Source organism: Sphingopyxis sp. (assembly GCF_036675685.1).
GTDB lineage: Bacteria > Pseudomonadota > Alphaproteobacteria > Sphingomonadales > Sphingomonadaceae > Sphingopyxis.
Map to the genome: position 1 here is coordinate 1 of NZ_JAKFEM010000010.1, position 92,265 is coordinate 92,265.

Sequence of the window (92,265 nt, forward strand, 5' to 3'; positions counted from 1 at the left end):
ACGGGCAATGACCTGAAAACAGGATTTGTCACCTGGTGGACCGGCAGCGACTGGTCGCTCCATATCGAGGACGCCGCCGACGTCGGCGAGCATGGCGAGGCGATCCTCGCCGCCGAGGAAGGCGCCCGCCGCGTCAACGCCCCCTATATCATCAGCGGCGAGGCAACCCCCGAAGGCCCCCGCCCCGCGCATATCAAGGACCGCATCCGCGCACTCGGCCCGACGGTGCGCCCCGACCTGACTTTGAAACCCGCCGATCCCGCGGCCGGCGACTGGGTGATCTGACATGTACAAATATGACGAATATGACCATGCGATGGTCGATGCACGCGTCGCCGAGTTTAGTGATCAGGTGCGCCGCCGCCTCGCGGGCGAGATCACCGAGGACCAATTCAAGCCGCTGCGGCTGATGAACGGCCTCTATCTCCAGCTCCACGCCTATATGCTGCGCGTCGCGGTGCCTTACGGGACGCTCGACAGCCGACAGATGCGCATGCTCGCGCACATCGCGCGCAAGTACGACCGCGATTACGGCCATTTCACCACGCGCCAGAATATCCAGTATAACTGGATCAAGCTGGAGGATGCGCCCGCGATCCTCGCCGACCTTGCTTCGGTCGAAATGCACGCGATCCAGACGAGCGGCAATTGCATTCGCAACATCAGCTCGGACCAGTGGGCCGGCGCCGCCGCCGACGAAATCACCGATCCGCGCCCATGGGCCGAGCTGCTCCGCCAATGGTCGAGCTTTCACCCCGAATTCAGCTATTTGCCGCGCAAGTTCAAAATTGCCGTGATCGCAGCCGACGAGGATCGCGCCGCGATGCGCCTCCACGACATCGGCATCCAGATCGTCGAGAAGGACGGTCAGCACGGCGCCGCTTTCTACGTCGGCGGCGGCATGGGCCGCACCCCGATGATCGCGCCGCTGATCAAGGACTTTGTGCCGCTCGACGATTTGCTGAGCTACACCGAGGCGTGCCTGCGCGTCTACAATCGCTACGGCCGCCGCGACAATATCTACAAGGCGCGGATCAAGATCCTGATCCACGAGCTGGGCGCCGACGAATATCGCCGCCAAGTCGACGAAGAATTCGTCCATGTGAAATCGCTGGGTATCGACCCGCCCAAGGCCGAGTTCGACCGCATCGCCGCGCAGTTCGCGCTGCCGCCGCTCGACGCTTCGGCGCCCGATGCGATCGACCGCAGCGATCCCGACTTCGCGGTCTGGGTCGACCAGAATGTCGCCGCGCACAAGGTGCCGGGCCATGCGATCGTCAACATCAGCCTGAAGCCCGTCGGCGGCATCCCCGGCGACGCGTCATCGGCGCAGATCGACCTGATGGCCGACCTCGCGGAGAAATACAGCCACGACGAGCTGCGCGTCACCCACGCGCAGAACATCGTGCTGCCGCACGTCCGCAAGGCCGACCTCCATACGATCTGGCAGGCGCTCGACGAAGCGGGGCTCGGGGCGGCGAACCTCGACCTCATCAGCGACATCATCGCCTGCCCCGGGCTCGATTATTGCAGCCTCGCCAACGCGCGCTCGATCCCGGTCGCGCAGAAGATCGCGCAGCGCTTTGCCGATCCGGCGCGGCAGCGCGATCTGGGCGAACTCAAGCTCAAGATTTCGGGCTGCATCAACGCCTGCGGCCACCACCATGCCGGCCATATCGGCATCCTCGGCGTCGACCGCAAAGGCACTGAAAACTACCAGCTTTTGCTCGGCGGATCGGGGGCAGAGGACGTCAGCCTCGGCACGATCACCGGCCCCGGTTTCGACGAGGACGGCATCGTCGACGCGATCGAGCGCGTGACCGACAAATATCTCGCCGAACGAACCGAAGGCGAGCGCTTCGTCGACACCTTCCGCCGCGTCGGCATGGCCCCCTTCAAGGAGGCGATCTATGGTTGAGCATCTGCACAGCGACGGCGAGGAACCCTGCGTCACGCTCGACGCTTTCCTCTCGCAATCGAACGCGACCGCGGTCCGGCTCGAGTCCGATGAGGATGCGCGCGCGCTGATCCCGCACCTTGACCGGCTCGCGCTGATCGAGGTCGCCTTCCCGAAATTCCGCGATGGCCGCGGCTATTCGTCGGCGCGCATCCTGCGCGAAGCGGGCTATGCGGGCGAATTGCGCGCGCAGGGCGACGTTCTGGTCGACCAGATCGCCTATTTGAAACGCTGCGGCTTCGACAGTTTCGCGCCCGAAAAGGCCCTAAATCCCGCCGATGTCGAAGCCGCTCTCGCGCGCTGGCCCGAACATTATCAGGGCGCCGCCGACGGCGCGGTGCCAATCTGGAAGCTGAGGCATGGCTGACGTGAAAACCTCTCCGCACGACCGCACCCGCGACCGGATCGACGTGGCGCCGCGTTTCACGCAGGCCGATGTCATCCGCCTCAACAACCTCTTTCGCGGCCAGGACGCCGCCGAGGTTGTGACGAGCGTAATCGGCGCGGGACTGCTCGGCGAAACCGCGATCGTGTCGAGCTTTGGTGCTGAAAGCGCGGTGCTGCTGCATCTGGTGAGCCGGGTCGCGCCCGACATGCCGGTGCTGTTCCTCGACACCGGCAAGCATTTCCCCGAAACGCTCGCCTATCGCGATACGCTTGCGGCGCGGCTGGGGCTCAACATCGTCAATTTGACCCCCGACCCAGAGGATTTGGCCGCCAAGGATGCGACCGAACTGCGCTGGTCCTACGACCCCGACGGCTGCTGCGAAATCCGCAAGGTGAAGCCGCTCGAAAAGGCGATGGCCGGGTTCGATACGTCGATCACCGGGCGCAAGGGTTTCCAGTCGTCGACGCGCCAGGGCCTGCCGCGCTTCGAACTCGACGGCAACACTGGCCGGCTGAAATTCAACCCGCTCGCCAACTGGACGCGCGCCGACCTCGACGCCTATTTCGCGGCGCACGATCTGCCGCGTCACCCGCTCGAGGCCGAAGGCTATCCGTCGATCGGCTGCTCGCCGTGCACGTCGAAAGTCCAGCCCGGCGAAGACCCGCGCTCGGGCCGCTGGCGCGGCTGGGACAAGACCGAATGCGGCATCCACGAAGTGGTGACGCCGATCGACGACGATCCGGCGAACGATCCGGCGTTCTAAAGAAAAGCACCAACACCCGTTCGTGCTGAGCTTGTCGAAGCACCGTCTTTCTATTCGAGGTTTGGAGAAAGAACAGCCCTTCGACAAGCTCAGGGCGAACGGTGTCGGGGATCACCCCTCACTCATAATCCTCAAACGCCATGCTGTCGTCGGCGAGATCGCTGAACTTGGTCGTCTTCGCCTCGAAGTGCATGCGTATCTTGCCAGTCGAGCCGTGACGCGATTTCGCGACAATCACTTCGGCAAGACCGAAGACGCGCTCCATTTCGGCAGCCCATTCCTCGTGCGCCGCGTGAATCTTCACATCATCGCCTTCAATCGGGCGTTTGGGCTCCTTCGCCGCGACATAATAATCCTCGCGGAACACGAAGAACACCATGTCGGCGTCCTGCTCGATCGAGCCCGATTCGCGAAGGTCGGACAGCTGCGGACGCTTGTCCTCACGGCTTTCGACCGCGCGGCTGAGCTGCGACAGCGCCATCACGGGAACATGAAGTTCCTTCGCCAGCGTCTTCAAACCACGCGAAATTTCCGAGATTTCCTGGACGCGATTGTCGCCGCTTTTCGATGTGCCCTGGAGCAGCTGCAAATAGTCGACGACGATGAAGCCAATGCCGTGGCGGCGCTGCAGGCGTCGCGCGCGGGTGCGGAGGCCCGCGATCGTCAGGCCCGGCGTGTCGTCGATAAACAGCGGCAGCGTCTGGAGCTGCTGCGCGGCGCGGCTGAGCTGCTGGAACTGCTCCTTGCTGATCTTTCCCATGCGCAGCGCCTCGCCCGACACGCCCGATTGTTCGGCGAGCACGCGCGTCGCGAGCTGGTCCGCCGACATTTCGAGGCTGAAAAAGGCGACCTTCGCGCCCATATTCTTTTCGGGCGGGATGCCGTCGTCCTCGTCGCGGCGAAAGCGCTCGGCTGCGTTGTACGCGATGTTGGTCGCGAGCGAGGTCTTGCCCATGCCCGGACGCCCCGCAAGGATCATCAAATCCGAATTGTGCATGCCGCCGATCTTGGCATTCATGCTCCCGATGCCGGTCGTGATCCCCGACAGGTGCCCGCCCGAATTGAGCGCGCGCTCGGCCGCTTGCAGCGCCGTCAGGCTCGCCTGGTTGAAGCTCTTGACCGTCCCCATTTCGGCCTCGCCGCCCGCGACGCGGTAGAGCGCGGTTTCGGCCTCCTCGATCTGCGACTGCGGGTCGACGCGCTCGCTGGTGTCGAGGGCGTTGTCGACGAGCACCCGGCCGACGCCGACGAGCTCGCGCAGCAGCGCGAGGTCGAAAATCTGTCGTGCAAAATCGCGCGCGCCGATCAGGCCCGCGCCGCTGCCGGTCAGCTGCGCCAGATAGCCCGGACCGCCGACCGCCTTCATCGCTTCGTCCGCTTCGAAGAATGGCTTCAGCGTCACGGGAGTCGCGATGCTGTTGCGCTCGATCAACGCCATCGTCTGCTGGAAAATGCGGCCGTGCAGCGGCTCGAAAAAATGATCGGGGGTGAGCGCGACGGGCAGATCCTCGACGACTCGATTGTCGATCAGGATCGCGCCGAGAAACGCAGCCTCGGCCTCGATATTTCGGGGTAATTGGCGGTCATCCCCGGCGTTAACCGGGGTCGGAAGTCGAGCAACATCAAGCATGTTTTCGATCATGCGCGCTCCTCCTTGCAGGTGCAACTCTCATCCCGCGCGCCACGATGCGCCTGTGGATTGTTTCGGGATAAGTCGCCCCCTTGCCCTTCGGGCGCGTCAAAGTAGAAGCACTTCCAGCATGAGCCACGCAGACCCCTCGAAACAACGGATCATTTCGGTCGAACTCGACGAGGGTTCGATCGTCTGGCGCAATCCCGACGTCGAGCAGGAACGGCGCGTCGCGATCTTCGATCTGATCGAGGATAACAAGTTCGTGCCGCAGCGCGGCCATGAGGACGGTTACGCTGGCCCCTACCGCCTGATGCTGCGCGTCGAGGAAGGCCGGCTGATCTTCGAAATTTCGCGCGAGGATGGTTCGCCGCTCGAGGCGATCATCCTCGGTCTCGGGCGTTTTCGTCGCCCGATCCGCGACTATTTCGCGATTTGCGACAGCTATTATCAGGCGATCAAGACATCGACCGCGCAGCAGATCGAGACGGTCGACATGGCGCGCCGCGGCCTGCATAATGAGGCGGCCGAGATGCTGATGGACCGGCTCGACGGCAAGATTGCGGTCGATTTCGACACGGCGCGGCGGTTGTTCACGCTGATCTGCGTCCTTCATATCAAGGGTTGAGCATGGCGACGGGGGCGGTCAAGGGCGGACGACCGGCAAAACCGGGGAGCGACTGGCGCGGCGCGATCGCGCGCATGGTCCGGCGCGTCGTCGGTATCGCGGTCCTGCTGCTGCTCGCCGCGGGCATCGCGCTCTGGTGGGCCGCGCGCTGGACGCCCGACCGTACGCAATATCCGACGCAGGGCGTGACCGTCGACGCCGGCAATGGCGACGTCCATTGGGGGTCGATCAAGGCGGCGGGCGCCGATTTCGCCTATGCAATGGCGACCGATGGCACCGGCGGCATCGACCCGAAGTTCGCCCGCAACATGAGCGCAGCCCGCGAGGCGGGCATCCAGACCGGCGCGATCCATCGCTACAGCCTCTGCAAGCTTGCGACCGATCAGGCCGCCAATTTCATCCGCCATGTCCCGCGCCGGACCGACGCGCTGCCGGCCGTCGTCTGGCTCGACTATGACGACCGCTGTCCCGACCGGCCGACGCGCGCGCTGCTGCTCTCCGAACTCGCGACCTTCCTCGCGCAGATCGAGGCGCATATGGGCAAGCGCAGCCTGATCGCCCCCGGCCCGGCGTTCGAGGCCGATTACAAGGTGACGCAGGGGATCGCGCGCACCACCTGGCTGCGCCGCGATTTCTTCGCACCCGATTATGGCGCGCACCCCTGGGCGATGTGGCAGGCCAACGACTATATCCGCCTGTCGGGCGCCGACGGCACCGTCGGCTGGAATGTGCTGCGCCCGCAAGGAGAGCAATGATGACCGAAACCCGCGATGCGCTGATCGACGCCGCGCGTGATGCCGCAAGCCGTGCCTATGCACCCTATTCGGGCTTTCATGTCGGCGCTGCGCTGCTGCTCAAGAATGGCGATGTCGTCACCGGAGCGAACGTCGAAAATGCGAGCTATGGACTGACGCTCTGCGCCGAAACCGCGGCAGTGGCCAAGATCGCCAACGAAGGCTGGATCGGTGAGCTTTCCGAAGTCGCGATCGTCGGCGGTCGCCCCGACGGGGACGCGCTACTCGGGACCGATCCGGTCAATCCGTGCGGCCGTTGCCGCCAGATACTCAATGAAGCTGCCGAGCGATCGAAAACCGACATTCTCGTCCATTGCGCTTCGGGCGACGGCAAGGAAATCAGGACCTACAGACTGAGCCAATTGCTGCCCGCCGCCTTCGGCCCCAAGGATCTGGGCCTCGTCCCCGACTGACCGCTTGCGAAAAAGCGCGCACGCCGACAAGACAGCGCCATGGCCATTCTTTCCGACCGCTGGATTCGCGAAGCCGCCCAGACGCAGGGCATGATCGAACCTTTTGTGGAGGCGCAGCGCCGCGATGGCTGCATCAGCTACGGCCTCTCCTCCTACGGCTATGACGCGCGCGTCGCGCCCGAGTTCAAGATTTTCACGAACATCGATTCGACGACGGTCGATCCCAAGAACTTCGATCCCAAGAATTTCGTCGACCGCGAAACCGACGTCTGCATCATCCCGCCGAACAGCTTTGCCTTGGCGCGCACGGTCGAATATTTCCGCATTCCACGCGATGTTTTGGTCATCTGCCTCGGTAAGTCGACCTATGCGCGCTGCGGCATCATCGTGAACGTCACCCCGCTCGAACCCGGCTGGGAAGGCCATGTCACGCTCGAGTTTTCGAACACCACCCCCCTGCCCGCCAAGATTTACGCCAACGAAGGCGCCTGCCAGTTCCTGTTCCTGCAAGGCAATGAGCCGTGCGAGACGAGCTATGCCGACCGCGCGGGCAAATATATGGGGCAAAAGGGCGTCACCCTGCCCAAGCTGTGACGCGGAACCTCCCACGCTCCGGCGCGTCCTGAAGGGACAAGCGGACGGGGCCTGTTGTGGAGGATAGTCCATGTCCATGCTTGCCGTCTTTATCGGGCGCCTGTTCATCGCCGTGATTTTCATCGTGTCGGGGATCAACAAGCTGATCCATGTCAGTGACACCAGCGCCATGATTGCCGCCTCGGGCCTGCCCAGCGGGCTCGCCATCCCGATCGGCCTGTTCGAACTGATCGCGGGCATCTGCATCGCACTCGGTATCGCGGTCCGGCTGGTGTCGATCCTGCTCGCGGGCTTTGTCCTCGCCACCATCCTCTTCTTCCACCGCGAATTCACCGATCCGGTTCAGGCGATGGCGGCGATGAAGAATCTGGCGATCGCGGGCGGCCTCCTCTGCCTCTTCGGCTATGGCCATACGCGCTGGAGTTACGACGCGTTGCGTGCACGACGCCGCGACGAACTGGCGGCACACAAGGCGGAGCAGCATGCGACCGAAGCGGAATTGCGCGCCGCGCGCGCCGAGGGCCGGGCGGAGGCCGTGGGCGCGCCGACCGTCGTCAGGAAGCGCCCTTTCTGGAGTCGCTAGACCTTCGCGCTTGGCAAGCTTCGCTGCCTGCGCTAGCTTCTACTTAACGTTTACGTAAAGGGAGGATACCATGGCCGCGGCCCGCGAGTTCGACATCGTCGTCTATGGCGCGACCGGCTTCACCGGCCGGCTTGTCGCCGAATATCTGGTGCAACATTATGCCGGCCGCAAGAACGCGCCGAAATGGGCGATGGCGGGGCGCAGCGCGGAAAAGCTTGCCGAAGTCCGTGACCTGATCGGCGCGCCGAAGGACATCCCGCTCGTCGTCGCCGATGCGAGCGATCCCGCCAGCCTCGACGCGATGGCGGCGCGGGCCAAGGTCATCCTGACCACCGTCGGCCCTTACCAGCTTTATGGCGCGCCGCTCGTCGCGGCGTGCGTGAAAGCCGGCACCGCCTACGCCGATCTGTGCGGTGAACCCGGGTGGATGCGCGAGATGATCGACGAGCATCAGGATGCGGCGAAGGCATCGGGTGCACGCATCACCTTCAGTTGCGGGTTCGACTCCATCCCCTTCGACCTCGGGGTCCATTTCCTCCAGGCCGAAGCGGTCAAACGCCACGGGAAGCCCGCGCCGCGCGTCAAGGGCCGTGTGCGCAAGATGGCAGGCGGCGCGTCGGGCGGCACCATCGCCAGCCTCACCGAAACCCTAAAAGCCGTCGCGAAGAAACCCTCGCTCGCGCTGCTGCTCAAATCGAGCTTCGCGCTCACCCCCGGCTTCGAAGGGCCGTCGCAGCCGACCGGCCTGATCCCGGAATATGACAGCGCGACCGGCACCTGGACCGCGCCCTTCGTCATGGCGGCGATCAACACCAAAAATGTCCACCGCACCAACTTCCTTCTGGGGCACGCGTGGGGTGAGGATCTTGTCTATGACGAGATGATGATGACGACGATCGGCGATGCGGGCAAGGCGATGGCCGAGGCGATCGCCAAGGCAAATCCGTTCGGCGAGTCCAAGCTCCAGCCCGGCGAAGGCCCCAGCAAGGAAGAGCGCGAAAACGGCTTCTACGACATCCTCTTCGTCGGCGAATATCCCGACGGCACGAGCGTACGAGCGAGCGTCCAGGGCGACCGCGACCCCGGCTATGGCTCGACGTCGAAGATGCTCGCCGAAACCGGCATCGCGCTGCTCGCGAACAAGGGCGACGGCGGCGTGTGGACGCCGGGCGCGCTGCTCGGCGATGCGCTGATCGAGCGACTGACCGAACATGCCGGGCTGACTTTCCAGATCGAGAGCTAACTTCTCTTCCGTTTGTGCTGAGCTTGTCGAAGCACCGACCTTCTCTTCAATCTTGCAGAAGAGAAAACGGCCCTTCGACAAATTCAGGGCGAACGGAGTTTTTGCAATGAAACGGCTGATATGAATTCTCCCTCCCCCAGTGCCCTTGACATTCTCCTCTCCACGCTGCGCACCGAAGAGGGCGTGGCAACCGCCCATATCGACGAAGGATGGATGCAGGGCCGCACCGCTTACGGCGGGATCAGCTCGGCGGTCGCGCTCGCGGGCACGATGGCGCTCCATCCGACCGAGACCCCGCTGCGCTATGCCCAGGTCAGTTTTGTCGGCCCGGTCGGCGGCGACTGCACCGTCTCGACGCGCGTGCTGCGCCAGTCGAAATCGAGCCTCTTCGTCGACGCCGGGGTGTCGAGCGACGCGGGCTTCGGCACCGCCGCGGTGTTCGCCTTCTCGGGCGACCGGACGAGCCACCTCGACCACAATCGCTTGCGCATGCCCGACGCGCCCGATCCGGAGACACTCGCGCCGGTTCCCGAGCATCACGCCCGCCCGCCTTTCGTCCGCCATTTCGATATGCGCCCCACCACCGGCCCGCGCTTCGGCTGGAAAAGCGATGTCGGCGAATATCTGACCTGGGTTCGTTTCGTCGAGGAGCCCGCGTGCCATCCCGCTGTCGCGCTGCTCGCGATGGGCGATGCGCTGCCTCCCGCCGCGATGGCGCTGTTCAGCGAATTCGGTCCGATCAGCTCCATGAACTGGACCGTGAACATGCTCACCGGCGCACCCAAAACCGACGATGGCTGGTGGTTGCTGTCAGCGAAGACGGGCTATGCGCGCGGCGGTTTTTCGGTGCAGGATATGATGCTGTGGAACCGCGCCGGCGAACCGGTGCTCAGCGGGAGCCAGGGGATCGCAATCTACGCCTGACATTCCAATCCCTCCTCTTCAGAGGAGGGGCTTAATCAAGTTTCAGCAGCGTAATCACCGCATCGAGCCCGCCGCCGTCGCGATTTTCCAGCGTCAATGCCCCGCCCTCGCTCTCGGCAATATCGCGCGCGATCGACAGGCCCAGCCCGGCGCCGCCGGTTGCGCGGTTGCGCGATTGTTCGCCGCGCGCGAAGGGTTCGACCAGTGTCCGAATCTGCTCGCCGGTCAGGCCGGGGCCATCGTCCGATACGACGATCCGCGCCTGAGCACCATCGATCGCAACCGACAGCCGCGCCCGCACCCCATAAGCAACGGCATTGTCCGCAAGATTGCGCAGCGCGCGCTTGAGCAGCATCGGCCGCGCCAGCACATCGGCGTCGGCGACCTCGGCAATCGCAACATCCTTGCCGCGTTCGCGATAATCGGCCGCCAGTTCGCCCACCAGCGCGCGAAGCCCGACGCGCACCGGCGCCTCGGTCCCTGCGCCCGACCGCGCGAGCGCCAATATGTCGGTGAGCATCGCGGTCATTTCGTCGATGCTCGCGATCATCTTGTCGCGCAGCCCGTCGTCGTCGACCTGCTCGACGCGCACGCGCAGGCTGGCGAGCGGGGTGCGCAGGTCGTGGCCGACCGCGCCGAGCATCCGGTCCTTGTCCGACAGCATCGTCGCGATCCGCGTGCGATAGGCGTTGAAGGCGCCGATCAGCTCGCGCACGTCCGATGGCCCCTCTTCCTCGAGCGGGGCGGCATCGCGCAGCGCCGGATTGGCCCGCACCGCGCGCGTCAGGTCGCGCAGCGGCCGCGCCGCGTGCCAAGCGATCAGCATGATCGGGACGAGCAAGAGCAGGTAAAGCGACAAGGTTTGCCAGACCAGAAACCCCTGCAACCGGTTGCCGCCGGTCGGAATCCGGCTCCGCACCGCGAAATAGCTGCCATCGACCTTGGCCGTGACGATCACCGCGCGGCCCGGGAAATTGGCGCGCTTCAGCCGCGGCCGCTGCGGCAGGGCCCAGGCATCGACCGCTTCGGCCCGGACATCGGCTTCGTTCAGCAGGTCTGCGACATAGCCGGCAAGCTCGGGCAGCCGGACCGCGCCAGTCGGAAACGGCACTGGCTGGTCGGAAATAACCAGCTTTTGCAGCCTTTCGTGATCGTCCCGATCGTCATGGCGATTGCCGGGCCGCCTCCCGAAATCGCCCCGCCGGTCGCGATCGATCGCATCGATGATCCGCGCCACCGCCATGCCGCCGCCGTGCGCCAGCGTCTGTTGCTTTTGCCCGCGCACGAGCAGCGCGAAGTTGATCGCCTGCGCGGCGAACAGCATCACCGCAACGGCAAAGACGAGTTGCCCGATCAGGCTCTTGGGCCACAGACGCAGTTTCACGCGGCGGGACCCATCCGCTTCACTTCGCAAGCGAGCGTATAGCCCCCGCCCCACACCGTCTTGACGATCTGCGGATGCGCGGCGTCGACCTCGATCTTCTTGCGCAGCCGGCTGACCAGATTGTCGATCGCGCGGTCGAAAATATCGGCCTCGCGCCCGCGCACGAGGTCGAGCAGGCGGTCGCGGCTCATCACCTGGCGCGGATGGCGAACGAGCGCATGGAGCAGATGATATTCGCCCGACGACAGCGCGACCTCATTCCCCTCATTGTCGACGAGTACGCGTTCGACTTCGCGTAGCACCCAGTCGCCAAAGGCATAGCAGGTGCCGCCGGGGTCGAGCGCGCGGCCGCCCTGCTGCGTCCGGCGCAGCACGGTGCGGATGCGCGCGACCAGCTCGCGCGGGTTAAAGGGTTTGACGACATAATCGTCGGCACCGATTTCCAGCCCGATGATCCGTTCGGTATCCTCGGCGCGCGCGGTCAGCAGGATGACGGGAATACTGCTCGTCTCGCGCAAATGGCGGGTCAGCGACAGGCCGTCCTCGCCGGGCATCATGATGTCGCTGACGACCAGGTCGATGCCCTGCGCGCGCAGCACCGACCGCGCTTCGGCGGCGCTCGCGGCGTCGGTCACGGCAAATCCCTGCGCAGTCAGATATTCGGCCAGCGGTTCGCGGATCGACGGCTCGTCATCGATCAGCAGGATACGGGGTGTGTCGCTGTCGGTCATCTCTTGTCCATCGAACATGCAGGTTCGCCCACCGACCCGTAGGCCGATGGGCGATACCGTGCTGGCAGGGACCAGCGGCAAAGGCAATGCTGGGAGGGGGGAGTGCCTGCCCTTGCCGCCAGTTCCGGCCAAGGGCTTATTCGCCCGTGGGCGCAGCCGGTGCCACGCCGCGCTTGGCGCGCCATTCGCCGCGCTGCGCCTTGCGTTCCTCGGCGGTCACCTGACCATCCTTGTTCGCATCGGCGGCGTCGAAACGGGCGAGCGCCGCGGTCTGGAACTCGGCCTGGCTGATCGCCTTGTCGCCGTCGGTATCGGCCTTGCCCATCATGCGGCTGCCCATGCCATGGTGACCGCCGCGCTTGCCGTGATGGCCGCGCATGACGTCGCGCTTGCCTTCGCCGGCTTCACCGGCGGCGGCACGCTTTTCACCGCGTTCGGCGCGCTTTTCGGCGCGATCGGCGCTGTGCTGGTCCCATTCGGCCTTGCTGATGCTGCCATTGCCGTCGGCATCGAGGCTGGCGAACATCTTGGCATGCCGCTCGGCGTGCTGGGCGGTGCGGTCGGCGGCGTCGAGCTTGCCGTCCTTGTTCGCGTCCATTTTGGCGAACATCTGCGTCGCGCTGGCCTGCGCCTCGGCACGGGTCAGCACGCCATTGCCGTCGGCATCGCCCTTGGCGGCACCGCCGGGAGCGGCGAGAACGGGCACGGCGACCAGCGCGGCACCCAGCGTCAAAAGAGAAAATTTCTTCACGGTACGAACTCCTTCATGGGGCCTTCCCGGGGGAAAGGTCTGGTCCCGATGACGGCGTTCTAGGCGCCATTTGTCCCAGCGAATTGCCGGATCGACGCAAAAGTGTCGCAACATGTCGCAGAAGCGCCGCGCCGTTCATTTGCCGGCAAGCGGCGCGGGGAGCAGATATTCGAGCCCCTTGGTGAAGCCGCGCGGCGCCAGCTTACGGGCTGATGGGCGAATCGTCGTCCTTGTCGGCGACCAGGATGATGACCCCTATACCGACGAGCAGGCCGACAAGACCGATGATCCAGCTGGAATTTCCTTCGAGCTCGCTTTGACCGTCGGCGATCGAGACGGCGCTGGTGGTGCCAGCTGCTGCGGACGCCGCCGATGCCGCGACAGGTGCCGTGACCATCGAGAGTGCCGCCAAAGAGATCGCCGCCTTTTTGAGGATGCTCATTTCATTCTCCATCCGCTGGAATATTCACCTGTGGAACCCGACCAACGAACGTCACGGCCAATCGATCCGGGCGGTTTGCGGCATTCGTCGCGAAAGTCGGACGGGTCGGCCCGCAGACCGTCGGAACGATGCAAGCTGCTAACCGCAGGTCTTTTTTCCGTCCGCGAGCCTGTTGCGGCGGCCCGACGCCGACCCTAGGCTCGGCGGGAACCCAAAGGAGGGAGAATCGCATGACCGACACCGCGCCCGATCGACGAACCATATTGGCAGGCATCGGGGGCCTCGCCATCGCGAGCGTCGCAGGGCCGGTCGCCGCGAGGGAAACGGCCGATGCGCGCCTCGACGCGCTGCTCTCCGCGCAGTTCGAGCAAGGGTTGCGCGACGATCCGACCCGCGCGACGTCGCTCGGCATCGATACGGGCGCCCGCGCGGCGCTGCGCGCGCAATTCCCCGACTGGTCGCCCGCCGCACGCGCCGCCCGGACGCGCCAGATCGACTACGACCTCGCCGCGGTGCGTGCGATCAAGGACAATACGCTGGGCGACGGGGCGCGGATCGCCCACGACAGCGCCGAATTCGACCTCGCGACGCGCCAGAAGCTGGCGCGCTTCACCTATCATACCGGCGGTTTCGGGCACCGCCCGGGCCCCTATGGCGTTACCCAGCTCGGCGGCTTCTACACCAGCGTCAGCACGTTCCTCGACAGCCAGCATCCGGTCGAGAACAAGCCCGATGCCGACGCCTATATGGCGCGGCTTCAGGCGATCCCGGCGCTGCTCGACGCCGACACCGACATAGTGAAGATAAATGCGGCGATGGATGTCGTTGCGCCGCGTTTCATCCTCGACCAGGCGCTCCAGCAGCTCGCGCGCCTGCAGGGCGGCGATGTCGCGGCGAAAACGCTCGTCGCCTCGATCGCGAAGCGAAGCGGCGCCATCGGCCTCAGCGGTTATGGCGAACGCGCGGCGGCGGTCTTCGAAGGCCCGATCCGCGCCAGCCTCGCGCGCCAGATCGACGCGCTGACCGCCCTGCTGCCCCGCGCCGGGACGGTGGCTGGCGCCGCGCGCCTGCCCGACGGCGAGGCCTATTATGCCGCGACCCTCGCGCAGCATACGACGACCCGCCTCAGCGCCGCCGAAATCCATCGCATCGGGCGCGAACAGGTCGCCGATCTCACATCGCGGATGGACGTGCTGCTGAAAGCACAGGGCTATAAGGACGGCAGCATCCGCGATCGGCTGAATGCGCTTTCCAAAGCGGAGGGCCAGCTTTTCGCCAACAACGATGCCGGCCGCGCCGAGATGCTCGCTTACCTGAACGGCCTGCTCGTCACCGTGCGCGCCAAGCTGCCGCAGGTGTTCAGCCGACTGCCGAAGGCACCTTATGAAATCCGCCGCGTCCCGCCCGAGATCGAGATCGGCGCGCCCGGCGGATCGGCGCAGGCGGGAACCCCCGACGGCTCGCGCCCCGGCATTTTCTTCATCAACCTGCGCGATACCGCCGAATGGCCGCGCTATACGCTGCCCACATTGGCCTATCACGAAGGCGCGCCCGGCCATCTCTTCGAGGGCGCATTGAAATTTGAAGATGCCGAGCTGCCGCTCTATCGCCAGGCGGCGTCGGTCACCGCTTATGGCGAAGGCTGGGGCCTCTACGCCGAACAGGTCGCCGATGAGCTTGGCATGTATGCGGACGATCCGCTCGGCAAGATCGGCTATCTCGCCTCCTATGCCTTTCGCGCGTCGCGGCTGGTGGTCGATACGGGCATCCACGCGATGGGATGGAGCCGCGAACAGGCGATCGACTATATGGTCCAGAACTCGTCGCAGTCGCCGACCGCGGCGCGCACCGAAATCGACCGTTATATCGTTTATCCGGGGCAGGCCTGTTCGTACAAGGTCGGCCAGATCGCGATCAGCCGCGTGCGCGACGAGGTGTCGCGCCGACCGGGCTATGACATCAAACGCTTCCACGATGTGGTGCTCGGCGCCGGGCGCATCCCGCTCGCGGTGCTCGAACGCCGCGTTCGCGCGGCGTTCCCGGCCTAGAGTCAGGACCCTAGAAACAGGTAAGCCCCGTCGTATTTCTACGGCGGGGCTTCCCTAGGTTCCGTCCGAAGACAGAGCCAGATTCTACCTTTTCTTTCGATCAGATAGATGGGTGAAACGCGGCACGCACCGGATGGTTCCCGCCGCATTCGATTTTTTCAATCGGCTCTTTTCGCCGAACGCGAGGGGCAGCCGCGAAGTTTGGTTATTGCCTATCCGCACGCGCGATGCGTCTATGCGGGCCACATCGACAGGAGCTACCATGCGCGCATCTTCATTGCATCGACTATCGTTTACCGCCGCCGTGCTGACCCTTTGTCTTCCTGCCGCCGCCAGCGCCGAACAGCCGGATACGAAAGACGCCGTGCCGTCGCAGGGGACAGCCTGGCTCAACCGCCAGATGTCGGCACTTGCCGAGCGGCAAGGGGCAAACGGCTGGCATGTGACGCCCAGCGGGCTTCGCTGGCGCCGGATCGCGGGCCCCGGCAGCGGGGCGCGGCCCGGCCCTACCGACCATGTGACGGTGCATTATGTCGGCACCTTCGTCGACGGCAGCGAATTCGACAGCTCGGTGCGGCGCGGCGAGCCGGCAACCTTTCCGCTCAATCGTGTAATCAAGGGCTGGCAGGAGGGCGTCGCGTTGATGGGGGTCGGCGACAAGGTCGAATTCGCCATCCCCTACCAGATTGCCTATGGCGCGGACGGCAAGGGTCCGATCCCCGGCGGCGCGACGCTGTTGTTCACGGTCGAGCTTCTGGGCATCGAGCCTGCAACATAGCCTTGAAGATCGGGAAGACCTGGAGGGTAGCGGGAAACGCAGCTGTAAAGCTATGATTTGAAACGGAAAAAAATTATCCGATTTCGATAAAATTTTGGCCCCAGCGGCGGCCCCGAGGCGGTTTTGGCGCTCAGTTTTAATGTCAAACAGGGAATCCGAGACCTCTTAAACACCAGTGATTCGCCTTGGACAAGTGATTTGTTGAGGTGATTTATTGGCCAAGGCGACTTGGCAGTCAAAGCATCCAGAAGGTGGACGTGGACTATGGTGAACCCGCGAAGGCGTCGGCGATAGATTCTGCCTAAGTCGCAGGCCAACGGGATCGCCCATCGCCCTTTGAAGCGATCACGGACGCACAACAATTTGATCGAACTCCCAGCCACATTCGGCCGCTTGGGATGCCCGTTTGGAAACGCTCCTATGCCCGTTTCAGAATTGTCCTTCGCCTGCACCGTCTTCATTCTCAGAGAATAAAATGACATGGGGAGAGGAGCGCGTGATGAACGATTACGTCAAAATCGCAAACCGACGGGCACCGCTCTGGATCAATCTTTCGAGCAGGTCCCACCCATAATCCGAATGCCTAGGCTTTACGTTCTCCCGCGCTGTGGCGGGTGATCGCATCATAACCGTGCTGCAGGCGAGATCGAGTTTCATTTGGATCGAGCCGAACAGGTGCGACATCTAGGATTGACTATGGATCGACAGGCACAAGCTGCATTCGTAGCAATTCCTCCAGGCTGGCGAGGCGGAATGTCCCGCCTCGTGCTGGTTGGCGGTGCACCGCTTATGGCGTTGATGTTCGCAGCGCTTGGGCCGGTTCTTCCTTCGATTGCCGATCATTTTGGCGGGAACACCGGTGGAGCTTTCGCCGCTCAGATGATCCTCACCATGCCGGCCATCGGGGTGATATTCGGGGGAATTGCGGGCGGCCTGTCGGTCGAGCGGTGGGGCGCCCGGCCCGTCCTCATTGCTGCACTTCTGAGCTACGGGCTGCTCGGGGTCAGCGGCTATTTCATCGAGAGCCTCGGGACCCTCCTCTTATCGCGCTTTTTCCTGGGCTTCTTCGTCGCGCAGGTGGGAACGGCGATCGGGGTCATCGTCGGAAGCTGGTTCGAGGGTGTCGCGAGGGCGAAGCTGCTTGGGTACCAGAGCGCCGTCGCAGGGTTCTTCGCGGTCAGCGGCCTGCTGCTTTCGGGTTTTCTGGCCGAATCGGGCGGTTGGCGCGCGCCGTTCCTGCTCTATGCTTTCGCCTTTGTGATCCTCTTCCTGGTCCTCGCCGGCCTTCCACGCGGTGTGGCGCGAACTGCGCGCGCGGGAGAGCGCCCGTCGCTCCGTCCGCTCGTGAAGCTCTGGCCGATCTACGGCCTCGCGATGTTTCTGTTCGTGGGATATTTCATGACGTCGATCCAGCTGTCGTTCCTGCTGGCCGAGGATGGCGTCGACAGCCCGCTGACAAGGTCGATGGTCATCGCCACAGGCGTGCTCGCAGGCGGTGTTTTCGGCGGCCTTTATGGACGCTTCTATGCCCGGCTAGGGGAGCGGGGCACCCAAATATTCCTGACAGTGATGATGGCGACGGGGCTGGCTATCATCGGTTTCTCGACCGATGTCCGTATGCTGGCGTTCGGAGCGTTGCTTGCGGGTGGCGGCGGCGGGATGATCCCGCCGCACATCAGCGGCATCCTGCTCAATCGAGTTCCCGCGAATTTGCGCGCGCGCGCCATCGGTCTCGAATTCACCGTGCTCTACATCGCCGATTTCGTGAATCCGCTCATCATGACGCCGCTGCGGGCGACGATGGGAATTCACAATGCCTTCCTTGTCACGGCGGTCGCGGTTGCGGCCGCGGCGCTGGCGATGGGTTGGCCCAAATATCGCGTTGCACATGGGTTCTAATATATAATAGATATAAATGTTAGCGACCAAAGAGTCGCGGAGGATGCGGGAAGGATTCCCGGACAATCTGGAAATTTCGCGGGGCCTTTTCCGCGGTGGATCCGTGCGTCCGGAATATCCCGGCCAAGGGAGAGTGACATGCAGCTTGCGGGCAAAGTGGCGATCGTGACGGGCGCAGCGGCGGGCATCGGGCAAGCGACCGCGCGGCTGTTCGTCGAACGCGGGGCAAAGGTCGTCGCGACCGACGTCGACGAGGCGGGACTGGCCGATACGCGGCAGGGCCTTGAACCCGATATGATCGAAACATTGGTGTCAGATGCAACGCGCGCGCGCGACGCGGCGGCGGCAGTCGCCCTCGCCTCGGACCGCTTCGGCGCCCTCCACCTGCTCGTGAATGTCGTGGGCGGAAGCCGGCCGGGCAAGACAGTCGTCGATTTCGATGAGGAGGAATGGGACTTTTGGGTCCGCCTCAACCTGACCTCGACCTTTTTGATGTGCCGCGCCGCCATCCCGGCGATCGATGCGGCCGGGGGCGGTTCGATCGTCAACATCGCGTCGGGCGCCGGCGTGACGGGGATGGGCCGCAACCCCGCCTATGTCGCGGCCAAGGGCGGCGTCATCGCGCTGACCCGATCGCTGGCGATCGATCATGCGCCGACGATCCGCGCGAACTGCATCGCGCCCGGTCCGATCCTGACTCCGCTCATGAAACGCAATCGCTCCGAGCCGGAGATCGCCTTCATGTCGAAGCTCTCCTTGGTAGGAAGGCTGGGCAAGCCGGAGGAGATCGGTGCCACCGCCGCCTTCCTGTGCAGCGACGATGCAGCATTCATCAACGGCGAACTCATTAACGTCGCGGGAGGTCGCGGCGGACCCATCTGACGATCATCAACGAGGAGAATATTGTGCTCTACGATGCCTATGCCTGCTGGCGCGACCTGACCCCGGCGACCGAGCGCGAACGCACGACGACCGAGGACAAGGTGCAGTTCCTGTCCGACAAGATGCGCATTCAGGAGATGATCAACGAATATGCCTTCGCCTGCGACAGTCGTGGTTGGGACATTCTCGAGCGGCTTTATGATGAGAATATCGAGCGGGTGATGAAGGGGACGCTGGACGAGACCGTCCGGGGCCGCGAGCAACTCATCGGCCTGCATGCCAAACCGGCATTGCCCCGGCGCGAGGGCGTGGTCGCGCCGCCCCGCGACCTGTCGAAGATACAGGGCCTCGAAATCCGCCACCTGATCGGGACACAGCTCGTGCGCGTCGCCGACGACAACCAGGATGCCTGGGCGCTTTGCCATTATCAGATGGCGCTGGTCGGTCAGGAAGACGGCGAGTGGCGCCACGGCCTGCACGAGGGGACCTATTTGTTCACCTTCAGCAAGGCGACCGGCGAATGGCGCTTCACGCGCCATCAGATATGGACAAACAACGCCGCCAATCCGATGTTCTCCGACCCGCGAGCGAGGACGGCGGCGTGAGCCGTTTCGCGGGACGCGTGGCGCTGGTCACCGGCGCGGGAAGAGGAATCGGCGCGGCAACGGCGGCCGAACTGGCCAAGGGCGGCGCCGCGCTGGCGCTGAACGACGTCGATGCGAGCCGGCTGGAAGAGACGGCCGCGGCACTGCGCAAGCACGGCGTCCAGGTGACGACGCATCTCGGCAGCGTGATGGAGGCAGACTTCATCCGCGCCTTTGTCGACGAGGCCACCGCGGCCCACGGCCACATCGACCTGCTTGCCAATAATGCGGGCGGTGGTCCTCCGATGACCCCATGGGGCGAGTTTGCTTCATCCGAATTTGCGCATTTCAGGGCGATATTCGAGATGAATTTCTTCACCCAGGCGATGCTGCTCCACGCACTTCTGCCCGGTATGATCGCGCGCGGCTATGGCAAGGTGGTCTGCGTCAGCTCGATCTCGGCGGTTCTCGGACAGGAATCGGGAAGCGCCTATGCATCGGGCAAACTCGCGCTGCACGCGCTGGTCAGCTCGGTATCGAAGGAGGTTGCGCGGCACGGCGTGAACGTCAACGCCGTCGTGCTCGGCAATCCCCCGCACCCGAGCCGCACGCCCGACCGGCAGGCCTATCTCGACAAGCTTTCGCATTTCGACCGCGTCGGTCGGCTCGAGGAGTTCGGAAAGGCGATCGCCTTCCTGCTCTCCGACGACGCCTCCTATATTTCCGGGGCCGCCGTGCCCGTCGACGGAGGGCTGATCGCCCCTCGCCTGAACGAATGACCGGGGACTGCGCGCGTCCCCAAATACATAAGAATGATGCGCGCACAGGGAGAGGAAAAATGAGGAAACAGCATGTTCTGCTGTGCGGCTGGGCCGCGTTCAGCGCATTCGCCACCCCCGCATGGGCTCAGGGCGGGGACCCCATCCCGGCCGGAGAAGGCGCATCGACGACCGGGCAGGTCGGCATTGCCGATATCGTCGTCACCGCCCGCCGCCGCGAGGAAGCGATTCAGGATATTCCCGTCGCGGTGCAGGCTTTCTCCGGCGAGGCACTGGAAAGTCAACGTATCTCGAATGCCGTCGATCTGTCGAAAATCGTCCCGGCGCTCACCTCGTCGCAAAGCAGCCGCGACGAGGAAAATTACGTGATCCGCGGGCAGTCGGGGTCCGGTGCCTCGATCTCCGGCCAACAGGTCACCGTCCCTGCCTATTTCGCGCAGGTCCCGCTGCCGATCGGGGACGGCGGTGGCCCTGGCTATTATTATGATCTCCAGAATGTTCAGGTGCTCAAGGGGCCGCAAGGAACCTTATTCGGACGCAATTCGACCGGCGGCGCAATCCTGTTCGAACCGCGCCAGCCTGATGACGAATTCGGCGGATATATTGCCGCCGAATATGGCAACTACGACAATCGCGGGCTCGAAGGCGCGCTTAACGTCCCGCTGGGCAGCACGCTCCGCGTGCGTGTTGCGGGCAAGGGGCTCAAGCGCGATGGCTTCACTTATAACGCCACTAACAAGGCCTGGCAGGATGACCGCAGTTTCTTCAGCGGCCGCGCTTCGATTCTGTGGGGGCCTTCGCCAGACTTTTCGAACCTGCTCGTCGCAGACATGTTCCGGTCCACCACCAACGGCAGCTCCAACATCCTCGCCGCGGTCAATTCAAACGCGCTGATTCCAACGCTCTTCGGCGGTGCGTTGGAGGAGGCGCTCGCCAAGCAGAATGCGGCGGGGCCCCGGGTGACCTTCAGCGATACCTTGGGGGTCAACCGCAAACGGTCTTGGGGGGTTTCCAACGTCACAACCTGGCAGGTGAGCGACGCGCTGACCATCAAGAATATATTCGGCTATCGGCGCTTCAAGCAATTGAACCGCTTCGATTATGACGGTTCGGGTTTGGTCATCCTCAATTTCGACACATGCGCAACAGGGGCAAGCTGCCATCCACGCAACGCCGATGCGCCGTGGAGCCTCAATATTCGGCAAGTGACAGAAGAATTGCAACTCCAGGGTCAGCTGCTCGACGACCGCCTGAAATTCATCGTCGGCCTGTTCGGCGCGGATCTCGACACTCCCGATGCGAATTACGGCCATCAGACATCGGTGTTCGGATCGGTGACCGACGCGAACCAATATATCGACGATAGCTCGCGCGCGTTGTTCGGCAACATCAGCTATGCCTTTGGCGGCGGGCTGGAAGGGCTAACGGCGACGGCGGGGTATCGATGGACGCGCGACCGCCGCGCGCTGACCCTTTATCAGGTCACCAGCGGAAGATGCGTAACCGGCGCGACAGGTACGGTGGTCGCCGACCCGGCCCAGGCCGATGCGTGCGGGGCTTCCTTCGTGGCCAAGGCGGACAGCGACGCCTATACAATCGGGCTCGATTACAAGATTACGCCGCAAACGATGATCTATATCGCGCACCGGCAAAGCTACCGCGCCGGCGGCACCAACCCCTTGGCGGCGCCCGTGCTGAATGCAAATCCACCTATCCCCGACGCGCTGTCGCTCTTCCGCTATGAGCCCGAGACATTGCGCGACGTCGAGGTCGGTCTGAAGTCCGACTTCCAGCTAGGGGATTGGAGCATCAGGACCAACGTTGCCGGCTATTATCAGTGGCTGGACGATGCGCAACTCAACCAGACATTCGCGGTCGGGACGCAGACCGTCAGCGCGCTGGTCAATGCGGCCTCAGCGAAGATCAAGGGTCTTGAGGCAGAACTGACGGTAGCGCCGACCCGCGCGCTGAACCTGATGCTCGCTTATGCCTACACCGATGCCCAATATGGTGAATATCTAGATTATTCACGGCGCGACCCGGACACGAATGCACCGACGCTGCAGGGTGGGCGAATTTTTCCCTTCACGCCCAAGCATAAGTTGAACGTCAGCGCGAACTGGACGCTTCCCGTGCCAGCGAGTCTGGGCGATATCGTCCTTTCGGCCAATTGGGCCCACAAAAGCTCGGTCACGCTCGGGCTGGTGCCTTTCATCACTCAGCCCGACGGGTCGAACGTCTATGATGGCGAAAGTATCGAGGGCCCCACCGATACGATTGATCTGACGCTGGACTGGAGAGAGCTGTTCGGCGGCCCGATCGATGTGGCCGTTTACGTCACCAATCTCACTAACACGACATACAAGGTCGGAGGCGCCTCGCTGATCAACTCGGGATTGGGCATAAACCAGCGCATTTATAACGAACCGCGCATGTATGGCGTCTCGGTGCGCTATTCCTTCTAGAAATGGCTGTCCCTTGAGGTCGGGGGTACTTTCTGAATCACGCCCGCAAGATCGAACGCAGGATCCTCTGGAAACTTTGCGCCGGGACGCCTGTCGCCAGGAAGCGCTCAATATGCCCGACCAGCGCGAGCGCGGCGACGATCCGCGCTTCGGCCTCAGAGGCAGCGAGATCGGGCCGGAGCGCATGCAGCGTTTCCGTAAGACGACCGACCGCATCCCGGCGCAATTGATCAAGGCGCAACCGCTCCTCGGGCTCCATCGCCCCCGCGGTTCCGTGCAACAATGCGATGATGGCGCCTTCGCTCAAGGCGCGCTCTGCCAGAATGTCGGCCAGATCATCGGAGGTCTGCGCGGGCCTGTCCGGCACGGCGTTCATGGCGGCCACCGTCTCAGCCACCGCGGCTTCGAGCAAGGCGAGGAGCAATTCGGCTTTGCCGGCGAAATATCGATATATACCCGGTCCGCTGATCCCCGACGCCGCCGCGATCGCATCGACGCTGGCTCCGGCATAGCCATGGTCGCGGAACATCGCGGCGGCTGCCTGGAGAATCAACGCACGCCGATCAGCCGGCGCCATCCTCGACCGCCCAGCAGGGTTTGTCTCTTCGCCTGTCGTCATCATTTCCCCCTAGCGCGAGCGATATCGGATTGCTAGTAAACGATCGTTCACTAGTGAAGAGGATGACATGTCAGCACGCCCCCTCGCCGATCCGGCCTGTTTCGATCCCGACGAATTCGCCGCCAACGGCTACCCCCACGAAATCTGGTCGAAGATGCGCAGGGAACAGCCCATTGCCTGGCACGACGACGGCGTTCGCGAGCCTTTCTGGGCGCTCGCCCGTTATGCGGACATCACGGCGGTCGGAAAGGACAGCGACCAGTTCATTAGCGCGCCGGGGGTCACTATCCTGCGCAACGACCAGCTGGGAGAGCCAGATACGCCACGCGTGCCGTTGCTGCTGACGATGGACCCGCCCGAACATCACAAATACCGGATGGTCCTGCGCGAGCGCTTCAAACCCAGCGTCATGCGGGCGCTTGAAGAACATATCATCGCGCGTTGTCGCGAAATCGCAGATCAAGTTGTGGCTGCCCGGGTTGCAGCGGCGACCGCAGGCGACGGCGAGGTCATTGATTTTGTCGATGCAATCGCGATGCGCCTGCCGCTAGACGTCATTCTCGAACTGCTCGGTGTCCCCGCGGATGACCGCGATCAGATGTATCTGTGGAGCAACGCCGTCATCGGCAGCGAAGATCCCGAATATGGCAATGTCGACCTGCCACGCGAAGCAATCCTCGCGGCGCAGCAAGCGATGTTCGGCTATTTCGCGCGTTTCATCGCCGAGCGCCGCGCCGCGCCGCGCGAGGATCTCGTGAGCCTGCTCGTCGAGGCGCGTATCGACGGAACGCCGCTTAGCGATCACGAAATTCTGGGTTTCTGCTTCCTCCTCGCCATTGCGGGGAACGAAACAACGCGCAATGCGACGAGCGGCGCCATGCTTGCACTGATCGAACATCCCGAAGCCCGCGCCACACTGACCGCCGACCCGTCGATCATGGTCCCCGCGGTCGAGGAGCTTCTGCGCTGGGTCACCCCGATCGTCTATATGGCGCGCACCGCGACGTGCGACGTCGAGATCGCCGGGCAGACAGTGCGCGCTGGAGAGAAGGTCGTGCTTTTCTATCCTTCCGCCAATCGCGATGAAGGCATGTTCGAAAACCCGTTTACGCTTGACCTGTTGCGCAAACCCAATCGCCACCTGACTTTCGGTTTCGGACGTCACTCCTGCCTTGGCAACGACCTCGCGCGGATCGAGCTGCGAGCGGTGCTCACCGAGATACTGACGCGCTTTCCCGGGCTGGAACTTGCGGGCCCGGTCAGCCGACTAAGGTCGAATTTCGTTGGCGGGATCAAACATATGCCGGTTCGGCTGACATCTTGACGGTGGACAGTATCGCGCCCGCCTATTAAATTAAAGATTATAAGAAAAGAGGGTGCGATGACCGATTGGGACATTCTGTACGCGAGCCGGATGCGCAGCGTCATAGCATCGGACATTCGCGAACGGATGAAACTGCTCGACGCGAGCGAGATCATCCATCTCGGCGGCGGCCTCCCCGACCCCGCCATCTTTCCCTATGGCGCGCTGGCGGCATCTTCTGCCGCGATCTGGGCCGACCCGGCGCGGGCGCGCACCGCGCTGCAATATGCACCGAGCGAAGGCCATGCGCCGCTTCGCAAATGGATCGCCGAGCGGATGACCGGGGAGGGTACCCCATGCACCGCCGACAATATCCTGATCACCAACGGATCGCAGCAAGGCCTCGATTTCATTGCGAAGCTGATGCTTGCGCCCGGCGACAAGGCGATGGTCGAAATACCCTCTTTCATCGGCGCGCTACGCGCCTTCGATGCCTATCAGCCGCACTATATTGGCCTTCCGCAGGACAGCGCGCACTGGGACGCGAAAGCCCTCGGCGGCGCGAAATTCTGCTACGTCGGCCCCGATTTCCGCAATCCCACCGGCACGACGATGACGCTTGGCGAACGCGAGACATTGCTCGACCTCGCCGACGCGACCGGAATGGCGTTGATCGAAGACGGGTGTTACGAGGCGTTACGCTACGATGGCGCGCCCCTCCCCTCGCTCCTCAAGCTCGCGACTGAACGCCATGGCAATATCGAGAAAGCGCCCGTGCTTTACACCGGCACTTTCTCGAAGACGATCGCCCCCTCGCTGCGTGTCGGCTGGATCGCCGGGCCCGCATATGTGATCCGCAAGCTGGTGTTGATCAAGCAAGCCAGCGACCTCGCGACGAGCGCACTCAACCAGATGTTGCTGCTCGATGTTGTTCAGACCGCACTTGACGACACCATCGCGCAGGCTTGCCTCACCTATCGCGACCGCCGCGATTCGATGGTCGATGCGCTCCGCGAAGCGATGCCGCCGGGCGTCACCTTCACCCGGCCCGAGGGCGGGCTGTATATCTGGGCCGAACTGCCCGGCGAGATGGATGCGACGTTGTTCGCGCAGCGCGCGCTGACCGAGCATCGCGTATCGATCGTCGGGGGCGCGGCCTTCTATCCTGCTGGGACCGGAGCCATCCCCGGCCGGACCGGCAGCTTTCGCCTCAGCTTCTCGATGATCGACGCCGACCGCGCGCGCGAAGGCGTGATGCGGCTTGGTGAACTCGCGCGCCAGATGACGCTCGAATCCGCCTGAGTGTCAGTCGGTGGCGGCGGTCGCGACGATCTCGAGTGCATAGTCGGGCGATGCCAGCGCCGCCTGAATGCTCGTCCGCGTCGGGGCACAGCCCGGGACGACCCATTGATCCCACGCAGCGTTGAGCACCGGCATGACGCTCATGTCGGACAGCATGATGGTCGCCGTCAGCAGGCGCGAACGGTCGCTCCCTGCCTCAACCAACAGCACATCGATGCGTGCCAAAACCTCGTCCACCTGATCCGCTACCGCCCCGCCGCGATGGTCGATCGCGACTTGCCCCGAAAGATAGGCGATGCCAGCGTAAACGACCGCGCCGCTCATTCGCGGATTGGCCGCAATGCGCCTTATGTCACCCATCGATCGTCGCCAGGGGCTTCACGCGCTGCGCCAGTTCATATTGCGATTGCTGGATACCGGTTTCGGGAACCGTCTCGTCCGTCCGGTCGCGAATGCGATCGAGGCCCGCCAGCACCTGCTCGGGGGCGTTCTCACCCAGGTCGACCGCGATGCCGCGCGTGAGCGTGATATGTGCGGCCTCAAAGCGGCCTGCGCCGGCGCACATGACCATGCCCGTCGGCGCATCGTCACAGACGAGCGCGAGCATGGCCGGCGCAACGCTGGCGGGCGACAGCGCGGCGAGATCCTCCTCGTTCATGATGTCGACGGTCATTCGCGTCGCCGCCGATGGCGCGAGCGCGTTGACACGAATGCCATGCTTTTGCCCTTCCTGTGCCAGCGTCTTCATGAAACCGACGAGCCCGAGCTTCGCCGCGCCATATTGGGATTGGCCGAAATTGCCGTAAAGCCCTGATGACGACGTCGTCATCATGATCCGGCCATGGCCCTGTTCGATCATGATTCCCCACACCGCCTTGGTGCAATGCACCGATCCGGCGAGGTGAACATCGATCACGGTGAAGAAGTCCGATAGGTCCTGCTTGGCAAAGGTCCGGTCGCGCAGGATGCCGGCGTTGTTGACGAGGATGTCGACCCGGCCCCATTGCGCCATGGCCTGACCCACCATCGCCTCGACCTCGGCGAAATCGGTCACACTCGCGCCATTGGCGATCGCTTCGCCGCCGGCCTGGCGGATCTCCTCAACCACCTGCTCGGCTATCGTCACACTTGCGCCGTTGCCGTCGCGCGTGCCGCCGAGATCGTTGACGACGACCCTCGCCCCGCGCTTCGCCAGCAGCAGCGCGTGCTCGCGGCCGAGGCCGCCGCCTGCGCCGGTGACGATTGCCACCCGGCCGCTCAGATCAATCCGCATTTCATTCTCCATCTATCTATGGCGACCTTAGGAGCGCCGGAAGAAAGGTCGAATATCGAAGGTGGATCGAAGAGATCGCGATTGGGCAATTGCGCCGGAGTGTCTATTTTCCCGAGAAGGAGCCATCAGGAGAGATTGTCGATGAGCCTCGATCCCGAGCTGCAGGCCATACTCGATCGCCGTCGGGCGCTGAACTTGCCGGGCTTTTCCGCGGGGACACCAGAGGATGCCCGCCGATCGTTCGCCGAATCGCAGGCGACGCTCCCGCCTGGACGCGGCGCCCGCAATGTGACGGCAGCCGACGAAATCATCGCGGGCCCGAGCGGTGGCGTACCGATCCGACGCTATCGCCCTGCCGGAGCGACACGCGGGCGCATCCTCTATCTTCACGGCGGCGGCTGGGTCTTTGGGACGCTCGACGGCTTCGATCCGGTGTGTCGCCAGTTGGCGCACGAGAGCGGCGCCGAAGTGATCAGCGTTGACTATCGACTTGCGCCCGAACATCCCTTCCCTCAGCCGCTCGACGATTGCTGGGCAGCGCTGCTCGCTCTCGCCGATGCCGAGCCGTCGGCGGTCATGGGCGACAGCGCCGGAGGCAATCTGGCCGCAGCGCTCGCCCTGCGCGCACGCGATCGGGACGGCCCGGATATCGCGCTGCAGGTGCTGCTTTATCCCGTGCTGTCGCCCGCTTTCGAACGGGAATCCTACCGTCGATGCGGCCAGGGTGACTATCTGATTTCCACTGACGACATGCGCTGGTTCTGGGATCAACACGCGACCGAAGCCGATCGGGCCAACCCCGAGGCAGCGCCGCTAACGGCGGCCGATTTGTCGAACCTGCCCGACACGATCATCGTCGTGGGCGGCTATGACCCGCTGCACGACGAAGGCGTTGCCTATGCCGAGGCGCTAGCGACCGCCGGCGTGCGCGTGGTGCTGCGCGATCATCCGGGGATGGTGCATGGCTTCTTCACGCTCGTCGATCTGCTGGGCGCGGCCAATGCCGAAGTCGCGGCGGTGTCCGGCCTGATCGCAGGCCGATTCCGCGCTGCTCGATCCTGACTCAGGCCGCTTCGGCCAACCGGCTTTCGACGAGTTTGACGAAGCGCGCGATCAGCGGCGAAGCGCTGCCTTTCGGCCAGAGCATGCTGATCGGGAGCGGAAGGTCGAGATCCGGCAGGTCGCGCAGTACAACGCCGGGCGGCGTCCGATCCGCGCGTGCGGCGGTGACGACGCCAAGCCCGATCCGTGCCGCGACCAGTTCGTAAGCGATATCGACTGCTGACACCTCGACCGCGATATTGGGCGAAACGCCCTGCGCATCGAAGGCCGCGATCATGCGGTCGAACAGGCGCGGTGACGTGTGGCGCGCCGGCCATAGCAAGGGTTCATTCGCCAGCTCGGCCAATCCCACCGCCCGATTTGCGGCGAGTGGATGATCCTCGGGCAGAACCAGCACGAACCGATCGGTCCCCACCGGCAGGCGCGCGAACTGCTCGGCATCAGTTGTCTCATCGATCACGAAGGCAACGTCGATCTCGTCGGCGAACAGGCGCGCCCGCTGCGCGTCCGACGTAAGTGGAAAGGCGCGCAGTTCAACTTCGGGATAGAGCGTCCGGAATTCGCGCAGCACCGCGGGCAAGACCGGGCGCCGCAGCATTGCTTCGGAAAAGGCAACGCGCAGCACGCCTGTGTCGCCCTCGGCGATGCGGCGCGTGTTGCGGCGCGCATCCTCGATCTGCAGCAGGATACGGCGCACGTCGGTCGCGAGGACCTGCCCCGCCTTGGTGATCGCGACGCCCCGGGCCTGCCGCTCGAACAATTCGATATTGCCGAGTTCGCGTTCGAGGTCGGCGATCCGCCGCGACAGCGCCGACTGGGCGATATTCAGCCGTTCGGCGGCGCGATGGAGATTCTGTTCCTCAGCGACCGCGAGGAAAAAGGGGAAATGTTTCGCGATCCGCAAGGTGCGAAGCGTCGCGACGTCGCGCGGAACAATCGGCGAAAGCGATGAAGACGTCGACGCCGCCGGTCCGTTATCGCTGGTGGCGGGAACGGCCGCCGCCGTGTCGTCAGCCAAGTGCAACACGGACCACCGCCTTTGCACAGACATCCCGCGCATGCATCACGACTTCGACGTCGGCCATGCTGCTGCCGTCGAGATGCCTTGCCATCACGCGGCCTGCAATTTGATCGGGGGCGAAATTTTCTTGCGGCCCCTGAAGCGACACCAACGAGGCTACGGCCGCTCCCGACCAGCGGCGAACCATCTCGCAGAGCCGCTGGTCAATGGGGCCTTCACTAGGGACCTCGCCGTCGAAGTCGATCGGCTGACCCAGGCGTATGTCGGCGAAGCGAAGCGGTATTGCGTTCATGGTCACCCTCGTCCCTAAATATGTTATCTTTTAAATGTTAGCTGATTCGGATACGACGGTCAAATAGCGATCAGCGACGTATCGTTTCGAGAGGAAGATCATCACCATGGCATCTATCGCCCCACTGCTCTCCGCCGCTTCCGCCGCCGCCGTCCTCACGCGCCGCCGATCGCCGATGCCGGATGCGCTGGTCGCGCCTGGGCCGAATCGCGAAGAGACCGAACGGCTGATCGAGATCGCGCTGCGCGTTCCCGATCACGGGCGGCTCAGCCCTTGGCGGCTGGTGTTGATCGCGGGCGAAGCGAAGCAGCGCTGGGTCGAAAAACTGCTCGAACTCGCCGGCCAGCGCGAAGACGCGCCGAAGACACGGGTGAGCACGCGCAAGCTGGCCAGCGCGCCGCTCGTCGTCGTTGTCGTTTCTTCCGCAATTCCGGGTCACAAGGTCCCCGAGTGGGAGCAGTGGCTGTCGGCGGGCGCTGTGTGCATGAATCTGGTGAATGGCGCTCATGCTCTCGGATTTGGCGCTAACTGGCTGACCGGCTGGCATGCCTATGACGGGCGGGCGACCGCGCTGCTCGGACTGGAAGACGGCCAGAAGGTCGCGGGTGTCGTCCTGATTGGCAACGTTGCGGCCGAAGCACCCGAGCGCCCGCGCGCCCGCGCCGCCGATGTGACACGGTGGCTCGAAGCCTGAGCCTGCCTCGGTGCGGCAGTTTGCCTCTACAGGTTTTGTGCGGCCCTGCTCAGGACCGCAGCATATCGGCCTTGATCGTCAGCCCGGTGTCGAAGCCGTGCCGGCGCTCACCGCCGCCGGTGAAATGCTCGCGGATTGCGCGTTCGGCGGTCGGCGCATCACCGTCCTCGACCGCGCGGTAGATACGCTCATGCTCGTGCAGCAGCGACATGCGCACCGCCCGGTCCGAAAAGCTTCCATGCACCGAACGGTCGACCGCGAGTGCCTCGACCTGGGCAGTCCACAGCTTCTCAAGCGCGCCCACGACGAGGCTCATCGTCTCGTTGCCGCAATTGCTGACGAGCTCGGTGTGGAAGGCGCGTGCGAGGACGATAAAGCGCGCGGGGTCGTCGATCGCTTCGGCGCAGGCATCGATATTGGCGCGCAGCTTGGGCAGCACCGTCGTTCCGCGATCGGGGCGCAGCGCCGCCTCGGCGGCGCAGGCTGGTTCGAGCAGGCGCATGCCATTGAGCAGGTCGAGCAGCGAAACCGATCGCGCCTGGAGCACCAACCCCAGCATATAGGCCGCAGTCCCCGGATGCGGGACATGGACGATCGCGCCGCCGACGTTACCGCGAATGACGGTGACCAGTCCCTCGGTCTCAAGAATGCGAAATGCCTCGCGGATGCACGGCGGACTGACGCCGAACTCATTCAGCAACTCTTCCTGCTTGGGAAGCATATCGCCATCGGCCAGCGCCCCCGACAGGATGCGGTTACGCAGGCTCGAAGCCACAATCTCGGCGACGCGAGGCTGGCGCAAACGCCGCTTCTTCGTGCTCTCGCTCACAAAATATACCCCTGTTTCTGGCCAGCGCCGGAGAACAAGCCATACGCTTCGCTTCAATCATTGCAAGTCCAGCGCGGACCAAGAATATATCTGTGAGGAGAGAATGATGAGTGTCGAAGCGTCCCGCTACCAGGCCTTTACGATCAGCATCACGCCATTTGCAGATGATGGATCGATCGACGAAGCAAAGTTGCGCCGTCATCTTTCGAAGCTTGGCGACGCCGGCATCGGCGTCTATGTCGGCGGCGGCGGCAGCGGTGAAGGCTATACGCTGTCGGCCGACGAGACGAAACGCCTGCTCGCTGTCGCGGTCGAGGAATTAAAAGGCCGTGTGCCCATTCGCGCGATGGGTGTCGAACCGCGCACCGCACAGCAGATGATCGACTTTCTCGACATGGCCGCGGCCGCAGGGGTCGATGCGGCGCAGGTCTATTCGCTCGACGTCGGCCATGGCCATGTCCCGACCCCGCGCGAACTCGACGTCTATTTCAGCGAAGTGCTGTCGAACAGCGATGTGCCGTCGGTGCTCTCGACGCACCAGTCTGTCGGCTATGTGATTCCGACGCAGGTGATCATCGAGCTGTTCGATCGTCACAAACAACTCATCGGGCTGAACATCAGCCATCAGGATCCGAATTATCTCCGCACGCTCGCCGACGCACTCGGCGACCGGATCGACATTTGCGTCGGCGGGCCGCACCAGGCGCCGCTCGCGCTCGCATTCGGCGCGCAGGGCTTCCTGTCATCCGAGGGCAATATCGCGCCGAAGCTCTGCATGAGCGTGATCGCGGCGGCCCGCACTGGCGACAACGCGCTGTTCCTTGAGCGATGGGGCAAATTGATGCGCCTGTTCATGGCGCTCTATGGCAACGGCGGCATACGCGTGACCAAAGCGCTGCTCGAGCATTTCGGCCTCGCGGGCGGTGTGCCTCGCGCGCCGCGCCTTCGCGCCGAAGCCGACTCCTTGGCCAAGGCGCTCGCGGTGGTCGAGGAAATCGGCCTCGCGGACATCGAGGGTTGGTAAGAAAAAAGGGCGGCGAGAGATCCCGCCGCCCAAGCAGCCCCCTTCGGCTAGCTCCATTATTCGGCGGCAACCGCCTCCGGCCCGTCCGGGAGCGGATCGTATCGATCGACCTGCTCGCTCCAATATGCGGACTCGCGCGACGTATCGATGGTCTGGGCCCCGCGCACCCCGAACTTGCGCCGCGCCTCCTCGAGCGGGAGGTCGAGCCAATCCTCGTAGCGCGGTAGGAACAGCGCGTCGGACTGCTCGCCGACCTTCATCGCATAATGCGCCAGTTCGAACATGCGGAGCGTCAGCTCGGGATAGTGAAGCGGGCCGCGCATGAACATCGGGATGGTGAGCAGCGTATTCTGCACATTGAGCAGACCCGCAAGTTCTGGCGTGAAGTGACGGAAAAGATTACCATATTTAAGGAACGCCGGCATGATCTCGCCGATCCCGTCGAACCCGCCGCCGCTCAATATGTGCATGATGTCGTGAATCTGGACGCCGCGCAGGAAGAAATATTCAAAGCCCGACCGAGGTTCGAAGGTGGGGATGATGTCGACTTCCATCCCTGCGCCTACCAGCCATTTATACCAGATACCGCCGACCGATCCTTCGGGGCACGACTTCATATCCTCGCGCGTCAACCGCGCGAGCCAGCGTTCGTCGAGCCATTTGTCGAATTCGGGCCAGTCGCGGCGCGCTTCGTTGAACAGCTCCTCGATCCGCTCATGATCCTGGACCTCGCGCACCGCGTCGATCAACGACGGAATGCCATAGGTCACCGGATAGTCGCGACCGTTGCGCTTCAGGCACTGCGTCGTGACCCACTCGCGGATCCGGAAGTCATTCATATATTTGGACGAACTGATGAGCACGCTGCTCGTCGTTTCGACCTTTTGCCGCCCGCGCTGCAGATACGGCAGATCTTCCTCGTTCATCCTGTCCCTCCACTTATCTTTTCATTCGCGGGCGTTCAGGCGGCCGCGGTCGCGACTTTGCGAATGACGGGACCGATAAACTGTCCCGGCAATTCGCCGGTGAAGGCCCCATTCTCAAAGGTCGGCACTCCGTTCACCAACGTCAGGCGCATCGGCGCCGCATCGCGCGAGAAGCGCCAGGTGAAACCGCCCTTCCCGTCGGGCACGTCGAATGCACGCCGCAGCGGCCGCGCCTCGATCTCGTCGAGGTTGAACACCGCGATATCGGCGCGATAACCAGGCTTCAGCACGCCGCGATCATCGAAGTTGAAATGTTCGGCCTGCTTGCCAGTTTGGACGTGGATCGCCTCTTCAAGCGTCAATTCCTTGTTCCGCAGATACTGCGTCAACAGCAGGATATTCTCGCCGCCGCCGCACAGCATCTGACCGTGCGCGCCGGCGTCCGAGATGTTGGCGACCGTCTGGTTGGTTTTCATCAGCTCGACCGTCTTGTCGAAATGCATCGGGTGCGGCACGCGGTTGACGATCGACTGGACGCCGTTCGCGATCACCCAATCCGCGAGCGCGTCGGACGGATGCTGACCCGTCTGTTCGGCGAGTTCCTTGAGGTTGAGACCGAGCGGGCCGACGCCGGTTTCGGAATCGAGCAGCAGCATCATGTGCGGATTGGCGACGAGCGACTGCTTGAACGCCTTGTTGTCCCAGCTGTCGCGAGCGCGGGCGCGAAAATCGTCGTCGTTAAGCAGAGCGAGCTTCTCGGCCTCGGTCGGTGCCTGCACGACTTCGTGCCAAACATATTCGTTCGCCTGGGCGAAGGACGAACTCGAGAAGAAATTGAGCGCGGTCGTCGGCGGCACATGCGCAAAGCTGGGCCAGAAATCGAGGCCCTCGGCCTTCTGCTTCGCGCTGATTTCCCACATCTTGTCGCGAATCGAATCTTGGAAATGGAGCAAGCCGGCGGCCCCCGCCATCTGGACCCGCACGCCGCGATCGCGGCACAGATTGCCCAGACGCTCCATCTGTTCGGGCGCCTTCAATTTGAAGAAAGTGTCGAGGATGACCTGCAGCTGGCTGCCCGGATTGCGCGCGAGCACGCCGATCAGCCCCGCCCATTCGGCGTCGTCGGCAACGAGGCTCGGCACCGGCCGGTCCTTGCTGTCATGGTCCATCAGGTTCGACGACATGCCAAGCGCGCCAGCGTCGATCGCTTCCTGCAACATGTCGCACATCTTCTGGATTTCCTGCGGCGTCGCGGCGCGTTCCCACGCGTCCATGCCCATCACGGCCAGGCGCATCGCAATGTGGCCCGCATAGCCCGCGATATTGGTCGAGGTCTTGCACTTCGCCTCGACCGACGCGCGATATTCGGGCCAGCTGTTCCAGTCCCACGGCAGCATTTCAACGAAGGGCTTTTCGGCCACTTCCTCGAAGAAGGAGAAGATCTTGACCATCTCCATTCGTACCTCGGGGTCCTTGTGCACCGGCGCGGCGGTGAAACCACAATTGCCGATCACGACCGTGCTCACACCATAACCGGGCAACGGATCGAGGCTCGGTTGCCACCACATCACCGCGTCCATATGCGTATGCGGCTCGATGAAGCCCGGCGAGACGATGCAGCCCGCGGCATCGACGATGCGCTCGCCCGCGGCAGGCGAAAGGCTGGGCGCGATTTCGGCGATCAGGCCATCCTTCACGCGAACGTCGGCGGCATAGGAAGGCGCGCCGGTGCCGTCGACGACGGTTCCTCCCTGGATAAGAATGTCGGTCATCGCTCTCTCCTTTTTCTGATTCCTTGATAACGCCACAATCTATCTAACATTGCAATGTTAGATATCGCAGCCGAGAGGCTGCTGATCGACAATCTCGATCCCGTAGCCATCGAGGCCGACGTAGTTCGTGTCGCTGTTGCTCAGCAAAGCGATACGGTGGATGCCGAGGTCGGTGAGGACTTGCGCACCGATGCCATATTCGCGCACCGCTATCGTGCGTGCGCCGCTTTCTTCACGTCCCGTTTCGCGCGCGCGGATGATACAGGCAACGAGATCGGGCGCGGGCGAGCTCAGCACGACGACAACGCCGCTGCCTTGCTCACCGATCTTCGTCATCGCGCGGCCCAGCAGTCCCGACCGATCGTCCTGCTCCGCGAACAGGTCGGCCATCGGCGAATGCACGTGCATGCGCACCATGACGGGTTGGGCGGGATCGATCTGGCCCTTGACCAAGGCGATCACCTCGCCCCCCGTAATCCGGTTGCGATAGCTGATGATGCGCCAGTCGGCACCCCACCGGCTGTTGAACACCATTTCCGCGCGGCGCTCGACCAGATGGTCGTTGCGGCGGCGATAAGCGATGAGGTCGCGGATGGTGCCGATCTTGAGCTGGTGCTGCTGCGCAAAGGGGATCAGATCGTCCAGACGCGCCATCTCGCCGTCGTCCTTCAAAATCTCACAGATTACCCCCGACGGATTGAGACCGGCAAGACGTGCGACGTCGACCGCCGCCTCGGTGTGCCCGGCGCGGACCAAGACCCCTCCCTCGCGCGCGAGCAGCGGAAAGACATGTCCGGGTGTGACGATGTCTTCGCGCCCCTTCGAAGCGTCGATCGCGGTGGCGATGGTGCGCGCGCGGTCCGCGGCAGAAATGCCGGTCGTCACACCTTCACGCGCCTCGATCGACACGGTGAACGCGGTTTCGAACTGCGTTCCGTTGTTACGGCTCATCAGCTCAAGCCCCAACTGATCAACGCGCTGCTGCGTCATTGCCAGGCAAATGAGGCCGCGACCATAGCGTGCCATGAAATTGACCGCGTCAGGGGTCGCCATCTGCGCGGGAATGATCAGGTCGCCTTCATTCTCTCGATCCTCATCATCGACGAGGATGAACATCCGCCCATTGCGCGCCTCGTCGATGATTTCCTCTGGCGCTGCGAGAAAGGAGTGCGGCAGCTGGACCGGGGCAAGCGCGGGCATCGTGAATTCCTGTGCTGGGCGGCACTGCCGCGATTTGGCAGTTGTTATCCCCGCGACCCGCGGCGCTCTATTGCCGTTGAGGTATCGTCATCGTCGCTGCCGGGCATCATGCGGCCAGACCGGCTCTCCGCCACAAAGCGAATTCCATGACCTGCTGACCGACGATATCCAATTGTTCGGCGACCTTGGGATCGAGACAGGCGCCGTCTTCGCCGAAGAGCGGCACGGTGGCATTCACCGCCGCGCCGAACGGCGTCGGCCAGGCACGCAACGCATGAGCGATGGAGCGCAACGCGACGAGGGTCGTGCCGCATGCCTGCCAGCCATAGGCCGTGACGATCGAACCGAAAGCGCGGCCATCGAGATAGGGACGCCCGTCCCTGGCAAGATCCTCGAGTAGGTCCAGCGCGTTCTTCACCGGGCCCGAGAGGCTGCCATGATAGCCTGGCGATCCGACGATGATGCCGTCGCAATGGCGGATTGCTTCGACGAAGCGCCTTTCGGGCTCGGTGCGTTCGGTTCGACCCGGAATATAGAGCGGCAAGGCGGCGATGAATGGGCCATCGAACAGCTCTACCTCGGCGCCCATGGCGCTTGCCGCATCGAGCGCGCGGCATACGACGCGCTCGCTGCTCGAATCCAGGCGGGCGGTCCCGCCCACCCCCACGATCTTGATCGGCCGGTTCATCTGCCCTTCTCCTCAAATATTGCTTGAGGCTCGACTAGGATGCGAGACCGCACGGGGTCGAGTGCCCAAGGCGGACCCCAGCGATCTAAAATGGGCAAGAAAAGAGCGCAGCGATGCTTTGCCGCTAACCCTCGTGCCGCCAATCGGCATTTGAAAGCAGCCTCCTATCCGTCGATTTCTGAGACGAAGATTGGGAGCTTGAAAGACACATTATGCGCTTTTCGTTGATATTCGAAGCCCAGACGGCCGACGCCTCACCCCGCGGCGAAAGGCAGGTGTTCGACGAACTCGTCGAACAGGCGCTGCTCGCCGAGCAGCTTGGGTTCGACGTGATCTGGAGCGTCGAACACACGTCGCTGACCAACTACGCGCATATGAGCGCGCCCGAGACCTTTCTCGCCTATATTGCCGGGCGTACGTCTCGGATCGGGATCGGCCACGGGGTCGTGTGCCTGATGCCGGCGATGAATCACCCGATCAAGGTCGCCGAGCGCATCGCCACGCTCGACATACTGTCGAAAGGCCGTGTCCATTTCGGCATTGGCAAGGGCGGAAGCCAGCAGGAGGCGGGCGCCTATGGCTATGACCTCAAGACGCTGCAGCCGCTGATCGACGAGGCGATGTATCTGATCCCGCGCATGTTCGTCGAGGATGAGGTCGAGCATAATGGTCCGCACATCACTATTCCGCCACGGCCTATCCATCCCAAGCCGTTCCAGGAACCGCATCCGCTGATGTATATGGCGTGCACCAACCCCGAGACACTGGCGCGCGCCGGTCAGCGCGGCATCGGCGCGCTCGTTCTTGGCTTCGGCGGACCCGACGAGGTAGCGAAGAAGAACCAGATCTATCGCGACGCCTGGGCGACGCGCAAAGCCGAGGATCAGGTCGGCTATCGCCCCAACCAGCATCTCGCCGCGCTCTGCCCGACGATCATCCTCGACGACGCTGAAGAGGCACGCCGGATCGGCATTCGCGGCCAGCGCTATTTCTATGAATCGCTGAACTATTGGTACGGCGGCGGCCCGAAACCCGCGCCCGAGACCTGGGGCGAGGAATTGCTCGAAGAGGGCACCGACACGATCATCACCAGCAAGCTCGCGTCCGAAACGCTAACGATGGACCTGCGCCCGGACGAGGATGGCCGGCGCCCCAGCGGCGGCATTCTCAGCGCGAAAAATGCCTATGGCAGCGTCGCCGACTGCATCAGCTATGTCGAACAGCTCGCCGCGGCAGGCGCCGACGAGATATTGTTCATGACGAACATGGGCACGGTGCCGCAGTGGGCGCAGCTCGAAACGCTGCGCAAGATCGGCACGCACGTCATCCCGCATTTCCGGTGAGCATCCGGCTCGCCGGGCGGACCGCGGTCATTACGGGGGCGGCGTCGGGAATCGGCGCCGCCCTCGCGCGTCATGCTGCAGCGCGAGGCATGGCGGTCGCGGCGTGCGATCGCGATGCCGCTGGGTTGCAAGCACTATCCAGCGAACTGGAACGGCGGGAAACGCAGCATATCGTGCGGCAGGTCGATGTGAGCGATGTTGGTTCGTTGCAGGCCTTTGCCGCCGACTGCGCCGCCCTGCCCCCGATCGCTTTGCTCTTTGCCAACGCTGGCATTCTGCGCGGCGGCGGCGTACTCGCCATGCCGATCGACCAATGGCGTGCGCTGACCGAGGTGAATCTCATTGGCGCGGTCGCGACATTGCAGGCGTTCGTGCCAGCGATGATCGCGCAGGAGGCGGCGCAGGTGGTCGTGACCGGCTCTACGGGATCGATGACCTGCGGCGCGGGCCTCAGCGCCTATTGCGCAACCAAGCATGCGCTATGGCCGATGGTCGAGGCTTTGCAGGCCGAACTGGAGGGCACGCCTGTCGGCGCATCGCTGCTGATGCCCGGCGCGGTGTCGACGCCGATCTTCGACGCGATCGACCCCGACCGACCACCCCCTGCGGATTCGCTCAGCCCTGATGCCGTGGCCGAGATCGCTTTCGCCGGGGCGCTAGCTGGCGATGGAAAAATTCTGACTCATCCCGCCTACGTCGAACGAATCCGCGCGCGGTTTGCCCAGGTTCTGACCGAGCTTTCAGAGCAATGACGCCTTTCAGGCCGCGGGGTGGAACTGCTTGTACCAGTCGCGATACTTGAGGATCGGACCATCGGCCGCGCTCAGCATCGGTTGCTCGACATAGGCCTTGTACGGCCAGATCTTGCCATCGCTATATTGTTCCTTCAGCCCATGCTCGGCGGCGATCGCGGTGAAGCGACCAATTTCTTCGCCCGACATCGGGCAGTCATCATCCTTCAGGAAGAATTGATGGACGTAATAGTGGCTGAGCGCCGCATCGACCGGAGTCACTGAAACATAATAGACGGTAACGATCCCTGGCGCGTGCGGCGTCCGGCTCTCCACGCGCGAGAGCCCTCCTCCGATAACCTCGGAATCGACCGTCGATCCGACATCCGTACCCTCGACCGGGCCGTCATAGCCTGCGGGAAGAATGCGCACTGGGCTGAAGAAGCGATGCCCGTCCAGTATGACAGGCCCGTTGCCGATCGCACGGCCGGTGCCATGCACTCCGGGGAAGTGTGCAAAATCGACGCCATTCTCGAACACGTCCTGCGGATGTGCCGAACCGAAATCGTCGTGAAGGCGGCGGAAGCCCGCATCGGGGATGCGGCGGCTTTCATCATATTCGGGCAGGTCCCAGTCTGCCTCGCGGCCATCCAGATCATGCCAGATGAAAATCATGCCGCCACGCTCAACGCATGGCCATTTGCGAACTTTCGCACGCGGCGGAACGGCTTTCGCGAAAGGCACATGCACGCATTTTCCATTCGTGTCGTAACGCCACTGGTGAAAGGGACAGACGATCGTCTCACCCTCGACCCAGCTGTCGTAGCCAAGATGCGCGCCGAGGTGCGGGCAATGCGCGTCGGTGACTACCGCCTCGCCGCTTTCAGTGCGAAAAAGAACGAGATCTCGTCCGAAATAGCGCAGCGGACGGACGTCGCGAGGCGCGAGATCTTCCGCGAAGCCGACGCTGAACCAGCCCGTTGGATAGGGGTGAAACGGATAGCGGGTGCCGAAGCGGCTTGGTGCGTTCATGTCTCGATCCCTCCATTTTTCGTCAGATGACGGACGCGCCGCCGTCAACCGCGAGTATCTGTCCCGTGATATGGGCGCCGGCATCGGAGGCGAGCAGCAGCACCGCTCCCTTCAGATCGTCGTCGGTGCCCAGCTTGCCGCGGGGCGTATCCGCGCGCAATTCGTCGCCGTGCTTGTCAAGGACATAGCCGGTCAGCTTCGACGGAAAATAGCCGGGCGCGAGCGCATTGACATTGATGCCGAGTGACGCCCATTCGGCCGCGAGCGCGCGAGTGAAATTGACGAGCCCGCCCTTGCTGGCGTTGTAGGCGATGGTGCCGATCATCCGTGGGTGGTGGCCGAGCAGCCCTTCGACCGAGGCGATGTTGATGATACGGCCCCAGCCCGCAGGGATCATGAATTCGCGCGCGGCCGCCTGCGCGATCAGGAAGGGGCCGGTGAGGTTCACCGCAATCAGCTTATTCCAGCCGTCGAGCGGCATCTCTTCGGCCTTGGCGCCCCATGACGTACCGGCGTTGTTGACGAGGATGTCGATGCGCCCACCCGCGGCCCGGATCGTCTCGACCACCCGCGCGGGCCCGTCGGGATGCCCCACATCGGCGGCGATCGCGCTCGCGTCGATGCCGAGCGCCTGCAGCTGCGCGGCCGCTTCGTCGAGTTCGGCCTGCTTGCGCGCGGTCAGGATGACGCGCGCGCCATATTCGCCCAGCGCTTCGGCCATCGCGAGTCCGAGTCCGCGCGAGCCGCCGGTGACGAGCGCAGTGCGCCCCGTGAGGTCGAAAAGATTCTTCAGGGGGGTCGTGGTCATGTTTGTTCCAATTCAACCAGCGGTATAGCCGCCGTCGACGAATAGCGTCTGGCCGGTGACGAAGCCCGATGCGGGCGAGGCGAGGAAGAGCAGTGCGCCCATCAGGTCATCGACTTCGCCGAGGCGGCCGAGCGGGGTGCGGTCGACCACTTTCGCGTAAAGTTCGGGCTGGGTCCGGACAAGTTCGCGGTTGAGGTCGGTGACGATCACCGTCGCCCCCAATGTGTTGACCGTGACGCCGTGGCCGCCGAATTCGAACGCGCACGCGGCGCCGAGGTTGGCGAGCCCCGCCTTCGACGCGCAATAGGCGCCGCGGTTCGCCATGCCGCGGCCCGACAGGATCGATCCCATGTTGATGATCCGGCCATAGCCCTGCGCGATCATCGAGGGAGCGAAGGCGCGGATGGTGTGGAAGGCGCCGACGATATTGACCTCCTGCACGCGCAGGAAATCCTCCGGCGACACGTCGAGCACCGAATGCGGGTTGGTGATCCCGGCGTTGTTGAAGAGGATATCGATGCGGCCGAGCGCGGTCTCGATTTCCTTCGCCGCCTCGAGCATCGCAGCGGGATCGGTCACATCCGCCTCGACGATCAGCGCGCGTCGGCCTGTCTCTTCGACGTCCGCCGCCGCGGCTTCGAGCTTCGAGCGGTTGCGCGCAACAAGCGCGATATCGGCGCCGCATTCGGCCATTGCGAGCGCGCCCGCCGAGCCGAGCCCACCGCCACCGCCAGTGACGACCGCGACCTGGCTATCGAGGGCAAAGCGCGTTACGCCAGTCATGCGGCCAGGTGCCGGCCGAACGAACGCAGTTCGATCAGCGCCGCGACCCGCGCCCGGAGCAACCCATATTGCCCCGCCATCAACTCATCGTCGCTTTCCGCCAGCCGCTCGGCGAGCGCCAGCATCTCTTGGAGAAGCCTGTCCTCGTCGTGCATCGTCGTCTCCTACAACCGGTATCCGTCCTGCCGCTCGTCGGTCCAGCGGCGCGCCTTGTAGGCAAAGCCCTGGAACTCGGCGCGCGGTACCTCGCACACATCGACCCACATGTTGCTGCGCTGCTTGATCGCGGTGCGCACCGACTGGACAAGCGCGGCGCGGTCGTCCTCGCAAAGGTTCGCGTGGTGGTCGGCAACCGCGATCTTCACCTCGACCTCGGTCTTGCCGTCGCGCGTGTAGACACGGCCCTTATATTCGCCGACCTCGGGATGCGCGAAAACCGCGGCATCGAACATAGACGGCCAGACATTGTTGCCGCGGATCTTCATCATGTCGTCGAAGCGGCCGATCGTGCCGCATTCGATCGCGTTCCACGCGCCGCCGCCGCATTCCTGCCACGGCACGAAGCGCGCCGCATCGCCGGTGCGGAAGCGCACCACCGGGCTGCCCTCCACCGACAGATTGGTGACGACCATCTCGCCCTGCTCCCCGGGCCCGACCGGTGCGCCGGTTTCGGGGTCGACGATCTCGACCAGATGCTCCCATTCGAACAGGCGCATCAACCCGCGCTGGCCATCGGCGCGGAACACCCCGGCCGATCCGGTCGAGCCGCCAAAGCCGTTTAATTGCGTGCTGCCATAGCCCTCCTGGAGGCGGCAGCCCCAATGCTCCTCGATCTTCGCTGCCCATTCCAGCGGATAACCCTCCGCGGCGATGAAGATGCCGTGCATGTCAGGGAAGGCTTCGCGCGGTGTCACGCCGCGCGCGAGCAACGCCTCGGTCAGCGTGTGGAGATAGTTGGTCGAGGCATAAAGGAAATGCACCCCGCCGAGCCCCAGCATCAGGTCGATCTTCGCCTCGGTCGATGTGCTGCCCCCAAGATGGAAGCCGGTCGCGCCCATGATCCGCAGCGCCTCGCCCGGTCCCCAGCCGCCGGTGGTCATCCCGCCCGCGGGAACGCAGTTGATCGCGGTGTCGCCCTGCCGCAGCCCGCCCATGTACCATGGCAAGGCGTGGAGATAGCCGAGCATATGGACGTCGCGCTGGGTTCGGCCGTAGATTTCCTGCCCCTGCCCCGACGTGCCGCTCGTCATGCTGATGTGCACGATCTTGCTCCGGTCGACGCCGAGCCGCGTGCCGAAGGGCGGCGCGGACTGCTGGTCAGCGAGAAAATCGGTCTTGGCAGAAGTCGGAAAGGCCTTGGCAAAACGATCGAGGCTGTCGACCACGCCCCCCGCCAATCCGCCTTCATCCATACGCGCGCGGTAGAAGCTGCTCTTCGCATAGAGGCGTGCGCAGAGCGCCTGAATCTTGCGAAGCTGATACGCTTCCAGCTCGGCGCGCGTCGCGCCAGCGAAGCGGCGGAGCAGCGGCGATGCGGAGAAGGGATCAGCGATCGACGCAACCATCGCTCAGCCCTCCGTCGGGCGGAACGCCGGCAGCGTGATCTCCGGCGTGACGCGATTGTAGACAATCTCGACGGGCATCCCGGCGCGCATGTCCTCGGGCGCACATTCGACGATATTTCCGGTCATCCGGCAGCCCTCGTCGAGCGCGACGATCGCGACCACATAGGGCACTTCGTCTGCATAGAGGTCGCGCGGCACGGGGTGACGGACGACAATCCAGCTGAAGATCGTCCCCTTGCCGCTCGCCTCCACCCACTCGGGAATTTCGAGTGATCCGGGGCAGAAAGTGACCGGCGGAAAAAGATAATCGCCGCTCGACACGCAGCGCTGGAGCATCAATTTGCCTTCGCGCATCCCGTCCCAGAATGGCGTGCTTTCGGGATCGGGAACGGGCAGCGGCCGCGAATAGGCTGTTTTTTGCATGGGTCAGTTCCTCAGGATCATGGCGCTGCCGCAGGTCATCGCGCCCGCGGTGGTGAGCGCGATTTCGGCGTCCTTGATCTGGCGCGCGCCGGCGGTGCCGCGCAGCTGTTCGACCGCCTCGATCACATGGTTGAAGCCGTGAATATACGCCTCGGAGAGCAGCCCGCCGTGCGTGTTGAGCGGCAGTTCGCCGGTGCGGGCGATGCGGCCGCCCATCACGAACGGGCCGCCCTCGCCGTCTTCGCAGAAGCCGAGGCCTTCGAGCGCCATCAGCACGCTGTAGGTGAAGCAGTCGTAGATTTCGGCGACGTCGACATCCTTGGGGCCGATGCCCGCGCTGCCCCACAAATCGTCCGCCAGATATTTGAAGCAATTGTGCGAGTGGCTGGGCCAGCGGATCGCGTCGAAAAGATCGTCGCCCTGGCTGGGACCGCCACCGTAGGCGCCGCCCATGATATAGACGGGCTTCTGCTTCAAATCGCGCGCCTGCTCAGCCGCAGTGATCACCACCGCGCAGGCGCCATCGCTTTCGAGGCAGATATCGTACATGCGGAACGGATCGACGATGAAGCGCGAGTTGTAATAATCGTCCTTGGTCATCGGCATGCGCTGCATCGCGCGCTCGTTGATCACCGCATTGTCGCGGAAGGTCGTCGCGATCTCGGCCCAATGTTCCTCGGTCGTACCATAGTCGATCATGTGGCGCCGCGCCCACATCGCCATCGCCTGCGGATAGGTGATCCAGCCCAAGGGCGCGGTATATTGCGTCACGCCATAGGCCGACATGTCACGGCCGCCGCCGAGCCGGAAGCCCGAGCGCCCGTTCATCGCGCGGAAGCAGAGGACATTCTTCGCCAGCCCCGCCTCGATCGCCGCGGTCGCCGCGAGCGTGATCAGGTTAGCGCCATTGCCGCCCGCGGCATAATCGACCGCATAGCCGGCATTTTCGATGCCCATTTCGGTCGCGACGCCCATCGCGGGAGCGCTGTCGTTGAAATTGAAGCTGACGATGCCGTCGATATCGGCAACGGTCAGTCCGGCGTCGTCGATCGCCTTCAGACATGCCTCGGTCGCGAGGCTTCGCACCGTCCGGCCCGAGAATTTGCTGTAATCGGTGTTGCCGATCCCGGCGATCGCATATTTGTCCCTGAGCTTGAACATAGTCAGTCTTCCTTCCGCGCGCCGAAGCGCGGCGTGCGTTTTTCCTTGAAGGCGAGAAGGCCCTCGGTGGCGTCGGGTTCGGTGGTCGCATAGCGGTGGACGAAGGCGATCTCCTGACGCAGCCCGTCTTCGTAAGGCGTATCGAGCGTCATGTTGGCGAGCCGCTTGGCACCCGCGAGGCCGATTGCACTTTTCGTTGCCATGCCGGTGATCCATTCTTCGGCGGCGGCGATCAGTCCGGCGTCGGGAACGACCTTGGTCACAAGCCCCCAGCTTTCTGACGTGCGCGCGTCGAGCAATTCGCCGGTTAGCATCAGATGCTTGGCGCGGAGCAGCCCGATCGCGCGGGGCAGGCGCTGCGATCCACCTGCACCGGGCAGCTGGCCAAAGTTGAGATGCCCATCGCCAATCTTCGCGCCCTCGGCGGCGAGCGCCATGTCGCAAGCGAGCAGCAGTTCGATGCCGCCCGCGACGCACACGCCATTAACCGCCGCGATCCAGATCGCGCTGGCCTGCTCGATCCCGGTGAGCATGTCGTAGAAATCGCCAAGGAACGCCTGGAATTCATCGGGATGCGCGTATAGGTTGATATAGCCGTCGAGATCGCCGCCCGCCGAAAAACTGCGCCCCTCCCCGGTCAGCAACACGAAGTCGATACCGCGCTGCGCCTCGATCTCGACGACAGCGGCTTTCAATTCCTTGACTGTCGACCAGTCGAGCGGATTGAGCTTGTCGGGCCGCGCCAGCGTGACCCGGGCGATGCGGCCGTCATAGGCGAGTTTGATGTTCTTGTAGGTCATGCCGGCACCGCCCAGCGCTTCTTTGCATCGGCGGCGAGTTCGCCCTTGGCGACCTTGCCGCCCGACGAGCGCGGCAGATCGTCCATCAGGACGAGGTATTCGGGAAACCATTCGCGCGACACGCCGCGCGTCTGGAGATGACTGGTGATCGCCTCGAGCGTCACATCATGATTGGGTCGCGGAGCGACATAGATGCACACGCGCTCGCCGAATATCGCATCGGGCGCGGGCACCGCGGCGACGAGCGCGACTGCGGGATGTGTTGCGACTTCGGCCTCGATCGCCGGCGCCGACAGATTCTTGCCGCCGCGGATAATGAATTCGGATGTGCGCCCGACGACGCGCAGATAATCCTCGGCGTCGATATCGACGATGTCGCCCATCAGCATCCAGCCGTCAGGGGTGAACAATTTGGCATTCGCCTCGTCATCGTCCCAATAGCCGAGGCACAGCGCCGGGCCGCGGCAACCCGGCTGGCCGCTGCCCTGAACCTCTTCGCCGGTGGCGGGGTCGAATAGCCGAACCTCCATCTCGGGGATGATTTGGCCGGCAGTGTTGAGGCGCCGGTCGCGCGTGTCGGCGGCGGTGGTGTTGCTGAGCGCGCCCGTCTCGTTCGAACCATAGAATTGCAGCACCGCAGCCCCGGTGACCTCTTCGAACTCGGCGGCGCGGCGATAGGGCACCGCTTCGCCGCCGGTGAACATGCATTTGAGCGAGGAAAGGTCGCGCGGGCGTTCGGCCTGTTCGTTGAGCAGCATGATGAACTGGGTCGATACGCAGCAGAGCACTGTCACCCGCTCGCGTTCGATCATGTCGAGCGCGGTCCCGGCGTCGAACTTCGGCAGCACGACGGTCGGGCAACCAAGGATCGTCGGCGAGAAATGCGACGTCCACAGCCCAAAACCGAACGGCATCGGCACCGCGCCCATGAAGATTTCGTCGTCGCCGAAGCGGCCTGCCTCGGCCGCAAGCTTATGGAAATAGAACCAGCGGTTCTGCGTATGCATCACGCATTTGGGCATGCCCGTGGTGCCCGAAGTCGAGTTGATCAGGAACAAGGTGTCGGGATCTGGTGTCCGCAGCGGCGCATGCTCTGGCGCCTCTCCCGCGCTCCAGTTCCGCCGCGCCATCAGGTCAGGAACCGCGAGCCAGTCGTCGAGCGGAGCGTCTTGCGCGCGCACGGCCTCGAACAGCTCGGCGAGGGTGCGGTCGCGCATTTCTTCATGCGCGATGATCAGCGTCGCGCCGGTGCGTTTCAGCAGATGGGCGATCTCCGCGACACCGGCGCGCGCGCCGATGCCGACTGCCACCATGCCCGCGCGCTCGACCCCGAGCAGCGCGGCGTGCACCGCGGGGCCGTCGGGCAGCAGCACCGCGACGCGCGCGCCGGTCGGCAGGCCCTTCGCCGCGATCAGCGCCGCGATGCGCGTCGATGCGCGATCATATTCGCCCCAACTGAAGCGGCCTTCGGGGGTGATCCATGCGGCGCGCTCGGGACGCGTCGCCGCCAGTTCGGCGACGCGCCGCGACAGCGTCGTATCGCCCCACCAGCCGGCAGCGCGATAACGCGCAGCGACTTCGGGATCGGCGCGCAGACTGCGCGCGACCTCAAGCGGCTTCACGGCGTGCCTCCTCGCCGGGCGGTGCATCGAAGGTGCGATCGGCGCCGAGCGGGGCCGAGGTTAAGTGCGCGGCAACGCGCCCGCGGTGGAAGGCGGGGGTGCCCCACGTCTGCCCGAGCGCGAGGCTGCGCTTGAGCAGGAAATGGACATCGACTTCCCAGCTGAAACCCATCGCGCCATGCACCTGCACCGCGGCGTGCGTCGCGGCATCGGCGGCGGCTGTCGCGGCGAGCTTGGCATGGCTGATGCGCGCCGACGCGCGCGGCATGGCAGCGGCGGCGAGGATCACCGGCCGCGCAAATTCGATCTTCACCTGCGCGCTGGCGAGATGGTGCTTGACGGCCTGGAACGAGCCGATGGGTTTGCCGAACTGCTCGCGATCCTTCGTATAAGCTACCGACATCTCGACCGCGCGCTGCGCAAGGCCGAGCAGCTGAGCCGCGGCGAAGAGCGCGCCATGTTCGAGCGCCTGCTCCCACAGCGTCGCGCCGCCAATTCGGGTGGCCGGCGTCGGCGACCATTCGACCGCGAACAGGCGGCGGAACGGATCGATACTCTCGTGCCGGGTCAGCACCACCTGCTCGCGCGGGACGAGATGCACATCCTCGTCATCGGCAAGCAGCAAGGCGGCGGCGCTGTCTGCATCGGCGACCAGCGGATGGATCGGGTGCCCCACCGCGATCCGCGACCCGAACAGCGCCTTTTCGAGGTCGGCGCCCGCCGCGACGAGCATCGGAACGGCAACGCCGGCATGCTCGACAAGCGGCTCGGGCAATGCGGCATAGCCGCACGCGGTCGCGATCAACGCCATTTCGACCGGGCCGAGCCCTGCGCCGCCCGCTTCCTCGGGCCCCATCACCCCGGGCAAGCCCATCACGAGCATCTGTCCCCAACGGCTGCGGTCGATCGCCTCGCCGCTTTCGAGCAGGCGGCGAAGGTCGGCGCCGGAGCAGGTCGCGGCCAGCAGCTTGCCGACCTCGCCTGCCAGCATCTCCTGTTCGTCGGTCAGGCGGAAATCCATTGGTCTACCTCGGCATGCCGAGCATCCGCTCGGCAATGATGTTGCGCTGGATCTCGTTCGCCCCGGCATAGATCGGCCCCGCGAGCGAGAAGACATAGCCGTCGAGCCAGTCGGCGACGGGTGCGGGCGCACCCGGCAAGCCTGCGGTGAATTCGGCCTCGGCGCCGAGCAGCGAAAGCGCGGTCTTGTGGAGATTCAAATCCATCTCCGACCAGAAAATCTTGTTCGTGCTCGTCTCGGGCCCGATCGCGCCGCCCGCCATCAGCCGGCTCGCGGTCGCATAGATCGACAGCGCATAGGCATCGGCGTCCATCCACGCCTGCATCACGGCAGCGCCGAGCAGTGGGTCGGCGCCGCGCTCTTTCCACAGTTCGACGAGCTTCGCAGCCGCGACCTGGAAGCGCGCGGGGCTGCGCAGCATCAGCCCGCGTTCGAAGCCCGCGGTCGACATGCACACCGCCCAGCCCTGACCCTCCTCGCCGAGCCGGTTCGCGACGGGGATGCGGACGTCGTCGAGGAAGAGTTCCGCAAAGACCGGCTTGCCGTCGAGGCGCTGGATCGGCTTGACCGTCACCCCGGGCGCGTCGAGCGGAAAGAGGATCAGCGACAGCCCCTTGTGGCGCTCGCTGCCGGGCTCGCGAAACAGCCCGAACGCCCGGTCGGCGTGGACCGCGCGCGACGACCAGATCTTGTGGCCCGAGAGAATATAGTCATCACCGTCGCGTGTCGCGGTGGCGCGGACACCCGCGAGGTCGCTGCCCGCGCCGGGCTCGGACCACGCTTGCGCCCAGATGTCGTCGCCCGCCGCCATCGCGGGGAGGAAGCGCGCCTTTTGCTCGGGCGTGCCATATTCGATCAAGGTCGGGCCGAGCAGGAAGATGCCGTTCTGGTTCACCCGCCCCGGCGCCCCGGCGCGATAATATTCCTCCTCAAAAATCAGCCAGCGGATCAGGTCGAGCCCGCGACCGCCATATTGGGCTGGCCAGGTGACCATCCCCCAGCCGCCCTTGTGCAGCGTTCGCTCCCATTCGCGATGCGCCTCGAAACCCGCCCGCGTCGAATCGAAATCGGGCAGCGGCGCGGCCGGCACATGCTCGGCCATCCACTGGCGAACCTCACCGCGGAAGGCTTGTTCTTCGGGGGTGTAGCGCAAATCCATCGTCAGAATTTCGCTGCGGTGCCGGTCGCGACGAACTCATCGCGCGACCGCTGGCTATCTTCGTGCATGTACATTTCGAGCGTGAAGCCCTGTTCGAAGCGATAGCCATGGTCCACGTCGCGCGGCTCGATGCCGTTCAGCGCTTCCTTGGCGAGCACCAGCGCGCGGCGGCTTTTCGACGCGATGATCGCGGCAAAGGCGCGCGCCTCATCGGTGAGCCGTTCAGAGGGATGGACCGCCTCGACCGCGCCCAGCCGATAGGCTTCGGCAGCGGGGATACGCCCGCCTGTAAAAAATGCCGCGCGCACTTTCTGCAGGGGAAACATGCGCTGCAAATGGCTCGCCCCGCCCATTGCGCCGCGGTCGACCTCGGGCAGCGAGAAATAGGCATTGTCGGCGGCGATCACGACGTCGGATGCGCCGCAGATGCCGATCCCGCCGCCGATCACAAAATTATGGACCGCGGTGACGACGGGAACCTCGCAGCCGCGAATGGCGCGAAATGTCAGAAAGTTGCCGCGGTTTAGCTCGACGATCCGCTCGGGATGCGCCTGCATCTCCTTAATGTCGACCCCACCGCAAAAGCCGCGCCCCTCGGCCCGGATCAGAACGCAGCGCACCTCCCGGTCGCGTCCGAGCCGTTCGACAAGCCCGGGCAGCTCGTTCCAGCCCTGACTGTCGAGCGCGTTGACCGGTGGATGATCGATCACGATTTCGCCGATCCGGTCGGCGATGTGGGTGCGTATAGGCATCAGGCGGTCATCCTTCGTGGGGCCGCGCCGAGCGCCACCAGACGCGCACGCGCTTCGCTTTCGATCCGGGCCAGGAGGTCGGCGACGCTCGGCAGGTCGCCAAGGCGCCCCGCAACCTGCCCGGTCGCCATCAATCCACCGTCGCCGTCGCCCGAAACCACCGCGCGCTGGATCAGCATCGGCGCCGCCGCAGCGCGCATCGCTTCGGCAAGCGTGAGCCCGCCGTGATTGCGCATGCCCTGCGCCGCGCGAATGAGGTCACCCCATGAGGCCCCGGTCGCGCGCTTCATTTCGAACCCTGCCGCAAGTGCATTGCGCCACGACGCGATCGCGCCGCCTGCGGTCAGCCGCGCGAGTTTTGCATTGCGGATCATTCGCTGGGGGAGCCCGTCGACCGCGCGCGTGACTTCGATATTGTCGGTGCCGGTCGCGACATAGCGCGCTTTGATCGTCTCGGGCACCGGACTGTCGCACGTCATCAGGAAGCGGGTGCCCATCGCGATGCCCACAGCGCCGTAAGCCAGCGCCGCCGCCAGGCCGCGCCCGTCGGCAAATCCGCCTGCCGCCACGACGGGCAGGTCGACGCTGTCGAGCACCTGCGGGAGCAGGACAGTCGTCGCGACCGCGCCGGTGTGACCACCACCCTCGCCGCCCTGCACGACGAGCATGTCAACGCCGAGCGCCGCCATTTTCTGCGCATGCTTGAGCGCGCCGACGGTTGGCACGCAGAGGATACCTGCGTCGCGGAAGCGGCCGATCATCGCCGCATCGGGCCCGCGCCCGAAGCTGACGGCACGGACCTGGTCGCGATGGGAGAGAATGATCTCGACTAGGTCCGCGGCGCCCGGCTGGAACATATGAAAGTTCACGCCGAACGGCTTGTCCGTCAGCTGCCGCAAGCTGATAATCTTTTCATTCGCCTCCGCCGGGGTCATCACCGCCGCGCCGAGGAAACCGAAGCCGCCCGCCTCGACCGCTGCGGCGACAAGCTGCGGCTCGGCAATCCAGCCCATCGCGGTCTGGACCACCGGCAGCCGGCAACCGAGCATCACCGTCATCACCGTGGCGAGCGGGTCGCTCATCCCTCGCCTGCGTCCCGTGCGCCGCGATTGTCCGCAGCCGCGCTCTTGCCGGTGACGCCGCCGAGCGAATTGCCGGTCGTGAGGTCGTTCTGGGCATGGGCGAAATGATGCATGTGGAAGACCGCGTCCATCGCGCTGCGCTTGCCGCGCAGTTCCTCGACATGATTGACCGCCTGCTTGGTCAGCCACATGCCTAGCGAGGCCTGCGCGGCGAGCTTGGCCGCCATTTCGGCCGTCGCCGCCGCAAGCTCCTCCAGCGGCACGACCTTGTTGACCATGCCGAGGCCATAGGCGCGTTCGGCAGGCATGCGGTCGCCGAGCAAAAGGAATTCCTTGGCAACGCGCGGCGGCAGTTCGAACGCGTGCGCAAAATATTCGACCCCGGGAATCCCCATGAGCCGCGACACCGGGTCCTGGAAAAAGGCGTCGTCCGACGCCACGATCAGGTCGCAGACCCACGCCAGCATCAGCCCGCCGGCGATGCAAGCGCCCTGCACCATCGCGATCGTCGGCTTGGTCACGTCGCGCCAGCGGCGGCACATGCCGAGATAGACTTCCTGCTCGCGCGTATAGAGCATCTCGGCGCCCGGGCGCCCGACATGATCCGGCACCAGATGCGCGCGGTCGAAAGTCCGCGTGACGTCGCGCCCTGGCGTCCCGATGTCGTGCCCGGCGCTGAAATGCTTTCCCGTCCCCGCGAGCACGATCGCCTTGACCAGAGGATCGTCGACCGCGCGGCGGAACGCGTCGTCAAGCGCGTAGGTCATCTGGCTGTTCTGCGCATTATTGTAGCGCGGACGGTTCATCGTCACCCACGCGACGCCATCCTTGACCTCATAGAGGACAGGTTCGTCGGTTTCGTACACGATTTCCACCGCTTCCGGCGTCGCCGTCGTCATGGGTCGATCCTCTCCGTCTTTCGACTATCAATCATTATAATGTTGAAGATCGTCAACAGCGGGTGCGATAGCTTCGCGGCAAGCCAGCCGTGCTTTACCGGCATCATATCGCCCGGAGCGATCACGCAGCGCGAACAGCCGGCGGATTGCCCTTGATCAGCGAAGCGCGAATATCATGCGGGTCGAGACGGCGGATGATCGCCAGGGCGGCCTCGTCGGGCACGGCCGTTTCGGCGATCTCACCTTCAGGGACGACCACGTCGAAACCGGTGTTGTCATGCACCTCTTCCAGCGGGACGCCGGGATGGAGCGAAACAAGGCGGATCGCGTTGGCGGGTCCGCCAAAATCCATCACGCACAAATTGGTGACGATCCGCCGCAGTTCCAGCCGGTGCGGAAGCTTGCCGCCCGGCCAGCGCGCGGGGTTGTAACCCACCGAACAGACAAAATCGACCTCACCTTCGACCAGCGCGCGCCGGTTGTGCTGCGGGAAGAAGTAGCTGTTCGGATGCGAGATGCTGTTGCCCGGAAAGCCGCGCGCGCCAAGCAGCGCCGCTTTCGGCGCGGCATGATCGCCAATCACGCTGATGTTCGACTGGCCGAAGCGGTCGAGCTGCACCGGCGCGACGAGCGCGTGGCGGCGGCCGCCCCACAGGTTATCGAAAGTACGTGCGTAAGGCGCCCAGCCCTCGGCGGTCGGGCCGGCGTCGCGCGGGCCGATCGGGGCGGGTTCCTCGAGGAACATATTCTCGCCGTCGGTGATCATCAGCCCCGGATTGAAGCTCAGCTTGGCAAGGCTCGCACCGAGCCGCGGGATCGGGGTGATCCCGGTGGCGAGCCATTCGGGGTCGCCGCGCCAAACCTCGGCACAAGCGGCGACCAACAGGTCAGCAAGCGTGGCTTCGGTATCGCCCATGCAGTCCTCCATCAATAGATCGGGGCGGGAATGGCGCGGATCGCCTCCGCCCCGCCGACGGCCGCGACATAGGCGGCTTGGTCGACATCGACATATTGCGCGCGGTACCCGGCCCACGCCTCGCCCTCTGCGACGGCGTAAGAACGCAGATGCGCGAGATCGAGCTGATAGTCGGGCGCCGCGCTGGTCGGGTGCGCGCCGAATGGCGCTTCCGCGACGCCGCTGATCAGTGCGCGTTCGACCAAGTGATGGCGCGCATTGCCGGGCAGGCCCAGTTCTGCGGTCGGGACGATCTTTTCCGCGGTGACGAACGTGCGGTCGGCGGCACGCGCCATCAACTCGTCGAAGAACGGATCGGGCGAGAGCGTCAGAACATTGCCTTTTTCATCGCTGCGATGAACGTGGAGCAGCGCGACGTCGGGGCGCAGCGCGGGCATGGCGATCAGCGTCTCGCCGTCGTCATAGGGGCTCGTGACCGTCCTGAAGCGCGGATCGTCGGCGATCGAGGTCCCGATCCCGACACGCGTCGGCAGGAACGGCAGATGCATCGCGGCGGCGCGCAGCCCCCAATGGAGCATGCCCTCGTCCATTTCCCACACCTGCATGCCGGCCTGACGCGCGGCCTTGAAATGCGGTTCGATTGGGATCTGATCCATCGAGACGAAGGCGAAGATCAGCTGGCGGATCTTGCCCGATGCCGCGAGCACGCCGACATCGGGGCCGCCATATGCGATCACCGTCAGATCCTTGAGCGACGATCGCGCGATCGCGCGGACCAGCGCCATCGGCTTGCGACGTGTCGCCCAGCCACCGATCGCGATCGTCATTCCGTCCCGCAGTTCCGCCACGATGGCGTCGAGGGGCATCCGTTTGTCGAGCATCATCATTCTCGCGCAGGCAAGCGGGATCGGTCGCCCGTCCCTTGAAAGGACGGGCGCCGAGACCGCTGCGTTGTCACTTACTGGCTCAGGCGGTCAGCGCCGGCTGGCCCTTGACTTCCACCGGCTGGACTTCCGGGAATTTGTAGAGCTTCTGCGCATTACCGTGCAGGATCGCCTGCTTTACCGGACCGGGCACGCCCGACATCGACGCCTGGATCGTGCGCCAGCTGTACGGATAGTCGGCGCTGATGTGCGGATAGTCGGTCGACCACAGCACGCGCTCGGGATTCATATAGTTGAGATTGTTGAGCCCGAAGCTGTCGGTCATGTAGCCGAAGTAGAAATGCTCATCGATATATTCGCTGGGCAGGCGCTGAAGGCCGAAATGATTGACCTTTTCGAGGCGCTGGTAGTTGTTGTCGATCTGCTCCTTGACGTAAGGCACCCAACCGAAGTCGACTTCGGCAAAGGCGACCTTCAGGTTCGGGTAACGATCGAACACACCGTTGAAGATGAACTCGATGCAGCGGTTCGGCGCATCGAAGAAGCGGCCATAACCCGGCAGCTTCGCCTTGTGCGGGCTCGGCTTATAGATACCGAGCGCCACGTGGATGTTGAAGCTGACGTCGCGCTCGTTGATGGCGGCCCACAGATAATCATGCTCGTCGGTCATGACGGTGGTGCCGGTCGGATAGGCCTGCGCCATCACCGCGCGCATGCCGGGACGACCGAGCACGCGGTTCATCTCATCGACGGCGGCCTTCACGCCGCCGCGGTTGGGGAGGAATACGAGCCCGCAGAACCGGCTGGGGTCATAGGCGACATATTCCGAAACCCAGTCGTTATAGGCGCGCACGAGTTCGAGATGAAATTCTTCGTCCTCGACCAGCGCCATCGCGGCCTGGATCGACGGGGTCGGATACATGACCTCTGCGGTCACGCCGTCGCGGTCCTGTTCCTTGAGGCGCTCGGCCGGGTCCCAGCCACCCTTGCGCATGTCGTCGAAGCGCATCCACGCTTTCGTTTCCTCGGGCGGCAAGCCGGCGCAGGCGTTCCAGCCGAAATTGCGCGGGCCGTCGAGCCCCTCGAAAATCCAGCCGTCACCTTCGGGGAAGCTTTCCATGCGCGGCGCGCGATCTTTGAATTTCTGCACCACGCGCTTGGTGAACAGGTCACCCGGTTCATTGAAATGGCTGTCCGCCGAAATCAGCTTGGTATTTCCAAGTGGCATCAATCTTCTCCTACATCTCTATCTTATAAACATTTATATGATAGCGAGGAAAAGGCAAAGCCCTTTTGGCCCCCGCCGGGTCATTTTTTCCCGAGAATTCCTGCAAAACGTCAGACGACGGCCAGCGCGCGCTCCTTGGCCCTGGCCCGCGCGATCACGATCAGGCCGAGGATCCCGGTAATGACGATCAGCCCGACGCCCATGATGACAAAAGTCGCGTGTAGACCGACCGCATCGCGAATCGGCTTGGTCACGAAAGGGTTCATGAATTGGCCAATGAACAACGAGGCGAGCGTCAGTCCGACCGCGTGATTGCGCTGGGCGGTCGTCACCCGGTCGAGGATGCGCGAGAGGAAGAAGGGCATCGTCCAGCCCGCCCCGACGCCTTCGATGACGATGAAGAACAGGATCATCTCATAGCTCGTTGCCAGCCCCGACCCGATGAAACCGATCCCCATCAACGTCGCGGCGGCCACCAGGGTGGCAAAGCCGAAGCGTGAATAAACGAAACCGAACACCAGCGCCGACAGGATCGATACCCCCGCGCTGAGCGCCGGCACATAGGAGACGAGTTCGGCGTCGGTGATGCCATTTTCCTTGAGCAGGAAGGGCATCTGGTAATGCGGCATCGCATGGCCCAGTGCCATGATCAGCGACAGCAGCAACAGCGGCAGCAACTGCATCAGGGAAACCTGCGCGCCGTCCTGCGCCTGCTCCTGCCGTTCCTTGGAGATCGGACGATCGAAGGCGATGAAAGCGAGCAGTAGCAGGATTCCGGGAATGACGAAGAGCAGTGACGACGCTCGCCAGCCATATTGCTGCGCCAGCCAGCCCGAGGCGAGCATCGTGATAACCGTGCTGATATGCGAGATCGACTGGCGAAAACCGATCAGTTTCGACCTGAGGGCACCTGTAAAATAGGCGGCGAGAACGCTTGTCATCGCGACATCGGCGACCACCGCGCTGAATCCCAGGATGAAGCGGGTGACGAGGAGCAGCGTATAATTGTGGATTACCAGCGGCATCAGCCCGGCGATCGTCGAAACGCCGAGCGCGACGAACATCGTGCCCCGTAGATTGCTGGTGCGGACGAACAGACCGGCGATCAGTCCGGCGAGCGCCATGCCGATTGGCGCCAGCGTGATCACGAACTGCGCGCTCAGGATCGAATCGGTCGCCCCATGGAATTCGGCAGCGATCAGCTGGAGGCCGGGGACCACGGCGGTGAAGGCCAGCGTCGACTTCACCCCGCCAGTCAGCAGGATCAGGACAACGAGATTTCGGCGCCAGCGCGCGACATCGTCGACCTGCGGCGCCGCAGCGGCCGGCATTGCGTCACTTGCTCCGGTCATCGTCGCCATTCTCCCAAATCCTCTCGCTTATTATAGAGGCTAGCACCCGCCGACCGGCTTTGCTGTTCGCGATCGGGCACCGCCCTGTTGCCGAGCGCGCATCATTGCCGAGCGTTCGAACGACATAAGGCCATTATCGACGAACGATGTCCATCATCATGCAAATGATAGCCAGAAAAGCCGCGACAGCGACGGCGGTCCGGGCAACGCCCGGCGCCGCCGCCCCTAGAGATCGATGCCGATTGAGAAGCCATAGTAGCGGGGGCGATTATAGGTGCCCGCAAGGATCGCGCCGAAATCCGACGCGAAGGTCAGGTAGCGGTTGTTGGTCAAATTCTCGCCGAAGACCTGGGCCTTCAGCTTGCGACCGTTGACCTCGAATTCCCACATCAGGCGCGCGCTGAGATTGCTCTCCTTGCCCATCAGGGGGACCTGCGCGGTGTTCGGCGCCTGCGCGATCAGCGTATAGGTTGGCGAATTGCTCTTGCCGCTATAGTCGCCGCGCAGCGTGAAACTGCCCGCCGAGGCGGTGTCGATCGTATATTGGCCGCCCACATGATAGGTCCAGTGCGGCACGTTCGCGAAGACCGCATCGTCCGCGACGTTGGTGGGAACGCCGCCGACCGCGAGGATATATTCCTTATACACAGGGTCAACATGGCCGACATTGCCGTCGAGCTTGAGGCCGCCGAGCACAAACTGTCCCTCGACCTCGAAGCCGCGATAGCGCGCGCTGCCGGCGTTGGTGAGCTGGTTGGTGTTGGTCGCGATATTATAGCCGTTGACCTGCAGGTCCTTGTAGTCGGTCTGGAAGGCGGAAATATTCAATCGCACCATCCGATCGAACCAGTCGCTCTTGATGCCGGCCTCATAGCTGGTCGCGGTCTCCGGATCGAATGGCGCCGCACCGACGGTCGGCGCGTTATAGCCGCCCGACCGATAGGCCGAGGATGCCCGGGCATAGAGGAGGATATCGGGCGTGACCTTGTAGCTAGCCGAACCCAGCCAGCCGACATTGTCCCAATCATCCTTGCGCGACTGGGTCGTGGTCGTGGTCGTGATTGTTGTCGAGACCGACATCGAATCCAGGGTTTTCTTATCTTTCGTGTAGCGGATGCCGCCGACCAGCTCGAGCCGGTCATCGGCGAACGCTGGCTTCCATCCGGCCTGCGCAAAGGCGGCATAGGACTTCGAGGCGATCGAAAAGCTGGTGCTGCGGTCAAGCCGAATGGCCAGCGTCGGCGACAGCGGCGAATTGAGGATCGTATTGATCGTCTCGTCGACCTTCTCGTCATAATAATAGAGGCCGACGAGATAATTGAAATCGCCGACATCACCGAGGAATTGCAGCTCCTGCGTCAGTTGCTTCTGCTGGCCCGGGTTCGAGGGCGTGACGTGCGCCGTCACCCATTCGATCGGCTGACCGGGAACCACCGGATTGGCGACCGCGCCGCGCGTCGCGCCGCCGCCGAGGTTGCCACGCAAAATCTGGTTGATCTCGTTATAGCCGGTGATCGACTTCACCGTCAGCGCGTCGCTGAAATCCTTTTCGAGCGTCAGCACGCCGCCATAGCTTTCAACCGACGATTTACCGTTGGTACGCGGGTCACGATAGCTGAAATCGCGCGGGCCCACACCGATCGGGAAGGCGGGACCATTGGCCGCAGCAGAGCCCTCAAAATAGGCCTCGCCTACCGCAGAGCCGGCGAGCGCTTCCCACCCGGTGTAGCTGTTGACCTTGTTATAGCGCCCACGCAGATCGATGGTGAAATCGCCGCCGAGTTCGCCGCGCAGCGCAGCGCCGACGCCATAGCTGTAGAGCGCGCCGCCCCATTTCGATTCCGAAATCCCCGGCGATTCAACCCAGCCATCGCGCGAGTGTATCTGGCCCGACACTTTCAGCGCGAAGGGCGAATTGCCGAGCTGCCCGACCTGTACGACGCTCGACGCCGTGATCTCGTTTCGCGAGCCGTATGAGAAATTCGCCTGGACGCCGAACTCGTCCTCGGGATTGCGGGTCGCGAGCAGGATCGCACCGCCGGTTGTGTTGCGGCCGAAGAGCGTGCCCTGCGGGCCGCGCAGCACCTCGACGCTCGCGATGTCTGGCAGATCGAAGGTGTTGCCGCTGGGGCGCGGCGTATAAACGCCATCGAGATAGACGCCGACCGCCGGCTCGACGTAGAGCGCGGTCGAAAGCGTGCCGATGCCGCGGATATATACCGCAGGCGCGTTGCCGCTGCCGCTGGCCTGTGTGATGCGCAGGCTGGGAGCGAGTTGGGTCAACCCGTCAATGCGAACTATGTTGAGGTCAGAGAGCTGGTCCGAAGAAATCGCGGTGATCGATACCGGCGTTTCCTGCGCGCGCTCCTCGCGGCGGCGCGCGGTGACGATGATGTCCTCGACGCCGCCCTGGCGAGCGGTCACGGGCTGGGTGTCTACTGCCGCTTGCTCGGACTGAGTATCCTGCGCGAACGCCCCGACCGGCGCCGTGGCTGCCAGCGCCCCCGCTATCGCCGTTCCACTCACCATCCAAGCACGACGGGTCATCAGCTGCACGAAATCTATTACCGCTTCCGTCTGGTCGCTCTTCACCGCAGTTTCTCCCATTTCTTTATATTTTTGCCAGCATGACGGCCCCGCGGAAGAAGGACAAATCTGAAACGGGCACAATAGCGTTTCAAAACGGGCATCGGAGGATCCCGCTTTGCAAACTGCCCGACCGGGCGTCGGCAGCATCTGCAAGTCGTCAAAGCGATCTATCGCGAATGCGTGCACCAATCCGGGATCTGTGGTTCGCCAAGCGGCCCGCAGCTTTTCGAGAAAGCCATTGGCCGATCCGGCCGAAAAGATCGGACGCGGTCACAACCCGGGTGAAGAAAGCGAAGAAGATAACGTCGTTCAGGCCACCTGCTCTGGCCACCGCGCGCAAGCGAACCAATCCGCGTCTTCGTGATCAATCGCGAGGAGATCAAAAAGCTCTCGCGCCCGGCAACGTCTCGATGTCCGCCGCTGAGACTCCCGGCGTCCGCGTTCTCGTCCCCTGGTGCTGGTGCTTGGCACGTCTTGCAGGATGACACGCCATTCACCGCTATTGCATCCCTGTAACAGACATGCCCTATCGTCCGTCGACGGATGACCCGAGTTCGCCCTGGAACCCTCGCCCGGGTCAGGTCACCATTAAGGAAAGACGCCGCGCACCCAGCACTATCGATCCGTAAGGCCTCGCGACCTACCCATGTGCGCCGCGAACGAATAACGTCAGCCTCGTCCTTCATGACGTTAAAGGGGGGCCTCGCCCTAGGAAACCACGAGCCAACCAACATGATGGAAGCGCCTCTAAGCCCGTGTTTTTTCTCAAACAGGCTCAGAACATCTCAAGGTAGCGGGAAACCCGCCTCTAAAGTTATGATTTGAAACGGAAAAAAATTATCCGATTTCGATAAAATTTTAGCCCCAACAGCGGCCCCGAGGCAGTTTTGATGCTCGGGTTTGATGCCAAAACAGGGAATCCGAGACGTCTTAAACACCAGTGATTCGTCTTGAACAAGTGATTTTTTGAGCCAATCTTTTTGGGTCGGATCAACCGCCGTCAGAGAATATTGAATGTACTCACCGCGAACGCGCGAAGGTGTCGGCGATGAAATCCCGGCCAAGCCGCAGGCCGACTGGATCGACGCTGTGAGCGACGCCGTAGGAGATGTGTGTGGTGACCTCCACACCGAGGCGCCTCAGCTCGCCTTCTGCCATGTGCAGCGCCGCGATCGGAACCACGGGATCAGCCGTTCCATGCACTAAGAGCACCGGCGGCTTTGCGAAGTCATCGTGCGCAATATCGGCCGTGCTCGTTAGCATCCCCGAATAACCCACCACTGCGGCGACCGCGCGCCGCCGGCGGAGAGCTACATGAAGCGCCATCATCGTGCCCTGGCTGAAGCCGACAAGCGCCAAATCTGCCTCGGTCAGCTCATATTGTGCAAGTTTGCGGTCGATAAAGGCATCAATCGCGGGCGCCGCCGAGGCCGCGCCAGCTGCCAGTGCCGACGGTGAGAATCCGGTCAGTCCCCACCATTGGTATCCGGCTCCCATCATTCCGCAGCGCTGCGGCGCATGCGGGGCGAGGAACAATGTGTCGGGAAGCGCCTCTTGCCATTGGGGCGCGAGCGCGATCATGTCTGCGCCGCTTGAACCAAACCCATGAAGCAGCAGCACGATCTTTTTAGGCGAAGCTCCGGAGCGCGGCTTCAGACTCGCGCCGTTGACAATTTTGGACAAGGAATTTTTCCTACATGTTTGTCGAAGGTAGTTCCTCGGCATTGTCAGATGGCGCCACGGCATAGGTCGACCGACCCTATAGGTAGAAACGCAGCAGCCAACTTTCCAGCCGATGCTTCGCATTTCTTTGGCAACGTCGAACTGTGGGTGATTTTCGTCGGTTCTGGCCGGTTGCAGTCAGTCCGCTGTCAGGAAGAAATCGCTATAAAGCTGACATCTCGCAGCTAATGGATCCCTCATGCCACGCCGCCTATTCGCACTTACCTGTCTGTTCGTCGCGGCGAGCGGGCAACGCGTGCCGGAGCACGTCTTTGTTATTCCCGAAGCGCCGCAGGTCGCGCCACCCAAGCCGTATGAGTGGCCGGAATGCGTTCCGCCGGGAGTTGATGGTTTCGGCAACAAATGGTGGGGTAGCTTCAGTCTATGCCAGGGCGATGTTCGCGTCGTTGTGGATGGATATTCGGCTGCACTTAGTACGGCGGGCGTGCATTATGAGGTAGACACGCGAAAATGCCCAACCGGAGCAAGCTTCGAGAGTGTCGAGGACGATGCCTTCTTCGAAAAATCCATCGTCGCTCAGACAACGGACATCAGGTCACGCATAACACGGCTTCTCGCCAAACTGGGGGAGTCTTGCAGCGCCCCAGTCGACGCACAGGCTCTCCTAGATGAAGATTTCGATCGCGAGTTTCGCGATTTGGCTGACAGCTACTGGCTTCATGTTCCAATGGACGAGATACGCGCCGGCCGAGTCCGAGGTCGGGGTGGCCGCTAAGGGCAGCAGCTAACTGCGTCTCAACTCACGCGCCGACACACGATAGTGACGGCTCTGACCGATACACCGGCACGGCAAGAGGCGTCCCAGTCGATCAATATGGCCATCGCCGAGTCTCGCGCCTCTCGGAGATCACCCACTCGGCCCGGTAGGTCAGACGCATGATCAGGATGCAAACTGCGTTCACGAACTGGGCGCGATGATTGCCTTTGAAGGCGCCGCGCCCGCCCGGAAGATCTGATTGCAATCCCTCGCACATGTTGGCGATCTTTATATCGGCGTAACTCGTTCCATGGATGCCATGCGCGAACTCGTTGCGTATCTTGCGGACCAGATTGCATTCGGTCATTTCGAAATCGTCAATGAGCCCGAGGGCATGCGCCGACTTAATTCGGGCGGAAAATGTTCCGAGCGGCGCAGAGCCTCCGTCCAGCAATTGGTCGGCCGATTTGCCGGCCACGAAAAACGAGCGGAGCGTATCCGCCAGCTTCTGGTCCAGCAGGGCGGCACCCACCATTGCGGCTCCCCGGTCCGTTTCGGCCTGGAACTCGTTTAGGAATGCCGAAAAGTCTCTCAGTTCCGCTTCGCGCATCGAAGGACGCTATCAATTCTTATGATCGTTTCCCATATTAAAGAATGCTGGAGCCGCAACTGTCTGTGGCCGGCGGGATACTGGCAGCTTCTAGGTCGGAAGCCGAGAGAAGCGGATATTCAACAGCTTTGATGATAGCACGGCTTAAAATGGCACGTCGTCATCAAGGTCATCATCAAACGGCGGCCGCGGTGTCGGGGATTCGCGGGGCGCACTTAGAGCTTTCGGTGGAGCGGGGGCCGGAAGCTGCTTCGTCTCGTCCTCAGCCGCCTTCGCCTCCGCCACGGTCTGCATGATATTCGTGGTCAGCTTGTGCGTTATGTCTACCGATGCCCAAACGGTGCCGGGCACACTTAGAACTAGATAGGTCAGTCGCGCGACGGCCATCATGTTGAGTCGACGCTTCTCCAACTCAGATTCGAAGGCGTCGAGTTTCTTCAACAGCGCTTCGCGTTTTGCGGCGCTCATATTTCCCTTCTCGACACACTGCCTGAGGCCGCTGACGTAAGCTCTCAACTGGTCCTTCGTCTTCGGAAGCACCTCGACCGTGTCGCGCTTCGCGCGAAGGCTGTTATCCAGAACGAGTTGGGTCACATAATGATCGAGATCAGACTTAAACTGACGATGGTCAGCATCGCGAAAATTCGAGTATTGTGGCACCTGCATCGAATGAAACGGTTCGATCTCGAAGCGTTTGCCGGCTGCCACGACGACATTCATAAAGCTGTATCGAAATTCCTCAATTTTCTGCCACTCATATTGATTGTCAGGATCGAGGGCATCGATCTTGGAAGAAAGGCTGCGTTGCGCGGCGTTTACGAGCTGCATGAAAGCTGTGTTTGGATCTTCGTCAAGGTCGTCGAGTACATCCTGATTAACAAACTCAAGTATGCTCATTGCGCTCTCTCCCCGGCGATGGCGCAAATGTCATAGCACGCCGATGATCGATGTCAGTATGAGCGAGCAGAAAGGGCCGCCTCAAGTCAAATAGGACTTATCTTCCAGCGGATGTTCCCTGAGGGTAAGCAGGCGGAGCTCAATTCCAGACTTTGCGAGAGCAGCGCGACCCTTCGCTATGGCATCCCCCTGCCGCTCACCCGTATCCATGATCGCGAGCAGTGCCACGTCTGGTCGCAATTTAAGCGCCAAGTCCACCAAATCTTGGACATGTTGCGCGCGAAGACTGGCCCAAGAAGACTTGGCTTCGCAAACTATCGTCTGGCCGTCGACTATCATCAAAAGGTCGGCTTCCGCTTCGGGAGGGCCGCCATCGCGCTCGAACCAGAATTTACTGGGTCCAACGTAGCCGATTGAATTTCTTGCCCGGTCCTTTAGCGCCGACAGCACCCACAGGAGCGAAAGCACGCTGTGATCGCGGAGCGCCTCGATGAGGAACATGTTCGGACGAAATAGCCACTCGAGCGCGATCGGAGCGTCGAAACTTTCCTGGCAGACGCCGCATATTAGTCGGGGAGCGAGGCCGGTCAGATCGACCCAGTTTCGGTGATGGCATTGTTCGCAGGTCCATTGGTGGCCTTGGAATATCATGCTGCGGCTGCGCATCTCGACAAGGCACGTCTCGAGTGATCCTTTTTCGTATGCCTCCCACTCCGGATCGACTTGCCGTCCGGGGTCCTGCTTTTCGCGCACGTCGGTCCGATAGGCATTCCAATTTCGCACGAGTTCGTCGTATCTCAAATATTGTGCGGGGCTCTTCAGACCTTGGGCAGCCTTGAGGACGAGCGTTGCAAAGGCCTGGCGTTCGGTGTCGTTCGACAGATCGAACGGCGCCTCTCTAGCAGCGAGCCGCTGGATGCGATTCAAAGTCGGCTCGATCTTGTTGGAAGAGAGAGTCGGCGTGCCGCCGAACTGCGCGAACATGTCGGTCAGGAAGGGATGCAACAGAAAGTGCTGGGCGGCGCCGATGCTTCCGGCCATGCCGATCACGCCGCTGAGATATCGAGCTTCGTTCGAAGGCTCCATTATACGAGCTCGGGGACGCGGAATGATAGGCGCATCTTCTCCCGCGCCACATGCCCAGTCGCCATCACGGCAAAAAGCATAATGTACGGCATCTTCGGCATCGGGAACAAAGAAATCCGTCACCCGCCTCTCCAGCGACTGGAATTGGACGAAGAACCCATCGCCCGATGACCGCTGGGGAAAAATCAGGCCCTGCGCCACGCGCGAGAAGTTAGTTTTAAATGCCAAGGCCGTGCGCCAGCGGCGCGGGAGCAGCCAGAGATTATCGTTCGAAAATCGTGGCTTGGCCCCACCCTGTTCGATTGCATATTCGGTCGCCCAATGCCCTCCGGTAAATTGGTGGCGGGCCGGCGCATCCGCCAGATGTTCCGGAACATCCACCGGCGGCCGAGCATTCGGCGGGTCATAGTCGAAATTGTTCCATGACGGCCCAAGCCGCATGCTGATGGCGAAGCCCCCTCCCGGCCGCGCCCCATCGAGCTCCTTCTGCGCCGGGACCAGTTCGTCGAGCGAGCCGACGAAGTGCGCGTCCGCCATGCTCCAGCATCGCCCCTCGCGAAGGCGCAACACGATCTTCTCGAGCTCGGCCAATGGCACCGAGGTTGAGCGGACGGTCAGCTGGCTCTGTCCTCCGGAGCCGCGATTGACGTGGTTATGATTGTTGAGGAATGTAATTAGGGTCTCGAAAAAGACAGGGTCATCCAGTTGCGCCGGCGAGATACGGAGACAGCAAAGGTCCCTGTCGAGCCAGGCCGGTATGAGCAAGCGGGCATTCCAAAAAAGAATCCGGTCGTCGATCTCGTCTCCGACGACGAGGTTGAAGCTTCCGCTCCATCGCCACCTATCGATCTCACGCTTTGAGGCGAGGACGAGCGACGTAATCGCCAAGGCGGTCGCGCGCTGCTCGGCGATCGCCTTGAATGCCTCTGCCTCATCCGGGACGGTTTCCTCGCCGCGCGGAAATCCGATCCGCCGATCCCCGGGATCACGCGGCTTGGCGATCGTGACGAGGCTTGCGACGGTACGCGCGTCGGCAGGGAATATGCCGGTGGAATAAGAGACACCGTAGGTGCCGAAACTGTCACTCAGAAAGCGAGATCGGTCTTCACTATGCGCGCTGTCGACAATCTTCAGCGGCTCAAGCTTTTCTCCAAAGCCGCGATAGCGAAACAGCCGGAAGATCGTCGACAAAGACGATAGCGGAGACGTACCATAATCCGGCTTAAACCCGAACACGTCGAGGCGGGGCTCGCCATGGTGCTTGTGTTGCTCGTAGGTCGACGGACCCAAGCGCTCATGAATCTCAAGTATCTCGGGCGATGACAGCTCGACATAGGAATAGACGAGATCCGGATCGAAGCTTTCAAGCCAGGGCCAGTAGCTTGCCCTTATCTTGCTGTCGTCACAGGGAACAACGAGGCTGAAGCGACCGCCCCACCGTCGATAGCAGTCCGCGAAAATGCCATCGAGCGCGAGATGCGCGTTCGGATCGTCGCCCACCAGAAAGGCGATCCTGATCGGGCGCGAACGCTGCGCGGCGCTCCGGCGCCCGCTCATGCCTCCACCTTTCGTGAGCTGGGCTGCCCCAGCAAAATCATCGAATGGAAAAGCTGCGGCCTAAGCCGCAGACCGACTGCTTTTCTACCCCTGCCCATCCGCGCAGTCTATCGGCCCGTGCATCCGAATGCGATCCTAATTCGTAGATGCAGCTTACCTCGCGCGAGACCCTGAAGGAGCTGTGATTCATTGCTTGAGCTGCGATACCCGCTAGGCCGAGCTACGCTGCGCATTGCGGATCGGCCTCGGAAACGTGCCCTCGGCCTGCCGCTTCCGGGCAGTCGAACCTGGCAGCCGGTCGGACTGCATCTGGCGAGCCGCCGCCTTCAGGTCACGATCATCGGGGTAGAAAGACCGACCTCAGACGCCTATGCGCGGCAGCGACGGTCGGCCTGAACGCAGCGGCGGCTGAAGCAGCGCTAGGCGCTGTTCACCCAGCGAAAGCGCGGGCCCGCCCCGGCAAAGAGCGAAGCCAGGTGTTCGGGCGCGGCCCGGCATCGACGCGGTCCCTGGCCGAGCCTGCAAGGCCAGGCTGCTCTCCGCAGATGCCGCTTTAAGTCTCGCGATCGGATGGACTGGAATTGCCTTGGGATTTTCGTCTATCCGATAACCTTGGGGATTTGCGGACGGGGGATGCGTGATATGGGTTATACGAAGAAGCGTGTTTTATCGGTAGCTTCGCGTGCGGTCGAGTTGGGTCTCGACATGCCATCCGGCGTCGCCATTCTGCCGTCCAACTTCGACACCGTCACGCCCGGCGAAGACCTGCATTTCACATATTCGGCTCTCACAGTGACCAAATTGCTCCGGTCGAACGGCATCGATGCCGCACGCGTCGGACTCGACACGAAGAATGTGGCCTATGTTCACAATCGCAGCGCCGAATGGATCGTCCCGGTCATCTTTTTCGGAGCGGAGTTCATCAAACAAAGCCCTGACCTCATCGGCGCATCGCTAAATGTCATACAGGATTATCTGAAGAGCTTCTTCGGGGGCAGTGGCAGCGAGAAGATCGAGGCCGACGTCATCGTAGAATATGGCAAGTCGGGCAATTGCGAGCGCATATCCTACAAGGGAGATGTTGAGGGACTCCAAGCTTTCGCGAAGGTCGTCGCGGCGGCCTCCCGGAAAAAATGATGGCGATCGCCGACCACCTAGTCGCGGGATATGACGCGCTCCGAGCCGATATCGATCCGCTGCTTTTTCTGGTGCGGAATAAGCAGCTTCAGATCGACGGCGTCGCGAGGGCTGAAAAATTCCTCCTGAGGGTGGAGCATGCACGCATCGAGGCCATTCAACGGCAGAATGAACATGAGGCAAACTCGTTTTTGGGTCTCGGCATGGTAGTCCGTGCTCTCTCCAGCGAGCTCAGCGTCTATTTGCTGATCAAGGAAGACAAGCCGGAGGAAGCATGGATCAAACTCATCGACGCGCAGGAAATGATCCGGGCGGCGGGCCGCGCGCACCCCGGTTTCTCGAACCTCTCGAACAAGCTCACCTATCTCCGGGAGCTGGAAACGGCGCTCTTCCCTCCACAGCAATTTGTGAGCGCCGGGCTCATCGTTCATGAGCAACACTGCTCAATCTGCGAGGTCGAATATGACAAATGCGACCATATTCAAGGGCTGGCTTACATGGGCAGATTCTGCCGGGTGATCTTCAAGAAGGTGACTGCGGACCATATCGCGTTCGTTGAGTCTCCGGCGGACCGGCGGTGTCGGGTGACTTCGATCGCCGCCCCAGGCGGAAAGCGCAACCGGATGACATGGGTGCTCGAGTCCATCCGCGAAGGGGACGAAAGCAACATGACCGGCATCATCGCAATGACGTCGCCTTTTAGCGACGAGGAAGCTAAGTCATCCGAATGATAGGACCGGGCTATTTCATCTCGGTCTGCAGCGGTGGCAGAAAGACCACCAGCCTCTAGGCTATCTTGTCTGCCTCGTTGAACGTAATAGTGACCTGAATTGGGACCGGCTTCATGGCCTTACCCACCGATGATTTTCGAGATCGCGCCAACGACATCGTCGGCGACCTTCACCCGCGCGTGTTTCTTCAACGCGCCGAGACTGCTGGCGACAGTCTCCGCCTCGTCTCGACTAGTGGCTAAGAAGGGAGGCCAGTAAATGAGAGGCAATTTGGCGGGTAGGAGCTGAAACCAGCCTTGCCGGGGCTCCAGTTTGAGGTCCGCCGCATCATTCTTAATGCACAGCGCGAACAGGAAGATGCCGCCAAAGCCGACAGCGAACGTTTTCACATTTCTGCCAGGCTGATGCTCAGCCAACCGGTTGACGTTGCTCGCTTCCTGAAAATGAGTGCGGTAATAGGATGACATTCTGTGATCCGGACAAAAAGCAATAATGAGCTGGATGCCTGCCGGTATCACTCTGCCGTCGAAAAACGCAGTGCGCACTTCCTGCGAAAAGATCGGATCGGCGGCCGTCCAGTCCAGCACCATCAGCTTCAAGGTGAAATATTCAGCCAGCAGTCGCTGAGAATCCGCACCGAGCGCCAGATTGCGACCCATCATCATAGCCGTGAGCATGGCTTTCGCCTTGCCCTCGTACTCACTCATCCAGCCGTTGTTGCAGGTATTGCACACACGCCTGATTGCAACCTTGGCGACGGATCCTTGGCGATTCCGATCATAAACCCGTGACATGACATCGCGCGTAACCGCCCCCTCGAAGACGACCTGCTTGTGCCCCGACACCTCAGGAATAAGATCATGCGCCCATTTAGGCCAAATATGCTCCCCGCTGTTTGCAGGATTGCCGCAGAAGACGCAGAGCTTTCGACCATGCTTAAACGGTGCTTTTGCCAATTAAGCCTCCCCGCTCCCAAGATTATCGCGCTTAGACGATTCCGGCCAGTCGTAACCAAGGAGCATTACCGTCACCAACGTCGGCTTTTGGCATGCGCCAACCGATGGTCCGAACGACCGATATGGGCGCGGAGCAGCCGCCGGTGCAAGTTCCGATCACGCCGACTTTATGCAACCAACGTTGCCCCGCCGGGGAAGACGGCTACGCCTTTATCTGGAACCCTGCCAATTGAGGCAGGCTTCCGCGCCGCTTCGGCGGCGCGGAAGCCTGGCCTTTCAGACCAGTTCGCGTTCAAGATCGGCGACCGTGAAGGTAATCGGACTGTGCGACCATATGGCGACCTCGGACGCGCGCCAACCGCAGCAACGTTCGGAGATCCGATATTGCCGGGGAAAGGTGCCGGCCTTGATTTTCCGGTACAGCGTCGCTCGGCTAAATCCGGTAATTTTGAGCACCTCTGTCAGTCTGAGGTAACGTTCGGCAACGTGTGACATCGTGAACTTCCTTTTCCGTTTGTGACGTCGTTTGGTGCTCCCCGAGATCGAAGAAGATCAGGCGTGTGGCGCCGTCAAGCCCATGAGATTGCGCCCAAATTCTGAGAGAATCTGGAGCCGGGTACGAAGCGACCTTCAAGCGACCCTCAAGCGACCCCCACGGAACCCTTGACCCGGCGTTCGACTCGCGGCGAAAAAAATTTCGCTCGGAGGCATGTTTTTGTCACGCCGCATCATCGAGGCCGTCGGCGACGGCCGCTTTTCCCAAATGACGCGCCGCGGGCGGCGCGAACGTCGTCCGAGTCGTTTCTGACGAGGTGCCGCTGGCACGCATGCGGTCGCCGCTTCGCGGCGGCGTGGGTAACTCCCGGCACGGCGGGGACAGGGTGGGCGTCACTCGCCTTAGCCCCGCCCGGCCGGGCCTCAACCCGCGTACCGCGGGTCCTCCTCTTCGTTCCGGTCCTGCGGATGCAGCCCGCCCGATGATGCGGGTCTGCCGGCTCCTTCCTGCCGCCCACCCCGCCCCCTTCCGGGCCGGGGTGCGGTTGAAGGAGAAGGAAGATGAAACAGCAGAAAGTCGAAAGGCAGAACCTCTATTCCGAAGTCACCAGCCGGGTAATCGCCGAGCTTGAAGAAGGGAGGCTGCCATGGGTGCAGCCTTGGGACAGCGCAGCATGCGGCTGCACGATGCCCCAGAATGCGGGGACGGCGCGGCGCTATTCTGGCATTAATGTGCTGATCCTCTGGGCCGAGGTCGTCGCCAAGGGTTACGCCTCGCAGCGTTGGCTCACCTACCGGCAGACCCAAGCGGCGGGCGGTAATGTCCGGCGCGGGGAGAAGGGCACAGTCATCTGCTATGCCGACCGCTTCACGCCGAAGGCCGAAGCTGAGGCGGCGCGGGGCGAGGATCGCGAGGCGCGACAGGTTGCGATTCTGAAGCGCTTTGTCGTCTTCAACGTCGACCAGTGCGAAGGGCTGCCCGACGATTATGTCGCGCCGATGGTCAACCCCGATCCGGTGCTTGCCATCACCGAGGCCGATGCGCTGATCGCCGCGACCGGCGCGCGGGTCAATATCGGCGGGGGTGAAGCCTTCTACAGCCCGAGCCAAGACTTTGTGCAGGTTCCGCCGCAGGCGGCATTTCATGAACCGATCAATTGGTATCGCACCGCGCTGCACGAACTTGGCCACTGGACCGGCCATGGCTGCAGGCTGGGCCGCGAGCAGACGGGCGGGTTCGGATCGGAGGCCTACGCCAAGGAGGAACTTGTCGCCGAAATGGCGGCGGCGTTCACCTGCGCTTCGCTCGGCATCGCGCCGACGGTGCGGCACTCGGATTATATCGGCTCATGGCTGACGGTCCTGCAAGACGACGAAAAGGCGATTTTTCGCGCCGCAAGCCAAGCGAGTAAGGCGAGCGATTTCCTTCTCGCCTTTGCTGAGAGATGAGGGCGGAAAATTGGCCGTGACTGTTGTCAATCGGTCGGATGATACTTGCCATCCGGCCGACGCAATTACAGGGTGAAAAATATGCGCACCGACCTCGATCATCTCCCGGCAAACAAGCAGCGCGAGCTTGAGCGTATCGTCGAAATATTGTTCGACGAGTTCGGTCAGGCCACCGAGAACGCGACCGGGCGCCGCAAGGGCGCTCGCATCCTCAAGATCATCCTGTTTGGTAGCCACGCGCGCGGCGACTGGGTCGATGCGACACAGGCGGCAAACCAGTATAAATCCGACTATGATATTCTCGTCATCGTCAGCCAGAAGGAGCTGACCGACCGCGCGGCCTATTGGGCGAAGGCCGAGGAGCGTCTGATCCGCGCCTACACGATCGAGAAGACACTCCGCACCCCGGTAAACTTCATTGTTCACTCGCTGCACGAGGTGAACGATGGCCTTGCGCACGGCCGCGTCTTCTTCATGGAGGTCGTGAAGGACGGCGTGGCTCTCTACGAAGCCGACAGCACCGAATTGACAGCGCCTAAGCCGAAGACGCCGCAGCAAGCACTCGACGCGGCCCGTGAATATTTTGAAGAGCATGTTGCGAGCGCCGCTGAGCTTCTCGAAATCTACAAATTTTGTATCGAACGCCGGAGTTGGAAGAAAGCCGCGTTCAACCTTCACCAAGCTGCCGAAAGCCTGTACCAAGGCTTACTGCTCACGCTCACCTTCTACACGCCCTACAATCACAATATCGCTTTCCTGCGGTCGCTTGCCGAAGGGTTGGATCGCCGTCTGTACGGCATCTGGCCCGAAGACAATCGGCGCGAACGCGCGATGTTCCAGAAGTTGAAGGAAGCCTACACCAAGGCGCGATATTCCAAGCACTATCGGATCAGCGAAGAAGAGCTGACCTGGCTTGGCGCGCGCGTCGAAGAACTCGGCCGCGCGGTGCACACGATTTGCTCCGATCGGCTCGACGAACTTCGACATGCAGCGGAGCGGCTACCCCGCGAATAATATGCTGGCGAATGATCCGTAAATGCGACTTTCTAGATTTGTCCGGAATGGATTGTATCGCTAGAGGGTCGAGCGAACTAGCTTAGCTCTCGAAGGAAAACGCGAATGGAAGACGCCGAAACGCTGGTCACTTTGACCGCCGACATTGTCGCCGCCCATGTCACCAACAACAGCGTCGCCATATCCGATATTCCGGGGCTCATCCGCACGGTGCATGAAGCACTCGCCGGCCTGGGCTCGAACGCCCAGCCCGAACCCGAGCCGCAGCAGCCCGCGGTGTCGGTGCGCGCGTCGGTGAAGCCCGATTACATCGTCTGCCTCGAAGACGGCAAAAAGCTCACCATGATGCGCCGTTACCTGATGACAAATTTCAACATGACGCCCGACGAGTATCGCGCGAAATGGAACCTGCCGAAGGACTATCCGATGGTCGCACCGAACTATTCGGAGCGTCGGCGCGAACTCGCCAAGGAAATCGGGCTCGGCAGCAAGGGGCGCGGCGGCGGCCGCAAACCCGCCGCGCGCGGCCGCGCCAAAGCTAAGTAGCTTCGGCACCTTCCGGTGAAAAAGCGCGCCGCCCCCGGCGGCGCCACAGCAACAGCTGCTGCTCGCGGCGTTCGCTTCGCAGCGCCGCGGCCGCTTCGACGAGCAGCCCGAGAATGACCGCGCGATCGTCACCGGTTAGGTCGATCAGGTCGGCCTTGGCGACGAGGCCACCGAGTTCGATCAGCTGACGCGTGCGTTCCCTGCGCTTCACCTGCCACGCTCGCGTGTCATGCCGCGCCCGCTTCGCTTGCAGGCGGTTCTGCGCCTGCACCGCTCGCCGATGCGCGGCCCGCGTGGCGGCCAGCGCTCTTGCCAGTGCGGGCGCCGTCTCCGCGAAAGAAGGCCGCGCCGCTCTTGCGCCATACCTCCTTCCGCGCCGCGTCTGCGGCGGCGGCGTCGATCAGCGCGCCGGCAAGCTGCTCCATCGATAGCGCATCGGCACCGGCTGCGATCACCAGTTCGCCGAGCTGACCTTGTTTCTTCGTTTTTAGCGCCTTGGCCTTGTCGGTGAGCGCCTGGAGTTCGGCGTCGAAATCGCGGGGTCTGCGCATCATCTGTCCTTCCGTGTGATAGAGTTGGACGAACCAGCTATGCCAAGTGGCGCGCGGCGACAATACGTTGAAATCGCTTGAGATGTCCCGATCCCGAGCGCGATAAAATCGTGTGAGGGCGCGCTTATACGTCGTGCCGACGTGCTTGTTTTGCTGTAAATGGTACGCCGTCATGGCGATCTACCATTTCTCGGCAAAAGTCATTTCGCGCGCGGTCGGCAGCAGCGCAGTCGCCGCGGCGGCCTATCGTTCGGCCGATCGCCTGCACGACGAGCGGCTCGGTCGCAGTCACGACTTTTCGAACAAGGCCGGCGTCGTCCACAGCGAGATCCTGCTCTCAGAGCACGCGCCCGAAAAATGGCGCGACCGAGAAAGACTGTGGAATGACGTCGAGGCGATCGAGATCCGCAGAGACGCGCAGCTCGCCCGAGAAATCGAGTTCGCCATCCCGCGCGAGATGACCCAAGAACAAGGCATCGAGCTAGCCCGCGACTTCGTTCAGCGAGAGTTTGTAGACCGCGGTATGATCGCCGATCTCAACGTCCATTGGGACATCGGCGCCGACGGGCTCGCCAAGCCGCACGCGCATGTCATGCTGACAATGCGCGAGATCCGGATCGGCGACGACGGCGCGGCCAGCTTTGGCGCGAAGGTCCGCGACTGGAACCGCGCCGAACTGCTGACCCATTGGCGCGAAGCCTGGGCCGATCATGTCAATGAACGCCTTGCCGCGCTCGACATCGATGCGCGCGTCGATCATCGCACCCTGGAAGCGCAGGGCATCAATCTCGAACCGCAGCACAAGATCGGCCCGGCGGCGTCGCGCATGGCCGCGCAGGGGCTCGAAGCCAATCGCGCGGACGAGCATATCGAGATCGCTCGCTCGAACGGCGACAAGATCATCGCCAACCCATCGATCGCGCTCGACGCGATCACCCATCGGCAGGCCACGTTTACCAACCGCGAGCTCGCGATGTTCGCGCACCGCCACAGCGACGGCAAAGAGCAGTTCGATGCGGTAATGTCGGCGGTGAAATCATCGCCCGAGCTGGTCGCGCTGGGCAAGGACGGACGCGGCGAGGATCGCTTCACCTCGCGCGCGATGATCAAGACCGAGCAGCGGCTCGAACGCGCGACCGCAACGCTCGATGCGCGGCGCAATCACGGCGTTGCCGATCGCCATCGTGAACGGGCGCTCGCGCTCGCTGCGGGACGCGGACTCGATCTCTCCGCCGAGCAGCGCGGCGCGCTCGAACATGTCGCGAGTTCGCGCGGGATCAGCAACGTCATCGGCTATGCCGGCACCGGTAAAAGCGCGATGCTCGGCGTTGCGCGCGAGGCATGGGAAGCCGCGGGTTACGAGGTGCAGGGCGCGGCACTGTCGGGCATCGCCGCCGAGGGACTGGAGCAGGGCTCGGGGATTGCTTCGCGAACGCTCGCCAGCCTCGAACATCAGTGGGCGGATGATCGCGAACGGCTGACGAGCAAGCACATCCTCGTCATCGATGAGGCCGGGATGGTCGGCACGCGGCAGCTCGAACGCGTCGTGTCTGAAGCCGAACGCCAAGGCGCGAAGGTCGTCCTCGTAGGCGACCCCGAGCAGCTCCAGGCGATCGAGGCGGGCGCCGCGTTCCGCGCCGCGGCCGAACGCCACGGCGCCGTCGAAATCACGGCGATCCGACGTCAGCAGGAAGAATGGCAGCGCGATGCGACGCGTGAACTTGCCACGGGACGGACCGGCGAGGCGATCGGGCGCTATGCTGATGCAGGACATGTCCACGCTGCCGATACCCGCACCGCCGCGCGCTCCGCGCTGGTCGATGCGTGGGATCGCGATCGCCAGCAGTATCCCGCTGCGAGCCGGGTTATCCTGACCCACACAAATGATGAAGTAGGACTGCTAAACCAAGAGGCGCGCGAACGGATGCGTGCGAGCGGGGCGCTCGGTCCGGATACCCGGATCAATGTTGAACGCGGCGCGCGCCACTTTGCGCCGGGCGACCGCATCATGTTCCTGAAGAACGAGCGCGGCCTTGGCGTGAAGAACGGCTCGCTCGGCACCGTCCAGGCGGTCAACGCGATGCGCATGGGCGTGATGCTCGACGACGGCCGCAACGTTGCTTTCAATTTGAAGGATTATGCCCACGTCGATCACGGCTATGCGGCGACGATTCACAAGGCGCAGGGGATGACCGTCGACCGGGCGCAAGTGCTCGCGACGCCGGGGGTAGACAGCCATTCGACTTACGTCGCGCTGTCCAGGCATCGCGAGCAGGTCGATCTATATTATGGCCGCGACGATTTTGCCAATCAGTCGACGCTCGTTCGCGCCGCATCGCGCGAGCGGGGCAAGGATATGGCGAGCGACTACCGGGTGAGGGAAACGGAGCCGACCGCCCCGCCCAGGCGCAGCATCTTCGCTGGCCTGAAGCTGAACCCCACCGTCGCGATCGAGGCCCTCGGCGAAGATTCCACAGCGGCGCAGCGTGGCGATCGCCCCAGAACCGTCCGCATCAACGCGCGCGCGCTCGAAGCAGGGCCGGCGCGGTCGGCGCTCGACAAAGCCGTCGAGCGATTTGCGCGCGCCGAACAGGATATCGCCGCGATGCGGGCGAAGGGGCTGTCGCCCGTCATCCATCAGCGCAATAGCCTCGCGGCAGCGACGCGCGATCTCGATGCCCTGCACGCGGACGGCGCCAAAGATCTGGCGGCCGCGCTGCGAAGCGATCCATCCTTACTGAGTGAAGCGGCGAACGGGCGGACCCAGCGCGCGTTGCAGGCGATGCGCGCCGAGCGGGAGCTGCGGCTCGACGCGCCGGCGCGCGCCGACCGCTTCGTTGCCGAATGGCAGGCGCAAGCCAGACAGCTGCGACATCATAAGGGCAACCATGACTATGCCGACGCCAAGCGGATCGAGGCGAACCTCAATGACATGGCGAGGAGCCTGCACCGCGACCCGCAGCTCGAGTCGCTGCTCCGAAATCGCACCCGCGAGCTTGGGCTTCCGCGCGTCGAGACAAGTAGCCTGTCTCATGCGCTCCAGGAACATCTCCGCCCCTCGCGTTCCCGCGGATTAGGGATTTAAGCTGCCCGCATGAGCAACACCGACCCCGAAAACATCGCCCTCGACGAAGCCTTCGAACGGCTGTCGGGACGCATATCCACCCTCACCGCTGCGTTCGACCGGTTCGGTCTTCGCCAAGACGAGCTCGTCGGGCGTGACTATAGCGAGGATCTTGCCCGGATCGACCAAAGCTGGCGGAAGGCGCGCGAGGTCTTTGCCACGCTCACCGAGCGGCCTGGTCTGTCGCTCACCCCGGAACGGATCGCCGAGCAGATTAAGGTAGCGGGCGAGCACGTCCGTTCGGACGATCACGCCAAATGGCAGAGCGCGCAGCATCAGCTGGAAACCGTGGGTCGCTTGCTCGAACGCAGGCTCGGTGCGGCGCGGACTCGCGATGAACAGAATAAATGGGTGGCCATCGGCGCCGGGATAGCGGCGATCCTCGCCTTCTTTGCCGGATGCACGGTCCCCTCGGCGGTCAGCCGGGCGGCGCCCGAAAGCTGGCACTGGCCCGAACAGCGTGCGGCCAATCTGCTGTCCCGCGATATGTGGAGTGCCGGCGCCCACCTCATGCAAGTGGCCGACCCGGAAAGCTGGAGGGCGCTATCTCGCCTTTCCGATCTCTACCGTGAGAATGAAAAGGTCATCGACGCGTGTTACGAGAAGGCGCAGCGCCGAAAGAATACGGTGCCCTGTTCGATCGAAATCGGCAGCCCCGACGGACGCGTATAGGTTCTGCATCGCGCCCGGTTTCAGACCTTCAATCCAATCTGGAGCACAGACCGAAAGCGGACGTCGTGTGACTCTCACGAGAACGACCGCAACGTTGGACGATCCGGAACGACAGCTTCTAGACTGCAGCAAAAAGATAGCGGACATTCCGCACGGCTAGTCGGCGTGTGAGCTTCACGCTCGCTTGCGGACATCCCGCGGGAACGACATCGGGAAGGGTTTGAAAAGCCAAGGCGGCGGGAGGCCACAAGGATCGTCCGAGGAGCTTCGATGGATCAGTAGTCGGAATTGAAGAAAGAAGGTTTGCGGCCTGCTCAAATCGCGAAACGCCTTGGTTTCGCCAAGGCTAACGTATATCGCTTTTCTCCGCCGATTGGTTCGGCCAATCGACATCGAGTTGAGAAGAGTTCAGAACCCGGAAATCTGTAACCTAAGGTATTTATGACTGATGTAATTTGGGGAAGCACGGAGAAGCCGGTTGCCAGTCAGGCGGTGGCGAAACTCATCGAAGCAAATTTCCCAGGAGAAGGCGTTCTTTACATTGGTTACCCGGTTTTGGCCAATTTGGTGGATGTCATTTCCGTCGACGCCCTTTGGATCAGTCCTGAGAGAGGAGTTATACTCTTTCAGATCATCGAGCAGGACTCTGCAGAGGGATTCGAGGCTGCCCAGGATACCTACGCGAACGCACTTGAAGCGAGGTTCCGGCTCCATAAAGAGTTGATGGACGGCAGGCATCTGCTGGCCGTTCCACAAGTCGTCACTTACGCTCCAATGGCTGGAAAAAACGGGATCGATAGGTACCCTATCGCCTGTACGGACGACTACCTCCTAGAAATCCTCAAATCATACAAATGGGATCATTCGAACCTCTTCAAATCCGCGCTATCAGTCATTCAATCTATTCAATCCATTCGTAAGTCTCGACGCAAACGCGAAGCCCCCGCTTTGAATACGCGAGGTGCCTTGCTTAAAGCCTTGGAAGACTCAATTGCTAACTTGGACGCTCGACAGAGCAGAGCAGTGATTGAAACAGTTGAGGGCGTCCAAAGGATCCGCGGGCTTGCAGGGTCCGGAAAGACGATCATTCTCGCCCTCAAGGCGGCGTATCTGCATGTGCAGCATCCCGATTGGAAAATTGCTGTCACTTTCAATGCGAGGTCGCTCAAAACCCAGTTCAAAGAGCTAATCGAGGTTTTCGTCTTCCAGCAAACCAACGAACGGCCAGATTGGGATAATCTTCAGGTCATCAATGCCTGGGGTGGGCCTGGCGGCCCGGACAATTCGGGCGTGTATTTTCAATTCTGTCTCGTAAACCAGATAGAGTATTGGAACTTTGGCCAGGCGAAGAGCCGCTTTGGGTTCAATGAAGCTTTCAAACAGGTGACGGCGCTGGCCCTTGAAGGCGCGCCAAAACCAAAGCCAATCTTTGACACTATCCTCGTAGACGAGGCGCAAGACTTTCATCCGAACTTCTTGCAGCTCTGCTATCTATCGCTTCGCGAGCCTCGCCGCCTTGTCTATGCCTATGACGAATTGCAATCACTTACCGAGGCCAGCCTTCCTCCTCCAGAGGAAATTTTCGGTAGCAAGGCAGACGGCTCACCTAATGTACGATTTTCCCCGCCAGCGCAGGGAAAGCCAAGCGAAGACATAATTCTGGAGAAGTGCTACCGCAATTCCCGGCCCGTGTTAGCGACGGCACATGCGCTTGGCTTCGGAATTTATCGCGACGTTGACCCCAAGACCGGAACAGGTCTGGTGCAGATGTTCGATCGATCAGACCTGTGGCAGGAGGTAGGTTACGAGGTTAAGGCTGGCACTCTTGATGACGGTCAAGCCGTGTCGCTCGCTCGTACAGATGATTCCAGCCCCCCCTTTCTTGAACTACCGAGCAGCGTGGATAGCTTAATCGAGTTTGTCGAGTTCGCGAATGATGTAGAGCAAGCTCAATGGTTGGTTGAGCAAATTGAGCGAAACCTGACTACGGATCAGTTGAAGCACGAAGATATCATCGTCATCAACCCCGATCCGATTTCCACACAAGCAAATGTCGCAATTCCGAGGCGCATGCTGTTTGAGAAGGGCATTCAATCGCATTTAGCTGGCGTTGACACCTCAAGCGATGTCTTCTTCCGCAGCGATGGCGAGTCTGTAGCATTCACTGGCATCTTCCGCGCAAAGGGCAACGAGGCGGGAATGGTTTATGTGATCAATGCGCAAGATTGCTTCGGAACACCTTACAACGTCGCTCGCGTTCGCAATCAGCTCTTCACAGCCATTACGAGAAGCAAGGCTTGGGTAAAGATTTGTGGATTCGGGCCTCAGATGACCAAGCTTCGCGAGGAGTTTGATCGAATTCGTTCAAACGATTTTGAACTGAACTTTACCTATCCTGATGCGGAAACTCGTAAATTTCTCAAGGTCGTAAATCGCGATCGAACCGTATCTGAGGAGCGCGCGGCGAAAAGTGGATCAAAAAATCTCTCCCGTCTCTTAAAAGACATGGATGAAGGCAAAGTTTTGTTGGAGGATCTTCCTCCGGAGACCGTCGAGAAGCTTCGGGAATATCTTTTGAAGGACGTCTGAATGTCTCCGAAGGACCTCCAAAAGGAGATTTCACGGCTTACCGCCGATTTAATCTCAGCCAGTCTCAGCGTTGATCAGAATTTTCCTACACTCAACACTGAGGCAGGGGTTACGAACATCGGATTCGGAGGTACTGAAGATCTATCCATCACGCTCAAGAACATTCCTTATCCAGATGCCTATGCCGTCCTGAAGGAAAAGCGGGCATTCAATATCAAATTCCCTGATGGTGCTGTAATGCAGTTACTCTACCGCTTTGAAGGCGAAGAAATGACCAAGCATCGTCTCGCCTTCTTTCCTTCACCTGACTTGCTGGAGTATCAAAACGAACCCGAGATATATGAAGAGGATGTCCTCTTCGCCGAGGTCGTGGATCGCAACGTCGTCACCGTTCCGCTTCGATTTGATTTCGACCCCCGCTCTAGCGTCGACTACGATCATCCAGCATCACACCTGACGATCGGCCAATACAAGAATTGCCGAGTTCCTGTATCCGGCCCTCTAACCCCCTATACTTTCGTCAATTTCATACTTCGAGCATTCTACAACACGCCTCATAAGAGCTTCTGTGGAAACATGACTGAGGGCCCCCTGGAAATGGGCAGCACGATTACGGACCGCGAGCGCCGACACATGCATTTACGATTGACTGACAAACCCTAGCCCCCCCCCACGTGGCACCGGCAGAGCCAGCCCACTTGGGTCTGCATCGAAGTGAGTTAGTAAGCCGCTCATTTCGCAGTATGAAGGACCGGTTTTGACAGCCGCGCAATGCATCGTGAACGTCTCCTTTGTTGGCGAAGTGGTATGAAATCTCATTCCCCCTTAAGGCGCTCCCATTCTTTGATCAGCGACCTATACCTTTCATGAAAAACCATCTCCTCATCGCCTCTCAGTGGCGTCATTTCTGGAGAGAAGAATGCCCGGCGAAGAGGGTCGATGATGCGCATGTCATTTGGGTCAAGTTTTTTGAGGGCTTGCTGCATCGCCCACAACCCCAGCCTTCCCCCTTCATCGGTGAGCGCGGGCTCTTCGCTGAAGTAAGGATATACGACGCGCGTATATTTTTCTCTTACGCGTGCATGAATCGCGTCTCGTATACGAATTAAGCCACCCAGTTCTTCAATTTTCAGGCTGCCGTGCACGCTTTGGGGAACGATCTCTAGGGGCTCATTGGACCAACGTAACTTTTCATTGAGAAGATCGAGTACACCATCTCTCAGTAGCGGATATAAGCGCTTAAAATTTCTGTTTGATTCCATGCGAGCGGCCGTGAGTTCGTTCAGGTCCGCAATATCAGAAATGTGCTTTTTTACATCTGACCAGAAGGGAAGGTAGAAATCCCCTCCTTGACTTCTCGTGCCGCCAGCTTCTTTTTTGAGATCAAGCCGAATATCATCTTTCAGGATCGAGCGTCGTAACTTATGCTCTGCGTAGAACAACTGTAAAATTTTGCGAAGCGGGATGTCGAGAACAGACACAAATTACCCTCCCCTCAAGATATCATACAACGGTCCATACAAAATTTTCTGCCAATACAAAAGGAGGTTACATATGCTTGATCGGCTCAAACCGGTGAGCGGGTGATTGCTTGATATTCTTGGCGCCGCAGTTTTGTCGTTTCGCTATCTGCCGGTCCTTTCACTGCCAGTTCGCGTCACTCCTAAGATTCCATTCGCAGATGAACGGATGGCCGCTTCAAGAAGTGGATTTGACCTGGCAAACGTCGGCTTTTTTGGCGGCTCCTGACCGTCTCACTGGTCTGCGCGTATGTCAGCTTCCCGAATTTCTGTGCCTAGAACCGGACAGGCAGACGGCCACTTTCGGTCTCAAAACAATCGGTTCAGGAGGCTCGGCTCGCTCACCTTCAATCGGTCCAGCATGCTGTTCACATAGAACATATCCGGGGTAGCCACGGCGGGCAGCACGATCACACCATAATCCGGCTCGCTCTTATCCAAGGTGAAGACGACCAAGCCGACGCCGTGGATGCTGCACAGAGACTTCAACCGATTCATGTCATCGCTGCTCGTGGTGCGCGGAACGACGATGTAGCTCTTGTGCGAGAACAGCCGATAGGCGACCGCCTGCCCGAAGGCGACGACGGGCTGGCTAGGGGTCGCCTTGATCTCGGCGGTTACAATCTGGGGTTCGAACTTGAACATGTCTTGGGCGCGAGGCTTTAGGACGCCCATCACGTCGGGAGTGCCCCACTTCCCGCCAAGGCTGCTCCCGCCGAGTGCACCGGCGACTGTGACCTCGTCGTTCTCTTCGAGCCATTCCGCGAAGCTCGCGTAGAAGTCCTGCTCGGCCAGTGCTTCCTGAACGGCACCATTCTTTACCGGAACGACGGGCGCGGTCGCAACGGCCGCGTCGGCGGCGATGGCCTCCGCAGCGTCCTCATCTACGAACTTCGACAGCTGATAGGTGCCGCGGGCGACCTTTACGATATCGTCCGAGCTCTGAAACAGCACCTGGATGGCACCGTGAATGCTATTTGGCGGCGTGTCCGGCGCGTCGGCGTGGATCAGCTTCAGGATTTCGCCCCAGCGGATGCCGCCAGAATGCTCCTCGAGAATTTCGCGGGCACGTGCGTGGATCTGCTTGCGGTTCAACTTGTCCATTCTGCCCCCTTACCCAATCGCCGCGTCGATTTGCCGCGCCACACCGCCACCGCGATCAAGCTCTGCCCAAAGGAAGACAACTTTGCCCTCACTTACCTCCTGAAGCCGCGCACCGATGTTCTTCTTCTCGCGACTATCCGCATTATCGGTGCGATCGGCACCTTTATATTCGATGATCAGCTTGCGGCCATCCACCAGCTCCGCGACGAAATCCGGGTAGAACAGGTCGGTCGAGGTTGGCAGCGAATAGGACCATGCCGTGCGATCCACGTTCCGAACCCAGTGTTTGACGGCATCGTGATCGTCGATTTGAACGGCGGCCTTCCATTCTTCACCGCCATGCCTAAGGTCGCCGACTTGCGAGAACAGGTGCTTCCGGGGTCGCCACGGCCCCGAATAGGGCGTGCGCGGATCATAGCCAGCCTTTGAGAAGCTGAAGCCGTTTTCACCCAAGGCAAGGACAGGCGCGATATCGGTCATCAGCAGCTGCACGCCCCGCATGCCCGCTTCGCGGCGTTGCTGAACGATTTTTGCGATGATCGCCCTTCGCAGCGCAAATTTCCCGCGCACGAGCTGCGCCAACGGGATCCGCTCCACGACACCTTCCACAACGCGCCGGCAATATTCGAGGAATATTGGCTGGGACACGTCGCGCTGGCGCGTCGTGCGATCGAGCCACCGAGACAGTGCCGCCACGTCCCAATCGGTCGCGTCATCGAGCGCCAATTCGGCGGCGGCGTCGATGCGATTGTAGACCACCTGATCGCCATCCACATCCATCTCGAATGTGTCGGGGCGCTCGGTTAACGCAAAGCCGGGCAGGCTTGTGTCAACCTGTCGCAGATCCCAGCCTCCCACATCGACAAGCGTCTCGGGGAAGACGATTTCGAGCTGCCCGTCCCGCTCAATCGCCAGCCGGGGCAAAGTCAGCATCTCGCCCTGCTCAGCAGGCGACAGAGACTCCGCGCGACGGGCAATAAAAGCCTCCACCGCTGTCGTCGGCGTGGCCTCGGCGCTTGCAACCGCTGTGGCTACTTCGCGGAGCACATCGTCCGGTGCCGACGTATCGAATGTGATCGTAACTCCACCTGCTCCGTCATCGGCCATCCGGGTTGCAGCGACCATCTCGAGGGTCCAATTGCTCTGATCGGGCCGGTCCCGGACGTGCAGCACGGGCAACTCCGGCCGCGTGAACAGCGATTGGTCCTCACGCCACTCGAAGGTCTCGGGCTGTTCGACGATCGCCTCCAGCGCGGTGCGCTCATCGAAGCCCATTTCGGTCAGCCGATCTTTCAAGCCCTCGGCTGCATCAAAGAAGTTGCGCTCGGATACATGGGCGTAGGCGCGGTTCAGTTCCTCTGACGAGCGTCGCCTTGCGAACGGCATGCGCAGCACGCGGCCGAGCAACTGCTCCACGGCGCCGCCGCTGCGAACGCTAGCAAGCGAACAGAACACATAGGCGAAGGAGCAATCCCAGCCTTCTTTCAAGGCATCGACGGTGATGACGTGCTCAATCGTGCAGGCCGGATCGAATAGGTCGATACCGTCTAGCTCACGCTGGTTGCCGGTCGCCACCGCGATCCGGTCCTCTGGAATACGGCAATCTTCGATCAGGTGGCGTTTGACGACATCCACGGTAGCCTCGGCGCCTTCGCGCGCCGGCTGCGCCTGATAGAGTGCGATGGGCCGAATTCCGCCGCCGTCACGGACGGCAATGCCTTCAAGCCATGCACGATTATCGACTGCGTGTGCGATCGCCTGCTGCCAGCTGCCATGCTGCGAAAGGTGGATCGGCAGCTTGATCATGTCCGCCGCCTTCAGCTCGGCGGCAGTGGCGGACACGATGACGTTCGAGCGCACAGGTGTCGCCGTAAACTCCACCACGGCGGCGGGCGCGATACGTGCCATCGTCTCACCGGAAAGGGTCGAGGTGAAATTATGCGCCTCATCGACGATCACCAGCGGACGATGCAACTTCATCAGATTGGCAAAGCTGGCGATCGGCTTGCCCCGGCGCGGCCCATCCTCGTGCCGGGCGACATCGGCACTGGTAGGAAGCGTGGCAAAGTGCGGTTCCAGTTCCTCGTCGTCGAGATAAACGTTGCGATCTTCGGCGTTGCGCACCCGGAACGCCTGCACGGTCGAAACGATCACGGTCGTCGCATCCGCCATGTCTTGCGGGCGAAGCTGCCTTCGCTCATCGATGCCATAGACGCGCACAGCACCACCAAAGGCCGTTTCCAAAGCTTGCCGATAGGGATGGCTCACCTTCTTGAGCGCGCCCAGCGTTTGCTCCGCAATGGTGGTTGAAGTGACGAGCCATAGCACAACCGGGAAACGCCGGGCGAGATAGGTGTCCCGCGCCACGCCGATTGCATGGGCGGCGAGCAAGGTCTTGCCGCCGCCGGTCGGCAGACGAAGGCAGCAATAGGGAACGTCCGGCAGCCCAGATAACGGGGAATAGGTCGCAGCATAGGCGCCCGGTTGGCCCACTGCGCAGGCGGCCGTATAAGCGTGGGCATGATTGCGGATTGCCGCTTGGTCGAGGAAGGTCCTCAGTGCGTCCAGCGCGCGGAGCTGATAATCCTTCAATTCCATCAGCGCGCCCTCACATCATAAGGCGTCTGCTTGAACGTCACGTCTGCGTCTGCCAGTCGCGCCGCACCTAGCTTGCTCCATTCGCCATAGACCGTCATCGGTCCATCCCAGCGGCTCTCCTCACGTAGCCGCCCGAGCAACGTAGCCGTCAAAACATTGCCGCCGCTGACCGACCGGTCGCCCAAGATGCCGTTATAAAGCAACGCATAAGCGATGCCTTCATGCACGCCCAGCAGGGGTGTGTCAGCTGCGCCGGTCAGAGGGGTGCCGGTCTCGCTGAACCAGATGTGCGCCGCGAGAGTCGCGAAGGCGATATCCGCCGTGATCTGACCGTCGGCGTCGAATACCGCCGCGCCGAGACGGTAAAAGCGATAGCCACCGCCGCCAGTCCAACCCACCGGTTCGGATACGCCACCCTGTTCGCCGGCAATAACCTTGTCGAGGCGGGGCTTGCAGTGGGTCACGGCGTGGTCTCCCATCTCGATACCGATCCAACGCCGCCCCATCTTGTGCGCAACCGCAGCCGTAGTGCCGGAACCGAGGAAGCTGTCGAGCACGAGGTCGCCGGGATTGCTGGCGATGTGGAGGATACGCTGCACCAAACGTTCCGGCTTCGGAGTGCCAAAACTTACATCCGCACCAAACAGCGCGTTGGCTTCCTTCTTGCTCTCATCGGTGTGACCAACCTCTTCGTGGGGCCACCATGTCCATGGCACGAGGCCTTCAACCTCTGATAAATATCGAATGACGCTCGGCTGGGCGGTCCCATCTCGACCCCAATAAATGCGACCGGCCGCTTCCAGCTTTCTGAATTCATTTTCAATCATCGACCAGCAGCGTCCCTCGGGAGGTCGGTGCGTCTGCCCGTTTGGGGCGACAATCTCATACATTTGGTTCGGTCGAAAACCCTGAGCAGTCATGGGTAGGCCGCGCCAACGCTTGGAAGGATCGGTTTCCCTCGGGTTTTCTGGGTTTTTGTAGATCTTGGCTTGCTTCTCATCGAGCGGAATTAGGTTTCGCTCTAATTTGAAGCGCTCCGGTGATTTGGCATACACAGCGATATATTCATGCACGTCGCCGATCGCACCGCGGTTCTCGCGGGAGTATCGCTTCTGCCATACTGCGTTGGCGACGAAATTGGCACGTCCAAAAACCTCGTCCATGATCACCTTGAGGTAATGGCCCTCGTTGTCGTCAATCGACACCCAGATGCTACCGCCTTCCGCCAGCAGGTCGCGCAGCAGCACCAGGCGCGGATAGATCATCGCGAGCCACTGGCTGTGCTCCAAGTTGTCATCGTATTGGTCGAAGGCCGACCGCGTGTTGTAGGGCGGATCGATATATATGCACTTCACCGCACCCTTGTAATAGGGAAGCAGCGCCTTCAGCGCGTCAAGGTTGTCACCCTGAATAAGCATGTTTTCGGAGGTCGCGTTGCCGCCATCCAACGCGGGCACTGCGTCCAGCAGCCGATACGGAACCCCCGCCGCCGCGCGAACATCATCACCGCGCGTCATCCAATCGAGTATCGGCACCTAACCCCCAAATTCACACAGCAACTTGTGTCATGGCTGTAGCCGCTTAGATCCTAAACGAACAGGCTTTGCGGGATGTCGGGAAAATCTTGGACAAGCGCCACGCTCTCAGAGCCCAAAGTCCGATCGACGAAAGCCGAACCGCTCCTTCGATGGAAATGCGCCGAACGCGGTCAACGCCCCCTGCTCATACCGGAAATGCCATGTTTGCGCATTTCGCGGCGCAGGATCGCGAAAAACCGATGGGTCGAATATCGCAACATTGGCCCGGTGCTCGCGATCGCGGACCGAAGCATAACGTATCGCCTGCGCATTGATCCCACGCGCCTCGGCAGCAAACAGCTGACAGGCGGAATAGTCATCGGGCGCCATCCATAGAGAAGCAGCTTCGAGATAAGGCGGCGCACATAGATCGAGCATGCGATCCATCGCGACGGTCACGCTGATCGCCGAATGCTCGACAGTTGTGTTCGGCGGCTGGAATCCGGGCGATCGCGAGTAAAAACGAAGCCGCCAGTAAGCCGTCTCGGCGATCGCCGTGGCGACGGACTCCGCAGCATAGAAAATGCCCGGCTTCTCGGCGGCACGACGGAACCTCGAACTGCTCATGTGCCCATAGCGAAACGGGGTGGCGAGCAAATAGTGGAGATGGCGGGCCGCCACAGGCAGGCTCGGCTTCACCTCTTCTACCAGCTGTTCGAGCAAAGCCTGATCGTCGGCATCGGCGGCAAGGCGGTTCGTGGAAATGCGATGCTGCGCCTCGACGATCCGCCAGAGCTTTCCGCGATAGGCGCGAAAATGCTCGGGCTTCGGCGATTGCTCAGACTCGGGCGCGATAGTCATCGACATAGTCGGCGACGTCGCTCAGGCCGCGAATGGAGCGGATCAAGTCGATCGGCCTGCCGCCCAGATCGATGTTCTCGGATTTCAGCCAGGACATCGACGCGGCATCGTCGCTTCCCATAAGGGCGTCGAGACTGCGAAACAGCCGGACCAGATATTGCCCGAGCTCGAACGCCTTTTCGGATCGTTGAAGCTGATAGCTGCCCGAACGCAGACGCGACGCGGTAGCGGCAGAAATGCCGACAACCGCGCCCAATTGGTCGTTGGTCAATTTCCAGCACGCCGCGACGCGCGCGACAGCTTCCGAGAGCACCCTGCCCTGATCCGCCTGCGAGGCGAGCTGCGTTGCCACACCATTCTCCTGAATGAATTTGTATATAATCATTCATAGGAACAAATCCTGACTTATGCAAGGCGTGTGGCAACATTCCAGCAAACAGCTTGATCGCGAGTTGTGATCCTAGCGACGGCCGCGCGATCGCCGCCATCCAAGATCATGATTGATCACAACACTGCCCGAACTTGAGGATGTGATTTCCGGCGCCGCTGAAAGCGCTGATCCCTCGTCGCCCTTTTGACCAACATCGGCCCGCCTTTCGTCGAGATAGTCGGACCACCATTGCGCCATGGCAACGCGCTCCTCCCAATGCGCGCCGCGATGATAGGCCGCGCGCACCCGATTGTTGTCGCCATGCGCCAGCGCGCGTTCGATCGCATCATAGGACCATTTGCCGGATTCATTGAGGAGCGTGCTGGCCATCGCCCGAAAACCGTGCGCCGTCATTTCGCTACTGGCGTAGCCCATCCGCCTGAGCGCGGCATTGAGCGTGTTGTCGGACATCGGGCGCTTCCGCGACCATAAAGACGGAAAAATATAGCTCCATGGCGCGGTAATCGACCGGATTTGTTCGACCAGCTCGACAGATTGGCGAGACAGCGGCACATGGTGCGGCTTGCGCATCTTGGTCTTCTCGGCGGGAATGGTCCAGACGCGGGCTTCGAGGTCAAATTCCTCCCACTGGGCGCTGCGCAACTCTCCCGGACGCACGAACACGTGCGGCGCCAGCTTCAAGGCCCAATCGGTCATGCCCTGGCTCTTGTACGCGTCGATGGCACGCAAAAGCGGTCCAACCTGACTTGCATCCGTGATCGCGCCATAATGTGTAACGGTGGGATTGATGAGCGCTCCGCGCAGGTCGCGGGTCGGATCCGACTTCAGGCGGGCCGACGCAACGGCATAGCGAAAGACCGCGCCAGCGAGTTGCATCGTCCGCCGCGAGCTCTCCAGTTTCCCCTTAGCTTCGATCTTTCGAACCGCCGCAAGCACATCGATTGGCTCGATCTCGTCGATGGGCATTTTGCCAATCGAGCTGTCCAGCAGGCTCAGAAGATATTCGCACCTCTTCGCGGTCGATGGCGCCCATGCCTTGTCGCCATCGCGGCGTCGCTTGTCGCAATATTCACGACTGATATCGCTGAAGCTATTCCCGGCCGCGACATGCCCACGAAGCCGATTCCGGCGCTTTTCGAGGGACGGATCAATGCCCTTCGTGATCTGATTGCGCGCTTCGTCGCGAAGGTTGCGCGCATCGCGAAGGGAAACCCGAGGATATTCGCCGAAACTCAGCTTCTTTTCGCGGCCGGCGAATCGATACTTCATCTTCCAGTGCTTGCTGCCCGACGGCATGACCTGAATGTAGAGTCCCTGACTGTCCGCCATTTTATAGGATTTGTCCTTGGGCTTCGCCTGGCGAACGGCGGCGTCTGTCAACTGCATGTCCGATCCTTCAATCCGAGGCCCCCAAACGAGGGGACTGAGAGCTTGAATCGGCCCCTACTAGGCCCCCACTTTGGAGAGCTGCCCTGAGATGGAGCAAAACGTCGTGAGCCGATAAATGGCAGAATACCGCCGTTTTTTTCGGATTGTAAAGATGTTGGGACGGCCTGAAACAGGCCCTTGGAGCGGGTAGCGGGAATCGAACCCGCCTAGCTAGCTTGGAAGGCTAGAGCATTACCACTATGCTATACCCGCATCTCCAAGGTCGGCGGCGATTGCCATTTTGACCGCCCGCCGTCAAGCACGACCGTGGGCGCCACGCGACGCGGCATTGAGAACATCTTGGCAACATGATATGCTGCACCCGTGCAAGACGGCGACGACCCACCGGCCGAGGATGCCACGGACGCACCGGTCCGCAAGATCATCCATGTCGATATGGATGCCTTTTACGCGTCGGTCGAACAACGCGACAATCCGGCGCTGCGCGGAAAGCCCGTCGCGGTCGGCGGCTCTTCGCGGCGCGGCGTGGTGGCCGCGGCCAGTTATGAAGCGCGCAAGTTCGGGGTGCGCTCGGCGATGCCCAGCATCACCGCGAAACGCCAATGCCCCGACCTTATCTTCGTGCCGCCGCGTTTCGACGCCTATCGCGAGGTATCGCACCAGATTCGCGCGATCTTCCACGACTATGCCGACGAAGTCGAACCGCTGTCGCTCGACGAGGCCTATCTCGACGTCAGCCAGGACAAGGCCCGCCTCGGCAGCGCGACCGCGACCGCGAGGCTGATCCGCCGGCGCATCCGCGAAGAAACCGGCCTCACCGCCTCCGCCGGCGTCTCGTACAACAAGTTCATCGCCAAGCTGGCGTCGGACCAGAACAAGCCCGACGGCCTGACCGTCATCCCGCCGGGCCGCGGCGCGGCCTTCGTCCAGACGCTGTCAATCCGCCGCTTTCACGGCATCGGCCCGGTGACCGCGGCAAAGATGGAAGGGCTCGGCGTGTTTTCGGGCGCCGACCTCGCGGCAAAAGACCCTATGTGGCTGGCCGAAAACTTCGGCAACAGCGCCGAGTGGCTCTACAATCTGGCGCGCGGGATCGACCATCGCCGCGTCAAGTCGAACCGACCGCTCAAATCGCTGGGCGGCGAGCGCACCTTCTTCAACGACCTGATCACCGACACCGAAATCCGCGAGGCGCTCGCGCATGTCTGCACCGTGGTGTGGGACCGCGCGGCGAAGAAGGGCGCGCGCGGACGCACCGTGACACTGAAGCTGCGTTACGCCGATTTCAGGACGATCACGCGGGCGAAATCGGTCGCGGCGCCCATCCTCGACGGTACTACGCTACTGGCGGCGGGCGAAGCGATCCTCGCGCCTCTGCTCCCGACCGAACAGGGCATCCGCCTGCTCGGCGTGACGCTCAGCAAGTTCGAGGGCGAAGAGGATGACGAGGAGGAAGCGACGGCGCCCGCCGACCTGCTGAGCCTGATCTGACTCGCACAAAGGCACGAGGCCACAAAGACGCTCTAAAACCCGCTCGCCCTGAGCCTGTCGAAAGGGCCGTTCCTTCTGGCGCCAGAAGAAGGACGGTGCTTCGACAAGCTCAGCACAAACGGGGAGAGGGGAATCTTTGTGGCTTCGTGCCTTTGTGCGAGTCCTGATTACCCCGCCACCGCGAAGCGCCGCTCCTTGGTCGCGGTAAAGCGGATCGCCGGGTGGCGCTGCGTCACATAGCCCACTTCCCACGCGTCCTTGGCCATGAACACCGGCGCACCGTCGCGATCGGTTGCCGCGGCGCCGCGATGGTCGGCCTGAAACGCCTTCAAGGCCGCGGCATCGTCGCTGGCGATCCAGCGCGCGGTGTCCCACGGCGACTGCTCGAGCTTCGCCGCGACCTTATATTCGGCATCGAGCCGGCTGATCAGCACGTCGAGCTGCAGCTGGCCGACGACCCCGACGATCATGTTCGCGCCGATTTCGGGATAGAAGACCTGGATGATCCCCTCCTCGGCCATGTCGTCGAGCGCCTTGCGCAATTTCTTGGTCTGGGTCGGGTCGACCAGCGCGACGCGGCGCAGCAATTCGGGGGCGAAGTTCGGCAGCCCCGTGATCGTCACGTCGGTCCGCTCCGACAAAGTATCCCCCACCCGCAGCGTGCCGTGGTTGGGGATGCCGATGATGTCGCCCGGCCACGCTTCCTCGGCCATTTCGCGGTCTTGCGCGAGGAACAGCATCGGACGGCTGATCGCGATCGCCTTGCCCGTCCCGCCCTGCATCAGTCGCATCCCGCGCTCGAACTTGCCCGAGCACAGCCGCATGAAGGCGATACGGTCGCGGTGCGCGGGATTCATATTCGCCTGCACCTTGAACACGAAGCCGGTGACGGCATCGTCGCCCGGCTGCACCGGCGCGGGTTCGGCGGGCTGCGGCTGCGGCCCCGGGGCGTGGTTTGCGAGCGCCGCGAGCAGGTCGACGACGCCGAATTCCTTCAATGCCGACCCGAAATAGACCGGCGTCAGATCGCCGTTCCGATAGGCATCGACATCGAAGGGCGCGTAGCACGCCGAGGCGAGATCGGTCTCTTCCTTGAGATGCGCGAGCGCGTCACCGGAGAGCCGCGCCGCGAGCGCCGGATCGCCCAGCCCCGCCACCGCGACCCGCTCGCCTTCATATTCGCGCGATGCTTCCTTGCCCGGCACCATGAGCGCCGGATCGACGAGATCGTAAATCCCCTCAAACTGCCCGCCCATCCCCGCCGGCCAGTTCATCGGGCAGACGTCGAGCGCGAGCCGGTCGGCGACCTCGTCGAGCAGTTCGAACGGCGGCAGGCCCTCGCGGTCGACCTTGTTGATGAAGGTGATGATCGGCACCGAGCGCAGCCGGCACACCTCGAACAGCTTCAGCGTCTGCGGCTCGATGCCCTTGGCGGCGTCGATCACCATCACCGCGCTGTCGACCGCGGTCAGCGTGCGATAGGTATCCTCGCTGAAATCCTCGTGCCCCGGGGTGTCGAGCAGGTTGAACACCAGCCCCCGATGTTCGAAGGTCATCACCGACGAGGTCACCGAAATCCCGCGCTGCTGTTCGATCTTCATCCAGTCGGAGCGCGCGCGCCGCGCCTGTCCGCGTGCCTTGACCTCGCCCGCGATATGGATCGCGCCGCCGGCGACGAGCAATTTCTCGGTCAGCGTCGTCTTGCCCGCGTCGGGATGCGAGATGATGGCGAAGGTGCGGCGGTCGGGATGCTTCTGGGACATGGCGCGGGCGGGTAGCAGGTGGGGCGACATGTGGAAAGGGGCTGGCGTCCGCGCCGCGGCGGACGCATGGTCGCCCTCATGCGCACCCTGCTCCTCGCCGCCGCCCTGATCGCCGCCCCTGCCGCCGCGCAGGATTCGCCTTTTATCGGCGAATATAGCCTTGCCGAGGGCCCCGACGTCGGCGGCGGCCTGTTGATCCGTAAAGATGGTCGCTTCCAGTATATGCTCGCCGCGGGCGCCCTCGACGAACGCGCCGAGGGTCGGTGGGAAGCGCGCGGCAACCAAATCTGCCTGACCACGGAACCCAAGCCTGTGCCGCCCGTGATGAAAAAAGGGCCATTGATCGAAGTCGACGGCGCGGTCCCCACCCTGCTCGTCACCTGGCCCAACGGCAAAGGCATCCCGGGCGTCGATTTCACGATCGGCTTCGACAGCGGCGATCCGGCCGAGGATTACACCCAGGTTTATGGCTGGACGATGCCCGAGGACGACGAGCGTGTCCCGCGTTGGGTCGAGGTGCGCGAGCCGATCTACGACATCTTCGCACCGCGCTACGAACTGACCGAAGCCGACGGCGGCAAGCTGCGCGTCGTCATCGTTCCGAATGACGTCGGCGTGGTCGATTTCGACAATGCCTGCGTCGAAAAAACCGAGCGCGGCGTCGTTCTCCACCGCGCCGAGGGCGATATGCGGTTCGCGCGGCTCGGCGCCGAATGACGATTTTGCTCTAGCGTCGACTTTGGGGTGGGGAGCGGTCGTGGTTCATCGCGCAGGTAAAGTCAGCTTCTGATAGCGTCGAACATTTCGATCGGATTTAGAAGACCTTTCCGCTCGTCGTCGGAGAGGTCCTCATATTTCAGCGCCTCATGACACTTTTCTATCAGAATTCTGTCTAAGTGCCTGGCTCGGAAGTGCATGAACACAAAATGGGCACGCCACTGGACGAACTCAGAAAAATCTTT

88 protein-coding genes and 1 tRNA gene are annotated in these 92,265 nt (G+C 62.5%); 37 read left to right on the forward strand and 52 right to left on the reverse strand.

Annotated elements, in window-relative coordinates; translation table 11 throughout:
* From V6M50_RS05105 to V6M50_RS05120, 4 genes are all read left to right on the forward strand, one after another.
* The coding region (locus tag V6M50_RS05105; RefSeq protein WP_332817472.1) for a DUF2849 domain-containing protein at positions 1 to 285 on the forward strand (285 nt) is incomplete at its 5' end.
* A gap of 1 nt (position 286) precedes the next feature.
* Positions 287 to 1,918 carry a nitrite/sulfite reductase gene (locus V6M50_RS05110; protein ID WP_332817473.1) on the forward strand — a complete coding sequence of 544 codons (1,632 nt, stop codon included), beginning with the start codon at positions 287 to 289 and terminating at the stop codon, positions 1,916 to 1,918.
* On the forward strand, positions 1,911 to 2,324 hold the full coding sequence (locus tag V6M50_RS05115) for a DUF934 domain-containing protein (RefSeq protein ID WP_332817474.1): 414 nt from the start codon (positions 1,911 to 1,913) through the stop codon (positions 2,322 to 2,324). Before V6M50_RS05110 ends, V6M50_RS05115 begins: the two co-directional genes overlap by 8 nt.
* Positions 2,317 to 3,108 (forward strand): phosphoadenylyl-sulfate reductase, encoded by a 792-nt coding sequence (locus V6M50_RS05120; RefSeq protein ID WP_332817475.1) that lies wholly within the window; start codon positions 2,317 to 2,319, stop codon positions 3,106 to 3,108. Before V6M50_RS05115 ends, V6M50_RS05120 begins: the two co-directional genes overlap by 8 nt.
* Before the next feature lie 118 nt (positions 3,109 to 3,226).
* Here V6M50_RS05120 and V6M50_RS05125 read toward each other — a convergent pair whose 3' ends face one another.
* On the reverse strand, positions 3,227 to 4,738 hold the full coding sequence (locus V6M50_RS05125; RefSeq protein ID WP_332817557.1) for a replicative DNA helicase: 1,512 nt from the start codon (positions 4,736 to 4,738) through the stop codon (positions 3,227 to 3,229).
* A 130-nt stretch (positions 4,739 to 4,868) separates the two neighbouring features.
* Between V6M50_RS05125 and V6M50_RS05130 the strand changes: the two genes are divergently transcribed.
* The 7 genes from V6M50_RS05130 (at position 4,869) to V6M50_RS05160 (ending at position 9,917) form a co-directional block, all read left to right on the forward strand.
* Entirely contained in the window at positions 4,869 to 5,366 is a 498-nt protein-coding gene (locus V6M50_RS05130; protein ID WP_332817476.1) for a UPF0262 family protein, read from the forward strand.
* A gap of 2 nt (positions 5,367 to 5,368) precedes the next feature.
* On the forward strand, positions 5,369 to 6,121 hold the full coding sequence (locus V6M50_RS05135; protein ID WP_332817477.1) for a glycoside hydrolase family 25 protein: 753 nt from the start codon (positions 5,369 to 5,371) through the stop codon (positions 6,119 to 6,121).
* A complete protein-coding gene (locus tag V6M50_RS05140) occupies positions 6,121 to 6,573 on the forward strand; it encodes a cytidine deaminase (RefSeq protein WP_332817558.1) in 453 nt (150 codons plus the stop codon). The genes V6M50_RS05135 and V6M50_RS05140 overlap by 1 nt, the downstream gene beginning before the upstream one ends.
* 39 nt (positions 6,574 to 6,612) lie before the next feature.
* On the forward strand, positions 6,613 to 7,167 hold the full coding sequence (gene dcd, locus V6M50_RS05145) for a dCTP deaminase (RefSeq protein ID WP_332817478.1): 555 nt from the start codon (positions 6,613 to 6,615) through the stop codon (positions 7,165 to 7,167).
* A gap of 70 nt (positions 7,168 to 7,237) precedes the next feature.
* Positions 7,238 to 7,750 carry a DoxX family protein gene (locus tag V6M50_RS05150; RefSeq protein ID WP_332817479.1) on the forward strand — a complete coding sequence of 171 codons (513 nt, stop codon included), beginning with the start codon at positions 7,238 to 7,240 and terminating at the stop codon, positions 7,748 to 7,750.
* A 70-nt stretch (positions 7,751 to 7,820) separates the two neighbouring features.
* A complete protein-coding gene (locus V6M50_RS05155; RefSeq protein WP_332817480.1) occupies positions 7,821 to 8,993 on the forward strand; it encodes a saccharopine dehydrogenase family protein in 1,173 nt (390 codons plus the stop codon).
* A 120-nt stretch (positions 8,994 to 9,113) separates the two neighbouring features.
* On the forward strand, positions 9,114 to 9,917 hold the full coding sequence (locus V6M50_RS05160; protein ID WP_332817481.1) for an acyl-CoA thioesterase: 804 nt from the start codon (positions 9,114 to 9,116) through the stop codon (positions 9,915 to 9,917).
* A gap of 31 nt (positions 9,918 to 9,948) precedes the next feature.
* Here V6M50_RS05160 and V6M50_RS05165 read toward each other — a convergent pair whose 3' ends face one another.
* From V6M50_RS05165 to V6M50_RS05180, 4 genes are all read right to left on the reverse strand, one after another.
* Entirely contained in the window at positions 9,949 to 11,301 is a 1,353-nt protein-coding gene (locus tag V6M50_RS05165) for a sensor histidine kinase (protein WP_332817482.1), read from the reverse strand.
* Positions 11,298 to 12,032, reverse strand: coding sequence for a response regulator (locus V6M50_RS05170; RefSeq protein ID WP_332817483.1), 735 nt, complete (start codon positions 12,030 to 12,032; stop codon positions 11,298 to 11,300). The genes V6M50_RS05165 and V6M50_RS05170 overlap by 4 nt, the downstream gene beginning before the upstream one ends.
* 136 nt (positions 12,033 to 12,168) lie before the next feature.
* On the reverse strand, positions 12,169 to 12,783 hold the full coding sequence (locus V6M50_RS05175) for an EF-hand domain-containing protein (RefSeq protein WP_332817484.1): 615 nt from the start codon (positions 12,781 to 12,783) through the stop codon (positions 12,169 to 12,171).
* 202 nt (positions 12,784 to 12,985) lie between these two features.
* Positions 12,986 to 13,225: a hypothetical protein gene (locus V6M50_RS05180; RefSeq protein WP_332817485.1), complete on the reverse strand. Its 240-nt coding sequence runs from the start codon at positions 13,223 to 13,225 to the stop codon at positions 12,986 to 12,988.
* A 230-nt stretch (positions 13,226 to 13,455) separates the two neighbouring features.
* Between V6M50_RS05180 and V6M50_RS05185 the strand changes: the two genes are divergently transcribed.
* From V6M50_RS05185 to V6M50_RS05215, 7 genes are all read left to right on the forward strand, one after another.
* Positions 13,456 to 15,273: a DUF885 domain-containing protein gene (locus tag V6M50_RS05185; protein ID WP_332817486.1), complete on the forward strand. Its 1,818-nt coding sequence runs from the start codon at positions 13,456 to 13,458 to the stop codon at positions 15,271 to 15,273.
* 304 nt (positions 15,274 to 15,577) lie between these two features.
* Entirely contained in the window at positions 15,578 to 16,051 is a 474-nt protein-coding gene (locus V6M50_RS05190) for an FKBP-type peptidyl-prolyl cis-trans isomerase (protein WP_332817487.1), read from the forward strand.
* A gap of 798 nt (positions 16,052 to 16,849) precedes the next feature.
* Positions 16,850 to 17,950, forward strand: a complete 1,101-nt coding sequence (locus V6M50_RS05195; RefSeq protein ID WP_332817559.1) for an MFS transporter — start codon at positions 16,850 to 16,852, stop codon at positions 17,948 to 17,950.
* 138 nt (positions 17,951 to 18,088) lie between these two features.
* The gene (locus V6M50_RS05200; RefSeq protein ID WP_332817488.1) at positions 18,089 to 18,832 is read left to right on the forward strand and encodes an SDR family NAD(P)-dependent oxidoreductase; all 744 of its coding nucleotides are present in this window, start codon (positions 18,089 to 18,091) and stop codon (positions 18,830 to 18,832) included.
* 23 nt (positions 18,833 to 18,855) lie between these two features.
* Positions 18,856 to 19,437 (forward strand): nuclear transport factor 2 family protein, encoded by a 582-nt coding sequence (locus tag V6M50_RS05205; protein WP_332817489.1) that lies wholly within the window; start codon positions 18,856 to 18,858, stop codon positions 19,435 to 19,437.
* A complete protein-coding gene (locus V6M50_RS05210) occupies positions 19,434 to 20,195 on the forward strand; it encodes an SDR family NAD(P)-dependent oxidoreductase (RefSeq protein WP_332817490.1) in 762 nt (253 codons plus the stop codon). Before V6M50_RS05205 ends, V6M50_RS05210 begins: the two co-directional genes overlap by 4 nt.
* 59 nt (positions 20,196 to 20,254) lie before the next feature.
* Positions 20,255 to 22,660 carry a TonB-dependent receptor gene (locus tag V6M50_RS05215; RefSeq protein WP_332817491.1) on the forward strand — a complete coding sequence of 802 codons (2,406 nt, stop codon included), beginning with the start codon at positions 20,255 to 20,257 and terminating at the stop codon, positions 22,658 to 22,660.
* Between the two features lie 37 nt (positions 22,661 to 22,697).
* Here the strand turns inward: V6M50_RS05215 and V6M50_RS05220 are convergent, their stop codons facing one another.
* On the reverse strand, positions 22,698 to 23,237 hold the full coding sequence (locus tag V6M50_RS05220) for a TetR/AcrR family transcriptional regulator (protein WP_332817492.1): 540 nt from the start codon (positions 23,235 to 23,237) through the stop codon (positions 22,698 to 22,700).
* Positions 23,238 to 23,346: 109 nt separating this feature from the next.
* Here V6M50_RS05220 and V6M50_RS05225 point away from each other — a divergent pair, with 109 nt between their 5' ends.
* Together V6M50_RS05225 and V6M50_RS05230 are read left to right on the forward strand one after the other, a co-directional pair.
* Positions 23,347 to 24,603 carry a cytochrome P450 gene (locus tag V6M50_RS05225; RefSeq protein WP_332817493.1) on the forward strand — a complete coding sequence of 419 codons (1,257 nt, stop codon included), beginning with the start codon at positions 23,347 to 23,349 and terminating at the stop codon, positions 24,601 to 24,603.
* Positions 24,604 to 24,660: 57 nt separating this feature from the next.
* Positions 24,661 to 25,884, forward strand: coding sequence for an aminotransferase-like domain-containing protein (locus V6M50_RS05230; protein ID WP_332817494.1), 1,224 nt, complete (start codon positions 24,661 to 24,663; stop codon positions 25,882 to 25,884).
* Positions 25,885 to 25,887: 3 nt separating this feature from the next.
* On the opposite strand, the gene V6M50_RS05235 is transcribed toward V6M50_RS05230, so the two are convergent.
* Entirely contained in the window at positions 25,888 to 26,244 is a 357-nt protein-coding gene (locus V6M50_RS05235) for a RidA family protein (protein ID WP_332817495.1), read from the reverse strand.
* Positions 26,237 to 27,157 carry an SDR family NAD(P)-dependent oxidoreductase gene (locus tag V6M50_RS05240; RefSeq protein ID WP_332817496.1) on the reverse strand — a complete coding sequence of 307 codons (921 nt, stop codon included), beginning with the start codon at positions 27,155 to 27,157 and terminating at the stop codon, positions 26,237 to 26,239. The genes V6M50_RS05235 and V6M50_RS05240 overlap by 8 nt, the downstream gene beginning before the upstream one ends.
* Positions 27,158 to 27,298: 141 nt before the next feature.
* Between V6M50_RS05240 and V6M50_RS05245 the strand changes: the two genes are divergently transcribed.
* Positions 27,299 to 28,219, forward strand: a complete 921-nt coding sequence (locus V6M50_RS05245) for an alpha/beta hydrolase (RefSeq protein ID WP_332817497.1) — start codon at positions 27,299 to 27,301, stop codon at positions 28,217 to 28,219.
* A gap of 1 nt (position 28,220) precedes the next feature.
* On the opposite strand, the gene V6M50_RS05250 is transcribed toward V6M50_RS05245, so the two are convergent.
* On the reverse strand, positions 28,221 to 29,246 hold the full coding sequence (locus V6M50_RS05250) for a LysR family transcriptional regulator (protein WP_332817498.1): 1,026 nt from the start codon (positions 29,244 to 29,246) through the stop codon (positions 28,221 to 28,223).
* Entirely contained in the window at positions 29,230 to 29,532 is a 303-nt protein-coding gene (locus V6M50_RS05255) for a hypothetical protein (RefSeq protein ID WP_332817499.1), read from the reverse strand. Before V6M50_RS05255 ends, V6M50_RS05250 begins: the two co-directional genes overlap by 17 nt.
* Before the next feature lie 106 nt (positions 29,533 to 29,638).
* Here V6M50_RS05255 and V6M50_RS05260 point away from each other — a divergent pair, with 106 nt between their 5' ends.
* On the forward strand, positions 29,639 to 30,226 hold the full coding sequence (locus V6M50_RS05260) for a nitroreductase family protein (RefSeq protein WP_332817500.1): 588 nt from the start codon (positions 29,639 to 29,641) through the stop codon (positions 30,224 to 30,226).
* 49 nt (positions 30,227 to 30,275) lie between these two features.
* Here V6M50_RS05260 and V6M50_RS05265 read toward each other — a convergent pair whose 3' ends face one another.
* Positions 30,276 to 31,055 (reverse strand): FadR/GntR family transcriptional regulator, encoded by a 780-nt coding sequence (locus V6M50_RS05265; RefSeq protein WP_332817501.1) that lies wholly within the window; start codon positions 31,053 to 31,055, stop codon positions 30,276 to 30,278.
* Between the two features lie 103 nt (positions 31,056 to 31,158).
* Between V6M50_RS05265 and V6M50_RS05270 the strand changes: the two genes are divergently transcribed.
* Positions 31,159 to 32,079, forward strand: coding sequence for a dihydrodipicolinate synthase family protein (locus V6M50_RS05270; protein WP_332817502.1), 921 nt, complete (start codon positions 31,159 to 31,161; stop codon positions 32,077 to 32,079).
* 56 nt (positions 32,080 to 32,135) lie between these two features.
* Here the strand turns inward: V6M50_RS05270 and V6M50_RS05275 are convergent, their stop codons facing one another.
* The 4 genes from V6M50_RS05275 to V6M50_RS05290 all read right to left on the reverse strand — a co-directional run bounded on the left by V6M50_RS05275 (position 32,136) and on the right by V6M50_RS05290 (position 36,665).
* On the reverse strand, positions 32,136 to 33,005 hold the full coding sequence (locus V6M50_RS05275) for a Coq4 family protein (RefSeq protein ID WP_332817503.1): 870 nt from the start codon (positions 33,003 to 33,005) through the stop codon (positions 32,136 to 32,138).
* 35 nt (positions 33,006 to 33,040) lie between these two features.
* The gene (locus tag V6M50_RS05280) at positions 33,041 to 34,777 is read right to left on the reverse strand and encodes an N-acyl-D-amino-acid deacylase family protein (RefSeq protein ID WP_332817504.1); all 1,737 of its coding nucleotides are present in this window, start codon (positions 34,775 to 34,777) and stop codon (positions 33,041 to 33,043) included.
* Between the two features lie 57 nt (positions 34,778 to 34,834).
* A complete protein-coding gene (gene ribB / locus V6M50_RS05285) occupies positions 34,835 to 35,977 on the reverse strand; it encodes a 3,4-dihydroxy-2-butanone-4-phosphate synthase (RefSeq protein WP_332817505.1) in 1,143 nt (380 codons plus the stop codon).
* 106 nt (positions 35,978 to 36,083) lie between these two features.
* Positions 36,084 to 36,665, reverse strand: a complete 582-nt coding sequence (locus V6M50_RS05290; RefSeq protein WP_332817506.1) for an NADPH-dependent FMN reductase — start codon at positions 36,663 to 36,665, stop codon at positions 36,084 to 36,086.
* 212 nt (positions 36,666 to 36,877) lie between these two features.
* On the opposite strand from V6M50_RS05290, the gene V6M50_RS05295 reads away from it, so the two are divergent.
* Together V6M50_RS05295 and V6M50_RS05300 are read left to right on the forward strand one after the other, a co-directional pair.
* On the forward strand, positions 36,878 to 38,008 hold the full coding sequence (locus V6M50_RS05295) for an LLM class flavin-dependent oxidoreductase (RefSeq protein ID WP_332817507.1): 1,131 nt from the start codon (positions 36,878 to 36,880) through the stop codon (positions 38,006 to 38,008).
* Positions 38,005 to 38,760 (forward strand): SDR family NAD(P)-dependent oxidoreductase, encoded by a 756-nt coding sequence (locus V6M50_RS05300; protein ID WP_332817508.1) that lies wholly within the window; start codon positions 38,005 to 38,007, stop codon positions 38,758 to 38,760. Before V6M50_RS05295 ends, V6M50_RS05300 begins: the two co-directional genes overlap by 4 nt.
* Positions 38,761 to 38,766: 6 nt before the next feature.
* On the opposite strand, the gene V6M50_RS05305 is transcribed toward V6M50_RS05300, so the two are convergent.
* The 20 genes from V6M50_RS05305 to V6M50_RS05400 all read right to left on the reverse strand — a co-directional run bounded on the left by V6M50_RS05305 (position 38,767) and on the right by V6M50_RS05400 (position 60,498).
* Positions 38,767 to 39,771, reverse strand: coding sequence for a Rieske 2Fe-2S domain-containing protein (locus V6M50_RS05305; protein ID WP_332817509.1), 1,005 nt, complete (start codon positions 39,769 to 39,771; stop codon positions 38,767 to 38,769).
* A gap of 22 nt (positions 39,772 to 39,793) precedes the next feature.
* Positions 39,794 to 40,579, reverse strand: a complete 786-nt coding sequence (locus V6M50_RS05310; protein WP_332817510.1) for an SDR family oxidoreductase — start codon at positions 40,577 to 40,579, stop codon at positions 39,794 to 39,796.
* Positions 40,580 to 40,591: 12 nt separating this feature from the next.
* Positions 40,592 to 41,362 (reverse strand): SDR family NAD(P)-dependent oxidoreductase, encoded by a 771-nt coding sequence (locus V6M50_RS05315; protein WP_332817511.1) that lies wholly within the window; start codon positions 41,360 to 41,362, stop codon positions 40,592 to 40,594.
* Positions 41,359 to 41,517 carry a hypothetical protein gene (locus V6M50_RS05320; RefSeq protein ID WP_332817512.1) on the reverse strand — a complete coding sequence of 53 codons (159 nt, stop codon included), beginning with the start codon at positions 41,515 to 41,517 and terminating at the stop codon, positions 41,359 to 41,361. The genes V6M50_RS05315 and V6M50_RS05320 overlap by 4 nt, the downstream gene beginning before the upstream one ends.
* Positions 41,518 to 41,526: 9 nt before the next feature.
* A complete protein-coding gene (locus V6M50_RS05325; RefSeq protein WP_332817513.1) occupies positions 41,527 to 42,927 on the reverse strand; it encodes a phenylacetate--CoA ligase family protein in 1,401 nt (466 codons plus the stop codon).
* A 3-nt stretch (positions 42,928 to 42,930) separates the two neighbouring features.
* Positions 42,931 to 43,350 (reverse strand): Zn-ribbon domain-containing OB-fold protein, encoded by a 420-nt coding sequence (locus V6M50_RS05330; protein ID WP_332817514.1) that lies wholly within the window; start codon positions 43,348 to 43,350, stop codon positions 42,931 to 42,933.
* Between the two features lie 3 nt (positions 43,351 to 43,353).
* Positions 43,354 to 44,511, reverse strand: coding sequence for a thiolase C-terminal domain-containing protein (locus V6M50_RS05335; protein ID WP_332817515.1), 1,158 nt, complete (start codon positions 44,509 to 44,511; stop codon positions 43,354 to 43,356).
* Positions 44,512 to 44,513: 2 nt separating this feature from the next.
* Positions 44,514 to 45,311: an enoyl-CoA hydratase/isomerase family protein gene (locus V6M50_RS05340; protein ID WP_332817516.1), complete on the reverse strand. Its 798-nt coding sequence runs from the start codon at positions 45,309 to 45,311 to the stop codon at positions 44,514 to 44,516.
* Positions 45,308 to 46,933, reverse strand: a complete 1,626-nt coding sequence (locus tag V6M50_RS05345) for a class I adenylate-forming enzyme family protein (RefSeq protein ID WP_332817517.1) — start codon at positions 46,931 to 46,933, stop codon at positions 45,308 to 45,310. Before V6M50_RS05345 ends, V6M50_RS05340 begins: the two co-directional genes overlap by 4 nt.
* A complete protein-coding gene (locus V6M50_RS05350) occupies positions 46,920 to 47,954 on the reverse strand; it encodes an acyl-CoA dehydrogenase family protein (protein WP_332817518.1) in 1,035 nt (344 codons plus the stop codon). Before V6M50_RS05350 ends, V6M50_RS05345 begins: the two co-directional genes overlap by 14 nt.
* Before the next feature lie 4 nt (positions 47,955 to 47,958).
* Complete coding sequence (locus V6M50_RS05355) at positions 47,959 to 49,113, reverse strand: acyl-CoA dehydrogenase family protein (protein WP_332817519.1); 1,155 nt, start codon at positions 49,111 to 49,113, stop codon at positions 47,959 to 47,961.
* A gap of 2 nt (positions 49,114 to 49,115) precedes the next feature.
* A complete protein-coding gene (locus V6M50_RS05360; RefSeq protein ID WP_332817520.1) occupies positions 49,116 to 49,865 on the reverse strand; it encodes an enoyl-CoA hydratase family protein in 750 nt (249 codons plus the stop codon).
* Complete coding sequence (locus tag V6M50_RS05365) at positions 49,865 to 50,947, reverse strand: NAD(P)H-dependent flavin oxidoreductase (protein ID WP_332817521.1); 1,083 nt, start codon at positions 50,945 to 50,947, stop codon at positions 49,865 to 49,867. The genes V6M50_RS05360 and V6M50_RS05365 overlap by 1 nt, the downstream gene beginning before the upstream one ends.
* On the reverse strand, positions 50,944 to 51,846 hold the full coding sequence (locus V6M50_RS05370) for an enoyl-CoA hydratase (RefSeq protein WP_332817522.1): 903 nt from the start codon (positions 51,844 to 51,846) through the stop codon (positions 50,944 to 50,946). The genes V6M50_RS05365 and V6M50_RS05370 overlap by 4 nt, the downstream gene beginning before the upstream one ends.
* A 121-nt stretch (positions 51,847 to 51,967) precedes the next feature.
* Positions 51,968 to 52,762 (reverse strand): CoA-transferase subunit beta, encoded by a 795-nt coding sequence (locus V6M50_RS05375; RefSeq protein ID WP_332817523.1) that lies wholly within the window; start codon positions 52,760 to 52,762, stop codon positions 51,968 to 51,970.
* 11 nt (positions 52,763 to 52,773) lie between these two features.
* Positions 52,774 to 53,649 carry a CoA transferase subunit A gene (locus V6M50_RS05380; RefSeq protein ID WP_332817524.1) on the reverse strand — a complete coding sequence of 292 codons (876 nt, stop codon included), beginning with the start codon at positions 53,647 to 53,649 and terminating at the stop codon, positions 52,774 to 52,776.
* A gap of 79 nt (positions 53,650 to 53,728) precedes the next feature.
* Entirely contained in the window at positions 53,729 to 54,874 is a 1,146-nt protein-coding gene (locus V6M50_RS05385) for an amidohydrolase family protein (RefSeq protein ID WP_332817525.1), read from the reverse strand.
* 110 nt (positions 54,875 to 54,984) lie between these two features.
* The gene (locus tag V6M50_RS05390; RefSeq protein ID WP_332817526.1) at positions 54,985 to 56,235 is read right to left on the reverse strand and encodes an MFS transporter; all 1,251 of its coding nucleotides are present in this window, start codon (positions 56,233 to 56,235) and stop codon (positions 54,985 to 54,987) included.
* Positions 56,236 to 56,451: 216 nt separating this feature from the next.
* Entirely contained in the window at positions 56,452 to 58,773 is a 2,322-nt protein-coding gene (locus V6M50_RS05395) for a TonB-dependent receptor (RefSeq protein WP_332817527.1), read from the reverse strand.
* A gap of 1,062 nt (positions 58,774 to 59,835) precedes the next feature.
* The gene (locus tag V6M50_RS05400) at positions 59,836 to 60,498 is read right to left on the reverse strand and encodes an alpha/beta hydrolase (RefSeq protein ID WP_332817528.1); all 663 of its coding nucleotides are present in this window, start codon (positions 60,496 to 60,498) and stop codon (positions 59,836 to 59,838) included.
* A gap of 238 nt (positions 60,499 to 60,736) precedes the next feature.
* Between V6M50_RS05400 and V6M50_RS05405 the strand changes: the two genes are divergently transcribed.
* Positions 60,737 to 61,273 (forward strand): hypothetical protein, encoded by a 537-nt coding sequence (locus tag V6M50_RS05405; protein ID WP_332817529.1) that lies wholly within the window; start codon positions 60,737 to 60,739, stop codon positions 61,271 to 61,273.
* 94 nt (positions 61,274 to 61,367) lie between these two features.
* Here the strand turns inward: V6M50_RS05405 and V6M50_RS05410 are convergent, their stop codons facing one another.
* The 3 genes from V6M50_RS05410 to V6M50_RS05420 form a co-directional block, all read right to left on the reverse strand.
* Positions 61,368 to 61,865: a hypothetical protein gene (locus V6M50_RS05410; RefSeq protein ID WP_332817530.1), complete on the reverse strand. Its 498-nt coding sequence runs from the start codon at positions 61,863 to 61,865 to the stop codon at positions 61,368 to 61,370.
* 144 nt (positions 61,866 to 62,009) lie between these two features.
* Positions 62,010 to 62,762 (reverse strand): hypothetical protein, encoded by a 753-nt coding sequence (locus tag V6M50_RS05415; protein ID WP_332817531.1) that lies wholly within the window; start codon positions 62,760 to 62,762, stop codon positions 62,010 to 62,012.
* Positions 62,763 to 62,843: 81 nt separating this feature from the next.
* Positions 62,844 to 65,405 carry a hypothetical protein gene (locus V6M50_RS05420; protein ID WP_332817532.1) on the reverse strand — a complete coding sequence of 854 codons (2,562 nt, stop codon included), beginning with the start codon at positions 65,403 to 65,405 and terminating at the stop codon, positions 62,844 to 62,846.
* A gap of 642 nt (positions 65,406 to 66,047) precedes the next feature.
* Between V6M50_RS05420 and V6M50_RS05425 the strand changes: the two genes are divergently transcribed.
* On the forward strand, positions 66,048 to 66,542 hold the full coding sequence (locus V6M50_RS05425; protein ID WP_332817533.1) for a hypothetical protein: 495 nt from the start codon (positions 66,048 to 66,050) through the stop codon (positions 66,540 to 66,542).
* Positions 66,539 to 67,273 (forward strand): hypothetical protein, encoded by a 735-nt coding sequence (locus tag V6M50_RS05430; RefSeq protein WP_332817534.1) that lies wholly within the window; start codon positions 66,539 to 66,541, stop codon positions 67,271 to 67,273. Before V6M50_RS05425 ends, V6M50_RS05430 begins: the two co-directional genes overlap by 4 nt.
* 119 nt (positions 67,274 to 67,392) lie before the next feature.
* Here the strand turns inward: V6M50_RS05430 and V6M50_RS05435 are convergent, their stop codons facing one another.
* Complete coding sequence (locus V6M50_RS05435) at positions 67,393 to 68,229, reverse strand: hypothetical protein (RefSeq protein ID WP_332817535.1); 837 nt, start codon at positions 68,227 to 68,229, stop codon at positions 67,393 to 67,395.
* Between the two features lie 276 nt (positions 68,230 to 68,505).
* Positions 68,506 to 68,724, reverse strand: a complete 219-nt coding sequence (locus tag V6M50_RS05440) for a helix-turn-helix transcriptional regulator (RefSeq protein ID WP_332817536.1) — start codon at positions 68,722 to 68,724, stop codon at positions 68,506 to 68,508.
* A gap of 561 nt (positions 68,725 to 69,285) precedes the next feature.
* Here V6M50_RS05440 and V6M50_RS05445 point away from each other — a divergent pair.
* The 3 genes from V6M50_RS05445 to V6M50_RS05455 all read left to right on the forward strand — a co-directional run bounded on the left by V6M50_RS05445 (position 69,286) and on the right by V6M50_RS05455 (position 71,733).
* Entirely contained in the window at positions 69,286 to 70,173 is an 888-nt protein-coding gene (locus V6M50_RS05445) for an ArdC family protein (protein WP_332817537.1), read from the forward strand.
* Positions 70,174 to 70,254: 81 nt separating this feature from the next.
* Complete coding sequence (locus tag V6M50_RS05450) at positions 70,255 to 71,187, forward strand: nucleotidyltransferase and HEPN domain-containing protein (protein ID WP_332817538.1); 933 nt, start codon at positions 70,255 to 70,257, stop codon at positions 71,185 to 71,187.
* A 105-nt stretch (positions 71,188 to 71,292) separates the two neighbouring features.
* On the forward strand, positions 71,293 to 71,733 hold the full coding sequence (locus tag V6M50_RS05455; protein WP_332817539.1) for a MucR family transcriptional regulator: 441 nt from the start codon (positions 71,293 to 71,295) through the stop codon (positions 71,731 to 71,733).
* On the opposite strand, the gene V6M50_RS05460 is transcribed toward V6M50_RS05455, so the two are convergent.
* The gene (locus V6M50_RS05460; protein ID WP_332817540.1) at positions 71,726 to 71,944 is read right to left on the reverse strand and encodes a conjugal transfer protein TraD; all 219 of its coding nucleotides are present in this window, start codon (positions 71,942 to 71,944) and stop codon (positions 71,726 to 71,728) included. The two genes, V6M50_RS05455 and V6M50_RS05460, sit on opposite strands and share 8 nt — an antisense overlap.
* A gap of 16 nt (positions 71,945 to 71,960) precedes the next feature.
* Complete coding sequence (locus V6M50_RS05465; protein ID WP_332817541.1) at positions 71,961 to 72,458, reverse strand: conjugal transfer protein TraD; 498 nt, start codon at positions 72,456 to 72,458, stop codon at positions 71,961 to 71,963.
* Between V6M50_RS05465 and traA the strand changes: the two genes are divergently transcribed.
* The 4 genes from traA to V6M50_RS05485 all read left to right on the forward strand — a co-directional run bounded on the left by traA (position 72,457) and on the right by V6M50_RS05485 (position 79,332).
* The gene (traA, locus tag V6M50_RS05470; protein ID WP_332817542.1) at positions 72,457 to 75,369 is read left to right on the forward strand and encodes a Ti-type conjugative transfer relaxase TraA; all 2,913 of its coding nucleotides are present in this window, start codon (positions 72,457 to 72,459) and stop codon (positions 75,367 to 75,369) included. The genes V6M50_RS05465 and traA overlap by 2 nt on opposite strands.
* Positions 75,370 to 75,378: 9 nt before the next feature.
* On the forward strand, positions 75,379 to 76,080 hold the full coding sequence (locus tag V6M50_RS05475) for a DUF6118 family protein (RefSeq protein ID WP_332817543.1): 702 nt from the start codon (positions 75,379 to 75,381) through the stop codon (positions 76,078 to 76,080).
* 441 nt (positions 76,081 to 76,521) lie between these two features.
* Positions 76,522 to 78,669: a DEAD/DEAH box helicase gene (locus V6M50_RS05480; RefSeq protein WP_332817544.1), complete on the forward strand. Its 2,148-nt coding sequence runs from the start codon at positions 76,522 to 76,524 to the stop codon at positions 78,667 to 78,669.
* Positions 78,670 to 79,332, forward strand: coding sequence for a DUF2290 domain-containing protein (locus V6M50_RS05485; protein WP_332817545.1), 663 nt, complete (start codon positions 78,670 to 78,672; stop codon positions 79,330 to 79,332).
* A gap of 152 nt (positions 79,333 to 79,484) precedes the next feature.
* On the opposite strand, the gene V6M50_RS05490 is transcribed toward V6M50_RS05485, so the two are convergent.
* The 8 genes from V6M50_RS05490 to V6M50_RS05525 all read right to left on the reverse strand — a co-directional run bounded on the left by V6M50_RS05490 (position 79,485) and on the right by V6M50_RS05525 (position 88,301).
* Entirely contained in the window at positions 79,485 to 80,150 is a 666-nt protein-coding gene (locus V6M50_RS05490; RefSeq protein ID WP_332817546.1) for a hypothetical protein, read from the reverse strand.
* Positions 80,151 to 80,498: 348 nt separating this feature from the next.
* The gene (locus V6M50_RS05495; protein WP_332817547.1) at positions 80,499 to 81,293 is read right to left on the reverse strand and encodes a hypothetical protein; all 795 of its coding nucleotides are present in this window, start codon (positions 81,291 to 81,293) and stop codon (positions 80,499 to 80,501) included.
* Between the two features lie 9 nt (positions 81,294 to 81,302).
* Complete coding sequence (locus tag V6M50_RS05500; protein ID WP_332817548.1) at positions 81,303 to 83,891, reverse strand: DEAD/DEAH box helicase; 2,589 nt, start codon at positions 83,889 to 83,891, stop codon at positions 81,303 to 81,305.
* Positions 83,891 to 85,408 carry a site-specific DNA-methyltransferase gene (locus V6M50_RS05505; RefSeq protein WP_332817549.1) on the reverse strand — a complete coding sequence of 506 codons (1,518 nt, stop codon included), beginning with the start codon at positions 85,406 to 85,408 and terminating at the stop codon, positions 83,891 to 83,893. Before V6M50_RS05505 ends, V6M50_RS05500 begins: the two co-directional genes overlap by 1 nt.
* Before the next feature lie 126 nt (positions 85,409 to 85,534).
* Complete coding sequence (locus V6M50_RS05510) at positions 85,535 to 86,269, reverse strand: RES family NAD+ phosphorylase (protein ID WP_332817550.1); 735 nt, start codon at positions 86,267 to 86,269, stop codon at positions 85,535 to 85,537.
* Positions 86,247 to 86,654: an MbcA/ParS/Xre antitoxin family protein gene (locus V6M50_RS05515; protein WP_332817551.1), complete on the reverse strand. Its 408-nt coding sequence runs from the start codon at positions 86,652 to 86,654 to the stop codon at positions 86,247 to 86,249. Before V6M50_RS05515 ends, V6M50_RS05510 begins: the two co-directional genes overlap by 23 nt.
* 75 nt (positions 86,655 to 86,729) lie before the next feature.
* On the reverse strand, positions 86,730 to 88,046 hold the full coding sequence (locus V6M50_RS05520) for a tyrosine-type recombinase/integrase (RefSeq protein ID WP_332817552.1): 1,317 nt from the start codon (positions 88,044 to 88,046) through the stop codon (positions 86,730 to 86,732).
* A gap of 181 nt (positions 88,047 to 88,227) precedes the next feature.
* Positions 88,228 to 88,301, reverse strand: a tRNA-Gly gene (locus V6M50_RS05525).
* A 111-nt stretch (positions 88,302 to 88,412) separates the two neighbouring features.
* Between V6M50_RS05525 and dinB the strand changes: the two genes are divergently transcribed.
* The gene (gene dinB, locus V6M50_RS05530; protein WP_332817553.1) at positions 88,413 to 89,540 is read left to right on the forward strand and encodes a DNA polymerase IV; all 1,128 of its coding nucleotides are present in this window, start codon (positions 88,413 to 88,415) and stop codon (positions 89,538 to 89,540) included.
* A 167-nt stretch (positions 89,541 to 89,707) separates the two neighbouring features.
* On the opposite strand, the gene V6M50_RS05535 is transcribed toward dinB, so the two are convergent.
* Positions 89,708 to 91,303 (reverse strand): peptide chain release factor 3, encoded by a 1,596-nt coding sequence (locus V6M50_RS05535; protein WP_332817554.1) that lies wholly within the window; start codon positions 91,301 to 91,303, stop codon positions 89,708 to 89,710.
* A gap of 78 nt (positions 91,304 to 91,381) precedes the next feature.
* Here V6M50_RS05535 and V6M50_RS05540 point away from each other — a divergent pair, with 78 nt between their 5' ends.
* Positions 91,382 to 92,020 carry a hypothetical protein gene (locus V6M50_RS05540; protein WP_332817555.1) on the forward strand — a complete coding sequence of 213 codons (639 nt, stop codon included), beginning with the start codon at positions 91,382 to 91,384 and terminating at the stop codon, positions 92,018 to 92,020.
* Positions 92,021 to 92,082: 62 nt separating this feature from the next.
* Here the strand turns inward: V6M50_RS05540 and V6M50_RS05545 are convergent.
* Positions 92,083 to 92,265, reverse strand: a 183-nt coding sequence (locus V6M50_RS05545; protein WP_332817556.1) for a hypothetical protein, incomplete at its 5' end; no start/stop codon positions are given.

Coding starts and splice junctions, on each gene's coding strand:
- V6M50_RS05110 (WP_332817473.1), top strand. CDS start 287: ATGTACAAATATGACGAATATGACCATGCGATGGTCGATGCACGCGTC.
- V6M50_RS05115 (WP_332817474.1), top strand. CDS start 1,911: ATGGTTGAGCATCTGCACAGCGACGGCGAGGAACCCTGCGTCACGCTC.
- V6M50_RS05120 (WP_332817475.1), top strand. CDS start 2,317: ATGGCTGACGTGAAAACCTCTCCGCACGACCGCACCCGCGACCGGATC.
- V6M50_RS05125 (WP_332817557.1), bottom strand. CDS start 4,738: ATGCTTGATGTTGCTCGACTTCCGACCCCGGTTAACGCCGGGGATGAC.
- V6M50_RS05130 (WP_332817476.1), top strand. CDS start 4,869: ATGAGCCACGCAGACCCCTCGAAACAACGGATCATTTCGGTCGAACTC.
- V6M50_RS05135 (WP_332817477.1), top strand. CDS start 5,369: ATGGCGACGGGGGCGGTCAAGGGCGGACGACCGGCAAAACCGGGGAGC.
- V6M50_RS05140 (WP_332817558.1), top strand. CDS start 6,121: ATGACCGAAACCCGCGATGCGCTGATCGACGCCGCGCGTGATGCCGCA.
- dcd (WP_332817478.1), top strand. CDS start 6,613: ATGGCCATTCTTTCCGACCGCTGGATTCGCGAAGCCGCCCAGACGCAG.
- V6M50_RS05150 (WP_332817479.1), top strand. CDS start 7,238: ATGTCCATGCTTGCCGTCTTTATCGGGCGCCTGTTCATCGCCGTGATT.
- V6M50_RS05155 (WP_332817480.1), top strand. CDS start 7,821: ATGGCCGCGGCCCGCGAGTTCGACATCGTCGTCTATGGCGCGACCGGC.
- V6M50_RS05160 (WP_332817481.1), top strand. CDS start 9,114: ATGAATTCTCCCTCCCCCAGTGCCCTTGACATTCTCCTCTCCACGCTG.
- V6M50_RS05170 (WP_332817483.1), bottom strand. CDS start 12,032: ATGACCGACAGCGACACACCCCGTATCCTGCTGATCGATGACGAGCCG.
- V6M50_RS05180 (WP_332817485.1), bottom strand. CDS start 13,225: ATGAGCATCCTCAAAAAGGCGGCGATCTCTTTGGCGGCACTCTCGATG.
- V6M50_RS05185 (WP_332817486.1), top strand. CDS start 13,456: ATGACCGACACCGCGCCCGATCGACGAACCATATTGGCAGGCATCGGG.
- V6M50_RS05195 (WP_332817559.1), top strand. CDS start 16,850: ATGTTCGCAGCGCTTGGGCCGGTTCTTCCTTCGATTGCCGATCATTTT.
- V6M50_RS05200 (WP_332817488.1), top strand. CDS start 18,089: ATGCAGCTTGCGGGCAAAGTGGCGATCGTGACGGGCGCAGCGGCGGGC.
- V6M50_RS05215 (WP_332817491.1), top strand. CDS start 20,255: ATGAGGAAACAGCATGTTCTGCTGTGCGGCTGGGCCGCGTTCAGCGCA.
- V6M50_RS05220 (WP_332817492.1), bottom strand. CDS start 23,237: ATGGCGCCGGCTGATCGGCGTGCGTTGATTCTCCAGGCAGCCGCCGCG.
- V6M50_RS05225 (WP_332817493.1), top strand. CDS start 23,347: ATGTCAGCACGCCCCCTCGCCGATCCGGCCTGTTTCGATCCCGACGAA.
- V6M50_RS05230 (WP_332817494.1), top strand. CDS start 24,661: ATGACCGATTGGGACATTCTGTACGCGAGCCGGATGCGCAGCGTCATA.
- V6M50_RS05235 (WP_332817495.1), bottom strand. CDS start 26,244: ATGGGTGACATAAGGCGCATTGCGGCCAATCCGCGAATGAGCGGCGCG.
- V6M50_RS05240 (WP_332817496.1), bottom strand. CDS start 27,157: ATGCGGATTGATCTGAGCGGCCGGGTGGCAATCGTCACCGGCGCAGGC.
- V6M50_RS05245 (WP_332817497.1), top strand. CDS start 27,299: ATGAGCCTCGATCCCGAGCTGCAGGCCATACTCGATCGCCGTCGGGCG.
- V6M50_RS05255 (WP_332817499.1), bottom strand. CDS start 29,532: ATGAACGCAATACCGCTTCGCTTCGCCGACATACGCCTGGGTCAGCCG.
- V6M50_RS05260 (WP_332817500.1), top strand. CDS start 29,639: ATGGCATCTATCGCCCCACTGCTCTCCGCCGCTTCCGCCGCCGCCGTC.
- V6M50_RS05270 (WP_332817502.1), top strand. CDS start 31,159: ATGATGAGTGTCGAAGCGTCCCGCTACCAGGCCTTTACGATCAGCATC.
- V6M50_RS05275 (WP_332817503.1), bottom strand. CDS start 33,005: ATGAACGAGGAAGATCTGCCGTATCTGCAGCGCGGGCGGCAAAAGGTC.
- V6M50_RS05280 (WP_332817504.1), bottom strand. CDS start 34,777: ATGACCGACATTCTTATCCAGGGAGGAACCGTCGTCGACGGCACCGGC.
- ribB (WP_332817505.1), bottom strand. CDS start 35,977: ATGCCCGCGCTTGCCCCGGTCCAGCTGCCGCACTCCTTTCTCGCAGCG.
- V6M50_RS05290 (WP_332817506.1), bottom strand. CDS start 36,665: ATGAACCGGCCGATCAAGATCGTGGGGGTGGGCGGGACCGCCCGCCTG.
- V6M50_RS05295 (WP_332817507.1), top strand. CDS start 36,878: ATGCGCTTTTCGTTGATATTCGAAGCCCAGACGGCCGACGCCTCACCC.
- V6M50_RS05305 (WP_332817509.1), bottom strand. CDS start 39,771: ATGAACGCACCAAGCCGCTTCGGCACCCGCTATCCGTTTCACCCCTAT.
- V6M50_RS05310 (WP_332817510.1), bottom strand. CDS start 40,579: ATGACCACGACCCCCCTGAAGAATCTTTTCGACCTCACGGGGCGCACT.
- V6M50_RS05315 (WP_332817511.1), bottom strand. CDS start 41,362: ATGACTGGCGTAACGCGCTTTGCCCTCGATAGCCAGGTCGCGGTCGTC.
- V6M50_RS05320 (WP_332817512.1), bottom strand. CDS start 41,517: ATGCACGACGAGGACAGGCTTCTCCAAGAGATGCTGGCGCTCGCCGAG.
- V6M50_RS05325 (WP_332817513.1), bottom strand. CDS start 42,927: ATGGTTGCGTCGATCGCTGATCCCTTCTCCGCATCGCCGCTGCTCCGC.
- V6M50_RS05330 (WP_332817514.1), bottom strand. CDS start 43,350: ATGCAAAAAACAGCCTATTCGCGGCCGCTGCCCGTTCCCGATCCCGAA.
- V6M50_RS05335 (WP_332817515.1), bottom strand. CDS start 44,511: ATGTTCAAGCTCAGGGACAAATATGCGATCGCCGGGATCGGCAACACC.
- V6M50_RS05340 (WP_332817516.1), bottom strand. CDS start 45,311: ATGACCTACAAGAACATCAAACTCGCCTATGACGGCCGCATCGCCCGG.
- V6M50_RS05350 (WP_332817518.1), bottom strand. CDS start 47,954: ATGGATTTCCGCCTGACCGACGAACAGGAGATGCTGGCAGGCGAGGTC.
- V6M50_RS05355 (WP_332817519.1), bottom strand. CDS start 49,113: ATGGATTTGCGCTACACCCCCGAAGAACAAGCCTTCCGCGGTGAGGTT.
- V6M50_RS05360 (WP_332817520.1), bottom strand. CDS start 49,865: ATGCCTATACGCACCCACATCGCCGACCGGATCGGCGAAATCGTGATC.
- V6M50_RS05365 (WP_332817521.1), bottom strand. CDS start 50,947: ATGAGCGACCCGCTCGCCACGGTGATGACGGTGATGCTCGGTTGCCGG.
- V6M50_RS05370 (WP_332817522.1), bottom strand. CDS start 51,846: ATGACGACGGCGACGCCGGAAGCGGTGGAAATCGTGTACGAAACCGAC.
- V6M50_RS05375 (WP_332817523.1), bottom strand. CDS start 52,762: ATGGGCGATACCGAAGCCACGCTTGCTGACCTGTTGGTCGCCGCTTGT.
- V6M50_RS05380 (WP_332817524.1), bottom strand. CDS start 53,649: ATGATGATGCTCGACAAACGGATGCCCCTCGACGCCATCGTGGCGGAA.
- V6M50_RS05385 (WP_332817525.1), bottom strand. CDS start 54,874: ATGCCACTTGGAAATACCAAGCTGATTTCGGCGGACAGCCATTTCAAT.
- V6M50_RS05390 (WP_332817526.1), bottom strand. CDS start 56,235: ATGGCGACGATGACCGGAGCAAGTGACGCAATGCCGGCCGCTGCGGCG.
- V6M50_RS05395 (WP_332817527.1), bottom strand. CDS start 58,773: ATGACCCGTCGTGCTTGGATGGTGAGTGGAACGGCGATAGCGGGGGCG.
- V6M50_RS05405 (WP_332817529.1), top strand. CDS start 60,737: ATGCCACGCCGCCTATTCGCACTTACCTGTCTGTTCGTCGCGGCGAGC.
- V6M50_RS05410 (WP_332817530.1), bottom strand. CDS start 61,865: ATGCGCGAAGCGGAACTGAGAGACTTTTCGGCATTCCTAAACGAGTTC.
- V6M50_RS05415 (WP_332817531.1), bottom strand. CDS start 62,762: ATGAGCATACTTGAGTTTGTTAATCAGGATGTACTCGACGACCTTGAC.
- V6M50_RS05420 (WP_332817532.1), bottom strand. CDS start 65,405: ATGAGCGGGCGCCGGAGCGCCGCGCAGCGTTCGCGCCCGATCAGGATC.
- V6M50_RS05425 (WP_332817533.1), top strand. CDS start 66,048: ATGGGTTATACGAAGAAGCGTGTTTTATCGGTAGCTTCGCGTGCGGTC.
- V6M50_RS05430 (WP_332817534.1), top strand. CDS start 66,539: ATGATGGCGATCGCCGACCACCTAGTCGCGGGATATGACGCGCTCCGA.
- V6M50_RS05440 (WP_332817536.1), bottom strand. CDS start 68,724: ATGTCACACGTTGCCGAACGTTACCTCAGACTGACAGAGGTGCTCAAA.
- V6M50_RS05445 (WP_332817537.1), top strand. CDS start 69,286: ATGAAACAGCAGAAAGTCGAAAGGCAGAACCTCTATTCCGAAGTCACC.
- V6M50_RS05450 (WP_332817538.1), top strand. CDS start 70,255: ATGCGCACCGACCTCGATCATCTCCCGGCAAACAAGCAGCGCGAGCTT.
- V6M50_RS05455 (WP_332817539.1), top strand. CDS start 71,293: ATGGAAGACGCCGAAACGCTGGTCACTTTGACCGCCGACATTGTCGCC.
- traA (WP_332817542.1), top strand. CDS start 72,457: ATGGCGATCTACCATTTCTCGGCAAAAGTCATTTCGCGCGCGGTCGGC.
- V6M50_RS05465 (WP_332817541.1), bottom strand. CDS start 72,458: ATGACGGCGTACCATTTACAGCAAAACAAGCACGTCGGCACGACGTAT.
- V6M50_RS05475 (WP_332817543.1), top strand. CDS start 75,379: ATGAGCAACACCGACCCCGAAAACATCGCCCTCGACGAAGCCTTCGAA.
- V6M50_RS05480 (WP_332817544.1), top strand. CDS start 76,522: ATGACTGATGTAATTTGGGGAAGCACGGAGAAGCCGGTTGCCAGTCAG.
- V6M50_RS05485 (WP_332817545.1), top strand. CDS start 78,670: ATGTCTCCGAAGGACCTCCAAAAGGAGATTTCACGGCTTACCGCCGAT.
- V6M50_RS05495 (WP_332817547.1), bottom strand. CDS start 81,293: ATGGACAAGTTGAACCGCAAGCAGATCCACGCACGTGCCCGCGAAATT.
- V6M50_RS05500 (WP_332817548.1), bottom strand. CDS start 83,891: ATGGAATTGAAGGATTATCAGCTCCGCGCGCTGGACGCACTGAGGACC.
- V6M50_RS05505 (WP_332817549.1), bottom strand. CDS start 85,408: ATGACGCGCGGTGATGATGTTCGCGCGGCGGCGGGGGTTCCGTATCGG.
- V6M50_RS05510 (WP_332817550.1), bottom strand. CDS start 86,269: ATGACTATCGCGCCCGAGTCTGAGCAATCGCCGAAGCCCGAGCATTTT.
- V6M50_RS05515 (WP_332817551.1), bottom strand. CDS start 86,654: ATGATTATATACAAATTCATTCAGGAGAATGGTGTGGCAACGCAGCTC.
- V6M50_RS05520 (WP_332817552.1), bottom strand. CDS start 88,046: ATGCAGTTGACAGACGCCGCCGTTCGCCAGGCGAAGCCCAAGGACAAA.
- V6M50_RS05535 (WP_332817554.1), bottom strand. CDS start 91,303: ATGTCCCAGAAGCATCCCGACCGCCGCACCTTCGCCATCATCTCGCAT.
- V6M50_RS05540 (WP_332817555.1), top strand. CDS start 91,382: ATGCGCACCCTGCTCCTCGCCGCCGCCCTGATCGCCGCCCCTGCCGCC.